Genomic DNA, 112,197 nt, shown 5'->3' on the forward strand with positions numbered 1-112,197 from the left:
CGCCCGCTCAAATGCACTCGACCGACGTGGGTCCTCTTCCGGGACTCGAACCGCCCGCAGAGGACGGGGAAAAGTCGACCGACGACCCTAAGCACCAGCCCTGCTACGGTCCTCTTCCGGGCACCAGGGTCCCCCCGTTGGGGGGGGCCCATGCGACCGCTCATAGATTTACGAGCGCGCGGCATTTTCCTGCGGCGAAACGACTCCGGAAAAAGCACGGCACGTCAGCGCCTCAACTCAATATTTCCAATCCCAAGCCCTTCGTCCTGGCTTTCCTGAACCGGCCCCACCGCCCTCTGCGAGGCCCATCTACGCTCCACGCTGGCACGCGCCATTGACGACTTTGCCGATCTCGACAGCATGTTCGCAATACAGACGACAAATTCGGCTCTTTTGGCAGAAGTTTCTTTGGCAGAAGTTTCGATAAATTGCGCTGCCTCAGGCTACTGGATTCATCCGCTCTAGAAAATTCTTAGTGACCGCTAATTTTCTAATATGACACGTCTGCGGCAGGCGCTTGTTCTACCATTTCATTCCACCGAAGCATTGCTTCTTGTAATGCTGTTTTTTGCTTCTCAACGGAGTACGTCGTGTTTCTCGAGCTGACCGGCGAGGAAGAGTTGAACCTTGATACTGCCGTCGAGGCCTCGGAGATAATCGGGGTCCAGCTTGACGAGCTAGACGAAGGCTTCCTTCGCGAGTTGGTCGACGCGTTCGCTGTTATCGCTGCGGAATACGGTGGGGAAGCGCAAGAGGTGGTGCGCAATATCCCGTATGGTCTCTATCTCGAAGAAGCGCTCGCCGCCGACGAACCGGTGAGGTTGGCCGAACTAGAGGCATTGCGCGACGCGAGAGATGGAATGCGAGGGCACCAACGCGAGAATTATGTAAGGTCACGCCACCGGTGCCGACATCTTGTCGTCAGTGGCGACCGATACGAATTTTCTACGGATTTGAGTGCGCAGCTTCGGCCTTTGTGGGGCACCGTTTTCCAACGCGGTTGGGATCGGATTCACGCGGCCGAATAGGTCGGTTTCGCCAGAGAGACAGACGCCGATCCTTGCTCCGCGACCCGGTCCCTTTGGGTGCGATTCACCCGCAAATCGTTTCTATCGACTGCGCGCTAAAGACAAATCGGCAGCCGCTAATCTCGGCCGCCAAGTCTTTCATGGTCCGCACGAACTCACGTGCACAACAGGATCAGAACGGCAGCCAGCGGCTTTTGTGCGTAAGATTCATGTATCCGACGTTCACACCTGCGCGCCAGCCGACACCGAGGCGGATCGGGATCAGCACGACGTTGCCGCGCCGAAGATAGGTCGCGGCAAACCCCCCAACGAGGTAGAGGCGCCCCTCCACAGCGGGAAACCGCTTGAAGAGTTCTTCCGTGTCATAAAGATTGTAGACCAGCACAAAGACCTTGTTCGCGTCGCCGCCAACGTCGAACCCAACCGATGGCCCGGTCCAGTACACCGGCTGCTGGCCCTCGACCTTGTGGCTCATGATGCCCGAGCCGTAGCGCACGCCGAGAATGAACGCCCCCGAGGCTTCGCGGCCCGCAATATACGCATTGGGCTGCCCTTGGTCCTTCAGGATATTTTCGAGCAACCCGCCAAGTCCGGCCGCCCCCTTGCCGAAAACGCCTTCGCCCGCAGCCAGCAAGTCATCGCGCTCATAGGTATCGGCCGCCTGCATCGTAGCTTCGGCGCGCGTTTCCGGTGCCTGCGCATTTGCAGGGGGCAGCGGCGCGGGCACGGGCTCTGCTTGAACCGGGGTTTCGGGGTAGGCGGGCCGCGATGGCTGGGTCGTCGCCTGCCCGCGCGCCGGGGACGAATACGCTTGCGGGGCGAGATCACCGTCGATCGCCTGATTGGGATCGATCGTGCGGACCTGCGCCGATACGGTGCCGCCGCAAAGGGCTGCCGCAAAGGCACCCAAGCCAAGCCAGAAGCTGCGCATGTCGATCGATCCCCAAATACCTGCCGTCGGTGGATTAACCAACGTCTGTCTTGCGGCGCAATGAACGAACGGGATGCGCGTGTCGAATTCGGGCGAATTCGGGATGAACGACGGGTTTGTGAACCACGCCCACCGCGCCGCCCCAACGAGCAGAGGGGAATTCACACGACACCTTATTACTACCGTTGCTCCATACGCCGACCCTCGCTATAGCCCCGCATCTGCTGCAGCCGGAGACGTGGGTGAGTGGCTGAAACCAGCGGTTTGCTAAACCGCCGTACCGGGTTTACTGGTACCGAGGGTTCGAATCCCTCCGTCTCCGCCAAACTATGCCAAATCGGTTTGCCCTTCGGGATCCCTCATTCCCAGCATGACTGGCTATGGTGTGAGGCATCGGACGGGTCGGCTGCTAATACGCATCTCTTACCGATAGTCTTAGACCGTCGCTGCTGGAACGGTGAGCGGCAAAACGTTCAGTGCGTGGCTCTGATGCATAATATCGCAATATGGCGTGCATCCGCCCCAAGCGGCTGCACGGGGCATCACAGCATGAAGCTAGCTGCTCTTCCCATAAATCATCCGAAACGCACTGCGAGTCCGTCGTGGAAGCGTTAGCGGATCACGCGCGTGACGTGGCCCATCTTTCGGCCCGGACGCGCTGTGCCCTTACCATAGAGGTGGAGGTGCGCGCCTGGTTCGGCGAGCAACTCCGCCCAACGGTTCGCGTCGTTGCCGATCAGGTTTTCCATCGTCGCTTCACGCCCGGTCAGCGTCGTTGCGCCCAGCGGCAGGCCACAAATCGCGCGAATGTGGTTTTCGAATTGCGAGCATTCGGCGCCTTCGATCGTCCAATGGCCGGAATTGTGCACGCGCGGTGCCATCTCGTTGAAGACCGGGCCGTCGGCGCCGACGAAGAACTCGCAGGCCAGCACGCCGACATAGTCGAGTTCGGCTGCGATCCGTTCGGCGAGCGCGGCGGCCTCGTCGGCCTGAGCCAGCACGGGAGCGGGTGCGGGGACGGTCGAGTGGCGGAGGATCGCATCCCGGTGGACGTTGAGCGGCGAATCATATCGTGCCGTGCGCCCGTCGTGGCCCCGCGCGATCAGGATCGAGAATTCATGGTCGAAGGGAACGAACGCTTCGAGGACCGCGGGGCCGCCGATCGTGTTCCAGGCGGCCTGCGCGCCATCCGGAGCGTCGATCTTGACCTGGCCTTTGCCGTCATAGCCGAACCGGGCGGTCTTGAGGATGGCGGGCGTGCCGATCGCCTTCAGGCCTGCCTGCAAGCTTTCGAGGCTGTCGACTGCGGCCCAAGGCGCCGGGCGGCCGCCGACGCTCTCCACGAAGCGTTTCTCGCCGATCCGCTCCTGAGCGACGCGGAGCGCGCGCGGGCTCGGGTGGACGGGGACGCGGTCGGCGAGCCATTCGACCGGCTCGACGTCGATGTTTTCGAACTCGTAGGTCACGACGTCGCAGGCATCGGCAAAGTCGGCGAGCACGATGCGGTTGTGATAGTCGGCGCGCGTCATCGTCGAGGCGGACTGCGCGGCGACGCTCTCCTGGTCGGGCGCGAGCACGTGCGTGTGATGGCCGAGCTGCGCCGCGGCGGTGGCGAGCATGCGGCCGAGCTGGCCGCCGCCGAGGATGCCGATGGTCGATCCGGGAGGAAGCGGCGTCATGTCAGCGTCTTTCAGGCTATCGTCTTCAGGCGGGGTCGGTGGCGACGGCGTCGGTTTGTGCGGCGCGCCAGGCTTTGAGGCGTTCGGCCAGCGCATCGTCGGACGTCGCGAGGATCGCCGCGGCGAGCAGCCCCGCGTTGATCGCGCCGGGCTTGCCGATCGCGAGCGTGCCGACGGGGATACCGCCGGGCATCTGGACGATCGAGAGCAGGCTATCCATCCCCTTCAGCGCCTTCGATTCGACGGGCACGCCGAGCACCGGGAGATGCGTCATCGAGGCGGCCATACCGGGGAGATGCGCCGCGCCGCCGGCGCCTGCGATCACCACCTTCAGGCCGCGATCGGCGGCGGTGGTCGCATAGTCGTAGAGGCGTTGCGGGGTGCGGTGGGCGGAGACGACCTTGGTCTCGTAAGCGACGTCGAGCGCGTCGAGCGTCTCGGCGGCGTGGCGCATCGTCTCCCAATCGGAAGTGCTGCCCATGATGATGCCGACTAGAGCCATTTCCGTCCCCGGATCAAAGGAGCGCCGTGCCTAGCGATGGGCGGGGGTTAGGGCAACCGTCGCCCGACTTCCGCCCCTCCTCCGTCATCCTGGGCTCGACCCAGGATCCAGAGCCACGAATGCCGCCGCCCTTGGCTCTGCATCCTGACTTTCGTCAGGATGACGGGGGGTGTAGGTATCAGCGCTCGCTCAGGTAATACCGGTCAGTGGCGTTCAGGTCCGAATCAAGTTCGTAGACGATCGGCTGGCCGGTCGGGATCTCGAGGCTGGTGATCTCGTCGTCGGGGATGTTGGAGAGGTGCTTGACCAGCGCGCGGAGCGAGTTGCCGTGCGCGGATATCAGGATGCGCTGGCCGTCCTTCAGCGCGGGGGCGATGCGCTCGTCCCAGTAGGGGAGGACGCGAGCGATGGTGTCCTTGAGGCTCTCGGTCTTGGGGATCGCGATGCCGTCGTAGCGGCGGTCCTTCGACAGGTCGAAGGCGCTGCCGTCCTCCAGCACGGGGGGCGGGACGTCGAAGCTGCGGCGCCAGGTGTGGACCTGCGCATCGCCGTGCTTGGCCGCGGTCTCCGCCTTGTCGAGCCCGGTGAGGCCGCCATAATGCCGTTCGTTCAGGCGCCAGTCCTTCTCGACCGGGAGCCAGAGCCGGCCCATCGCCTCCAGTGCGATGTTGAGCGTCTTGATCGCCCGCGTCTGGAGGCTGACGAAGGTCTGGTCGAAGTCGAGGCCCTTGGCGGCCATCAGTTCGCCTGCGGCCTTGGCCTCGGCCTCGCCCTTGGCGGTCATGTCGACGTCCCACCAGCCGGTGAAGCGGTTCTCGAGGTTCCAGGTGGACTGGCCGTGGCGGATCAGGACTAGGGTCGGCATGCGGGCTCCTGCGATGGCGGGACTGAAACGAAAAACGCGATGCCCCTCTATCCGTCATCCTGACGAAAGTCAGGATCCAGAGCCAAGAAGGACGGCGCCCTGTCACCCTGGGTCCTGACTTTCGTCAGGATGACGGTAGATCGAGGGCGATGCGGGCAGTCAGATTTCGTCGATCATGTCGGCGAGCGTCTCCAGCATCGCATGCGCAAGCTGTTTCGAGCGCTGGGGCGACCAGCCGAATTCGGGATCAGCGTTGGCATCGTGATCTTTGAACGGCATTTCCAAGGTCATCGACACCGCGCCGAAGCGCTCGGCGAGCTGATTGGTCGACATCGACAGGTTCGCGGTGCCAGCCGCGGACTTGGGATAGCCCTTTTCGGTCTGGAAATCGGGCGTGTGCGCGGCGAGCCGCCGGCCGTATTCGTAGAATTTGTCGCCATGCGCGTCGGTCCAGGACGGGATGCCTTCGAAACCTGCGATGAAGTTTGCAGGGATTGCCTCGTCGCCGTGGATGTCCATCGCGACGTCGACGCCGGTCTGGTCCATCGCGTTACGCACGCACAGGACTTCGGGGCTCTTCTCAGTGCTGGGCGTGTGCCATTCGCGGTTGAGATTCACCCCCACCGCGTTGGTGCGCAGATGACCGCGGCGCGTGCCGTCGGGGTTCATATTGGGGACGATGTTGAAGGTCGCCTTCGCGAGCAGATCGGCGGTGATCGGGTCGGCCGAATCGGTGAGCCGCTCCAGCGCGCCTTCCATCCACCATTCGGTCATCGATTCGCCGGGATGCTGGCGCCCGTAGATCCAGACCTGCTTCGGGCCGTTGCCGATCGTGAAGCAGTCGATCGCCTGACCGTCGAGCGACTGGCCGAGTTCGCGGTGCGCGACGCCCGGCAACAGCGCGGTACGGGCCACCAGCGCCTCGTGCATTTCCATCGTGTACGGCGCGAAATAGGCGAACCAGGCGAGATCGGTATCGGCGGTGAAATCGAATTCGAGCACGCCGTCCGCATAGCGCGTCTCGATCATCCGCCATGCCTGGCGATCGGTGCTGGCGCGGGTCTTGTAGCCCGGCCAGCCGAACGGATAGGCCGACTTGCCCGCGTTGAGGATACGATAGGTCAGCGTCCGGCCTGCCGCGCCCGCCACGCGGAAATAGAACCACTGGAAGAAGTCGGACTGGTGATCCGTGACGATCTCCAGGTCGATTCGGTCCCCGTCGATGGCGACAACACGGATGTTGCCGCCATCGAAGGCTGCGTTGATGGTAACGGGAGTAGCGGCGGGACTCATAGGCTGGTCGTTCATTTCACCTGAATAGTGCGACCGGACTCGCCGGGGAACCCCATGAACAAGGCGCGCGCCAGCTTCGCGGCCTGGATATCGGTGCGTGCGTCCTCCTTGCGGGCGTCGGCGAACGACTGCGCGCGACCTTCCCAGACGGGCGACTGGTCGGCGGTGCGCTTGATCGTCACCGACAGTTCGGACACGAGGATCGCGGTGCTCCCGCCGCCACCGATCGGGAAGCCGACCCCGCCGCCAAGACCGACGCCGCCACCGCCACGACCGCCGCTGAAGCCGCCGCCGCCCAGACCGATGCTGATCGGCGAGCGCTTGGGTGGGCCAGCCTGCGTGGTGCGGGTGAAGCCCACGGTCGCGACCAGTGGCGGCTTAGCGCCCGGCGTCGGCACGCTATACCCCACCTTCAACAACTCGCCCTGCACGGCGGCGGCGTAGGTCTTGAACTCAAGGCTGGCGGGGCCGCCGCCAGTGAGCGGTTGCACGGCGATCGTCCCGCGGTCGATCGGTTCGCCGAGATGATAGCGCAGCACCTCGGTCGGGGGCAGCGACGGGCCGGTCGCGCACGCGGTGAGGGATGCGCCTGCCAGCGCCAGGACCAGGATCGAACGTACCGCCATCGGGACTTCCTTAGAATGTTGCGCTATAGTAACGCTCCGACCAGCCGAGTGGGTTCCCGGATGGGAGGCCCTCTGCTGGTAGGAGCGTGTCCGTTGCTTGACTTGGACACACCCCGCCATTAGGCGATCCCGTCTTTCCGCACACCTAGATTTGAAAAGAAGCGAATCGATCATGAAGATCCGCAATTCCCTGAAGTCGCTCAAGGATCGTCACCGCGATAACCGCGTGATCCGTCGTCGTGGCCGTACCTACGTCATCAACAAGACCAACCGTCGCTTCAAGGCACGCCAGGGCTAACCTCCTGAAGACCGCCGTCATTTTCGACGTCGGTCGCGTCCTTTACGACTGGGATCCGCGGATCCTGTACGAGCGCCTGATCGACGACGATCGGGCGCTCGACGCGTTCCTGCGCGATGTCGTGACGATCGACTGGCATTTCCAGCACGACGCTGGTCGCGACTTCGCCGACACCTCGGCGGAGCTGGCCGCGTTGCATCCGCAGCATGCCGACCTGATCGCCGCCTGGGGGCCGCGATTCAGCGAGAGCATCGGTGCGCGAATCGCGGGCATGCACGAGATCGTCGAGGAGCTCGATTCGGCCGGCGTCCCGCTGTTCGCGATCACGAACTTCAGCCACGAGTTCTGGCCACCCTTCCGCGCGCGCGAAGCAGCGCTGTTCGACCGGTTCCGCGACGTGGTCGTGTCGGGCGAGGAGAAGATGGTGAAGCCGGATCCGGCGATCTATCGGCTGGCGCTGAAGCGATTCGGGCTGGCGGCGGAAGACGCTGTGTTCGTCGACGACAATGCGGCGAACGTTGCGGCGGCGCGAGCGCTCGGGATCGAATCGGTGCTGTTCACGGACGCTGCGGATTTTCGTGCGCGGTTGGTCGAGCTGGGGCTCCCGATCGCCCAGCATTCGTCATCCTGACGAACGTCAGGACCCAGAGCCATTAGCGTCGAGGCCTGTTACTCTGGATCCTGACTTTCGTCAGGATGACGGGGTGGGGTCGTTCACTGGCTCAGCGAAACAGACTGGCGCAAATTGGCGATCGCGGTTTCCTGATCCGGGACCGGCGGCTCCGGCATAACGCCGCCCTCGAAATCGTCCATCACCGTCACGGCCGTCCCCAGCGTCGTGACCCCGAACAACTGCTTGGCGAAGCCGAGCGGCACGCGGATGCAGCCGTGCGAATCGGGGAAGCCCGGGTTCCGGCCGGCGTGGATCGCGATGCCGTCCCAGGTCAGCCGCTGCATGAACGGCATCGACGCATCGTTATACAGATTCGATTTGTGGACCGCGTTCTTCTGCAGGATCGGATAGGTGCCGAGCGGCGTGTCCTTGCCGTCCTTGCCGCTGGAGATGGTCGTCGCCGCAATCATCGTCGAGCCACGATAGACGAACGCACGCTGCTCCAGCAGACTGATGACGATGCTGACGGGCTCGCTCGACCCATTGTCCTTCCAGACGAACTGGTTGGGCGAGAGCGCGGTCGCGGCCTGCTCGATCGGCGTTGCTGCCAGTGCGACCGCCGACGCAGCCAGCGCGGGCTTGGCGCCCGCGAACAGCGCGAAGGCCAACCCGATTGCCATGACTGACCGCACCATCCCGCTCATCGTCCCGCCGCCTTCGATTCCCGATATTTCGTCCAACGCACGATTCTCTGGAACGTGCCGCCGCGCAGATGAGTCGACGAACCGACCCCAAGCCGGGGTAGTTCGAGGGAACAGACCCACAACCGGTGGAAATGGTTGCAGAATATTCACGGAAAATCCGCTATATGGATATTCAAGAAACGGGGCAATTTCGGGAAAATCGATGCACGACGAGCAAGGTCTTGTGCGCGAACGACGCGCGCTTCTGAAGAATAGTTTGGTATTGGCGGGGGCTCTGGCGGTACCGGGTGCCGTCTCCGCGACGACACGGCTCGGCCGCCCGCTGACTGCGCGCGACCTGAAGCCGATGTCGCAGCCGCCATTGCCGCGCACGACGGTTGCGGTGACGTCGCCGAAGGTGGTTCGCCCCGACCTGCTGCGCCAAGCGATGGCGTCGCTCAGCCGTCACGGCAGCCGCATTCAGCATCACGACCGCATCGCGATCGCCGATTTCGCGGCGCCGTCGGGAAAGCCGCGCTTCCACTTCATTGACCTCGCCAGCGGGCGCAGCACGTCGTTGCTGGTCGCGCACGGCAGCGGTTCGGATCCGGCGCATACCGGGTATCTGGAGCGCTTCTCGAACCGCTTCGGCTCGAACGCCTCGTCCGAGGGCGCGTTCGTCACTGACGACTACTACGTCGGCAAGCATGGCCGCTCGCAGCGCCTGATCGGGCTCGATCCGACCAACGACAACGCGCTGGACCGTGCGATCGTGGTGCATTCGGCCTGGTATGCGAACAAGGACATGATCGAGACCCACGGCATGCTCGGTCGCAGCCAGGGCTGCTTCGCGGTCGGCGAGCGCGATCTCGACCAGGTGTTCGCCCGGCTCGGTGCCGGCCGGATGATCTACGCGGCGAAGGTCTGAACTTGTAGCGGTCATCTCGATTCATTATCGTCATCCCAGCGAAAGCTGGGATATCCCGGTTTGGCGGGCGTCACCTGACACGTGAATTACCCCAGCTTTCGCTGGGGTGACGGATTGAGGCTAGGGGTTACGTACGAGCAATCGCCGCGACTGGCGTTCAGATTTCCGACGCGACGGTGATTTCCCTACTCCGCAGTCTGCGCCATCCGGCTTTGCTCCATCCGCCGGCGCGCGCGGCGGACGCCGCCGATGAGGCCCGACCACAGCAGCGCCTCCAGTCCGGCATAGCCCAGCCCGAGATGATCGGGCCGCACCGCCAGCACGTCCGCCAACCGCACCGTTCCCGCGCGCAGACCCGCCCGGCCGATATCACCCCAGCGTCGCGCGGTTTCCCAACGGATCAGGCGGATGTCGTGTGCGGAACAGTCGTGCGTCGCGAGGAAATCCGCCTGGATCACGCTCAGCGCACTGCCCAGCGTCGCCAGCGCGGCACGATCGGGGACCGGGCGCTTGGCCATGTTGTGCAGCATGATCAGCCGCGCGACCCGCTCCGCACGATCGTCGAACAGCCGGGCATAGCGTTCGGTCAGGACGCGGACCGAGGCCGCCTCCATCGTGTCGACGAAGCGCTTCGAGACGCCGCCGGGATGGACGCGGTACAGCACCAGCGCCTCGTCGAGCCGCGCGATCGCACCGAAATGCTGGATCCGCTGATACAGGTCGAAATCCTCGGCATACAGAAGCTCGGGTCGCGTCACCGGATCGAGCCGCCGCGCCACCTCGGTCCGCATCATCGTCGACGACCAGACCAGCGGGTTCTCGATGCAGGTCAGCCACGCGACCAACGCGGGCGTGGTGGTCGGCGCATAGCTGGAAGGGCCGACCAAGCCGGCGGTCAAAAGTTCGGCCGCGGTGCCCAGCAGCACGGTGTCGGGGTGCGCGTCGAGATACGCCACTTGCCGCGCGAAGCGATCGGGGCGGCAGATATCGTCATGATCGAGCGCGGCGATGTAGCGCCCGCGCGCCTCGGCGAAACCGCGGTTGCGCGCGAGCACCGGGCCGCCGTTCTTCGCCATCACGACCAGTCGCACGCGCGGATCGGGCCAGGCGCGCACCACCTCACGCGTGTCGTCGGTCGAGCAGTCGTCGACCACGATCACCTCGAAATCGCCGAAAATCTGCGCCTGGAGGCTGGCGAGCGTCTCCTCGATCAGACCGGCGCCATTATACGCGGCCATGACCACGCTGACGGCGGGGTCGGCGTTTCGAACGCTCGGCGTCACGCGGCCGCCAGCGCCTTCGACGCCATCACCTGATCGATGATCATCAAGCCCACATCGTTCTGCCAGAGCCACAAGCCATTGGCCTGCCCCGAAAAACTGCTTTCGCCGCCAAGCGCACCCCAGGGTACGAAACCCGCCGCCAGTCCCAGCCCGTACAGCCCGGGGATCGGCGCGCCATCGGCATCGACGATCCGGCAATGGCGGTCGACCATCGGCTGCCCGTCATGCGCCGCGAGCGGTATCTGGGTCCCGTCGCGATCGGCGATCGGCATGCCGATCGGGCGATAGCCGAGCGCGGCAACGACCAGGTCCGCCTCCTCGATCACCGCCCGTGCGCGCGTGTCTTCGTCGCCCGAAATGCGGTGCAGTGTCACCCGCGGATCGGGCGCGCGACCGTCGATGCCGAGCATCCGCAGCACCAGATCGCGCGCCTCGAGGCGGAAGCCGGCGAGCCGGTAGACGAACCCCGACACCGGGCAGATATCGTCGGGGCCGAAATCGGTGAACCCCTCGGCCTGCGCCGCCTCGACCGAATGATAGAAGGGGCGCAGCGGCCGGCGGTGCAGCAGCGTGACCGCCCCTGCCCCCAGCGGCAGCGCCGGCTGGCTTTTCAATAGCAGCGCGATCGTCGTCAGCGCGCTGGTCGAGCCGCCGATCACCGCGATCTTCGGGTTGCGCTTGCCGGTCAGGATATCGGCGACCTTCTCGAACCCGCCGACGGTCAGCACGTCGTCCGACTGGAGCAGGCGTCCGCTCGCCAGGTCGATAAGACGGCCCCCGGCAACGCGCTGCGTCGCAAGCCGGTCGAGCGGCTGGTGCCCGCCGGTCGCGACCACCACGTTGCGCGCGAGCTGGTCGAAGACATGCCCGTCCGACAGCCGGCGGACCTGCACGCTCCACAAGCCGTCGCCGACACGTTTCGCCCCCAGCGCCTCGTGCCCGGTCAGCACGACGCCGCCATTATCCCGGACGATATCGGTCAGCCGGTCGCCGGTCGCGCGCAACAGCGGCCCGACCTCGGTCAGCGGCACGCCCAATGCACCCTCGTGCGCGGCGACCGCACGCCCGGCGGGATGATCGACCAGCCGCGCGAGTTCGGGATGCACGTTGTCGCGCACCGCGGTCAGGAAGGTCTGCGCGGTCGAATCGGAGGTGATCGCGTAGCGTCCGAGCCGCCCGCCGCCGATCGCGTTGCCGCGCTCGATCACCATCAGCCCCGATGCGGCGAGATCGGGCAGCAGGCCGCGCTTGGTCGCCGAGGTCAGCATCGCCGTCCCCGCGGGACCGCCGCCGATCACGACGACCGAGGCGATGGCACCACCCGGGCCGCGTATCGACGCGCGGCGATCGCGTGGCCGGAGAATCGCCGCGCATGCCGAGGCCAGCGCGGTCGCCGCCCGCCGCGCATCCTCGACCGACATTGCGTCGGTGATCGGCAACGACAGCATCCGTCCGGCTATCCTGTCCGCTACCGGAGTCGGCTCGATCATCGCGGTCGCCTGGAACCAGGGCTGTTCGCCGAGATGCGGGCTGAAATACCGGCCACAACCGACGCCGTCCGCCTCGATGCTCTCGACGATCGAGTCGCGGTGGTGCGCGATATGCTCGGGAAGCAGCACTGGCATGAACTGCATCGCGCGACGGCGACCCGACACCGCCTGGAACTGGAAATCGGGCAGCGTCGCGCGGTAGGTCTCGTCCAGCACGGCGCGGTGATCGGCGATCACGTCGATCTCCGCGAGCTTGGCCTGCGCGATGATCGCGGTGATCTCCGGCAGCTTGGCATTGATCCCCGGCAGCGTGGCGTTGCGGCTGCCCTCGAACCCGAAATTCCCCATCGAGCGCAGCGTCGCAATCAGGTCGACGTCGCCGCTGTAAATCAGCCCGCCCTCGCCGACCGCGAACGTCTTGGTCGCGTGCATCGAATGGACCACCGCGAACGGCGCGCGCGCACCGAAGCCCAGCCCCGCCTCGTCGAGCGTGCCGAGCGACGAGGCCGCATCGACGACCACGCCGACGCCGTAGCGCCGCTGGAAATGGACGTAGCGATCAAGGTCGATCGCGTTGCCGAACGTCGCATAGGGCACGACCACGCCGATCCGCTCGCCATAGCGCTGGAGCAACCGCTCCTCCTCCAGCGCGCAGGCACCCCAGTCGTCAGGATCGATATCGCAGACCAGCGGTGTCAGCCCCGCCCACGCCGCCGCCTGCGCGGTCGCGGCGAAGGTGAGCGCGGGCATCAGCGCCAGCGTGCCCTGCTTGGGGTCCAGTCCGCCCGTCCGCATCCCCGACGCATGCCGGATCGCGAGCATCAGCCCCAATGTGGCGTTGCCGACCGCGAGACACGCACCGTGCCCGCCGAACAGCGCATCGGTGACGCCGGCCTCGAACGCGCGAACCTCGGGGCCGTTGTTGCTAAACACCCCCGATGCCTCGACCCGGCGCAACGCATCGAGGTGCTCGCTCAGCCGCGGCGGGTTCGGCGCGATCAGGGGGAGGCGTATCATCGGCGATCCGGTCTGTTGTGCGACAGGTCTATGCCTCCCCGCCCCCTAAGAACCAGTTACGCAAGCAAAGGCCATTCTATGCAAGACGGTTCTTTCCTTACATCACCCCGGACCGCGTCCGGGGTGATGCAGGACTTTAGCGCACCAATGGCAAGCTGATATAGCTTTCGTCCGCGCCCGAAACGGTGATCTTCTGCGTTGCCTTCACGTAATCCTTGGGTTGCGCGAAGAAGATGTTCGGGACGAACGTCTGCGGGTTGCGATCGTAGAGCGGGAACCAGCTCGACTGCACCTGCACCATGATCTTGTGTCCAGGCAGGAACACATGATTGGTGGTCGGCAGCGCGAACTTGTATTTGAGCGGCACGTTGGCGGCGATCGGCTTGGCGACCGCCAGATCCTCGCGGTAACGCCCGCGGAAAATGTCCATCGCAACCGACAATTGATACCCGGCCATCGCCTTCTCGGCAGGGTAGACGTCGGGATACACGTCGATCAGCTTCACCACCCAGTCGCTGTCGGTGCCGCTGGTCGCCGCGGTCAGGTTCACTTCCGGCACACCGGCGATCGTCGTCGGCGCGGTCAGCGCATCGGTGGTGAAGGTCAGCACGTCCGGGCGGCCTGAGACCGCGCGCTGATCGTCGACCAGCCACTGTTTCCACGTCGACCCGCTCGCATAGGTCGGCAGCGTCGGCCGCACGCGGTAGCTGACGGGCGCCGCCGGATCCGAGATATAGTCCGCAGTCGTCGCCGCACCGCCGGTCGCGGTGAAGCCGAGGGCGCCGCCGGGCTTGAGGTAGAGCGGCGTGCCCGCGGTCGGCGCGGTCGGCCACTTGTCGAGCTTCTGCCACTCGTTGCGGCCCGACTGGAACATCGTCACCGGCGCGACGTCCATCGCCGGCTGATCGCTCTTCAGATAATGCGCGAGGAACGGCGCCAGAACGTGCCAGCGCCACCATTTGGCGGTGTCGGCATCCCATTTGATCGCACCCAGTGCGCTGCCGTCGCGCACCTCCTGCCCGTGATACCAGGGCCCCATCGACAGATAGACCATGTCGTTGGCGGTGTCCTTTGGCTCGAGCGCACGGTAGACCGCGGGCGCGCCGTAGATGTCCTCCTGATCCCACAAGCCGCCGACGATCAGCGTCGGCACCTTCAGCGGCTGGCCGGCAAGCACGGTGTCCATCGCCTGCGTGGACCAGAACGAGTCGTACGCGGGATGCTGCGTGATCTTGCGCCAGAAGCCGAGCTGTTCGAGCCCCTGCGCCTTGCCGATCGCGCCCGCCGAGCCGCCCTTGAGGTAATAATCATAGTCGTCGGCGGTGTCGGTGATCCACGGCGTGCCGGCGTCCTTGGTCGCCTCCTGCCCGAGGATATACGGCATCATGCCCTGGCGGAACGCACCGTTGTGGAACCAGTCGTCGCCGCGCCAGCCATCGACCATCGGGTTCATCGGCACCGACACTTTCAACGCCGGATGCGGGTTGATCAGCGCCATCAGTGGCAGGAAGCCGTCATAGCTGATCCCGCTGATCCCGACGCGGCCGTTGGACTCGGGGACATGCTTCACCAGCCAGTCGATCGTGTCGTAGGTGTCGGTCGAATCGTCGGTCTTGGTCGGGTTCTGCGGCGTGCCTGCGCGCGCCGGGTTCATCATGTAGATGCCCTCCGACCCGTGCATCCCGCGGACGTCCTGGATCACGCGGATATAGCCCGCCGCGGCGATCACGTCGCCGGCGCCGTCGCCGTTCTGGAGGATCCCCGCATAGGTGCCGCTGTCGACCTTGGTCTGGCCGTCGGCGTCATAGGGCGTGCGCGTCATCAGGATGCCCGCGTCCTTCGCGCCCTTGGGCACGACGATGACGGTGTGCAACTTCACGCCGTCGCGCATCGGGATCTCGACGACCTTGCGCACATAGTCGTAGCCGACATCGCGCGGCGCCATTTTCGCGGGGCGTTCGTCGTAATTCTGCGCTGTCGCGGGGGTGGTGATCGCGGGGGTGGCGAGCGCAAGCGCGGTGATCGCGCAGGCATTGAGCAAACGAGGCGTAAACTTCATTTTTCTTCTTCCTTCCCTCCCGGACCGAAAAAGAAAAAGGCTCGCCTTTCCGTGCGGAAATACGAGCCCCTCCCATAGTAGCTAGGGTACCGATCGCGTGATCGCTCTCCCCGCTGGTTCGAAAACCACCCAGGTCCAAAGACCGTCACCCCAGCGAACGCTGGGGTCTCCCGCTTGGCGGGTGCCAGTGGCCGCTCGACGAGATCCCAGCTTTCGCTGGGATGACGATGTCGCGGTGGATAACGATACTCGCCCAAGACCGTCACCCCAGCGAACGCTGGGGTCTCCCGCTTGGCGGGTGCCGGTGGCCGCTCGATGAGATCCCAGCTTTCGCTGGGATGACGATGTCGCGGTGGATAACGATACTCGCCCAAGACCGTCACCCCAGCGGACGCTGGGGTCTCTCGCTTGGCGGGTGCCGGTGGACGCTCGGTGAGATCCCAGCTTTCGCTGGGATGACGATGTCGCGGTGGATAACGATACTCGCCCAAGACCGTCACCCCAGCGGACGCTGGGGTCTCTCGCCTGGCGGGTGCCGGTGGCCGCTCGATGAGATCCCAGCTTTCGCTGGGATGACGGTCGCGAGACGGACGACGGCAGGCGTGGCAGACAGAGGTTCGCGGTCGCCACGCCAGACCGTTACGCCGTCCGCGTGCCGGTCAGCGGGAAGCTGCCGAAGGCGCCGGCTGCGACGCTGCCCTTGAGGACGTCGTCCTCGACGGTCGCCTTGCAGTCGAGCGTCATCGGCATCGGCACGGTCATGCTCTGCTTCCAGGTGATCGTGTCGCCATCGACCTCGCCGGTGACGTCCATGCCGCCCATCGCGCCCGATACCGCACCTGTGAAGGTGCTGCCGGCGCTGTTCACGGTCAGCGTCATCTTCTGGTCACCCAGCGGCGACTTGACCACGCAATCCCAGCTGCCATCGACGTTTGCCATTGCACTCTCTCCTGAATTTACTTGGCGCCGGCAACCGACGCCGCGGGGACGACCTCGACCGGCAGACCGATGCTGTCAAGCTGCGGCCGCACCGTCTTCGCATCGCCGACCACGACCCAGATCGTCTTCTTCGGATCGAGCGCCTGCTGGATCGCAGTGTTGAGTTGCGGCAGGTTAAGCCCTTGGTAGCGCTGCGTGATCGTCGCGTAGTAATTATCGGGCCGCTTCAACAGGTCGTTCTGCTGCATTGCGCCGAGCACCGCGTCGGACGTCTCGAAATTGCCCGACAGCGACCGGATCGCGCCGTTGATCGCCCGGTCGAACTCCGCCTGGGTCATCGGCTCCTTGCCGAGGAATGCGTCGATATCACCACGCAGTGCGGCGATCGACGGGCCGGTCTGGTCCGCCTGCACCGGTGCCGACAGGACATAGGGTGCGGCCTGCTCGTTCTGCTGGAACCGTCCCGACACGCCGTACGACCAATGCTTGGTCTCGCGCAGGTCCATGTTGACGCGGCCGAGGAAGCTGCCGCCGAGCGCGTCGTTCGCGGTCGCGATCGGCAACAGGTCCTGCGTGCCCTTGAGCCCGGTCGGCACGCCGGCGACGATCAGCGACTGCGGGCTGTCCGGCCGGTCGATCAGCACGATCTTCGGCGCGGACGGCGTTACGGTCGCGGGGAACGCCTTGGCACCGGGCGCGCCGGTCGGCCGCCACGTGCCGAACCGCGCATCGAGCGCCGCCTTCACCTCGGCGAGCGGACGATCGCTGACGACGAAGATCTTCGCCTTGTCGGGCCGCAGCCACGCCTGCTGGAACGCGACCAGATCGGCGCGGGTCAGCGCCGCCACGGCCTTCGGATCGCCGCTGCCCTGCGCCTTGGCATAGGGCGAGGTCGGCCCGAGCAGCTTCGGCAGGACGCGCGTCGCCAGACCTTGCGGGCTGGTGAGCTCCTGCGCGATCTGCGCGAGCTGCTGGTTCTTGACGCGCGCGACCTCGGCATCGGCGAAGGCCGGGTTCTGCGCGATGTCGGCGAACAGGTCGACTGCCGGCGCCAGGTTCGCACTCGGCACCTGCAACGACAGGAAGGTACGGTCGTTCGATGCGCCGGTGCCGATCTCCGCGCCCAACCGCTCCTTGGCCTCCGCCAGTGCGACCGAATCCCGGGTCGGCGTGCCCTCGTCCATCATCGACAAAGTCAGTTGCTGCGTGCCGAGCTTGCCCGCGACATCCGCTGCGGTGCCGGCATCGAAGCTCAACACCGCCTGCGTCACCGGCACCGCGGTGCGCTGTGCGTAGACGACCTCGATCCCGTTCGCGAGCCGCGCGCGCTCGACGGTCGGGAAGCTGAGGCCAGCGACGGTGCCGACCGCGGGCAATGGCCCTCGCGTCCCCTTGAACGGCGTTTCGGGCGCTGGTGGTACATCGGCCTTGGGCGGCACGACGGCGTTGGCATAGGCATCGCGCGGTCCGGGCACGACGGTCAACGAATAGGCCGGACGCGACAGCCACTTCGCTGCCGCGGCGCGGACGCTCGCCGGCGTCTCGGTGGCCAGTTGCAGGAGCTGTTTCTTGTAGAAGCCGGGATCGTTCGAATACAGCGCGCCCTCCGCCAGCGTCACCGCCTTGCCGCCGAAGCCGCCGACCGATTCCAGCCCCTCCATCGTGTTCGCCGCCGTCGTCGTCGCGACCCGGCTGACTTCATCGGCGGTCGGCCCGTTCTTGATGAAGTCCGCTATGATCTCGTCGATCCGCTTCGACACGAGGGCCGGATCGACGCCTTCCCGGACGATCGCGCGGACCCCGAACATGCCGAGTTGGCTGAAGCTGCGGTTATACGCCGAGATGCTGACGACCAGCTTCTCCTTCTTGACCAGCGCGGTGTCGAACCGGCTGCTGGCGAGCCCGCCGAGCACGCCCGCCGCGACGTCCAGCGCAGTGCCGTCCTTGTCGTTCAGGCCCGGCACCACCCAGTTGCGGCTGATCATCACCGCGGCGACGCGGTCCCTGATCGTCTCGCTCACGGGCGCAGGCAGGGTCGGGATCGGCGCGGGGGGGACGATGCTCTCGGGTCCCTTCGGGATCCCGCCGAAATACTTCTCCGCGAGCGCCTTGCCGGTTGTCGCATCGACGTCGCCGGCCAGCACCAGCACCGCGTTGTTCGGGCCGTAATGATCCTTGAACCAGTCCTTCACGGTCTGCAGCGACGCCGCATCGAGATCCGCCATCGAACCGATCGTGGTGTGGCCGTAGGGGTGATCCGCCGGGAACAGCCCCTCGGTGATCTTGTACTGGGTCAGGCCGTAGGGCTGGTTGTCGCCCTGCCGCTTTTCGTTCTGGACGACGCCGCGCTGCTCGTCGAGCACGCCCTGCGTGATCGCGCCCGTCAGATAGCCCATGCGGTCGGATTCGAGAAACAGCGCGCGATCGAGCGCCGCGGTCGGCACCGTCTCGAAATAATTGGTGCGGTCATAATAGGTGGTGCCGTTGAAGTCGGTCGCGCCGACCTGTTTCAGCGGCTCGAAGAAATCGCCCGGTGCGTTCTCGGACCCGTTGAACATCAGATGCTCGAAGAGATGCGCAAAGCCGGTCTTGCCCTTGGGCTCGAACTTCGACCCGACATTATACCAGACCGACACCGCCACGACGGGCGCCTTGCGATCGGTATGGACGACGACGCGCAGGCCGTTCTTCAGCGTGAACTGCTGGTACGGAATATCGACCGACTTGACCAAGTCGGCGACCGGCGCAGGCTTTGTCGCAAGCGTAGGCTGCTGCGCGTGCACGCCGGTGACCAGAAGCGCGGCGAACGATACGCCGGCGAATACGGAAATCTTCGAAACCATGTGCGCTCATCACCCTGTTCGTCTGTTGCGGGCAGCATACGCACGCCTCCCCCAACGGCAACAAGGATTGCGAAATCAATCGGTAACGGAGCAATCGGCCGGCGACGCACTTGACGGAAGGCGGCAATCGGTAGCTGCGAAGCCGCGGCCTCGCTATCAGGCAGCATGAGCCAAGCACGATCGAGAGGAACGGAGCGCGGGACGCGGGTCGTCATTCCGCGGGGTAGCACCGCGGCGCAGCGTATTGCCGCCATACCGTCCGCCAGAGCCTATTGCGCCGAGGCGATCGTGCCGCCGGGGCGGCGCAGGTGATCCGACCCGACATTTCGGCGCATCACATCGGCACGCAGGGGCAGCCGCTTGCCATTGTCGATGGCTTCCATCCCGATCCCGACGCGCTGCGTGCCCATGCCGCTGCGCATCCTTTCGAGGCCGGGCGCAACCACTATCCCGGGCTGCGCGGTCCGCTTCCTCCGAGCTATCTCGCGGCGATCCGACCCGCGTTGACCGCGGCGTTGTCGGGCGTGTTCTATCACAATGCCGGGTTCACGCTGATCGACGCAAGCTATGCGATGGTGACGACGCCGGCCGATCGACTGACGCTGGCGCAGCGACTGCCGCATGTCGATGCGGTCGATCCAGGCCGCATCGCGCTGGTGCATTATCTCAATCCCGCATGCCGCGACGGGACCGCCTTCTATCGGCACCGCGCGACGGGTGCCGAGACGATCGATGCCATGCAGGCGCCGGACTATTATGCGCGGCTCAATGCCGAACTGGCGCGCGATGGGCCACCAGAGCCATCCTATATCGCCGGCTCGACGCCGTTGTTCGAACAGATCGCGCAGGTCGAGGCGCAGTATAACCGGGCGGTGATCTATCGCAGCGCATCTCTACACAGCGGCGTGATCCCACCGGACACCATGCTGAGCGAAGATCCGTTGCTGGGGCGCCTGACGATCACCGCATTCCTGTTGCTCGACTAGCACGAGGCCACCGGACGCTGGATCACGCCGCCCCTCGCTCGCATCGGCGGCCACGGTCGAATGACGGCGAGATTGCTCGGCGCGAACGACCAACGTTTCGTCGCGACGATCGATCGGCGTGCCGCCGTTTAAGTCGACTTTAGCATATTTTACGGCAGAGGGATTTCATCCGTGCACTGTGCGGCAATCCTGGCCGGCGATTCCCATCGAAGACCCCGCTCGACGACTTCCTCGATTACGCCCTTCAACCACCAAGGCAGCGCGCGTGTTTCTACGGGACGATCAGGGATATGAACTGGCGGGTGCCGCGGGAATGCGCCGCGCCGAGTTGCGCGTGGCATCGTCTTCGGTGCCGCCGTCCCATGATTCAAGAGCGGACAAGCTGCGCATCGCCGCGACACGAATCGACTGGGTTCCGGACCTGGGCGCGCGAATCGGCAGCCTCGACTGGTGGCGCGGGCTGGCGACTTGCACGGCCCTATGCCTGACGACCTGGGCGCTATCGCCGGGAATCAGACCCCTGGTGGGTGCCGTGCCGCAGCCGCTCGTCGGGGCAGAGTGGGACGAGGCGCGCGCGCAGGGCATTGCCCCGATCGGTCAGGGTGCAGCGACCGGCCGACGGATGGCGGCCAACGATCTCGTCGCGCCGCTCGCCGAAGTGCCGGAACGGCCGACGGTGGACCTCTCTGCGACGCTCGGCCAAGGCGATCGGCTCGACCGCGTCCTGATGCGCGCCGGAGTCGGACGTGCCGATGCCAATTCCGCCGCTGCCCTGGTCGCGCAGGCCGTGCCGCTCGACGACATCGCTGCGGGCACCCGAATAGCGTTGACGCTTGGCCGACGTCCGGATCGCACCGTCACCCGACCGCTCGAAACACTCGATTTCCGCGCACGGTTCGATCTCGGGCTCGCCCTGACGCGGACCGCAACGGGGCTGGCGATGCAGCGCAAGCCGATCACGATCGACTCGACGCCGCTGCGGATCCAGGGACTCGTCGGATCGAGCCTATACCGGTCGATGCGCGCCGCAGGGGTGCCGGCCAAGGCCATCGAATCATACATCAAGGCGCTCGCCACGAGGGTTTCGATCGGTCGCGATATCGACGCCGCGGATGGCTTCGACCTGATCATCGAGCGACAGCGCGCGGCGACCGGAGAGACGCGGATCGGGGACCTGCTATTCGCGGGAATCGATCAAGGGCGACGCAAGGTCCAACTCGTTCGCTTCGGGCCAGGCGGCGCGAATGGCGACGGTGATGCCAGCGGCGCGTCGCGAACGGATGGCTGGTTCGACGCCAACGGGCAGACCGAACGGCGCGCGGTGTCCGGCTTGCCGGTGTCGGGCCGCATCACGTCGAACTTCGGCTTGCGCGTGCATCCGCTGCTGGGCTTTACGCGCATGCACAAGGGGCTCGATATCGGTGCGCCGTACGGGACCCCGATCCATGCGATGACTGACGGCATCGTCGCGTTCGCGGGACGGACCGGCGGCTATGGCAATTTCGTCAAGCTGACGCATGGCGGCGGGATGGCGAGCGGCTATGGTCATATGAGCCGGATCGCAGTGTCGTCGGGCACGCGCGTACGGCAGGGTCAGGTGATCGGGTATGTCGGATCGACGGGTATATCGACGGGCCCGCATCTACATTGGGAGGTGTGGAGAAACGGTACGGCGATCAATCCGCGGGCCGTGTCGTTCGCCAGCGCCGCGCAACTTTCGGGCGCATCGCTGCGCGCGTTCAAGGCCAAAGTGGCAAGGCTGCTGGCCGTGAGACCGGGTATCTGACGCCGCGCCGGGACTGCCGTTCGACATGCGGCTTCCAAGGCGGGACGGTCAAAGCCCGGAGCCCGGAGCCCGGCGATTGATCGCGCGCCCAGGGCAGATCGACGTTCGATCGCCACGTCGGCAGGGCGAAGATGGTTCGGATCCGGCGCCGGTGGATCCGATCCTCAGTCCGCCTTACGCTTTGTCTGCCATCCGCGCTTTGAGATCGGCGAACGCGTTTGCAGGTCGGAACTCGTCCTCGCTGATCACGCCCGCCGCTGCCAGTGCCGCCGCCGCATTCGGACCGCGCGGGAACGGATCGATCGACAGCGCCAGGGTGTCGGCCGCAACCTCGCCCAGATCGATCGTGCCGCCCTCGATCGCGACCGTATCGAGCACGTCGTCGGACAGCTCGACCTCGTCGCCCTCCGCCATCAGCTGTTCGACGAAGAGCAGCTCGACCGGTTCGTCGATCCTTGCATCGAGCGGTTCGTCCGTCACCGAGCAGGCCTGCACCGCCGCGCCGGTCACGCGGCCCTTCACCAGGATACCGCGGTCGTCGCGCCGGATTGCAAGACGCGCCTCCAACCGGCTGATCGAGACCAGTGCAAATCGCTTCGCCAACGCCGCACGTTCGCTGTCGGTCGCGGCGATCTCGACGATCCGCTCACGGTCGCCGATCGTATCGAGACGTTCCGGGCGACTGAATTCGGTGGTCACGGCAGGTCTCCAGCTAGCAGTTCAGGAAGGGGGTTCGTCGTCAGTCCGGCATGAAACGCCAGGACCGACGCCTTCACATGCGCCAGTGCGCCATCGTCCGCCGCGGTCCCCCGGTACAGGTTGCGCACTAGGGCGGGTCCGATATCCCCGGCCGCCAACCCATCCCGGTATGCCCCGAGTCGGCCCCCGAGCATGCTCATCATCTTTCCGATATGCTTACCGACGATGATGTCGCCGATCCCGAATTCCCGGAGCTGGCCGTCCATATCGTCGACGAAGCGTTCCGCGAGGCGTGCGGCGGGCTCGCCACCGGCCGGCTCCACCTCGAGCCGCAGCATCACGACCGCGAGCAGGGTCGCGATCATGTCGAAACGGCCGTCCACCGTATCCGGTACTGCGCCCTCCCTGTACCAATGCTCCGCCCGCGCCCGCATCACGACGGCATTGTACAGCGGCAGCGCCTCGTCCGGCTTCTCGCCACGCAGCTTTCTCAACCAGCTCAATCCGTCGTCCTTCGACCATCGACCGCGCTCTGGCTTGTTTGCCCGCGCGTCCTCGCATATCGAGGCGATCGGCGGCCGATGCAATCGCATCGGAACCGTCACGTTTTTTCGCGTGCCCCGGTTGGGAGTTTATATGAGCGTGTTTTCCGCCCGTACGGGTCTCGCCGCAGCACTCGCGGTCGCCGCATTGGCCAGCGGGAGCTGCACCCAGCTGCGCTCGCATCAAGGCTATGTGGTCGATACCGACCTCGTCAACTCGGTCCAGCCGGGCGTCGACAACCGCCAGTCGGTCCTCGCCACGCTCGGCAAGCCGACGCTCGCCGGCCAGTTCGATCAGGGCGACTGGTATTATCTTGCGCGTGACAGCCGCAACCTCGCTTTTCGCAACCCCCGCCCCAATGCGCAGATTACGCTGCAGATCAGCTTTGACCAGAACGGCACCGTCACCGCGATCCGACGCGGCGGGCTCGAACAGGTCGCGGCGGTCAAGCCTTACAGCAAGACCACGCCGACGCTGGGGCGCGAACGCGGATTCTTCCAGGATCTGTTCGGCAACATCGGCACGGTCGGTGCGGCGGGTGCTGGCGGCGCTGGCAATGGCGGCAATACCGGTGGCGGTGGTCGCGACCGGCCCTGATCACGGCGGTCGGTGGCGGGTTTGACCGCGTCGCATGCTACGCGGCGACGCGGTCGGGCCGGGATCGGCACCGATCCCGAAAGGGGGGGTGGGATCTCGGGCATAACGCCTCGCGAACCCGATGGTTCGCGTGCACTGACACGTTTCGGCCGGCAGGGTTCGGCCGACAGGTCTCGAACGTCGGCTTCGATTACGTCCGTCATGCCCCCCGTCCTCTCAAACATCCGATTCCGATCCGACTGAATCCGGAACGGACATAAGCTGCTGTACCTCCCTGCCTCGGGGGGTGAGGCATGGCCGAGTCGCTGTGGATAATCGACGCGCTTGCACGCGAAACGCTGTTGTTCGCCAGCGTCGGACTCTTTCTCGGCGGGATCGACGATCTTGCGATCGACCTTATCTTCGTGATGCTTCGGATTCGTCGCGAAAGCCGACCCAGGCTGACCCTGGACACGTTGCCGCCGCCATGCCGACATGGCCGGATCGCCGTGTTCGTTGCCGCCTGGGATGAGGTAGCGGTCATCGGCGGGATGCTGTCGACCGCGCTCGCGCGGTTCGATCATGACGACTACCGGGTCTATGTCGGCGTCTATCCCAATGATCGCGGTACGATCGATGCCGCCGCCGCCGTCGCCGAGCGCGATTCCCGGATCACGCTGGTGATCGGACCGCGCGATGGGCCCACGACCAAGGCGGACTGTCTCAACACGCTGTGGCATGCGCTGCGCCGTGATGACGCCCGCGAGGGTGTGCGGACCAAGGCGATCGTGCTGCACGATGCCGAAGACGTCGTCCACGCCCAGGAACTGCGCGTCTTCGATAGCTTGATCGACCATTATGCGGTGGTGCAACTGCCCGTACTGCCGCTGGTGAACCGCGGCGCACGATTGGTGTCCGGTCATTACGCCGACGAGTTCGCCGAATCCCACGCCAAACAGATCGTCGTCCGGACTGCACTGGGGGCAGGCATGCCGCTGGCCGGCACCGGTTGCGCGATCGCGCCCGACGTCTTGGCAAAGATCGCGCAGGCCCGCGGCGGGGATCCGTTCGATGCCTCCAGCCTGACCGAGGATTACGAGCTGGGGTTGCGGCTCGCCGAACTCGGCGCACGCGGGATCTTCGCCCGCGTCGCGACCGACGATGCAGGCACCGTGGTTGCCGTTCGCGCGTATTTTCCCGGCACGATGCGGGAATCGGTCCGCCAGAAGACCCGCTGGATGACGGGTATCGCGCTCGCAGGCTGGGATCGGACCGGCTGGGGACGACCACGCGCATTTGCCGATCACTGGATGCGGATGCGCGATCGTCGTGCGCCGCTGGCCGTGGTGATCCTGGCCGTGGCGTATGTCGCGCTGCCACTATGGGCCGTCGCAGTGTGTGTGCACTGGACCCTGGGCGAACCGTTCCCCTACGCGACATGGACCGATCCGGCCGCCTTCTGGCTGTTGGTGGCCAATACCGGGTTGCTGGCGTGGCGTCTCGCGACGCGAATGCTGTTCACCGGACGCAGCTACGGCCTGCGCGAGGCGATCTGGGCGCTCCCCCGCTTCCTCGTCGGTAACCTGGTATCGATGATCGCGGCCCCTCGCGCGGTGATCCTCTATATCGGCATGCTACGCGGTGCTGCGCCGGTGTGGGACAAGACGCGACACGATTTTCCAGACCTGACGCCTGCCATGGCCGGCCTCCCGCCCTGCGCCAAGACCAAGATAGCCTCGCGTGGCGCCGGCAACGGATGACCGGCGGGCGCCCGCTACGGTTCCTTGCTTTGGCACTGGGGGGTTGGGTGATGATACGGGTCGCGGTGCTGCTTCCCGAGATTGGCGCGATCCCGCCGTCGGCGGTGATTCCGCACCTGGTAAAGGTCCTGGTACCTGCCGTCGCCGCGGCGGTTTTCCGTGGTGCTCCGCCACGGCACGCTAGCGCCCCGTCCGCTGTCAAAATCACTTTGCCGCCGCGATCGATTGCCAGCCGAACGATGCCGGCTCCGCGCCCGGTCGAGCCACGCGTGCAAGCCATCGACGTGGCCCAGGCGCGTCCGCCCGATATTTCGCATGCCGTCACATCGATCCCTTCTCCCAGTGCCCCACCCTCCGCGATACCTCGCCCGAGCCGGTGGCACGCTAGTGCATGGCTGCTCGTCCGCGGCGGCTCCGCCGGCACCGTTTCGGGCGGCCAGCTCGGCGCATCGCAGGGCGGCATCCGACTGACCTACGCGCTTGGCGCCCGCCGTCGCTTCGCGCTCGCCGCGCGTCTTGCCGCACCGCTCAGCGGCGCTGGACGCGAAGCCGCGTTCGGCATCGAGTGGCAACCGACCCGGTTGCCGATCCGTATCGTCGCCGAGCAGCGTCTCGTGCTCGACGGTGGTCGTGGTGGACCGACGCTCGGCGTGATCGCGGGCTATGGCCCGTCCGACATCGCGCCGGGCATCCGTGTCGAAGCGTACGGGCAGGCCGGCGCGATCGCCCGCGATGGCATCCAAGCATATGTCGATGCCTCCGCCCGCGTGCTGCATCCCCTGGGTGAGGTCGGCGGCGCTCGCGTTGATATCGGTGTCGGTGCTTGGGCGAGTGCACAACGGGATGCTGCGCGCTTCGATATCGGACCATCGTTGGTCGTCACGGTGCCGGTGGCGCGCAAGACGATCCGGCTGACACTCGAGTGGCGTGACCGTATTGCCGGCGCCGCGCAGCCGGAGTCAGGGCCGGCGCTTTCGATCGGCAGCGACTTCTGACGAGGTCTTGCCCTTGGTGCGGAACCGGTATCCACCCCCCGGCAAATCATATGAGTCCAGCCTAGCCCCGCGCGCGCAATCCAGTGTAACGCTGCGGCCGTGGATCTGTATCTCCCCGTCGCCAACCTGTCGGTCAACGCGCTCGTCATCATCCTGCTCGGCGGGGGCGTCGGGCTGCTCTCCGGCATGTTCGGGGTCGGCGGCGGCTTCCTGACGACGCCGCTGCTGATCGTCTACGGGATCCCGCCGACCGTCGCCGCCGCCTCGTCGGCCAGCCAGGTGACCGGCGCCAGCGTATCGGGCGTGTTCGCGCATTTCCGCCGCAAGGGCGTCGATACCAAGATGGGCGGCGTGCTGGTCGCGGGCGGTATCGTCGGATCGTTCTTCGGCGCGTGGCTGTTCCGGCTGCTCCAGCAGAGCGGTCAGATCGATACCGTAATCGCGATCGTGTACGTTCTCATGCTCGGCTCGATCGGCGGTCTGATGGCCAAGGAATCGATCGGCACGATCGGTCGCGCGCGCACCGGGCGCCCGCCCAAGGCGCGCAAACGCCGCCATCACCCGCTCGTCGCGGCGCTGCCGCTGCGCACGCGCTTTTATGCGTCTGGCCTCTACATTTCGCCGCTCGCACCGCTGTTGCTCGGCTTTTTCACCGGCATCCTGACGATCCTGCTCGGCATCGGCGGCGGCTTCATCCTCGTCCCCGCGATGATCTACCTGCTCGGCATGGCGACCTCCGTCGTGGTCGGCACGTCGTTGTTCCAGACGCTGTTCGTGACCGCGGTCGCGACGATGGTGCACGCGACCACCACCAAGGCGGTCGACATCGTCCTCGCCGGCCTGCTCCTGCTGGGCTCGGTGGTCGGCGCGCAGATCGGCGCGCGGTTCGCGACCAAGTTCCGCCCCGAATATCTGCGCCTCGCGCTCGCGGTGATGGTGCTGCTGGTCGGCGCGCGCATCCTGCTCGGGCTGGTCTGGCGGCCCGAGGAGATTTTCTCGGTCACGCTCTCATGAAGCGCGCGCGCTGGCTCGTCCTGCTTGCGCCGCTCCTGATGGCGCAGGCGAAACCCGTGCTCGTTCCCGACGTGTCGCAGCGCAATATCGAGATCGCGTACAGCTTCACCGGCGCCGAACTCCTCCTGTTCGGCGCGATCCTCTATCCCGGCGGGCGGTTGCCGAGCGACGAGCATCCGACCGACGTGGTCGTCGTCGTGAAGGGCCCGACCCAGTCGGTCCTGATGCGCGAGAAGGAAAAGGTCGCGGGGATCTGGGTCAACGCGTCGCGCCTGCGCTATCGCTCGGCCCCCAGTTTCTATGCGATCGCCTCGTCCAAGCCGATCGACCGCCTCGTCGACGATCGGACGCGGGCGATCTACGAACTCGGGCTCGACAGCCTGCAATTGTCGCCCGCATCCAGCGCACCGGTCGACACGCAGGACCGTTTCCAGAAAGGGCTGGTCGATCTCAAGCGCCGCGCCGGCCTGTATTACGAGGCGCCGCGCGCGGTCGAAATCACCGACAGTGTGCTGTACCGCGCGCGCGTGTCGATCCCGGCGCGCGTCCCCGTCGGGCGCTTCACCGCAGAGACGTTCCTGATCCGCGACGGCCGCGTGCTGGCGGCGGCGGTGCGCGATATCGAGATCCGCAAATCGGGCTTCGAGCGCTTCGTCGCCCGCGCCGCCGACCGATCGTCGGTGATCTACGGGCTGGTCGCGGTCGCGCTGTCGGTATTCCTCGGCTGGGCGGCAGGCTGGATCGCACGAAGAGTGTAGCGCGCGTTCACCATTCGTCACCGGATGTTTACCCCTTTGCGGGCACGGTCGGGTTGGAATGACTGGGGATCTTGCCGGAATGAGCCAAATGCCGGGATCAGACGCGTTTGCGCGCGCAGCACCGCTGGGCGGTATTTTGCCCAGTGCGGATGCGGTTGCCGCACCGATCGGGGTCGTCTTCGCGATCGCCGGATCGAGTAGTCGTGTGTTGCTCGACCGCGCTTCTATCGGGGGGCTGTTCGACGATCCCGACCCCGTCGTCGCGGCAGCCGGTCAGGTCGGCAGCCAAGTCAAGATGCGCGTCGGCGGAACATGGCTGGTCGCCAATGTCCGCTCGTTGAAACTCGAGGATACGGCCGGCACCTGCATCGCCGCCGAAATCGACTTCCTGGGTGAAGGCGACGAGGAGAAACTCACCGGCAAGCTTTATCGCTTCCGTCGCGGCGTCACCCGCTATCCGATGCCCGGCTGCGAGGTGTTTCCGATCACGACGTCGGACCTGCAACAGATCTACGCGGCCGACGACCGGGCCAACATTGCGATCGGCACGGTCTATCCGACCGAAGACATCCCCGCGGCGCTGTACGTCGATGCCATGCTCGGCAAGCATTTCGCGCTCGTCGGGTCGACCGGCACGGGCAAGTCGACCGGCGCCGCGCTGATCCTCCACCGGATCTGCGAACTCGCGCCCCAGGGTCACATCGTGATGATCGATCCGCACGGCGAATATGCCGCCGCGTTCAGGACCAACGGTGCGATCTACGACGTCTCGAACCTGCAGATGCCCTATTGGCTGATGAACTTCGAGGAGCATTGCGAGGTGTTCCTCACCAGCAGCGGTTCCGCGCGGCAGTTCGATACCGACATCCTCGCCAAATGCCTGCTCGCCGCCAAGGCCAAGAGCCGCATCGGCCAGGAGATCGCAAAGCTCACGGTCGATGCGCCGATCCCGTATCTGCTCAGCGACCTGACGACGATCATCAGCGCCGAAATGGGCAAGATGGACCGCGCCGGCGACACCGCGCCGTATCTGCGCCTGAAAACCAAGATCGACGAGATCAAGGCGGATCCGCGCTATGGCTTTATGTTCTCGGGGATGCTGGTCGCCGACACGATGGCGGGCTTCCTCGCGCGCATCTTCCGCCTGCCCGGCGACGGCAAGCCGATCTCGATCATCGACGTCTCGGGCGTGCCGTCGGAGATTACCTCGGTCGTGGTGGCGGTGCTGGCGCGCATGACGTTCGACTTCGCGATCTGGTCGCGCAACGAACCGCAGCGCCCGATCCTGCTCGTCTGCGAAGAGGCGCATCGCTATATCCCGGCCGGCGAGGAAACGGGCAGCGCGGTCGGCCGCATCCTCGGCCGGATCGCCAAGGAAGGCCGCAAATACGGCGTATCGCTGGGTCTCATCACGCAGCGCCCGTCGGACCTTGCAGAGGGTGTGTTGTCGCAATGCGGCACGATCATCGCGATGCGCCTCAACAACGACCGCGACCAGGCGTTCGTTCGCGCCGCGATGCCGGAAGGCGCACGCGGATTTCTCGATTCCATTCCGGCGCTGCGCAACCGCGAATGCATCATCTGCGGCGAAGGCGTGACGATCCCGATCCGGGTCGCGTTCGACAGCCTGGAAGCATCGAAGCGGCCGGCCTCGGCGGATCCGCTCTTCTCCCAGCTCTGGCGCGATACCGGCGGCGAAGATCAGATCATCGCCCGAACGATTCAGCGTTGGCGAGCCCAGGGGAAATAGCCGGCACGGCGGCGCTTCGCAGCCCGGGCAAGGTCAGTCCGCGTCGGGACCCAGGGTCGGGTCGAGGTCGCGGGGGCGGATGAAGCGCGTCAGGCGCGCTGTGACCGAACCGATGTCTGCCCAATCCTCGGTCTCGAACTGGAGTTCGGCGATGCTGGCGGTCGGATATTTGTCCTCCACCGCATCGCGGAGCGGATCGGCGCCGTCGGCCACCAGCATCAGGACAAGGTCTTCCAAACCCGGATTGTGGCCGACCAGCAGCGCGCGCTCGGCCTCCGCCGGAAATCCGTGGACCACGTCGAGCAGGGTCGCCGCCGACGCAAGGTAGACGCGGCGGTCCAGCGCCGGTGCGATTTCGCGGCCATAACCCGACTCGATCTGCTCCAGCGTCTCCGTCACGCGCACCGCCGGGGAGGCGATCGCATGGTCGAAGCTCAGATCGAGGCTGCGCATGTGGCGGCCTACCATCACCGCCGCGCGCTTGCCCTTGGCGTTGAGCGGGCGATCGAAATCGCGCGCGACCGGGTCGTCCCAGCCGGACTTGGCGTGGCGCAACAGCGTCAACGTCTTCATGGCAATCCTCAAGCCGGTTCGCGGCTTTCATGCCCTACCGGCGCTCGCGAGGAAAGCCGGCTTGCCACTCGGGCCACCGCTTCTTCGAGCGTGACGCGGGCGATCGGCACCCCCGGCGGGAACGCGCTGAGCAGTCGCGACGGCATCGCGGCGGACAGCATCACGAACACGCCGGAATCGTCCGCGCGACGGATCAGCCGGCCGAACGCCTGTGCGAGACGCGCGCGGACGAGACGATCGTCATAGGCCGAGCCGCCGCCCGCGAGCCTGCGCGCGGCATGCAGGACGGAGGGTTTCGCCCACGGCACGCCCTCCATAACCACCAGCCGCAGCGATTCGCCGGGCACGTCGACGCCGTCGCGCAGCGCATCGGTGCCGAGCAGCGACGCGCCGGGATCGTCGCGAAAGATGTCGACCAAGGTGCCGGTGTCGATCGGATCGACGTGCTGCGCGTGGAGCGGCAGGCCTTCGCGCGCAAGTCGATCGGCGATGCGGCCATGCACGCCGCGCAACCGCCGGATCGCGGTGAACAGCCCGAGCGTGCCGCCGCGGCTGGCGACGATCAACTGCGCATACGCATTGGCGAGCGCGCCGATATCGCCGCGCTTCACGTCGGTGACGATCAGGACTTCAGCCTGGCGCGTATAATCGAACGGGCTCTTCGCCTCGAACCGCGCAGCGGGTCGCAGGAGATGCGGCGCACCGGTGCGCGCTTCGGCCACCTCCCAATCGCCGCCGCCGGTGAGCGTCGCCGACGTGACGAGCGCACCGTGCGCGGGCTTGAGGACGATCTCGGCGAACGGCCGGGTCGGGTCGAGCCAGTGGCGGTGCAACCCGATGTCGAACTCGCGGCCCTCGATGCGGTCGACGGCCAGCCAGTCGACGAAATCGCCATCGACCGGTCCGCCGACGCGCGCGAGCAAGGAGAGCCACGACGCCACCGTCTCGGCGCGCCAGCCGATCGAGGCGATCGCGCCCTCGACCCGGGCTCGGGCAGGCGCGTCCATCCAGTCGGGCGCTTCGGCGAGCACGGCCTCAAGACGGCGGCCGAGCGTCACGAGCGGACGGACGAGTGCGTCGAGTGCCGCGGCGGCGGGCGCGGCGGCCTCGATCAGCGTCGCGTCGGGTTCGGCGAGTTCGGTCTCCAGCCCATAGCCCGCGTCGCCCGGTTGCTCGGCCCGCGCGTAGGTGAGCCCGCGGACGGCGGCCAGGAGCGTCTCGATCGGCCCGAACGGCGCGCCTTCGCCGAGGCGTTGCAGCCAGCCGTCCGACGCCAGAGCGCCCGCCGCGGTCACCGCGTCGGAGATCGCCCGCGCGCCCTGTTCGTCGTAGCTGGCGAGATCGGACAGGCGTGCGGCGAGCCCCCGCCGGCGGCCGCGACCACTCGACTCGGGGCCGAGGATCCAGCGGCGCAGTTCGATCGTCTCGGCGCCGGTCAGCGCGGTCGCGAACATCGAATCGGCCGCGTCGAAGATATGGTGCCCCTCGTCGAACACGTAGCGCGTCGGTCGCGTGGCGAGTTCGCGGCCTCTAGCCGCGTTGACCATTACGAGCGCGTGGTTGGCGATGACGATGTCGGCGTCCGACGAGGCGCGGGCGGCGCGCTCGATGAAGCATTTCCGGTAGTGCGGGCAGCCGGCGTACACGCATTCGCCGCGCCGGTCGGTGAGCGCGGTCGAGCCGTTGCGGCGGAACAGCGTCGGCAGCCAGCCGGGCAGGTCGCCACCGACCATGTCGCCGTCCGCGCTATAGGCGGCCCAGCGTGCGACGAGGTGCGCGAGGATCGCCGCGCGGCCCGCGAACCCGCCCTGCAGCGCGTCCTCCAGATTCAACAGGCAGAGGTAATTCTCGCGCCCCTTCCGCGTGACGACCTTCGCCTTCCGGATCGCGGCGTCGGGATAGAGCCGCGCGGTTTCCTGCCCCAACTGGCGTTGCAGCGTCTTGGTATAGGTCGAGATCCACACCGCGCCGCCGGCCTTCTCCGCCCACAGCGACGCGGGCGCGAGGTAACCCAACGTCTTGCCGATCCCGGTGCCGGCTTCGGCGAGGACTAGATTGGGCGTGTCGCGCATCGCGCGCGGGGCGAAGGCCGCGGTTGCGGCGCCGGCATAGGCGCGCTGGCCGGGGCGTTCCTCGGCACCGTGGCCGGTAAGGTCGACCAGACGCGCTTCGGCGTCGCCCGGCTCGATCGTGACGGTCCGCGGGGCGGGTCGCGGCGCGTGCTCCTCCCATTCGGGCAGCGACGAGAACAGCCAGCGTTCGTTGACCGCCGGTTTCTTCAGCCGCTCGGCAACGACCGGCGCCCAGGGCCAGCGCAGGCGGAACAACGATTGCGCCGCGGTCCACGCGCCCTCACGCTCGGGCCAATCGGCGTCGGTGAGCGCCAGCATCGCGTCGGCAGCGCGCAGAAGGAACGGCGCGACCTCCGCGTCCTCGGTCGGCACGTCGAGCCCGGTAACCCGCGCGATCCCCTTCGGAGTCGGCACCGCGAACTGTGCCGGGCGGAGAAACGCATAGAGTTCGAGCAAATCGAGCCCCGACAGATCGGGATACCCCAGCCGCTGGCCGACCAGTGGGGCGTTGAGCATGATGACGGGCGTATCCGCAGCGATCCGGATCGCCTCGCCCCGCCCGATCGGACGCGCACCGTCCGCATTCGCGATCCAGATGCCGGCGTGGCTGGCGTGGAGGGCGGGATAGGGGAGCACCGCGCGACCTTGTGCGAAGAGGAACGAAAGGGCAACCTTTTGCTGCTTGTTCTCCCGCGACCTATCCCGTCATCCCAGCGGAAGCTGGGATATCCCCGTGGAGACCGCGGCACCCGCCCCATGAAGATCCCAGCGTTCGCTGGGATGACGGGTGGGGGCGCGCGAATAGCGCAGCGGCGGATGGCGGGACGACGGGTGAACAGGTAAGCAGGTAAGCAGGTAAGCAGGTAAGCAGGTAAGCAGAAAACGGGAGGGTTGTGCGCTTCCTCCACCACACGCTATCGCCGCCAGCATGACCGAAGACCTCCGCACCGCCGCCCTCGAGTCCAAAGCCTGGCCGTACGAGGAGGCGCGCAAACTCCTGAAGCGCTATCCGAACGGCAAGTCGGGCGATCCGGTGCTGTTCGAGACGGGCTATGGGCCGTCGGGCCTGCCGCATATCGGCACGTTCAACGAGGTTCTTCGCACGACGATGGTGCGCAACGCCTTCCACGCGCTCTCCGACACGCCGACGCGGCTGATCGCGTTTTCGGACGACATGGACGGTCTGCGCAAAGTGCCGGACAACGTGCCGAACGGCGACATGCTGCGCGAGCATCTCGGCAAGCCGCTGACGCAGATCCCCGATCCGTTCGGCACGCACTCCAGCTTTGCCGCGCACAACAACGCGATCCTGCGCGAATTCCTCGATCGCTACGGCTTCGACTACGAGTTCGCATCGTCGACCAAATACTACACGTCCGGGCGTTTCGACGAAGCGCTGAAGGGTGTGCTCCGTCACTTCCAGGGCATCCAGGACGTGATGCTGCCGACGCTGCGGGCCGAGCGCCGCGCGACCTATTCGCCGGTGCTGCCGATCTCGCCGACCAGCGGCATCGTGCTGCAGGTGCCGATCGAGGTGATCGACGCCGAGGCTGGGCTGATCGCGTTCGAAGACGAGGGCCAGCAGATCACGCAGTCCGTTCTGGGCGGCAAGGCCAAGCTCCAGTGGAAGGTCGACTGGGCAATGCGCTGGGTCGCGCTCGGCGTCGATTACGAGATGGCCGGCAAGGACCTGATCGATTCGGTGACGCAGTCGTCGAAGATCGCGCGCGTGCTCGGCGGGCGCCCGCCCGAGGGCTTCAACTACGAGATGTTCCTCGACGAGAATGGCGAGAAGATCTCGAAGTCGAGAGGCAATGGGCTGAGCCTCGAACAGTGGCTGACCTATGGCCCCGAAGAGTCGCTGGCCTTCTACGCCTATCGCGAGCCCAAGAAGGCGAAGTCGCTGCACATGGGTGTGATCCCGCGCGCGGTCGACGAATACTGGCAGTTCCGCGGCAATTATGCCGGCCAGGACCTGAAGCAGAAGCTCGGTAATCCGGTGCACCACATCCACGACGGCAAACTGCCGACGGGCGAGCTGCCGGTGACCTTCGGGCTGCTCCTCAACCTCGTCGGGGTGATGGGCGATGCGAGCAAGGAGCAGGTCTGGGGGTATCTGGCGAACTACGTGCCCGATGCGTCGGCGGAGAAGTATCCCGAGCTCGACCGGCTGATCGGCTATGCGCTGGCCTATAGCCGCGATTTCGTCGCGCCGACGCTGAAGCGGCGCGCGCCCGAGGGTGTCGAGGTCGCGGCGCTGGAGCGGCTGGATGCAGAGCTTGTTGCGTTGCCGGCCGAGGCGAGTGCGGAGGATATCCAGAACATCGTCTATGAGATCGGCAAGACCGGCGGGTTCGAGAACCTGCGCGACTGGTTCAAGGCGTTGTACGAGACGTTGCTGGGGTCCGAACAGGGCCCGCGGATGGGGAGCTTCATCGCGCTGTACGGGGTGGAGAACTCGCGGAAACTGATTGCCGAGGCGTTGGCGCGGTAAGGCCGCGCCCTGAAAGAGTTATCCACCCCGGCGGAGGCCGGGGCCCAATTGGGATACGCTGTTAAGGAGCCTTCACGCTTCGTTACTTTGACCTTTCTAATTTGGCCCCGGCCTTCGCCGGGGTGGTGGTGGCTGGGCCCTCAGACCTCGCGCGCCAACTGGACGAATCCGGAAGAACATATTAGCAACACGTCCGCCTCCCTCGATTCGGAAACCGGCATGTTCCATCGACCGATCGCCCGTCACCGCCTGTTCTTCGCGATCCGCCCGCCGCTTCCGCTCGCGCGCCAGATTACCGCCGCAGCGTCGTGGTTCGAGACCGACGGGGACAAACTCCGCCCCGAGCATCTCCACGTCATGATCGAGATCCTCGACGACCAAGACCGAGTGTCGACAGCGTTGGAACGCGACCTGAAGGCGATCGGCGATGCGGTCGAAGCGGCGCCCTTCGCGCTCCAGTTCGATACCGTCGTCGGCAGCGAGCGATCCATCGCGCTGCGTCCGCGCCTCAAGAATGCCTCGCTCGCCGCGTTGCATCAGCGGATCGCAGTGGCACGTGAGGCAGCAGGGTTGCGCGCCCGCGAAGGCTATCGGTTCAGTCCGCACATGACGCTCGGCTACCGCGAGGGCGCGCCGTTCACGCAAGCTATCGCGCCGATCGGCTGGACCGCGGATGCGTTCGTGCTGGTCCACAGCCATGTCGGCCGGACGCGCCACGACGTGATCGGGCGCTGGCTGCTGGAAGGCGACGACGATCGGCAACTGCCGCTGTTCTGAGCCTTCGAATTTGCCGAACGCGCGCGACCCGGTAGGACCCGCAAGGCGATCGGTCGGTTCTTCCCTCGTGACCGCGCAGCAAGGAGCGACAATGCGGCTGTTTTTCGACGAGGCCCAGCGGAGCCATGCGCCAGCGCGCGAACTGCACAACGGCGCGTTCACCGCCTATGCGGAGACGCCCGCGCGGATCGACGCGATCCTGCGCGCGATCGGTCCGGTCGAGGCGCCGGAGGATCGCGGCGAGGCGCCGATCCTGGCCGTCCACCCCACGCCGTACGTCACGTTCCTGAAGGACGCCGCGCGACTGTGGCGCGAAGCCGGACGCGAGGGGGATGCGATCCCGTACACCTTCCCGATCCGCGGGCGCCGTCCGCTCGACCTCACCCGAGTCGATGCGCTGATCGGCGCACACAGCTTCGACGCGACCACGCCGATCACGCCGCAGGCCTGGGCCGCCTCCTATGGCAGCGCACAGTCCGCACTCGCCGCGACGCACGCCGTGCTCGACGGCGACCGCACGGCATTCGCGCTCTGCCGCCCGCCAGGTCATCACGCGGGCGCGGATTATTGCGGTGGATATTGCCACCTCAACACCGCCGCGATCGCCGCGCAGGCCGCGCGCGATGCCGGTGTCGCGCGCGTCGCGATCCTCGACATCGACTACCATCACGGCAACGGTACGCAGGACATCTTCTACGCGAGAGGCGACGTATTCTACGCCTCGGTCCACGCCGATCCGAAGACCGACTACCCGTTCTACTGGGGCCATGCCGACGAGACCGGCGAAGGCGAAGGGATCGGCACCACGCTGAACCTCCCCCTCCCCCACGGCACGCGGATCGATGCATTTCGCGGGGCACAAAGCACTGCGCTCGATGCGATCGCCGCGTTCGATCCCGGACTGCTGGTCGTCAGCTTCGGCGCGGACACGTGGGAGGGCGATCCGATCTCGCATTTCAAACTGACCACGCCCGACTATGCGGTGCTGGCCGCCGACATCGCGGCACGCGGCTGGCCAACGGCGATCGTCATGGAGGGCGGTTACGCGGTCGACGCACTGGGGCATAACGTAGCAGTGTTTCTTGAGGGGTTCGGCAAATCGTCAACAACATCTTGACGAATCGCAATCAATATTACATTGACGCATCGTCAAGAAGATATTGACGGAGAGCGAGTCGTGACACCATCCAACGAAACTGATCTTCGCCAACGTGTTGCCGGCCTTCCGCTCGCGTGGCAGGAGGAGCGTAGGCCTTTCGCAGGGGCGGCACGCGACGAATATCCACCGATGATCGAAGCCGCGCATGTCGTCGCCGACGAGGCACGGCTGGCGTTGCACCGTTGGATCGATGCCGGTCGCCGTGCCGGGCTGAGCTGGACAGAGATCGGTGCGCTGATCGGGATCAGCAAGCAGGCGGCGCAGCAGCGCTTCGGCGGTGGCCGTACCGACGACCTCGATGACACGGACCATATCGTTCGTCATGGGGCTAACGCCTTCAATGAGATGGCGATCATGGCGGAGGAAGGCGCGAAGGGCCGCGAACTGGTCGGCACTGGCATGCTCCGCCTGACTTTCGTCCAGACCGACCGCGCGTGGGAGTATCGCCGGATGGTCGGGATCGGCCCGGACACCGAAGCGATGGCGGCGCATGGGTGGCAACTCGTATCGTCGTGGTTGCCGTTCCATTACTTCAAGCGTTCAGTCGGTTGATGGCCGTCACTCGTACCCCGATTGCGACCCCCATCGCGATCGGCACCCCTGCCTATCGCCGGCTGACGCTGGCGATGCTGTTCGCGGGGTTCTCGACCTTTTCGCTGCTCTATTCGGTGCAGCCGTTGCTGCCGCTGTTCGCCGCGCAATATCGGCTGACAGCGGAGGCTGCGTCGCTGGCGGTGTCGCTGGCAACCGGGCCCTTGGCGATCGGCATCCTGTTTGCCGGGTTCGTCTCGGACCGCGTCGGCCGGCGCCCGCTGATGGTCGCGGCGATGTTCGCGGCGGGCGCGCTGACGCTGGCGGCGGCGGTCGTGCCGGGATGGAGCGGGTTGCTCGTGCTGCGCTTCCTGACCGGCGTCGCGCTCGCGGGCGTGCCGGCGGTGGCGATGGCCTATGTCGCGGAGGAGGTCGATGCGGGTGCGGTCGGCGCGGCGATGGGGCTGTATATCGCGGGCTCTGCGCTTGGCGGGATGGCCGGGCGACTGGTCGTGAGCGTCGTTGCCGATCTCGAAGGCTGGCGCTGGGCGCTTGCCGCGGTCGGTATCGCCGGCCTCGCGATGGCGGAGGCGTTCCGCCGGCTCGCGCCACCCTCACGCAATTTCACGCCGAGCGTCGGACGGCCGGGCGCGCTGTTGCGGAGTGCCGGATCGCTGTTCACCGATCGCGCGATGCCGCTGCTGTATCTCGAGGCGTTCCTGCTGATGGGCGTGTTCGTCACGATCTATAATTATGCGGGCTTCCGGTTGATGAGCCCGCCTTACGCTCTCAGCCAGGCGGCAGTCGGCGGCGTGTTCCTGCTGTACGTGCTGGGATCTGTCAGTTCGGCGAAGTTCGGGACGCTTGCCGGGCGGCTCGGGCGGCGGAAAGTGTTCTGGGTCCCGGTCGTGCTGCTGATCGGCGGTGTTGCGCTGACCGCGATGACGCCGCTGGTGCTGGTGATCGCGGGGATCGCGGTGGTGACGATCGGCTTTTTCGGCGCGCATTCGATCGCGAGCGCCTGGGTCGGGCGGCGCGCGCAGGGTTCGCGCGGACAGGCGGCGGCGTTCTATCTGTTCTTCTATTATATGGGATCGAGCGTGCTCGGATCGGCCGGCGGGTTCGCGTGGACGCATGCCGGTTGGCCGGGGGTGACCGCGTTCTGCCTGTTGCTGGGTGTGGCGGCGTTGGTGATCGGGCTTGTGCTGCGCACGGTGCCGCCGCTGGTGATGGAGCCGTCGGTGCCGCAGCGGATGCCGGATCCGTGACACCCCCCTCCCGTCATCCCGACCATTCCCGTCATCCCAGCGAAAGCTGGGATATCATGGTGCGGCACGCGTCATCTGATACGGAGTGATACCCCAGCTTTCGCTGGGGTGACGGGATGAGGCTGGTGGCAGGGTCGGTCTTGAGCGAATGCAAACGAACGCAGCCCGGGCGTCTACCGCGACGCCACGTCCGTCGCGTCGACCGGCGGCATACCCGCCATGCCCTTCGCGACCGCCTCGACCCGCTCCATGACGCGCAACACATTGCCGCCGGACAGCTTCGCCAGATCGCCATCGCTCCACCCCCGCCGCGCCAGTTCCGCGAACAGCAGCGGATAGCCGTCGACGCCCTTCAGCCCGATCGGCCCGGTCCCCTGGATCCCGTCGAAATCGCCGCCGATCCCGACATGATCGTGACCGGCGATCTTCGCGATATGCTCGACATGATCGGCGACCGTCGCGGCGGTAACCTGCGGCTCGGGATGCGCGGCGTCCCACGTCACAAGCGGCGCAGGCGATTTGGCGCCGTACACCCCCGCGGGAACGCCGATGCTCTTCGCATAGGCCGAGCGCGCGACGTCCCACGCCCGCCACTCGGCCGACAGGAAGGACGGGTAGAAGTTGACCATCACCACGCCCCCGTTCGCACCGATCGCCCGCAGCAGGTCGTCGGGAATGTTGCGCGGCGCGTCGGCGATCGCCCGCGCGCTCGAGTGCGAGGCGATCACCGGCGCCTTGGTGGCCGCCAAAGCCGCGGCCATCGTCGCGTCCGAGACGTGGGAGACGTCGACGATCATGCCGATGCGGTTCATCTCGGCGACCACCTGCCGGCCGAACTCGCTCAATCCGTTGGCGCGGGGTGCGTCGGTCGAGCTGTCCGCCCAGTTCAGGCTCTTGCCGTGCGTCAGCGTCATATAGGCGACGCCGAGCGCGCGATATTGGCGCAACACGGAGAGCCGCCCGTCGATCTGGTGCCCGCCCTCGACGCCGATTAGCGACACGATCCGTCTCGCCTTCTCGATCCGTCGGATGTCCGCGGCGGTGGTCGCGAGTTCGAACGTCGCCGGGTTCGCCGCGACGAAGCGGCGGACGATATCGATCTCCTCCAGCGTCATCTCGACCGCACGCGGCGCATCGGCGGGGATGTAGACCGACCAGAACTGGCCGCCGACATGACCCTTCCGTAACCGGGGAATGTCGGTCTGCAGCGGGTTCGGCAACCGTGCGGTATCGACCGAGAGATCGACCGCCTCGACCTTCGCGTCGTGCAACTCGCGGAGTTCCCAGGCGAGGTCGTTATGCCCGTCGATCACCGGGCTGCGCTCCAGCACGCGCTCGACGCGTCGTGAAAGCGCAGCGTCCGGGCTCGCCTGCGCGGCCAGCAGCAGGAATGCGGCGATCATGTCTTGGTCCCCCGTGGCGTCCGCTCCATCCTGAAGGAGGTGTTTGCGCGCGACAAGCCGGCTAAGGCGCTCGCCGGACGCAGACGGAGGGCGGAATTGGATACGGGAACGGCCGGACCGGCGCGCAAGGCGGACAGCCGCCTCTCCACCGCGATCGCGATCGCGCGGCTGATCGGGATCATGGGAATCGTCTATGTCCATGCCTGGACCGGACGGACCGCGGAAGAGCTCGCGGCGGTCGCGTTCAGTTGGCAGGCGGTTCTTCGTACCGTGCTGGGCGAGATGTTCGGGCGTAGCGCGGTGCCGCTGCTCGGGATGATCTCCGGCTGGCTGGTCGTCTCGACCGCGACGCGACGGGGCTATGGCCCGTTCCTGCTGGGCAAGGCGCGGACGATCCTGCTGCCGATGCTGCTGTGGAACGCGATCGCGATTGTGCTGGTCGGGGCGGCGGCGACCTTTGGCGACCTGAAGGCCCCTACGCCGTCGAGCATCGGCTGGACGCTGAACGAACTCGTGCCTTTGGTGCATGCCAACGACATCAACGTGCAGATGCCGTTCTTACGCGATCTTTTCGTGTGCATGGCACTCGCCCCCCTCCTGGTCCGCGCGTCGAGCATCTGGCTGGCGCTGGTCGCCGTGATCGTGGTCGTTTGGAGCGTGTCCGGGGTGCATGTCCCGCTGCTGTTGCGGCCGCAGATCCTGCTGTTCTTTACCGCCGGGATCGCCGCGCGGCGATTTGGCATGGCGGAGCGGGTGGCGGGGTGGCCTGTCGTCCTATGTGCGCTGCCGTTCATAGCGCTGATCGCGCCGCGACTCTGGACCGCGCTGTTGGGGAACGCGTTCTTCGACGCGCATCCGCATATGATGGCGGCGTTCGACATCGTGTTTCGACTGGCCTCGGCGGTGCTGTTCTGGCGCGTCGCTTGGGCGCTGGCGGGAAGTGGAGTCACTGAGCGGCTTCGGGCGGCGGAGCGCTATGGGTTTCTCGCGTTCTGCGATCACCTCGTGCTGTTGTGGCTGTTCGGGCCGATGATCGGGCTCGCGACCGGCGCGCTGGGGGCGGGGCTGTATCCGGCCTATCTGCTGGTGCAGCCGTTGCTGGTGCTCGGCGTCACGGCCGTTCTGGGGCGGGGGCTGATGGCGGTCTCGCCGACCGTCGCTCGGGTGCTCAGTGGCGGGCGGCTGGGGCGGTCCACTTCAGTTACTGCGTGACGGCGGATCGAACTGGTTCACCCATTCCTGGTTGTGGACGACGGTCGAGCGGACCGGTCGGCCGGCGGCGTCGAGCCAGGGGCGATAGCGGAAGCGCAGTTCGATCAGGCGGCAGGTGGTCGCATCGAGCACCGCGTTTCCGCTGGAGCGCGTGACACTGCAGTGGGTGACGCTGCCGTCGGTCTCGACTGTGTAGCGGACGCCGACCACCCCGCCCGCACCGATCACCGCCTCTGCATTGGGGAAGTCCTTGTTTTTGAAGCGACCCTTGAGGAGGCGGGGCGGGCTTTCGTCGCCACCGTCGCCGTCGCCGTCCCCGGAGCGGCCGCTACCGGTGCCATTGCCCTCGCCGCCCGCGCCCGTGCCTGATCCGGGGACGGGGGCAGCGCCAGTGGTGGCGTCGATGCCGGGGCCGGGTTTGAACGCGGCGATGACTGTTGGTGGCGGGACGATCGGGGGGATGATCGGTTTGGGGACGACGAGTTCGGTCGCCTTTGAGCGAAGCTTGGCGGGGGACGCCGCGCCTTCCGGGCGGTGGCTCTTCGTGGGCCGGGGAACAATCTTTTCGGGCGGCGGTGGCGGTGGTGTGGGGCCGACGGCGAAAGTCTTGAGGGCGTCGGGGATCGCGGTGGGGAGGCTGACGCCAAGGCCTAGAATCAGCGCGTAGCCGATGATGGCGCAGAGTACCGCGGCGCTAGCGGCGGATATCAGGCGGTCGCGCAGGTTCTGGTGGACGCCGTACATGCTGGGTAATTGGGGAGGCGGGCATTGTGCGGCAACTCCGCGCGAAGGCGCGACAACGACATCGGTAATCCGGACGTAGTCGGTACTTATCCTGCTTCGACAGATGCACCTCCCCGGCGCAGGCCGGGGTCCAAGTGGAAAGGTCGATGTAAAGAAGGACCGTCCGTCGTTACCTCCGTTTCTCAATTGGGCCCCGGCCTTCGCCGGGGTGGTGCTCACTTTGGTAACGATAGCGCTCGGTTTGTAAGGGCATCGGTCCGACGTCGGCAGACCTGACGTTCGGCAGACACTAGAACGGGCGGTGCGACCGAAGTCACACCGCCCGTTTCTGGCGCGCGCCGCGGGAGTAAATCCCGCGTCGTCGGTCGGCGCTGGAGCGCCGCCGGCCGGCCTTTCGCGTGCGAACCTGCGCTCCGCTGGTTCGCAGCGGCGTGCTGCTGCACGCCTCGCTCGGGCTTACAGCTTCTCCGTCAGTTCCGGCACGATCTTGAACAGATCGCCGACCAGGCCGATGTCCGCGACCTGGAAGATCGGCGCGTCCTCGTCCTTGTTGATCGCGACGATGACCTTCGAGTCCTTCATCCCCGCGAGATGCTGGATCGCACCCGAGATGCCGATCGCGACATACACTTCCGGTGCGACGATCTTGCCCGTCTGACCGACCTGATAGTCGTTCGGGGCGTAGCCCGCGTCGACTGCGGCGCGCGAGGCGCCGACGCCGGCGCCGAGCTTGTCCGCCAAGGGATCGATCGTCGCGTGGAACTGCTCGCTCGAAGCCAGCGCACGGCCGCCCGAGACGATGATCTTCGCGCTGGTCAGTTCTGGACGCTCGTTCTTGGCGATCTCCGAGCCGGCGAAGGTCGACAGACCCTTGTCGCCGGTCGAGGCGACCGCTTCGATCTCGCCCGAGCCACCCTCAGTCGCAGCCTTGGCAAACGCCGTACCGCGGACCGTGATGACTTTCTTCGCATCCGACGACTGGACCGTCGCGATCGCGTTGCCGGCATAGATCGGACGGGTGAAAGTGTCCTCGCTCTCGACCGACAGGATGTCGCTGATCTGCATGACGTCGAGCAACGCCGCCACGCGCGGCGCAATGTTCTTGCCGTGCGTGGTCGACGGCGCAACGAACGCGTCGTGGGTGGCCATCAGTTCGACGATCAGCGGCGCGACGTTCTCGGCGAGCGCGTGCGCGAACGCGACGTCGTCCGCGACGTGCACCTTGCCGACGCCGGCGATCTTGGCGGCTTCGGCAGCGACGCCATCGACACCCTGGCCAGCGATCAGCAGATGGACTTCGCCGAGCTGGCTTGCCGCGGTTACGGCAGAAAGCGTGGCATCCTTGACGGCCTGACCGTCATGTTCGACCCAGACGAGCGTCTTCACTTGGCGACTCCCATTTCCTTGAGCTTGCCGACCAGCGCGTCGACATCGGCGACCTTGATTCCAGCCGAGCGCTTGGCGGGCTCGACGACCTTCAGCGTGGTCAGGCGCGGCGTCACGTCGACGCCGAAATCGGCCGGCGTCTTCTGCGCCATCGGCTTCGACTTCGCCTTCATGATGTTCGGCAACGAGGCGTAACGCGGCTCGTTGAGGCGAAGATCGGTGGTGATGATCGCGGGCAGCTTCAGCGTATCCGTCTCAGCGCCGCCATCGACTTCGCGTGTCACGTTGACCGAGCCGTCGGCGATCTCGACCTTCGACGCGAACGTGCCCTGGCCCCAGTTCAGCAGGCCGGCGAGCATCTGCCCGGTCTGGTTGTTGTCGTCGTCGATCGCCTGCTTGCCGAGGATGACCATGTCGGGCTTCTCCTCCTCGACGATCTTGGCGAGGATCTTGGCGACGCCGAGCGGCTCGACCTTCGTCTCGCTGACGACGAGGATCGCGCGATCTGCGCCCATCGCGAGCGCGGTACGGAGCGTTTCCTGGCTCTTCTGCTCGCCGATCGAGACGACGACGATCTCCGTCACGCCCTTGTCCTTGAGGCGGATCGCTTCCTCGACGGCGATCTCGTCGAATGGGTTCATGCTCATCTTGACGTTCGCCAGATCGACGCCCGTTCCGTCCGCCTTCACGCGGGGCTTCACGTTGTAGTCAAGCACGCGCTTGACCGGCACCAGCACCTTCATCGGGGTTCCTTCCAAGGTGAAATCATTCGTTCTCGCCCGCCTGTTACCCAGGGGTCGTTGCCGGGACAGATGGCTGTTTCGAGCCGTTTTCGCAAGTCCGGTATGGAAACATCACCATGCCGTAGCGTCACGGCGGTGTGTCCGGCGGGCGAGTCGTAATTCCAACGGATCCTCCCCCGCCAGGGGGAGGTGGCTGGCCCTTGCCAGACGGAGGGGGAGGCTAGCGAAACGTCTGTTCCGTATCCTCCCCCTCCGTCACCTTCGGTGCCACCTCCCCCTTGCGGTGGAGGATCGAGGGGGTGGCGATCAAGTCAAACGAAAAAAGGCCCGGACGTTTCCGTCCGAGCCCCCGTTTCGCAGAATCAGTATGCAGTCAACAGCGGTTACGCCGCGACCTTCTGCACCTCAGCGACGATCTTCTTGGCCGCATCGCCAAGGTCGTTCGCGGGAACGATCGCGAGACCCGAATTGGCCAGGATCTCCTTGCCCTTCTCGACATTCGTGCCCTCGAGACGGACGACCAGCGGCACCGACAGGTTCACTTCCTTCGCCGCGGCGACGATGCCGTCGGCGATAATGTCGCACTTCATGATGCCACCGAAGATGTTGACCAGGATGCCCTTCACGTTCGGATCCGCGAGGATGATCTTGAACGCCGCCGTCACCTTCTCCTTGTTGGCGCCGCCGCCGACGTCGAGGAAGTTGGCCGGGAACATGCCGTTCAGCTTGATGATGTCCATCGTCGCCATCGCGAGGCCGGCGCCGTTGACCATGCAGCCGATGTCGCCATCGAGCTTGATATAGGCGAGGTCGTACTTCGACGCCTCGAGCTCGGCGGGATCCTCCTCGGTCTCGTCGCGCAGTTCGAGCAGGTCCTTGTGGCGGAACAGCGCGTTGCCGTCGAACGCGACCTTCGCGTCGAGCACCATCAGCTTGCCGTCGTTGGTGACCGCGAGCGGGTTGATCTCGATCTGCTCGGCATCGGTGCCCATGAACGCGTCATACAGCTTCGACGCGGTGTTCGCCGCCTGCTTGGCGAGATCGCCGGTCAGCTTCAGCGCGGCGGCAACGGCGCGGCCGTGGTGCGGCATGAAGCCGGTCGCCTGGTCGATGTCGATCGACTGGATCTTCTCGGGCGTGTCGTGCGCGACCGCCTCGATGTCCATGCCACCTTCGGTCGAGACGACCATCATCACGCGGCCGGTGGTGCGGTTGAGCGTCAGCGCGAGGTAGAATTCCTTGTCGATGTCGACGCCGTCGGTGACGTACAGGCGGTTGACCTGCTTGCCCGCATCACCCGTCTGGATGGTGACGAGCGTGTTGCCGAGCATGTCGGTCGCGGCTGCGCGAACCTCGTCCTCGGTCTTGGCGAGGCGGACGCCGCCCTTGGCATCGGGGCCGAGCTCGACGAACTTGCCCTTGCCGCGGCCGCCGGCGTGGATCTGCGCCTTGACGACATAGAGCGGTCCGGGAAGCTTCTTGGACGCCTCGACGGCCTCCTCGACGGTCAGTGCCGCGAAACCGGCAGGCACGGGGACGCCGAACTTGGCCAGCAGTTCCTTGGCCTGGTATTCATGGATGTTCATCGGGAAGGCTCCACGCAATTTTTAGGAAACTCGGGAATTGGTTGGGCGTAAAGCACAGGGCGGCCAGCAAATCCACCCTTAAGGCATTTGCAGTTGCGTCTCGTTATCAATAAGCCACTTTCGAGGCTGTCGCAGGCCGTAAATTCAGTACGCAATCGACCTCTACACCACGCCGACGTCTGCCGCTCGCTGGGCTGTTTGCACAATGGTAACCCTTTTTCGGGTATCGCAGTGCCATGACACAGCCCGTTTCCCTCGAGCCCACCGATTCGACCGGCGAAGAGCTTCGTCAGGCGCTTCGCCGGGCGGTCAAGATGCGCGCACACCTGCGCGATCGTGGCCAGACCCGATTCGAGATCGAGGTCACCGACCTTTCGCTTTCCGGGTTCCGGGCGGAAACAAGCTTCACCCTGTGGCCAGGCACCGTGGTGTGGCTGACTTTGCCGGGCCTCGCCGCGCTAGAAGCCGTGGTCGCCTGGCGCGACAAGTTCAAATATGGCTGCGCCTTCGCCAAGCCGCTCCATCCTGCAGTGTTCGAGCATATCGTGGCGCTGTCGCAGCGCTAGGACACGAGCTCGGTTCTTCTGCGAACGCAGGAGGCCAGGGTTACTCAGCCCCGCCCTTGATTACCGTGGATTCCTGCGTTCGCAGGAAAACAGCTAGACGTCGGCAAAGCCGGCGTGAGCCGACCGCCCGCCGTGTCGGTCGCTGCGAGCATCGGCGCGGCCGTCGCCGCGCCTCCGTCGGTCTTCAGTCGAACAAACTCGACACGCTAGTCTCGTCCGCGATCCGCTTGATCGCCTCGCCGAGCAACGGCGCGATCTGGAGGTGGCGAATTTTGCCGTGAGCGCCCTTGATCACATCGTGGTTGCCGATCGAATCGGTAATGACGAGTTCACGCAATTCCGAACCCTCGACTCGCGCCACGGCACCACCCGACAGCACGCCGTGCGTTACATACGCCACGACGTCCTCGGCACCGGCTTCCTTCAGCGCCGCCGCGGCGTTGCACAGCGTGCCCGCGGAATCGACGATGTCGTCGACCAGGATGCAGAAGCGGCCTTCGACCTCGCCGATGATGTTCATCACTTCCGACTCGCCCGCGCGCTCGCGGCGCTTGTCGACGATCGCGAGCGGCGCGTTGTCGAGCCGCTTGGCAAGGACGCGCGCGCGCACCACGCCGCCGACGTCGGGCGAGACGACCATCAGGTTCTTGCCCTTGAAGCGCGCGAGGATGTCCGCCGACATCACCGGCGCCGCATAGAGATTGTCGGTCGGAATGTCGAAGAAGCCCTGGATCTGGCCAGCATGCAAATCGACCGACAGCACGCGGTTCGCGCCCGCGACCGTAATCAGGTTGGCGACCAGCTTGGCCGAAATCGGCGTACGCGGCCCCGGCTTCCGGTCCTGCCGCGCATACCCCATGTACGGGATCACCGCGGTGATGCGACGCGCCGACGCCCGCTTCAGCGCGTCGATCATGATCAGCAATTCCATGAGGTTGTCGTTGGCCGGATAACCGGTCGACTGGATCACGAACACGTCCTCGCCGCGGACGTTCTCGTTGATCTCGACGAAGACCTCTTCGTCAGCGAACCGCCGCACGCTGACATCGGTCAACGGTGTCTCGAGATAGGCGGCGATCTCCTGCGCGAGGGGCAGGTTCGAATTGCCGGTCATCAATTTCATGAAGCTATTTCCCGCTCTACAGTGCGAACCCCTTAGGCCCAGGTCGCGGATGGTGGAAGGGTTTGCCCGTCGGCGCTCGCCTTCGTACAGGGCGGCATGACCGTAATCACCCGTTTCGCCCCCTCGCCCACCGGCCGCCTGCACGTCGGCAACATCCGCACCGCGCTCCACAACTGGATGTTCGCGCGGGCCAACGGCGGCAAGTTCGTGCTGCGGATCGACGATACCGATCCCGAACGCAGCGAAGAGCGCTTCGTCGACGCGATCCGCGCCGATCTCGACTGGCTCGGGATGACGCCCGATGCGGAGGAGCGGCAATCGGCGCGGTTCGCGCTGTACGAGGCGCGGTTCGCGGCGCTGGTCGCCAGCGGTCATGTGTATCCGGCATACGAGACGACGCAGGAACTCGACCTGAAGCGGAAGATCCAGGCGGGGCGTGGGTTGCCGCCGATTTATGATCGCGCCGCGCTGGCGCTCGATGACGCAGCCCGCGCTAAGCTGGAAGCGGATGGGGTGCAGCCGCATTGGCGGTTCAAGCTCGATCACGACTCGGCGATCGCCTGGGACGATTTGATCCGTGGCGCGGCGCATTTCGAGGCGAAGACGATGAGCGATCCGGTCATCCGGCGCGCGGACGGGTCGTGGCTGTATATGCTGCCCTCGGCGATCGACGATGCCGATATGGGCGTGACGCATGTGGTTCGCGGCGAGGATCACGTATCGAACACCGCGCTCCAGTTGCAGATGTTCGATGCGCTCGGCGTCGCGCCGCCGCGGTTTGCGCACGAGGCGTTGCTGACAGGCGCGGAGGGCAAGCTGTCGAAGCGGCTCGGGTCGCTCGGTGTCGATCATTTCCGCGAGGTCGGGATCGAGCCGCAGGCGGTGCGCGCGCTGCTGGCGCGGATCGGGACGAGCGACCCGGTCGAGCCGATCGCCGACGCCGCGCCGCTGATCGCGGGGTTCGACTTCGCACGGTTCGGGCGGGCGCCGGCGCGGTTCGACGAGGCTGAACTGGCGGCGCTGAACGCGCGGATTTTACACGCGCTGCCGTATGAGACGGTGGCCGGGCGGTTGCCCGAGGGCATGGATGTGGCGGCCTGGGAGGCGGTGCGGCCGAACCTAGTGACGCTGGCCGGTGCGGCGGATTGGTGGGGCGTGATCGAGGGACCGATCGCGGTCGAGCGCGATTTGGAGGCGGAGTATCTCGATCAGGCGCTGACGGCGGCGGGTGAGATCGATTGGTCGGAAGATCCCTGGCATGCGCTGACCGCGCGGTTAAAGGCGGAGACGGGGCGCAAGGGTAAGGCTCTGTTCCTGCCGTTGCGGCGCGCGTTGACGGGCCGCGATCATGGGCCGGACATGGCGGCGTTGCTGCCGCTGATCGGGCGCGAGCGGGCGCTGGAGCGACTCGCGGCGCGCTGATCTATCGACCCCAATGAAGTTCGCCCCGTAAATAGCTTGTTCTCCCGCGAAGGCGGGAGCCCAGACTGGGCTCCCGCCTTCGCGGGAGAACAAGGAATGGCGGCTGACGGTCGTTCCAATCGCAACCGGGCTATTTCTGCGCGGCGATCGATAGAAGTACCCCCCCACCCCAAACACCACCCCGGCGAAGGCCGGGGCCCAATTGGGGAACGTGGCCAACCAAGTACTGCCCTTTGTTACTACGACCTTTCCAATTGGGCCCCGGCCTTCGCCGGGGTGGTTACTTTGATGCGTCCCGCGCGGCCGCCAAACAGCTACCGGCGCGCCCCAAATCGCTCCTCGACATCGAGTACTTCCCGACCGGGAGGAGTTGGGGACATCACACATACTCCCCCGCCCTCAAACACCCTTGCTCCCAAAATGTAATGATGTACCATCCCAACCGGCGGTACCTATCTTGCCGCCATCCTCGAGGAGAAGCAGGGGAGACGGAAAATGTACGCGGATCGACCAAACCGGACGGGCGGATTCAATCCCGGGAGCCTCGGCGTCGCGCTGGTTATCAACTGCGCGGTGATCGGAGCCTTGTTCTTTGCGGCGCCTAACATGCTGCCGTTCGTGCCCGACACGCCGCTCGTGACCTATGTGCCGTACGCCCCGCCGCCGCCGCCCGAACCGGTGCCACCTACAGACCCGCTGATCCGCCAGCAACCGCGCCCCGCCCCGCGTCCCGATGCGCCGATCAAAATAGTGCAGATACCGCAAACCGAAGGCTTGACGGCTGCCCCCGATCCGCTCCCCTACACGCCGCCCATCGGGATCGAAGGCACCGGCACCGTCGCAGTCGATCCGCCGAAAACGGCACCCGTGTTCGTACAGCCGGGCATCGACCCACGCTACGCCGCCGACTTCCAACCGAGCTATCCGTCCGAGGAGCGCCGCGCCGAGCGCGAGGGCCGCGTCGTCGTGCGCGTACTCGTCGGTACCGACGGCCGCGTGAAACAGGTCGAGCGGGTCAGCGCGACCACCAACGCCTTCTACCGCGCGACGCTGGATCGGGCGTTGGCGAAGTGGCGGTTCAAGCCGGCAACGCGCGACGGCGTTCCGATCGAGGCATGGCGATCGATGGCGCTGACCTTTGTCCTCCAGAACTAAAGCTTGAGGAGTGCGGGGCTGGCCTAGCCGGCTCCGTCCCCCTATCTTGGCGCGCATGGGCTTTTTCAGTCGTTTCACGCCGATCGTCGCCTATCGCGACCTGCGGCTCTTCCTCAGCCAGCGCCGGCCGTACGAACTCATTTTTCTCGTGGCCGCGCTCGGCGTCACCAGCTTCCTGATCTACGCGTTCATGAAGGATTCGTACGTCGAGCAGGAATACCGCCCGAAGATCATCTATGTCGAGCAATGGCCCGCGGATCGCACCGATGCGCAGATCATCGCGCAGCAGAAGATCGACGCGCCGATCAAGGCCAAGGCGCTCGCCGAGCAGAAGGCCCGCGAAGACGCACAGCGCGCCGCATTCAAGCGATTGGATGACAAGCTGAAGGCGATGGGAATCTGACCGGCCTGCGCTGGATGGGAACTGCACTGGCACTGGCTGAGCGAAGTCGCGGCAGGACGGCGCCCAACCCCAATGTCGGCTGCGTGATCGTCCGCGATGGCCGCGTCGTTGGACGCGGCTGGACGCAAGCGGGCGGCCGTCCGCATGCCGAAGCGATGGCGTTGGCCGAGGCCGGTGCGAAAGCACAGGGGGCCACGGCTTACGTCACGCTCGAGCCCTGCGCGCATCGATCGCCACGCGGGCCAGCCTGCAGCGACCTTCTGATCGAGTCGGGTGTGGCGCGCGTCGTCGCGGCGCTTGAGGATCCCGACGCTCGAACGGCCGGCCAGGGGTTCGCGCGGCTTCAGGCAGCAGACATCATCGTCACGCGCGGCATTCGCTCGGACGAGGCCCGTCGTTCGATGGCGGGGTTCCTGACGCGGCAGGCACTCGGCCGCCCCCATGTCACCTTGAAGCTGGCCACCTCGCTCGACGGCTGCATCGCGATGGCGGACGGATCGAGCCGATGGATCACCGGCCCGGAGGCCCGCGCCCATGCGCATCTCGAGCGGAGTCGGCATGAAGCGATCCTCGTCGGACGTGGGACGTATGAGGCGGACGCACCGCGACTCGACGTTCGGTTGCCGGGTCTGGAAGGTCGCGCGCCGAAGCGCGTACTCCTGTCGACCACGCTCACCGCTACCCCCTCCCCCTCTCCCCGTCATTCCAGCGAAAGCTGGAATATCCCCGTTGCCGGCCACGACGGAGCCTCATGGGGAGACCCCAGCTTTCGCTGGGGTGACGGAATTGGAGCGGGTGGCGAAAAAAGTCGCGCGTCTGGTGAAAGTGGCGATTGGACTGTCATCACCTCTCCACAAGCCGTCGCCACCCTCCCCAACATCGACCACATCCTCGTCGAAGGCGGCGCGGCCGTAGCGTCGGCGTTCCTATCCGCGGACTTGGTCGACCGTATCCTCCTCTACCATGCACCGATCCTGATCGGCGGCGGGAGGCACGCACTCCGCGACATCGGCCTCACCGACCTGACCGCGGCGCATGGTCGCTGGGCGATCGTCGATGCGCGGCAACTTGGCAGCGACCGGCTCGAGGTCTACGAGCGCGAACGAAACGAGGCATAATGTTCACCGGAATCGTCACCGACATAGGCACCGTTACGCGCGTGGAGTCGCCAGGCGACACGCGCGTCGTCATTGCGACCGCCTATGATACCACCACCGTCGATCTCGGCGCGTCGATCTCGTGCTCGGGCGTCTGCCTGACCGTCGTGGATAAAGGCCCGAACTGGTTCGCGGTCGACGTCTCCGGCGAGACGATCAGCCGCACCGCCAAGGACCAGTGGACCGAGGGCCGGAAATTCAACCTCGAACGCGCGATGAAGCTCGGCGACGAGCTCGGCGGCCATATCGTAACGGGCCATGTCGACGGCCTCGGCACTGTAGTCGCGCTCGCAGAGGAAGGCGGCTCGCACCGCGTCACGATCCGGGCCGGCGCCGACATAGCCCCGTTCATCGCGCCCAAGGGCTCGGTGACGGTCGACGGCGTCTCGCTCACCGTGAACACCGTTCAGGACATCGATGGAGAGGTCGAGTTCGGCCTCAACATCATCCCGCATACCTGGAGCGTCACCACGCTCGGTACGATCCACGTGGAACAGTCGGTCAACATCGAGATCGACGTCCTCGCCCGCTATCTCCAACGCATGGAACATTACCGTGTCAAAGCCAGCTGAATGTACCGCCGAACTGGGGCGCTTGAAGCACGGCTATCTGTCGTCGCCGGAAGAGATCATCGACGAGGCGCGTAACGGCCGGATGTTCATCCTGGTCGACGACGAGGATCGCGAGAACGAGGGCGACCTCGTTATCCCCGCGCAGATGGCGACGCCTGAGAAGATCAACTTCATGGCCAAATACGGCCGCGGCCTGATCTGCCTCGCGCTGACCCGCGACCGTACCGAGGAACTCGGGCTCGAACTGATGAGCCGCAACAACGGCACCCGGCACGAAACCGCGTTCACCGTCTCGATCGAGGCGCTCGAAGGCGTGACGACCGGCATCTCCGCCGCGGATCGCGCGCGGACCATCGCGGTCGCGGTCGATGCGACCAAGGGCAAGGCCGACATCGTCACCCCCGGCCACGTCTTCCCGCTGGTCGCGCGCGATGGCGGCGTGCTGATCCGCGCCGGCCATACCGAGGCGGCGGTCGACGTCGCGCGGCTTGCCGGGCTCAACCCCTCGGGCGTGATCTGCGAGATCATGAACGAGGACGGCACGATGGCGCGGATGGACGACCTCGTCACCTTCGCGCAGTTCCACAACGTCAAGATCGGCACGATCCGCGACCTGATCGCCTATCGCCGCCGCTACGACCACCTCGTCGAGAAGCGCGCCGAAGCAAAGTTCACCTCCGAATGGGGTGGCGACTGGACCGCGCTGACGTTCTGGAACAAGGCGACCGGCACCGAGCAGGTCGCTTTGGTCAAGGGCAGGATCGATCCCAACACGCCGACGCTCGTCCGCATGCACGCGCTGTCGCCGTTCGCGGACATCTTCGGCGAATCGGGCGATCGTGGCCGGATTCTCGCGCGCTCGATGCAGATGATCGCCGACGAGGGCGCAGGCGTGATCGTCGTCATCAACCGCCCCCGCAGCAACACCTTCACCTCCGCGGTGATGAAGAAGGCGGGCGCGGAGATCACCCCGGACATGGAGGAACTGCGCGATTACGGCGTCGGTGCGATGATCCTGACCGAGCTCGGCGTCCACGACATGGTGCTGATCACCAACACGCACCACACGCTGGTCGGGCTCGACGGCTACGGCCTGTCGATCGTCGGTGAACGGCGGATTGCCTCCCTGGATATCGAAAAGAGCAACTGATGGCCCATCTCCTCATCGTCGAAGCGCGGTTCTACGATCACCTCAACGACCTCCTCGTCGAAGGCGCGAAGGCGGCGATCGAAGCCGCCGGGCACACGCACGAGACGATCACCGTGCCGGGCGCGCTCGAAGTCCCCGGTGCGATCGCGCTGGCGGCCGAGAGCGAGACGTTCGACGCGTATGTCGCATTGGGTGTCGTGATCCGCGGCGAGACCTATCACTTCGAGATCGTCGCGGGCGAAAGCGCGCGCGGGATCATGCAGCTGACGATGGACGGCCTTGCGATCGGCAACGGCATCCTGACCACCGAGAACGAAGCGCAGGCACTCACGCGTGCGCGTCCGACCGAGGGCGACAAGGGCGGCGGCGCAGCCAAAGCGGCGCTGGCGATGCTGGCGCTGAAGGACCGCTTCCTCGCGTGACATGCGCGCGTGGGTGAGGTGATCAACCTGCGGCTCGCGCGGAAGCAGCGGGCGAGGGCCGAGGCGGCGGTGCGGGCGGACCAGAACCGGCGGGTGTTCGGGAGGACTGGAGTCGAAAAGGCGGCGGAAGCGGCGGTGAAGGCTCGGGTGGACAGGACGCTGGATGGTGCAAAGCTAGAGAGCCCCGCACCCGACAAACCTCCGGAATAACCTCAACGTCATCCTTCCCCTGGCGAAGGGGGAGCGTGGCACTCAGCGTTGTCCCTCATAATTCTCTTCGCGAACGCCGCGCCTGCGATCCTCCCCCGCCAGGGGAGAATCGTGAAGTCGTGCGGCGCCGGGGCCGTCCTTGTTCTCCCGCGACGGCAGGAGCCCAGTCTGGATCCCCGCGTTCGCGCGGAAGCAAATCCTAGATAGCCGCCGACAACCGCATCCCCCGCTGCCCTCAACAGGAACGTCCCGCGCGCCGCGCCGTTGTGCCTCCGTAACAAAGGGGCGATCATGATTTCGGATGCGAATGCGACGTTGCTCGCCAAACTCGGCTTTGCCGCGCGGGGAGTGGTGTATATCCTGGTCGGCTGGTTCGCCGTCGACGCAGCGCTGCACGGCGGCAAGATTGCCGACAACCAGGGCGCGATCGGGTCGATGGCGGACGGACCGCTCGGCCCCTTGCTGCTGGCGATCGTCGCAGCGGGTCTGCTCGGCTACGCGGTCTGGCGGCTGACCGAGGCCGCGGCCAATCCCGAGGGGATCGGCAGCGACATCAAGGGCAGCCTCAAGCGCATCGGCCACCTGGTCAGCGGCATCGCGCACCTGATCCTTGCCTGGACCGCCGCCAAGCTCGCGATGAAAATCGGATCGCGCGATGCATCGGTTTCGCCTGGCGACGAAAGCGCACGTGACTGGACCGCGCTGTTGCTTGACCAGCCGGCCGGACGCGTTCTGGTCGGCGCGGTTGCCGTCGGCGTGCTGGTTGCCGCGTTCCAGCAAGCGCAGAAGGCGTGGCGCGGCGACTTCATCCATGACCTCCGCGGTGACGCCCCCGCCCCTGGCTATGTCTGCACGATGGGCAGGGTCGGCTATGGTGCCCGTGCGCTGGTGTTCCTGATCGTCTCCGGACTGTTCGGGCTCGCGGCGTGGACGGCGCATGCGAGCGATGCGGGCGGCGTTGCCGATGCCCTGCAGATGCTGCAATCGCAACCGGGCGGCAAATGGCTGCTCGCGATGACCGGGATCGGGCTTGCGCTGTTCGGCGCATATAGTCTGGTCGAGGCGCGCTTTCGCCGCCTGCACGTCGACTTGCCCGGGACCGATTGATAGCACGTCGTTAACATGCCGGTGCTAGCGGACGGCATGTATACGATCAGTTTCGACGTTCCCACCAAAACCCTGACGATCCTCACCGAGGGGTTCTGGTCGATCGCGACGACCGCGGCCTTCTCGGCGGAATTGCTCGCGCGCGGTACTGCGGCGCGGCTGTATCATGGGCGGTTCGTGGTGCTAGCCGACCTGCGCAAGGCGGCGATCCAGCCATTGAAGGTGGTCGACGCGCTCGAAGCGATGATGCCCAAGGCGCTCAAGGTGACGTCCGCACCGATCGCGGCGGTGGTCGCGTCGCATTTGGCAAAACTCCAGACCGAACGCTATCTGAAGGCCGAGAACTGCCGGACGTTCCTCGACATCGACGAGGCAAGGCAGTGGCTTGCGGGCGACGGCCACGCCGCCTGACGGACTTTCAGTCCTGCGGTGCGGTTTCGAGCAACGCCGCCTCGACCTCTTCGACCGTGATGCCGAACGCGCCGGCGAGCCCCGACAAGGACGCGCCGCGATCCGCGAGCGTGCGGATGCGCGCGGTATCGACGATCGTCTTGTAGCTGCGCGTGTCGCGGTCGGTCTTCGATTCCGCGCCGCTGCGCGCGAGCGCGCCCGAGCGGCGACGCTTGGAAATCTTCAGTGCTTCGACGTCGTTGGTCGGCGGCGCATCGAGCCGCGCCTTGATCCGCTGATCCTCCTCGACCCGCCGGCTTTCGCGGACGCGTTCGCGCTCCTGGGACTGAAGGTCACGCTGGGCGGCGCGCGATTCGGATCGCTGCTCCGATGCGGCAAGTCGCTCCCTCGCGCGCTGCTCGCGGCCGTTGGCGCGCTCCTCCGCCCGCTTTGCGGCACGTTCGGCGGTACCGGGCATGAGCGGCCCTGTTCCCCTGCCCCCGCTCGGCCAGCCGTCGCTCATTGCATGTCCTGTCGTCACCGGTGCGCCCTACGACGCGGAGGCGCGCTGCTAGGCGATGACGTCACCGGTGACTAGGGGGTCCAAGTCGTCACCCGACCATCCGCCCCCCCGCCGTCATCCCAGCGAACGCTGGGATCTCACCGTGGGGCGAACGTCGCGAGCCACGAGGGATACCCCAGCTTTCGCTGGGGTGACGGTTTTGGGGTGGGCTGACGGAGCAAGGTGACGGACGTTCAGCAGTCGAGGCAAGGCCGCGACTTGGAGCCGCCGGGTTACGCGTTCGCAGTCTCGAGCGCGGGATAGTCGATATAGCCCTCGGGGCCCTGGCTGTACCACGTCTTCGCGTCGTCCTTCGCGAGCGGTGCGCCGGTGCGCAGGCGCTCGGGCAGGTCCGGGTTCGCGATGAACGTGCGCCCGAAGGTGATCGCGTCGGCATTGCCCGAATCGAGCTCGGCCTGCGCTTCCTCGACGGTTGTGTAGTCCGAGTTGACGATCAGCACGCCCTTGAACACTTTCCGAATCGCCGGGCTGAGCTTCGGCACGTCGGTCTTGCCGAACGTGCCGTCGGGGCCGGGCTCGCGCAGTTCGAGGAACGCGATGCCGAGATCGGACAATACCTTCGCGGCGGCGGTGAACAGCGGCTCGGGGTTGCTGTCGTCGACACCCTGCGAATCGCCGTTGGGCGACAGGCGGACGCTGACGCGATCTGCACCCGCGACCGAGATCACGCGCTCGGCGACTTCGCGGAGCAGGCGGACGCGGTTCTCGATCGAGCCACCGTACTCGTCAGTACGCAGATTGGCGTTATCGCGCAGGAACTGGTCGATCAGATAGCCATTCGCCGCATGGATCTGCACGCCGTCGAAGCCGGCCGCCAGCGCGTTCTTCGTCGCCAGCTCATAATCTTTCAGCAGGCGCGGGATCTCGTTCAGTTCAAGCGGACGCGCGACCTCGAAGTCCTGCTTGCCCTCGAACGTGTGTGCCTGGCCCTCGGTCGCGGTTGCCGACGACGAGACCGGCTGGCCGCCGATCACCGACGAATGGACCTGGCGCCCCATGTGCCACAGCTGCGCGACGATCCGGCCGCCAGCGGCGTGGACCGAGTCGGTGACGGGCTTCCAGGCGGCGACCTGCGCATCGGTCCACAGACCCGGCGCGAACGGCCAGCCAAGGCCTTCGCGGCTGATGCCGGTGGCCTCCGAGATGATCAGGCCGGCGCTCGCCCGCTGCGTATAATACTCGACCATCATGTCGGTCGGAACGGCATCCTTGTCGGCACGCCCACGCGTAAGCGGCGCCATGAGGATGCGGTTCGGCGCGGCGATGGCGCCAAGGGTAATGGAATCGAAAAGGCTAGGCATGGAAGCTCCTTATTGGCCTGACGGGCGGAAGATAGGAGGCTACAGGGCGGCATGCATCGCCCCGCCCCGCAAACATTATCTAGCGTGCCCGATACGCCGCGCGGTTCGACAGCGGAGGCGAACAATGTCGCTGCGCCGGGCCTGATCGCGTTCGCGGCGTTGGTGGTGGCGAACGTGGCGCTCGCGTTCGGGCCGTGGTTCGTGCGCGCGACCGAGGTCGGGCCGGTCGCGGCCGGGTTCTGGCGGCTCACGCTGGCGGTGCCGTTCCTCGTGGTGCTGGCGGTCCAGCAGGGCGCGCGGCCGAGGCGGCTCGGGTGGAAGCTGTGGGCCGGGCTGCTCGCGGGCGGGGTGTGCTTCGCGGCCGACCTCGGCACCTGGCATCTCGGGATCCTGCGCACGACGCTCGCCAATGCGACGCTGTTCGGCAACGTCGCGACGCTGATCTTCCCGATCTACGGCTTCCTGATCGTGCGAAGCTGGCCGACGCGGACGCAAGGGTTCGCACTGGCGTTGGCGGCGGCGGGCGGCGCGTTGCTGCTCGGGCGGTCGTATCAGCTCGATGCGAAGAACCTGGCGGGCGATCTGTTCTGCCTGCTCGCGGGGCTGCTCTACACCGTGTATTTCATCCTGATGGCGCGCGCCCGGGCGACGCTCGCCCCGATATCCGCGCTGACGCTGTCGACGCTCGCCGGCATCGTGCCGCTGCTCGTGTTCGCGCTGGCGATGGGCGAGCGCGTGCTGCCGACGCATTGGGGTCCGCTGATCGGGCTCGCTCTGTGCAGCCAGGTGCTCGGGCAAGGGCTGATGATCTACGCGCTCGGCCGCTTCACGCCGCTGGTGATCGGGATCGCGCTGCTGATCCAGCCGGTGGTAGCAGGCCTGGTTGGCTGGCTGGTGTACGGCGAGCGACTCGGCACGGCGGATCTGGTCGGCGTCGTGATGGTCGCGGTCGCGCTGGTGCTCGTCCGCCAAGGACCCGGCCCCGAAGCGTTACCTCTTGAAGACGCGCTTGATACGCCTGATTTTGGACGGCAGGAGACGGTATGACCCAGGACCTTACGCTCGACGAAATCCGCGCCCTGCTGGCGCCCGGCATTGCTTCCAACGCGGCGTTCGACGGCTGGAGCGACGCCGCGCGCGACATGGCCGCGCAGGCCGAGGGAATCGACACCGACGTGGCCGCGCTGGCGTTCAAGGACGGCCCGGTCGACATGATCAACGCGTGGTTCGCGCATATCGACGGCGTGATGCTCGCCGCAGTGCCGCCCGAGCGGCTCGCGCTGATGAAGATCCGCGAGAAGATCACCGCATTGGTCGAGGCGCGACTCGATGCGACGTCGATCGATCGCGAATCGCTGCGCCGCGCGGTGGCGATCCTCGCGCTCCCGCAGAATCTGGCAAAGGCGACGCGACTCGGCTGGCGGACGGTCGATACGATCTGGCGCGCAGCCGGCGACGTCTCGACGGATTATAATTACTATACCAAGCGAACCATCCTGCTCGGCGTGTACGCGTCGACGATCACCGTGTTTCTCGACGACGAGAGCGAAGGGCTCGCCGAAACGCGCGCATTCCTCGGTCGGCGGATCAGCGGCATCATGCAGTTCGAGAAGGCCAAGGCCGGTTTTCTCAAGCGGACCGAGCACGGCTTCAGCCTGTCGCGATTCGTCGGTCGCCTGCGCTATCCGACAGCCTGAAGGTTTGAGCCAGGACGACCATCAGGATTTGTCATCCTGGGCTCGACCCAGGACCCAGAGCCACGAACGCCGTCCTGTTTGGTTCTGGGTCCTGACTTTCGTCAGGATAACGATGCGTTGGCGTCAGTTGGATCGGCTTTAGGCTTCCCTTGCCGGTGAGTTACTGATAATCAGTCGCATCATGGACACTCGCCCCGATCGTTCCGTCAGCCTCGAAACCTTGCCGCGCAAGCAGCACGCCATTGTTGCGGCAATCGAGTGGGCGCGGCTCGCGGGGCCAGAAGCGCGGCGATTGCGCGAGCTGGGCTTCGACGAGGGCGTCGACGTCGAGGTCCTGCACCGCGCGACGCTGGGCCAGGGCCCGATCGCCTGCCGGATTGGCCGCATGACCGTCGCGCTGCGGCGCGCAGTCGCCGGCGCCATCCACGTTTCGCCGATGCCTGCCGCGGCCGAATAATCCTTTAGAATGAACGTAGCACCGCTGGTTGCGCTGGTCGGCAATCCCAATGCCGGCAAGAGCGCGCTGTTCAACGCGCTTACGGGTGCGCGCCAGAAGGTCGGCAATTATCCGGGCGTCACGGTCGAGCGGAAAGTCGGGCGGCTGATGCTCGACGACGGGCGACCGGTCGAACTGGTCGACCTGCCCGGTGCGTACAGCCTCGAGCCATCTTCACCCGATGAGCGTGTCACGCGCGACGTCGTCACCGGCACACAGGATGGCGAGCGCCTGCCCGATGCGCTGGTCGTCGTCGTCGATGCCGCCAATCTCGACAACCACCTGCGCTTCACGCTCCAGTTGATCGCCCTCGGGCTGCCGGTCGTGGTCGCGCTCAACATGGTCGATCTCGCCGAGCGCGACGGGCTGAAGCTCGACCCCAAGGTGCTCGAACGCGAACTCGGCGTGCCGGTGATCCCGACCGTCGCGGTGCGCAAGCGCGGCCTCGACGAACTCAAGGCCGCCCTGTCCGGCATCGTCATCAATGGTCCCATGCGGCTGCGCAAATCCGACGGCAGCGTCCAGGACGACATCGTCACGCTCCAGCGTCGCGCCCGTACGATCGCCACCGCGGCGACCGTATCCGAGACGACCGTTCGTCGCTGGACGCACATGCTCGACGCGGTCGCGCTGCACCCCGTCGCGGGGCCGATCCTGCTGCTGGCGATCATGTTCCTGATGTTCCAGGCGGTGTTCAGCTGGGCCCAGCCGTTCATGGACGCGATCGACGCGGGCTTCACCGCGCTCCAGGCGTTCCTCACCGCCGAAATGCCCGATTCGCTGCTCCGCTCGCTGTTGGTCGATGGCGTGATCAAAGGCGTCGGTGCGGTGATCGTGTTTCTGCCGCAGATCCTGATCCTGTTCCTCTTCATCCTCGTCCTCGAAGCGAGCGGCTACATGGTCCGCGCGGCGTTCCTGATGGACCGCGTGATGGCGAGCGTCGGGCTGTCCGGCCGCGCGTTCATCCCTTTGCTGTCGAGCTTCGCCTGCGCGATCCCGGGCATCATGGCGACGCGGACGATCGACGACGAGAAGGACCGGCTGACGACGATCCTGATCGCGCCGCTGATGACGTGCTCCGCGCGCCTGCCGGTCTATACGCTGATAATCGGCGCGTTCATCCCGAACACGCAGGTGCTGCCGTTCGTCGGGCTGCAGGGTCTGGTGATGCTCGGGCTGTACGTGATGGGCATCGTTGGCGCGTTCGTCGCGGCGCTGGTGCTGCGCCGGACGGTGACCAAGGGCGTGTCGTCGGGCTTCATGATGGAGATGCCGAAATACCAGTGGCCGCAGTGGCGCGACGTCGGCATCGGCCTGTGGAGCCGCGCGCAGATCTTCCTGAAGCGCGCCGGTGGCATCATCCTGGTCTCGACCGTGATCCTGTGGGTGATGCTGAGCTTCCCCAAGCCACCCGAGCAGCCCGCCGGTGCACCGAAGATCTCGGCGGTCGATTATTCGGTCGCCGGGCGGATCGCCAACGGGATCGCGCCGGTGTTCGCACCGATCGGCTTCAACCGCGACATCGTCCTCGCGCTGATCCCGGCGATGGCCGCGCGCGAAGTCGCGGTCGCAGCGATCGGCACGGTCTATGCGATCGACGATCCCGACAGCAATCAGGGCGGCAAGGCGATGGTCGAGAACCTGCGCGGCCGCTGGAGCCTGCCGACCGCACTCGCGTTCCTGATGTGGTTCGTGTTCGCGCCGCAGTGCATTTCGACCATCGCCGTCACCCGTCGCGAGACCAATGGGTGGAAATGGCCCGCCTTCATGGTTGGCTATTTGTTCGCCGCCGCCTACATCATGGCTGGCATTACATACTGGCTGGCGGTGTTCGCCGGCCTCTGAGGGGCATCATGGCAGGCAGCGTCAACAAGGTCATCATCGTCGGCAATCTGGGTCGCGACCCGGAGAGCAAGGCGTTCCAGAACGGCGGCAAGGTCGTCAATTTGCGCATCGCGACGTCGGAGTCCTGGAAGGACAAGATGTCGGGCGAGCGCAAGGAAAAGACCGAATGGCATTCGGTCGCGATCTTCAACGAAGGTCTGGCGAACGTTGCCGAGAAGTATCTGCGCAAGGGCTCGAAGGTCTATATCGAGGGCGCGCTCCAGACCCGAAAGTGGCAGGACGCGCAGGGCCAGGACAAGTACTCGACCGAAATCGTGTTGCAGGGCTTCAACAGCGTATTGACGATGCTCGACGGCCCGAACGGTGGCGCAGGCGGTGGTGCAGGCGGCGGCGGTGGTAGCCGCGGCGGTGGCGACGACTGGGCCGGCGGTGGCGGCGGCAACGACTTCGGCGGTGGTTCGTCGGGTGGTGGCGGCGGTTACGGCGGCGGCGGCGGCGGCCGTGGCGGTAGCGCATCCTCGGGCGGCGGTAGCGGCGGCGGGGCACGTGGCGGCGGCTTCGGTCAGACCGGCGGGTTCTCGGACGATCTCGACGACGACGTGCCGTTCTAAGCTCCGTGCCGACGCTGCATTCAATTCCTGCACCTTCGTTCGACGAGGCCGAGCGCTCACGCGTGATCTCGGCCTACGACGTCGCGGGCGCGCGCGCGAAGGGTCAGCTCGACGACATCGTGTCGTTCGCGGCCGAGCTTTGCGACGCGCCGATCGCGTTGCTGAGCCTGGTCGAGGAGGAATATCAACGGTTTCTCGCGCGTAGCGGTACCGATCTGGAGCAGACGCCGCGCAGCATGTCGTTCTGCGCACATGCGATGCACCATTACGAGGTGATGGAAGTGCCGGATGCGCGGAACGATCCGCGCTTCGTCGACAACCCCCTGGTGACCGGCGAGCCGTATGTACGGTTCTACGCGGGCGCGCCGCTGGTCTCCAGCGAAGGCGTGCCGCTTGGTGCACTGTGCGTTTTGGCGCCCGACCCGCGCGAGGGGCTGACGCGGTTCCAGCGAGATGGCCTGACGTTGCTCGCCAAGACGGCGATGGGACGGCTCGACGATCGTCGCACGGCCCGCGAGCAGGCCTTTGCCGAGGCCAAGGCACGCCGCGTTCTCGAGGCAAGCGACCTGAAGTTCCGCACGCTAGCCGACACCATGCCGCAAATGGTGTGGTCGACACTGCCCGACGGCTTTCACGATTATTTCAATGCACGCTGGTACGAATTCACGGGGACGCCGCCGGGGACGACCGACGGCGAAGGCTGGAACGACATGTTCCATCCCGAAGACCAGGATCGCGCCTGGTCGGTCTGGCGGCACTCGCTGGAAACGGGCGAGCCGTATAATATCGAATACCGGCTGCGGCATTTCGACGGCACGTACCGCTGGGTACTCGGCCGCGCGCTGCCGGTGCGCGACGAAAGCGGTGCGATCCAGCGCTGGTTCGGGACGTGCACCGACATCCACGAACAAAAGCTCGCCTATGAAGAGCGCGAGGTCATCAGCCAGGAGCTGAGCCACCGCATCAAGAACATCTTCGCGGTGATCGCCGGGCTGATCGCGTTCGCCGCACGTGGCAAACCCGAATTCGCCGGCATCGCGACCGACCTGCGCCACCGCATTACCGCGCTGGGCCGCGCCCATGACTTCGTCCGGCCCCACAGCGCCAATTCACGTCCGTCGGCGGCGCAGAACAGCCTGCGCGGCCTGTTGCACGAGCTGTTCGAGCCGTATCAGCGCGTCGATTCGATGCGCGTCACGGTGTCGGGCGACGACGTGACGATCGACGATCGCTCCGCCACGCCGCTCGCCCTGCTGTTCCACGAGCTGGCGACCAACGCGACCAAATATGGCGGGCTCGCTACCGAGCTGGGCACCGTACGGATTACCGTGACCTCGGACGACGGCATGGTCAGACTGACTTGGCGCGAGGAAGGTGGGCCGATCGTTACCGAACCAGCGACGCCGGCAGGGTTCGGCACGCAGCTCATCGAAATGAGCGCAGTGCGTCAGCTGGGTGGCAATATCGACCGGCAGTGGAACGCCTCGGGTCTGACCGTCGTGCTGGACATCCCGAAAGCCGCGTTCAGCCGTTAGACGATGCGGATGACATCGTCATGGGCGACCGGCTTCTCGTCGCAGGCGAGGGCAGCCGCTGCCAGGATCGCCGCGTCGCTGAACGGCTTGCGGATATAGCCGAGACACTCGGCATCGCCGATTTGCGCGGGATTGGCGGTGACGAACACGACCTTGACGCCGTATTCGTCCGACATCCGCTTGGCGATCTCGGGCCCGGTCGCACCATCGCGCAGATTGATATCGACGAACGCGAAGCTGCATCCCGGCGCCGCCGCGATAGCGCTCTCGCGATCGGCCGCGATCCCCGCGACGCCGTACCCGGCATCGATGAGGATTCTCTCGAGGTCGAGTGCGACGAAAATCTCGTCTTCGACAATGAGGGCGGTCTTGGTCATCGGCGTGTTAACCGGTCGTCACAGGATAGGTTCCGTAGCGATACTGATCTCAATCAGTATTCGACGACATAGTGTCACATTTATCGCCGGACCGTTACCGTCGCAGCAGGAATACTGCGTGCTCTGCAAACAGGTTGGCGGCGCCCGCGCCGGTGCGCTTGTCGCCCGACAGGAACCACGCATCCTCGACGATAATTCCGCGCGCCTTCACGAAGCTGCGGAAATCGTCGATCGTGACGTGGTGGATGTTGGGCGTATCGTACCAGCTCTCGGGCAATTGCCGCGTCACCGGCATCCGCCCACCCCACAGTAGCGACAGCCGGACGCGCCAATGCGCGAAATTGGGGAAGCTGACGAACGCGTGCCGACCGATCCGGAGCAGGTGATCGAGCACGAGGTCGGGCGCGCGCGCGGTCTGCAAGGTCTGGCTGAGGATCGCGTAATCGAAGCTGCCGTCGGGGTAGCCCGCGAGGTCGATATCCGCATCGCCCTGGATCACCGACAGCCCACGCGCGACCGCGGAAGCGACGTTGTGCGCATCGATCTCCAGTCCGCGCGCATCGACGTCGCGGGTGTCGCGGAGTGCCGCCATCAGCGCACCGTCGCCACAGCCGATATCGAGCACGCGACTGCCTTGCGCGACGTTCTCGGCGATGACGGCGAGGTCGGTCCGTAAGGTCATGGTGCGGTCCGTAATTGCTCGGCGAGGCCGGGGGCGAGCCGTTCCATGTAGCGATCGGCGCGGACCAGCGGGTGGAAGCCGAGGTCGGCGTATACGCCGTGTGCGTCGGCAGTGACGAGGCCGATCCGCCGCAGCCCGGCGAACGATGGATGATCCAGGAACCAGCCCACCATCCGCCGCCCCAGGCCCTGCCCGCGCACGGACTCCTCGACCCAGACATCGGCAAGCCACGCGAACGTCGCATGATCGGTTATCATCCGCGCGAACCCCACTTGAGCGCCGTCCTGATACGCACCGAGGCAATGCGAGCCGGCGATCGCGCGCTCGACCAGATCGCGTTCGATCCCCGGCGACCAGTAGCTGCTTGCCAGCCAGCCATGGATGCGATCGACCTGCAACCGGCTCGCGTCGTCCGAAAGGATAATCGTCATCGCCCCGCCCTCAGGAAACCGTCGACGACCCGGTTGAGATCGGGCGCCTCGAGCAGGAATGCGTCGTGGCCGTACGGGCTCGACAGCTCGACGAAGCTGACCGGCGCACCGGCTGCGTTCAGCGCCTGGACGATCGCCCGCGATTCGGCAGTCGGGTACAGCCAGTCGGTGTCGAAGCTGACGAGGCAGAATCGCGATTTGGTCGCTCGAAACGCGTTGGCGAGCAGCCCGCCATGCTCCTCGGCGAGATCGAAATAATCCATCGCCCGGGTGATGTAGAGGTACGAGTTCGCATCGAACCGGTCGGTGAAGGCGAGGCCCTGGTGGCGCAGATAGCTCTCGACCTGGAAATCGGCGTCGAACCCGAACGATTTCGCGTCGCGCGCCTGGAGCCGCCGCCCGAATTTCTCGGTCAGCCCGGCTTCGGACAGATAGGTGATGTGCGCCGCCATCCGCGCGACCGCGAGCCCCGCGGTCGGCGCTGCGTCGTCGTGATACTCGCCGCCGCGCCAGTTCGGGTCGGCCATCACCGCCTGGCGTCCGACCTCGTGGAACGCGATGTTCTGCGCGGTGTGCCGCGCGGTCGAGGCGATCACCACGCACGCCTTCACCCGGTCGGGGAAAGTCGCGGGCCAGCTCAGCGCCTGCATCCCACCCATCGATCCGCCGACCACCGCGTGGAGCACGTCGACGCCGAGATGATCGAGCAGCATCGCCTGCGCGCGCACCATGTCGCGGATCGTGATGACCGGAAACCCCATCGCCCAGGGCCGCCCGGTGGCCGGATTGATCGTCGCCGGCCCCGACGAGCCCATGCAGCTGCCGAGCACGTTCGCGCAGACGACGAAGTGGCGCGCGGGGTCGATCGGCTTGCCCTCGCCGACCATGCGCGTCCACCAGCCGGGCTTGCCGGTGCGGGGGTGGTTCGACGCGACATGCTGGTCCCCGGTCAGCGCGTGGCAGATCAGGATCGCGTTCGACGCGTCGGCGTTGAGCGTGCCGTAGGTCTCATACGCGATATCGACCGGCGACAGCAGCACGCCGCCATCGAGGCGCAGCGGCCCCGGCAACGTGACGCGCCGTGCGAGGCCGAAACGCGGGTCGGTGTCGTGGCCGGTGCTGGGGTCGATGGCAGGCGTGTCGAGCATGCCGCGCGCTACCATAAGCGCCCGCGAACATGCCAGCGCTGCGTCCTCGATCCTCCCCCGCAAAGGGGGGGTGGCTGGCCCTTGCCAGACGGAGGGGGAGGAAAGGAAAACCGCTGTTGCGTCACCCTCCCCCTACGTCGCTTCGCGCCACCCCCCCCTTGCGGGGGAGGATTAGCCGAACCGTCCCGTCATCCGTCCCCCCTCCTCCGTCATCCTGACGAAAGTCAGGACCCAGGGTAACGAGCGGTGACTTCCGTGGCTCTGGGTCCTGACTATCGTCAAGATGACGGGGGGAAGCGGGCGGACTCGATGCCGACCTTGGCCAAACACCATCCCACCCACGCACAAATATTTGCCACCGCGGCACCGCGCCCGCTATGTCCCGCGGCCATGACAAACATCATGCCCGCACCCGCGCCGAAGCCCTGGATTCTGGGGATCGCGCCGTACACGCCCGGTCGCTCGACGACCGACGATGGCCGCACGGTGATCAAACTGTCGTCGAACGAAAACCCGCTCGGCACCAGCCCCGCCGCGAAGGCCGCGTTCGATGACGCCGACCGGACGCTGGAACGCTACCCCGACGCCGGCGCGACCGCGCTGCGCGAGGCATTGGCGGCGCATTACGACCTCGATCCGGCACGCGTGATCTACGGCACCGGCTCGGACGAGATCCTGCATCTGGTCGCTGGCGCCTACGCCGGCCCGGGCGACGAGATCATCCACGTCCGCTACGGCTTCGCGGTCTACGAGATCGCGACGCGCCGGGTAGGAGCAGAACCCGTCATCGTCGACGACCGCGACTACGCCACCGACGTCGACGCGATCCTCGCCGCGGTCACCGAGCGCACGCGAGTCGTGTTCGTCGCCAACCCGAACAATCCGACCGGCACCTTCACGCCGCGCGCCGAAATCGCGCGGCTGCATGCCGGCCTGCCGAAGTCGGTGCTGCTCGTGCTCGACCAGGCCTATGCCGAATATCTCTCGCCGGAAGAGGACGATGCGGGCCTCGCGCTGGCGATGACCGAGGCGAACGTGCTCGTCACGCGGACCTTCTCGAAGATCCACGGTCTTGCCGCCGAGCGGATCGGCTGGGGCTATGCCTGCGCGCCGATCATTGACGCGATGCACCGCATCCGCGCACCGTTCAACGTGACCACCGCGGGCCAGGCCGCCGCAGTCGCGGCGATCGCCGACACCGGCTTCGTCGAGGCGACGCGCGCGCACAACGACACGTGGCGCGGCTGGTTCGTCGAGCAGATCGGGCAGATGGGCAATGCCGGGCTTCGTTGCGTACCCTCCAAGGCGAACTTCGTGCTCGTGCTGTTCGAGGGCAAGCTGACCGCCGACGCCGCCTATCACGGGCTGATGGAGGCGGGCTACATCGTCCGCTGGCTGCCGGGCCAGGGCCTGCCGAACGCGCTGCGCATCACGATCGGCACCGAGGAGGAAACGCGCGGCGTCACCGCGGCGCTGCGCAACCTAGTCGAATCCGCCTGATGCTGCCGTTCGCGCGCGTCACGATCATCGGGCTGGGACTGATCGGTTCGTCGGTGGCGCGCGCGGTACGGGACACGATGCCGACGGTCCGCGTGACCGGCTACGACGCCGACGCCAGCGTGCGCGAGACGGCAGACCGGCTGCAGTTCTGCGACGACGTTGCGGACTCGGCGGGGGCCGCGGTGATCGACGCCGACCTCGTGATCCTGTGCGTCCCCGTCGGCATCATGGGCGATGTCGCGCGCGCGTTCGCGGCCGAACTTCCCGCCGATGCGATCGTCAGCGACGTCGGCAGCTGCAAGGCCGAGATCGTCCGCGCGCTCACCGAAGCGCTGCCGAACGCGACCGTCATCCCCGCCCACCCGGTCGCCGGCACGGAGCGCAGCGGCCCCGAGGCCGGTTTCGCAACGCTGTTCCGCCACCGCTGGTGCATCGTCACGCCCCCCGAGGGCGCCGACCCGGTCGCGGTCGAGCGCGTTTCCGAATTCTGGCGGCGGCTCGGCGCGCAGGTCGAGACGATGGCGCCCGAGCACCACGACCGTGTCCTCGCCGTCACCAGCCATCTGCCGCATCTGATCGCCTACACGATCGTTGGCACCGCGGGCGATCTCGAGGAGGTGACCCAGTCCGAGGTCATCAAATATTCCGCCGGCGGCTTCCGCGACTTCACCCGGATCGCGGCGTCCGACCCGACCATGTGGCGCGACATCTTCCTCAACAACCGCGAGGCGGTGCTGGAGATGCTGCAGCGCTTCTCAGAGGACCTGAGCCATCTCCAGCGCGCGATCCGCTGGGGCGATGGGGATGCGCTGTTCGACCTGTTCACGCGGACTCGGGCGATCCGGCGGAGCATCGTCGAGCAGGGGCAGGACGACGACGTCCAGGATTTCGGGCGTACGCACGGCTGAGCTGGAGCCACCGTACCGTTTAGAAGTTAGAAGCGCACCTCCCCGGCGGAGGCCGGGGCCCAGTTGGGTAGGCCGAAGTAACAGCGCACAACGCACATTAGCGACGTCGCCCAACTGGGCCCCGGCCTCCGCCGGGGTGGTGAATCGGTTGAGGTACCTTCCCCGGACCTAATCCAGCGCGTTCATCGCCGCATGGACCCGCTGCTCAGCCTCCTCCCGCGGCAGGCCCGGCGGCACCACCTCGCCGAACCGGAACGTGATCACCCCCGGCAGCTTCGGCCCCTTCTTCGGCCACACCAGCCCGCTGTCGCACGCGATCGGCACCGTCGGCATCTTCAGCGCTCGATACAGCCCTGCGAACCCCGGCTTGAGCGGCGGATGCTCACCGGGCAAGACGCGCGTCCCCTCGGGAAAGATCAGGATCGAGCGGCCCGTCGCCTTGGCCGCGCTCGCTTCGCGCATCATGTTGCGCATGGCCTTCGCCGACGCCTCGCGGTCGACCACGATCGCGCCGTATTTACGCGCCGCCCAACCCCAGGCCGGAATGTCGGCCAGCTCGCGCTTCAACACGATCGCCGGGCCGTCCAACAACGCCTGCAATTCGAGCGTCTCGAACATCGCCTGGTGCTTGCAGGCGTAGAAAGCCTGCTCGGTCGGGCGAGTCCCCTCGACGCGGATATGCACGCCCAGAATTACCCGCGCGCACCAGCGATGGAACCGCGTCCAGATCGTCGAATGCACGATCACCGCGCGCGAGCCGAACAGCGCCGAGATCGGCACGGTCACCACGATCGGCACCGAGATCGTATAGAAAACGAGCATGAACGCCCAGTTACGCAACCAAATCATCCGCCAAATCCAATCCACAACGCGATCCGGCGAAGGATCAACTTGTTGTATTCGTTGACCAAGGTCCCGAGCCTCGGCGTACCGGGCACACCGTCGCCGAGGATCACCACATTCTTGTCGAGCGCCGCCGACAGCTCCATCCGCGCCCGTGCGACATGCCAATCCGACGTCACCAGCCGCACCGACCGGTATTTGTGCACCCGCACCCACTGCGCGGTTTCCTCGGCGTTCGACCGCGTATCGACCGCGTCGGCACCAAGATCGATACAGCACGCGAACAGATCAGGCGACGTCCGGTACTCCAGCGCGAGATCGATCGGCCGCACTCCCGGCGCGACGCCGGTCACGAGCATCCGCTTCGCCTGGTGATCGCGGAGCAGCGCAATGCCGCGGTCGATACGCCCTGCCCCGCCGGTCGGCACGACGATCGCATCCGTCGTGAAACCGTCGAGCGGCTTGGGCAGCAGCAGCATGAACACCGCGAACCCGAATGCCCAGGCAAGACCCAGGATGCCGAAGAACCGCACGATCACAGGATATGCCTCAACGCGCGGACGATCGTAACGCGGGCGGCGAGCGTGGCGAGGACGACGAACGCGACCGGGAGCAGCGCGAGGAGCACCCAGTCGGCCCCGCCGAGCGTCACGCCCCCGAGCAGTTCGGAACCCAATCCATGCAATCGGATGCCGATGAACCCGACCACCAGCAGCGCGACGACACCGCCGCCAACGCCACCGATCGTCGCATCGAGCGCGATCCGCCGCTGGAACAGCCGCGCGACCTGAAGATCGGTCGAGCCGAGCATGTGCATCACCGCGATCGTCGCGCGGTGCGTCTCGAGCCCGGCGCGCGCGGCGAGCACCACGACGGCAGCCGTCGCGCTCGCCATCAACAGAACCAATGCCAGCGCGAGGAAGGTCAGCGCGCGCATCACATCGTTGACCGGCGACATCCAGCTTTCATGCCGATCGACGCGAATGGTTGGGCCGAGCCGCCGCACCGTGGCCGCGACCCGCGCGGCCGCCGCCTCGCCGTGATCCGCGAGGTCGACGTCGATCATCGCCGGCACCGGCAATTGCGGATCGGCGCCGTCGGACCCAAGCCAGGGTTGCAGCAACCGTGTCAGTTCGGCGCGATCGACCGGCGTCGCTTTCGCTACCGCCGGTATCCTGCGCAAGGCGGCAAGCACGCGCGCGGCGGCGACGTCCCGGCGCACCGGATCGCCATCGACGATCTGCACCGTCAACCGCCCCGCCAACTGCCGATCGAGCAACCGCGCCGCCCCCGCCGTCGCGAGGCCAAGTGCCGCGGCGAGCATCGTCAGGAACAGCATGATCGCCATCACCCACGTCATCGCGCGCAGGCCGCCGGCTTCGTCGAGTACACGGCGTTCGGCGGAAGACCGCGCTTTGGTGGCGCGACCGATCATTCGGGCCGCGTCGGCGGATAGCGGAGCGACCCCGTCGGATCGAGCAGCCGCCCGCGGTCGAGCCGCATCATCTGCGCGCCCGGTATCCGCCCCAGCAAATGGAAGTCGTGCGTCGCGACTACGACGGTCGTCCCCAGCTTGTTGAGCGATTCGAACAGGTGCAGCAGCCGCTCGGCCATGTCGGGATCGACGTTGCCGGTTGGCTCGTCCGCGACCAGGATCTCTGGCCGCGCGATCACCGCGCGCGCGATCGCGACGCGCTGTTGCTCCCCACCCGACAGCGTCGCCGGCCGCGCATCGGCACGCTCGGTCAACCCGACCCAGGCGAGCATCTCACGCACCGGCTGCTCGATATCCGCCTCGGGCATGCCCGCCACCCGCAACGGCAGCGCGATATTATCGCAGGTCGACAGATGCGGCACGAGCCGGAAATCCTGGAACACCACGCCGATCCGCCGCCGAAATCCGGGCAGCCGGTCGCGCGACAGCACCACCGCATCTTCGCCGAACAGCCGGATGACGCCGCGCGTCGGCCGTTGCGCGAGGTACAGCAGCTTCAGCAGCGAGGTCTTGCCGGCACCACTCGCACCGGTGAGAAAATAGAACGCACCGCTGCGCAAGGTGAAGCTGACGTCCGACAGCGTCTCCGGTCCAGCGTCCGGACCCGTGCCGTAACGAAGCCCGACATTCTCGAATTGGACGATATTCGCCATGACGTGGTTGCGCCCGCTTTCGCCCGCTTGATGCCCGTGCCAATGCCCGTATCGGCGCTTTCGCATGAAAGCGCGGGCCGCTTCAAGCTTGCCACATCCGTCGGCGGCGTGCTTATTCGGCACGAGAACGGTCGCGCTCCGGCGGCCGCTGGTGAAGCGTATCCATGATCCTCCAATGTCCCGAGTGCAGCACCCGCTATCTGGTGCCCGACAGCGCGATCGGGACCGACGGACGAACCGTGCGCTGCGCCAATTGCCGGCATAGTTGGTTTCAAGCCGCCGCGCCGGTAGTCGAGGGCGCGCTCGACCTGCCCGACCCGACCCCACTCGCGCCTGCCGCGCCGCCGCTGGCCCCACTGCCGCGGACACCGATCGCAGAGCCGGCGGAACGATTCGTACCCTTCGCGCCGGCAACGGCCGCACCGGCGACGCCAGAGCCGATGATTGCGCCCACTTATGCCGCGCCCACTTATGCCGCGCCCACTTATGCCGCGCCGACGTTTCCGCCGGTCACTGAGCAGCCGCCGTTCCGCCCGCGTCGCAATACCACGCGCCGCTGGACGATCGTGGCCGTGCTCGCCGGGCTGCTGATGCTGATCGCAGCGGGCGCGATCGTGTACCTTGGCGCGCCGGGCGTCGCGGCAAAGCTCGGTCTCGGGATCGGCAGCGACGAGACGCCGCTGCGCCTGCGCGACAATCCGATCGAACGGCGCGAGCTGGATAACGGCTCCGAGCTGTTCGCGGTCAGCGGCCAGGTCACCAACCCGTCCAACCAGCGCCAGCGCGTACCCGACATCCGCGCCGAACTCCGCGATGCGCAGGGCCGGCTGGTCTATAGCTGGACGATCACCCCGCAGCAGCGGACGCTGGCGCCGGGCGGCGCGATCGATTTCAACTCCGCGACGCTGAACGTACCTGCGAACTCGAAGCGCCTCGAACTGAGTTTTGCCGGCGAGACGACGCGGTAAGTCCTTTGTATCCTCCCCCGCCAGGGGGAGGTGGCTGGCACTTGCCAGACGGAGGGGGAGGAAAGGCGACAAGCGTTGCGCGTTCCTCCCCCTCCGTCACCTGCGGTGCCACCTCCCCCTTACGGAGGAGGATACATCAAGCGCGCCGCAACCGCCGGCGCACGATCCAGAACCGCCCCCCGTGCAGCACCGCCGCCGTCAGCATCCCGAGCCCCGACGCGTAGACCAGCGCCATCGGCCCCACCCCCGCATGCACCATCCACCAGCCCGCCCCGCCGGTGACGACGAAATACGCGACGATGCTGTTCACCCCCGCGACCACCTGATCGCCGAGCGAGCGGAGTGCGTAGACCAGCACCACCTGCGCGCCGTCGAACAGGATGAACGGCGCCCACACCGGCAGCATCGCCAGCGCAATGACGTGAGTGGCGGCATCCGACGGAAACGCCGCGACGATCGGCCCGCGCGCGACGATGAGTACGATTCCACATACACCCAGCGCGAGCATCGACAGCCCGGTCGCGATCAGCGCGCGCGAGATACCGGCCTTCGGCTCTCCTTCGCCCACCGCATTGCCGACGCGGACGCCACAGGCCGAACCAAGCCCGAGCGCCAGCGCGAACGTGACATTGTGGACCGAGAACACGATCTGGAACGCATGCGCGACGTCGTCGCCGAACTGCGTCGACAGCGCGATCAGGATCGAGAAGCCGGCCAGCTCCAGCCCCGACGCGACCGCGGGGACGATCCCGAACACCGCGAGAGCGGCGATTCCGCCCGGCACCCCGCGCCATGCGGCCGCATCGATTCGTCGAACGCCGCGCTCCTTCGCCCACGGTAAAGTCAGCGCGGCGGCGATCATCCCGACCGCGCCGAGACCCGACGCGATCGCCGTGGCGGTCGCTGCCCCGACCGCGCCCATCGCCGGCAAGCCGAGATGCCCGCCCGACATCGCCCAGGCCAGCACCGCGTTGAGCGGCAGGATCGACAGGTTGACCACCGCGACGCGCCGCGGTCGGCTGACGCCTTCCAGGAAAAAGCTGGCGGCGACGATCATCAATTGCGGCGGATAGGTGAAGGCCATGACGCGCACGACCCGCCCCGCCGGCTCGACCAGTGCCGGCGCGACGCCGATCCCGGCGAGCATAGGATCCGCGAACACGAACATGACGCCGCCGACGACGAGCCCAAGCAACAGCCCGAGTACCAGCCCCTCGCGCAGCACCTGTCCGGTCCGCGGCAGATCGCCCGCCCCGTCGGCACGCGCGGTATGGACCAGCACGCCCGACAGCCATGCGAGCCCGGTGACGATCGCGATGAACGTCAGCGATCGGCTCGCCCCCAGCGCCGCCACCTCGTGCGCGCCGACCAGCCCGACCACGATCACGTCGGTGACGTGCAGGATCGTCCAGTTGAGGCTGGTCAGCATCACCGGCCACGCCAGCGCGAGAACGCGCCGCGTTTCGGCTCTGGTATCGGTCGAAAAAAGGAAGCGGGGCATCGTTTCCGGTACCGGACGAACGCTTTTTCGCAAAGGCCGTTGCGTAGCGTTCAAACCCTTGCTAGTGGCGCTCGCCTACCAGATGCCGGGTCCGCCCGGTGATGTTTCATGGGCGGCCATGGCGGAACTGGTAGACGCGCAACGTTGAGGTCGTTGTGGGCGAAAGCCCGTGGAAGTTCGAGTCTTCTTGGCCGCACCATTTTCCCGATAGAGTGAACCACCCCTTCGAGGGCCCCCATTCGGTGGCTACTCTTGCCACGCTTGTGCGTTGGCCGCGTGGAGGAATTGCATGAGTTCGATCGACGACACGATCATCGAAACGCCCGAGGGCCCGATGACGTTTGCGCAGTGGAAGAAGAAGAACCCGGTCCAGCTGCCCTCGCGCCGCACCAAGGGCAAGAAGCTGCCGAACAAGGTGAAGCTAACCACCGACGAGAAATAGGCGGCGACGAGAACTAAGCGGCAACCTGAAATCCTCCCGGTGGCGCCGGAGGCGACGGAGGGGGATGCAGGAAAAACCCTGCTCCGTGTCCTCCCCCTCCGTCTGGCAAGTGGCAGCCACCTCCCCCTGGCGGGGGAGGATTTCATGATCAATGCTCTTGCGAGCTCCCCGCCCCCTGCCTCGCCCGGAGTATTCGCGCCTGAAACTTCACCCGCTGCCAGAACGTCGCGTCGTCCAGCCGCCATTGCCGGATCGCCTGTGTCGCCAGCGTCTCGATCAGGGCCTCGCTGGCCGCCGGGTCCTGCGCTGCGAATGCCCGCGCGAGATCCTCGACGCACGGACCGTGATCGGTGAAGTCGCGCGGCAGCGGCATGGGGATGGGCTCGTTCGGCATCGGCATATCTCTCTCCCTGTGGTTATCGCTGCTCACCGAGACGCGCGTGCGTAGCGCTACCCCGCACCAGGCTAGGCTGGTCCGGTCGACCTTCGGCCGCATCGCCACGTCCGGCCCCTGCCGCGTGTCGCGGTCGTCCTGAAAATCGCGGTCGGCCGCGGTCCGCGTACCCGCGTCTTCGAACGGCTGCTGGTGCGACGCCACGGCCGTCAGGCTCAGCCGAACGGTCAGCCGGACACGGGCGTCGAGCCCGAAATTGCGCGTCCGCGCTTCGGCCGGGTTCTGCTGGCCCACGCCGAACGCGGTATCCTGCTGGCGGGCATAGGCCAGCAGGTCGAGCTTTTCGCCGTAATGATAAAGGGAACGACACCGCTGGCGATGGCACCAATCGGGCCGACGATCGCGTCGCCGCCACCGTCGCAGACTGCGACACATCCGGTGCCGGTGGTGCCCGATCCGACCAGCGCACGAGCCGTTACCTGAAGAGCCGCATTGACGGTGGGCTGGTCCGCCGTCTCGGCCAAAATGGCGAGGGCTGTGATCGACTGGCGCGGCACCAGCGGCGGGACTCTGTTGTCCGCATGGATCGTAGCGAACGCCGCCAGCGCTCGGCATGCTCCATCCCAAGGCGACATTCGATTGCAATTTGCCCCCCAAATTTCGTTGAGGATCAGATCGGGTATTTCGTCTTAATCAAATGCTACAAACTCGTATCGGTCTGCTTTTCTGCCAATTACGCACTAGCCCGCAATAGATCGGTTATATCGTCGCCGATCGGACCGAAATGCTTGGTATCTTACGATGCCGAATGTCGCGTGTCAGTGTCGCCGAAGCGCACGAAGATAGCTGCGCATGGCCTGATCGCCGCTATGACTCAGCGAGATTTCTACGCGTCGTCGATCGGTCGGGTCGATCACGCGATCGATGAGCTTGAGTTTGTACAGATGCTCGATCCAGCGCTGCGACGTCGTGACCGGCGCGTCGGACATGCTGACCAGCGCTTTGATGTTCATCGGCAGACGTTCGTCGCGTGACGCGAACAGCGCGAGCAGCATGTCCCAGGCTGGTTCGTGAAACAGTTCCGCGGGGAGGAAGCGGCGCCGCATCCGCCGTTCTGCGAGTATCTCCTCGGCCTGTGCTACGAGTTCGGCTTCGCTCGGTTCGGCACCAGCCACCACGGGATCGGCAGCGTGGGCGACGCGTCCATTGAATTCCTCCGCAACCGCCGAAAGCTTGGCGGTCAGGTCCTTGATCAAATCGACTACCGACTCGTTCTTCACCAAACACTCCCTTTGTCCGTTTCCGACGCAAAAATCCGATCCTTGGATCCGAGCCACCGAACGGGGCGCACATCGATACCGATCGGCTCTAGGGTGCGCCCAAGACCAGACCCCACGCGAAAACACTTCACTGAACATGACAGGATTGGCGGCAGTTTCCATGCAAAAATGGTCTATTTTTGTAATAACTCGTCACAATGGAGCAATTGGACCATCGCGACCGGGAAAATCCACACCATTCCGGTTTTGATGACTGCAAACGCGCAAACCATTGTGGTTTAGTTTGTCTTAATTTGACGCAACATGTCCGCTTCCAGACCATCAATACTATGGTATACCTTTTTACCTGTCGCCGTATGCAGTGCAAAATTTCCGCTCTGGAGGCGTCAGCTTGCGAAAGGACCTAATGATGGCCGCGACACGGATATACGCGCTGCTGCAAGAGGCATGCGCTGCACTGGAGATGTCGGAGGATCATGCGATCGCCGCCTATGTCGGTTTCGCGATGGCGCTGGTCGAGGAAAAATATGGGGTCGGACACGACCATCTCGAAAGCGTGGGCTGACGGCTATCCTAGATAGCGCCTCGTAGCGACAGCACCGGGGAGGTCATGCCGATGGCAGACCATGAACCTGTATTTTATCCTGTCGCCGGACCTTATTTCGGGGCAGCATGCGGATTGTTGATCGCCGCGACGTCTATATTCGTTGACCGTGCGTTACGTGATCGAGTCGCGTGTCATCGCACGCGTACGAAAGGACGTCGTGCCCGCTTCCATGCCTGCTACTCTGCCCGTAGGTCCCGCTGCATATTTGCCCACCGCGTATATGCCCGTTGCGTATCTGAATGCGGTCGGGACGGCCGTTCCCGATCATGACATCCACACCGCGTTCATCGCCTGGGCGCGCGCACGGACCGATGCACGATCGACCAAAGTATTCGATCGGATGGCGTCGCGGTCGGGCATCGCGCATCGCTGGTCGGTGTTGCCGCCGACCGCGGACGGGGGCTCGCCGGTCGACGATGCCGGCTTCTACGCCGCCGAGCCGCATCCCGGCACCGCGGCGCGGATGACGCTTTATGCCGAACACGCGCCCGACTTGGCGATCCGCGCGATCACCGCGTTGCGCGCGAAGGTCGCGGTCGAGGGGATCACGCATCTGGTGGTGGCGAGCTGCACCGGGTTCGTCGCGCCGGGTATCGACCAGATCATCGCGCGACGGCTCGGCCTGTCGTCCAGCGTCGAGCGACTGCTGATCGGCTTCATGGGGTGTTACGCCGCGGTCGTCGCGCTGCGCAGCGCGCGCCACATCGTCCGATCCGAGCCCAAGGCGCGCGTCCTGGTCGTCACGGTCGAGCTCTCGACGCTGCATCTCCAGCCCGCCAACGAGATCGAGCCGTTGCTGGCGATGCTCCAGTTCGGCGACGGCGCCGCCGCCGCGCTGGTCACGGCCGAGGCGACCGGGCTCGAACTCGGTACGCCATTCGCGGCGGCGCTACCCGAAACCGAGGCGCTGATCCGCTGGGACGTCACCGATGCGGGCTTTGCGATGCACCTGTCCGGCGAAGTGCCCGCGCGGATCGCCACGGCATTGGCGGATACCGAGTTTCGCGCGATCGTTAGCGATGGCCAGCCGCCGGAGACGATCGACGGCTGGGCGGTGCATGCCGGCGGCCGATCGATCCTCGACGCGGTCGAGCATGCGATGCAGCTGAAACCGGCGGCGCTGGCAGCGTCGCGGCAGGTGCTGGCGGACAACGGCAACATGTCGTCGGCGACGTTGATGTTCGTGTTCGAGCGCCTGCTCGCCGGGCCGCCGATCGCGCACGGCGTCGCGCTCGCGTTCGGGCCGGGGCTGGCGGCGGAGGGCTTCGGGTTCCGAAGCGCGCCATGAGCCTAGCCATCCGCAGCGAGGCCGAGGAGCTGATGGACGCCGACGACCTCGATGCGGCGACCTATGCGGACGTGGTCGGCGATCTCGCCACCGTCAACACGGTGACGATGGCGCGCCGCCCGACGCTCGATTTTCTGGCGCGCGCGACTGCCGGGCGGACACGCTTCCGGCTGCTCGACGTAGGCTTTGGCGACGGCGACATGCTGCGGCGGATCGCGCGCTGGGCCGAGGCAAACGGCATCGAGGCGGAGCTGGTCGGCGTCGATCTCAACCCGCGCAGCGAACAGGCGGCGCGGGCGCATGGCGGCGACATCCGTTACGTCACCGGCGATTATGCCGATCTTGCCCAGGAGCCCTGGGACGCGATCGTCAGCAGTCTCGTCGCGCATCACATGACCCATGACCAGCTCGTGGCGTTCCTGCGTTTCATGGAGGCGCACGCAAGCGCCGGGTGGTTCGTCAACGACCTCCATCGTCACGGGTTCGCTCATTGGGGCTTCCCCGTGCTCGCGACCCTGGCGCGCTGGCACCCGATCGTCCGACACGACGGCACGCTGTCGATCGCGCGCAGCTATCGCCCCAACGAATGGCCGCCCTTGCTCGCCGAGGCTGGCATCACCCAGGCGAAGGTCCGCCGCGTCTTCCCGTTCCGGTTATGCGTCGAACGCCTGCGCTGATCGTCGGCGGCGGGCTCGCTGGGGCCGCGACCGCGATCGGCCTCGCGCGCGCCGGTCTGCCGCATCTGCTCGTCGAACGATCGCGCGAAACCGGCGATGCGATCTGCGGCGGGTTCCTCAGCTGGCGGACACTCGAGACGCTCGCCGACCTCGGCATCGATCCCGACACGCTCAACCCAGAGCGCGTGACGCGCGCCCGCATCTACGCCGGCACGCGACGCGCGGATGCCGCCCTCCCCCGTCCCGCGGTGTCGGTCACGCGCCACCGGCTGGACACGGTCATGCTGGCGGAAGCCGCTCGGCTCGGCACGCCGGTCGAGCGCGGTGTCACCGTGCGCGAGATCGACGGCATGACGGTCCGCACCGCGGACGGCGCGACGTTCGCTCCCGACGCGCTGTTCCTCGCCAGCGGCAAGCATGACGTTCGCGGGATGGCACGGCCGGAAAACGCGCGCGGCGCCGACCCGACGCTGGGGTTACGCGTCCGTATCGCCCCCTCCCCGGCGCTCCGCTCGGCGCTCGACGGGGGAATCGAGCTGCACCTGTTCGACCGCGGCTATGCGGGCCTCGCGATGCAGGAGGACGGTACCGCGAACCTGTGCATGGCCGTGCATCGATCGAGGCTTCAGGCCGCCGGATCCCCGGCGCAGTTTCTCGAGGCACTGGGTCGCGAGATGCCAGCGCTCGGCGAATGGGTCGCCCTGATCGACGGACGCGCACCGATCGATGCGATCGCCAACGTGCCCTATGGCTGGCGGCAGCGCGCAGGCGTCGACGCGACATTCCGGCTCGGCGACCAGGCCGGCGTCATCCCCTCGCTCGCCGGCGAAGGCATGGGCATCGCGCTGGCCAGCGGAGTCGCAGCCGCCGACGCCTATGTCCGCGGCGGTCCCGCTTCGGCAGCGCGGTGGCAGGAGGATTTCGCCCGCCGCCTCGCCCGCCCGATCGGCATCGCCAGCATCGTCCGCCAGGTTGCCGAAAGTACGCGGTCAGCCTGGTTGCTCCCGCTGATGCGCCCCGCCCTGATCCAGGTGATCGCCAACGCGACGAGAATAGGGCAGACCTAGAGCCCGTCCCTACGCCATATTGAAATCCGTCCCGCCAGCACGAGATTCAAACCCATGGATCAACTCAATCTTTCCGAAGCCGAGTGGCGCAAGCGACTCACCCCCGAGCAATATCATGTGCTGCGCGAGGCGGGGACCGAGCGTGCATTCGCGGGTGCGCTCAACGACAACAAGGCCGACGGCATCTATCGCTGTGCGGCGTGCAGCAACGAACTGTTCGACAGCGCCGACAAATATGATTCCGGGTCGGGCTGGCCCAGCTTCACCCGGCCGATCGGTCCCGACGCCGTCACCGATCACGCCGATCGCAGCCACGGCATGACCCGTATCGAGACGCGGTGCGCGCGCTGCGACAGCCATATGGGCCATGTCTTCCCGGACGGCCCGCCGCCGACCGGCCAGCGCTACTGCATGAACTCGCTGTCGCTCGAATTCCGACCGCGCAAAGCGAACGCTGCGGCTTGATGCTGCTTGTAGGGCGGGGACATCGCGCGTAATTCTGCGGCCACATGGCTCGTACGCGTTCTGCTTCCCCGTCCCGTCGGTCCCCAACTCCCCCGGCGTCACGCTGGCGGCGACGGCTGGTCGTGTTCCTGCAGCTCTGCGTCGGGATCGGCATCCTCGCGCTCGGAGCGCTGGCGATCGCGGTGTACGTCGCGATGTCGCAGCTCCCCAGCTTCGACAGCCTGAAATCCTCGCCCAACGGCCAGATGATCCGCGTCCATGCCGCCGACGGCACCGTGATCGTGTCGATGGGCCCGAGCTTCGGCGAATGGCTGCCCTACGGACAAATCCCCAAGGTCATGCGCGACGCGACCGTGTCGGTCGAGGATCGCCGCTTCCGTTCGCATATCGGCGTCGATCCGGTCGGCGTCGCACGCTCGGTAAAGGTGCGGTATGACCGCGGTCACTGGACCCAGGGCGGCTCGACGATCACGCAGCAGCTGGCGCGTACCGTCTTCCTCAACAACCAGAAGAAGTTCGGCCGAAAATTCCGCGAGGCTATCCTCGCGTTCGCGCTCGAATGGAAGTTCAGCAAGGACCAGATCCTCGAACTCTATCTGAACAAGGTCTATTACGGCGGCGGCGCGTACGGGATCGACGCGGCGAGCCGGAAGTTCTTCGGCCACGGCGCGGATCACCTGAGCCTCGCCGAGGCCGCGGTCATCGCCGGCCTGGTCAAGGCACCGTCCAATTACTCGCCGACCGCCGATGCCGAGGCCGCGATGGGCCGCGCCGGCGTGGTGCTGGAGACGATGCAGGAAACCGGCGCGATCACTGCGTCCGAGGCTGCCGATGCGGACGTATCCGGCCTGAAACTGGCACCCGAGCCCAAGCAGAACAGCGTCCGCTATTTCACCGACTGGGCGCTGCCGCAGCTCGACACGCTGATCGACGAGACCACCGAGCCCCTGGAAGTCTGGACGACGCTCGATCTCAACATGCAGCGGCAAGCCGATGCGGCGATCCGCGCCAATGCCCCGGCCGGCGCGCAGGGCGCCCTGGTCGCGCTCGACCGTGGCGGCGAAGTGCGCGCGATGGTCGGCGGCAAGGATTACGTCTCGTCGATCTACAACCGCGCGACGCAGGCGGTCCGCCAGCCGGGCTCGGCGTTCAAGCTGTTCGTCTACCTCGCCGCGCTGGAGGCAGGCCACAAGCCCGAGGATTCGGTCGTCGACGAACCCGTCACGATCCAGGGCTGGAGCCCGCGCAACGATTCCCGGCGCAACTCCGGCGCGGTCTCGCTGCGCACCGCCTTCGCCTATTCGCTCAACACCATTGCCGCCAAGCTGGGCCAGGAAGTCGGCTTCAACACGGTCGCCGACATGGCGCGCCGGTTCGGCATCACGACGCCGGTCAACGTGCATCCGTCGATGGTGCTCGGCACGTCCGAGGTCCGCGTGATCGACATGACGCGCGCCTTCGCGTCGGTCGCCAGCAAGGGCGTCGCGGTAACGCCGTATGGGATCACGCGCGTCACCGCGAACGGCCAGACGATCTACACGCATGAGGTCGACCGCAGCCACGTGCTCGTCGCACCCTATGTCGCCGCCGAGATGACCGATCTGTTGCAGACCGCGGTCAACACCGGCACCGGCCGCGCGGCGCAGATCGGCCGCCCGGTCGCCGGCAAGACGGGAACGACCAGCTCGTCGAAGGATGGCTGGTTCCTGGGCTTCTCCAGCGGCATCACGACCGGCGTGTGGATGGGGCGTGACGACGCCAAGCCGATCGCCGGGCTGCATGGCGGCCAGGCACCGGCGCGTGCCTGGGCGGCGTTCATGAAGCCCGCGACCGCCAACCGTCCGATCGAGCAGTTCGATACGAAGGTGACCCTGCCCGAGTGGCAGCTCGAACCCGACGAGGAGAGCTATTTCGGCCAGCCCGACAATGGCCAGATGGCGGTCGACGCCGACGGCAATCCGATCGATCCGGAGCAGCCGCCGGTACCGACCGACGCGCAGACCGGCGATACGATCCCACGGCCCGATGCGGATCAGCCCGAGACGCCGGCCGCGCCACCGGCGCCACCGCAGCAGATGAATCAGGACTGGATCGACCGTGTCACCGGCCGCAACCAGCCGCGTCAGGAGCAACCGGCAGGACGCCAGCCGCTAACCCGCGACGTGCCGCGCGATAGATATCAGGATGGCCGCTACCAGGACGACCGCAATCAGGATCGTCGGTATCAGGACGACCGCCCGAACCAGTGAAGTTCGGCGCCATGCGTGCGTAACCAGGTGCGCGCGGGCGTAGGGTCCTCGCCGTAGAGTTGCTCGACCAGCGCGTGGAAGACCGGTGCGTGGTTCATGTGAACGCGGTGCGCGACTTCATGCGCGACGGTGGCGCGACGGACCCAGCTCGGCGCGAGGATCAGCCGCCAGCTGTAGCGGATCACGCCGCTCGACGCGCAACTGCCCCAGCGGCCCTTGGCGTCCCCGACCGCGACCTGCGCGACGCTGACCTTCGCCTTGGCGGCATATTCCGCGGTTTCGGTTTCGAGCACGGCGAGCGCGGTGCGTTTCAACCACGCCTCGACGCGACGCGCGATCGTTTCGGGCGGCCCCGACAGCGACAGGACCGAACCTTCGCGAACGACGGTGCGACGGCTGCCCGGCGTCCACTCGATCGTCAGCGGTTCGTCGGCGACGGTAAGGACCGCGCCGGGCACGAAGGGACGGGGCTGGGGGAGCAATGCGCGCTGTTCGGCGATCCAGCCGGCCTTGTCCTCGGCCCAGACCAGCGCCTGCTTCAGCGCCGCCCGCTTGGGGAGGACGAGCCGCGCGCGGCCGCTCGCAGGATCGATCGACAACCGCGCACGACGGGCGCGAGGGTGACGGACGATCTCCAGGCCTTCTATCACCGGCTTACAGTTCGCGGTCGATCACGTGATATTCCAGCTCGCCCGCCTCGTCCTCGCTGACCGTCCAGCCGCGCACCGATTGCTTGGCGCGGTGGACGGCCTCGCGGTCGCCACAGACGAGGTAATGCCACTCGGGCAGCTGCTCGCCGGCCGCGCGCAGGCGGTAGGCGCAGGTCGAGGGCAGCCAGTCGATCCCGTGGACGTTGCCGGTCGTCAGCCGCACGCATTCGGGCACGTACGCGTGGCGGTGGCGGTAATCGGAGCATTGCCCGCTGCGCCGGTCGAGCAGGCGGCACGATACGTTGGTGGCGACGAGTTCGCCGGTCTCCTCGTCCTCGAGCTTGTGGATGCAGCATTTGCCACAGCCGTCGCACAAGGCTTCCCATTGGCCGCGATCGAGTTGCTCGATCGGCGTATCTTCCCAGAAGCGCGTGCTCACGATACCCAGCGCTTGATCTCTGTCGCCACCGCGTCGGGCCCTTGTTCCTGCGGCAGCAAAGCGATCGGCTTGCCGTCCGGGTCCATCAGATAGGCCTGCCGGCTGTGGTTTACGAGGTAGCCGCCCCCGGGGGAGGGCTCGCCCTTGCTCGAATACACCGCATATTCGGTCTTGATCCGGTCGATCGCTTGCGGACTGCCGGTCAGGCCGACCATGCGCGGGTGGAAGGCGGAGACGAACTGCTTGAGTACCGCGGGCGTATCGCGCGCCGGATCGACGGTCACGAACACCGGCACGATCTTCGCGGCGATCGCGGGGTCGCTCGCCTCGAGCTTTTTCACCGCGGCGCCGATCGCCTGGACATCCGTCGGACACACATCGGGACAGAAGGTGTAGCCGAAATACATGATCCGGTATTTGCCCGCGAAGTTGCGCTCGGTGACGGCCTGTCTGTTCTGGTCAGTCAACGCGAAGGGACCGCCGATCCGGGCGCCTTCGAGCGGCGGTTTGGCGGCGGGCTGGGACGAGTTGCAGGCCGCCAACGCCAGGGCGGGCAGGGCGAGCGCACAAAGGATGAAACGAAGGGTCATGATGCCGCCAGCCTTGATCTGTTCGCTACTGCGGCGCAAGCGTCGCCAATATCCAGGACGAACCAAGGAAGTCTCTCGATGCGTATTCGCCTGATGCTCGCCACTGCCCTTCTGACGCCCGCGCTCGGCATGGCGGCGCCCGCCTTCGCGCAGGGCCAGTCGGAGGGGTACAAGTTCCTGTCCGCGGTGCGCGATGCCAAGAACAACGAGGTGCTCGAGATGCTCGGCCGCCCGGGCAGCAACATCATCAACACGCGCGACGTGACGAACGGGGAGGGGGCGCTCCACATCGTCATCAAGCGCGGCGACGAGGTCTATCTGCGCTTCCTGCTGCAAAAGGGCGCCGACGCCAATCTGCGCGACGGCAAGGGCAACACGCCGCTGCTGCTCGCGGTGACGCTGGGGCAGACGGGCATGATCCCGATCCTGACCGCAGCGGGGGCGAACCCGAACCTCGGCAACTCGGCCGGCGAGACGCCGTTGATCCGCGCGGTGCAGCGCCGCGACGTGGGGATGATCCGCGTGCTGCTGAACGAGAACGCCGATCCCGATCAGGCGGATATCATCGCCGGCATGTCGGCACGCGACTACGCCAAGCAGGATGGGCGTAACCCGGTCGTGTCGAAGCTGCTGGCGGATGCGCCGAAGAAGGTACGGAAAGCGGTATCGGGGCCGAAATTCTGAGTTTGAGCGGCGGCGGTAAAGTCGCCGAGGTCGCCAAAATCACGACGCGCTCCCCTCCCTGGAAGGGAGGGCTGGGGGTGGGTCGGCCGGCTCGTGACGCAACCGTTGCACGGTACAGAAACCGACCCACCCCCGACCCCTCCCTTCCAGGGAGGGGAGGGGAGGCCCTAGATCCTAAAACGCCAACCCGTCCGCATCCGGGTCCATCTGCGCGATCAACCGGCGCGCGGCTCGCCTGGCGAACGCCAGCGTGCAGCGTTTGCGGGCATGCGCGGGCAGGGGGGTGGTATGCGCCTCCCGCACGATCGCCGCGTCGTAGCGATCCGCGACGATGATCCCTGTCCGCTCGGGCAGGAACGCAGGCCCGTGCAACGGCCCGACGTCGAACCCCGCGGGCACCGCCCAGAAATACCGGTCGCAATGCCCTAGATAATCCGGCCACTTCCCGTCGCCGAGCAGGTCGGCGCGCGATACCTTGATCTCGACGATGACGATCTGACCGCGCGCATCGACCGCCATCAGGTCGGCCCGGCGGCCGCCGTCGAGCGGCACTTCGGTCATCGCGGTGAGATCGTGGCGCAGCAACATGCGGATGACCCCGCGCGCCACGTCGGCGGCGCAAAGGGACGAATCCTGGGGGGATCCGGGTTTGTCGATGCAGGAGTCCGGCGGCATATCGAGCATGCCCCGGAAATAGAACAATCCACGAACGAGGCAAGCTCATTCACGGATTGTGGTAGTCTTCTGGTCTCGTCATTCCCGCGAAGGCGGGAACCCATATTGGCTAGCCTCACGGCAAGATCGCACCAGTGGCGTATATGGATCCCCGCCTGCGCGGGGACGACAAAAGATCAGCGATAGAAGACGTGGTTGCCGATCGAGGCGACCTTGATCGCGCGAACCGAAGGGCGGCGATCGGGGGTGTTGAAGTAAAGCGCCTTGTCGGCCGGGCTGTTCCAGGCACTCGCAAGAGCGACCTTGGCGACGGCAACCGCGGTGCGATACGAGGCACCCTTGGTGATGGTCGGGATCTGGCCACCGCGGACGAAGCTGAACTGGCCACGCTGCTTGACGACGGCGCAGACGTCGGCGGGGAAACGACCCGACTTGGCGCGATTGATGATGACTTCGGCAACCGCGAGCTGGCCGGTCAGCGGCTCGCCCTTGGACTCGAAATAGATAGCACCGGCAAGGCACTGGAGCGCGTCGTCGGCGGCGGCGCTATCCTGCGCGGCAACGGCCTGGGCGAGCGTGTCGAATTCTTCTTCCTCTGCAGGAGCGAGCTGCTCGGCGGCAGTCTTCTCGATCGCGGTCTTCTCGACGGCGGCAACGGGCGTTGCGGCGGGAGCGACCTGCGGAACATTCTGCGGGGAGAGGGCGTTTAGATTTGCGAGAGCGGTCAGGCTGACCGTGGTACGATCGATACCGGTCGCATGGCCGGGTGCGCTGTTGCCGAGCAGGCCGGCGAGAGAGAAAGTCATGGCCGCGATCGTCGCAGCCCGCTGAAGAATGGTCATTCAAGCTTATTCAGATGCGGTGAGACCGTAGAGTCGATCGTACGAGCCGACCGTCCAGGCATCCCCCCGACTGCGTAACTGATCCGGATCGCACCCGTCCCAGCACAACGCCAATCAATGTTGCAATCCCCCTCTATTGGGGGGGCTTTCGAGTCAATCGTCGAGGATCGTTTCAGCGGCGAACCGTTCCGCCGCTGCGATGTCCACCTCGACGACCCACAAATCCGGGTCGCGCGCGCGCCTGCGCCGCCAATAGCCGTCGAGGTCTTCGAGCGGGGTCGAGTCGATCAACGCGGTCCGTCCGTCGGGCCCGATTCCTCGCTCCAGCAGCCGGGGCGGGGCCCCCTTGTCGATCGCGATGACGAGGATCGCGCCGCCCTGTGCATCGCCTTTCGCCATCACCGCGCCGAAGCCACCCGCGTCGTTGACCCGGCGGAGAAGGGCGCTGACGAGCACGCCGCTGGGTAGCCGACCGCTCATGCCGGCGCGCGGTATCCTGGCAGCCCGGCCAGCGCGATCCGCGAGCGCATGAACGTGCCGGTGCCCCGCGCGGCTTCTTCGCCCTCCGCATCGATCAGCCGGGCGTCGGCGACGAATACGCGCCGCTTGCCGCTGATCCAGCGACCCTCGGCGATCACCGGGCCGACTTTCAGCGGGCGGGTGAGCAGCAGATTGAACGCGGTCGTCAGCAGGAAGCGATCGGTGACGAGGCTGTTCGACGCATAGAACGCGGCATCGTCGAGCATCTTGAAATAGCTCGTGCCGTGCGCGGCGCCGCCGGCGTGATAATGCCGCTCGTCGATCGTGAAATGGATCCGCGCGACGCCGGCCTCCGGGATTTCCAGCGACGATTCGAAGAACCTATTGATCGGCGCCTGCGCGTAGAGCGATTCCAGCGCGCGAAAATGCGCCTCCGCGCCGGCGGTATTTGGGGCCGTGTGAGGGGCGTCAGACATTTGCGCACCGCCCGCCAAGCAAACTGCCGTCATCCTGACGAAAGTCAGGACCCAGAGTAACGGAGTATGGCCCTTCGTGGCTCTGGGTCCTGACTTTCGTCAGGATGACGGAGGCAGGGTAGGGGTCAGGCTGCATCGCGCACCTCGTCGGCGGTGAACAGCGCGTAGAGCGCATCGGGCGAGCCGGCGCCGCGCAGTTTCTCAAGGAACGCCTTGTCGCGCAGCCGCCGCGAGACGCGCGCAAGCGCCTTCAGATGCACCGCCCCCGCATCGGTCGGCGACAACAGCATGAAGACAAGATCGACGGGCAGATCGTCGACCGCCTGGAAATCTACGGCCTGCGCCAACCGCACGAACACGCCGGTGACCTGCGCGAGCCCCTCGAGCTTCGCATGCGGGATCGCGACGCCACCGCCGAACCCGGTCGAACCAAGCTTTTCGCGTGCCGTCAGTCGCTCGGCGATCGTCTTCGCATCCGTATCGACGATCTCGGCCGCAATCGTCGCGATATGCTGGAACACCGCCTTCTTGTTGGTGGCGATCACGCCCGTCTGCACTGCGTCGGGACGCAGCATATCGCTGAAATCGGTCATGGTGTTCAATGTCTCAAGCGCCCCCGCGCGCGTCCGCCTTAGCGGGTTGCGCGGGGGCGTAAAGGCGCGGCCGTCAGACCCGCGCCCTTATGGACCCTTCTTTTACTGGGGAGGGGAGGCCGCGCCAGTCGAAGCGGCCCGCTGTGGCTCGACCCAGCCGATCGTGCCGTCGCCGCGCTTGTAGACCATGTTATGCGCGCCGGTGCCCGCATTCTTGAACAGCAATGCAGCGGTGTTGCGCAGATCGAGCATCATCACCGCGTCGGACACGCTGGCCTCGGGAATGTCGACGCGCGTTTCGGCGATGATCAGCGGTGCGTCCGCGACATCGTCCTCCTCGACGCTCTCCTGGAACAGCGTGTAGCCGGCATTGTCATAGCCGTTGCTCTCGGCCATCGCGACCGCTTCGCCGGCATGGCGGTCCTTCAGGCGACGCATGTAGCGGCGGAGCTGGGTTTCGATCTTGGCCGCTGCGCCATCGAAGGCCGCGCGCGCGTCATACGCGTCGGAATGCCCCTTGAGCACCAAGCCCTTCATCACGTGCGCGACGATATCGCACTTGAAACCGGCATCGTGCGGCCCCTTGCCGAACGTGACCTCGGCCGAGATGGCGCGGGAAAAATACTTGTCGGCGATACCCTGGAGTCGGTCTTCCACATGGCCGTTCAGTGCTTCGCCAGTGTCAACCTGGTGACCAGAAATCCGGATATCCATTATCGTCTCCTTGTCGGCGTTACGTAGTTCGGGTGGTCCTGTTGGCTCCACCCTGCCAGCGTCATCCGGACGCCACGGCCCCCCAAATCGGATCCTTGATCCCCTTCATAAACGCCGCATGCGCCGCAAGGTCTCCCTCGCTCACTGCGAAAATGCGTGGCGGCCGAACGACCCGAGGCGCCTGTGCGACGATCGGAGTCGACGCGCCGGGGCCGGTGTCGCTGAGCAGGCCGAGGCCGATCTGGCGACCGCCCATCAGCTCGACATAGACCTGCGCCAGCAGCTGCGCATCGAGCAGCGCGCCGTGCAGCACACGGTGGCTGCGATCGATTCCGAAGCGCGAACACAGCGCGTCGAGCGAATGCTTGGCACCGGGATGACGGCTGCGCGCGATCTGCAGCGTGTCGATCATCCGCTTCATGTGGATGATCTGACGGCCGCATTTGGTCAACTCGCCGTTGAGGAACGAGAAGTCGAAGCCCGCATTATGCGCAACCATCGGTGCATCGCCGACGAACTCTAGCAGATCCTCGACCGCATCGGCGAATCTCGGCTTGTCGGACAGGAACTGTGCACTCAGCCCGTGGACGTTGAACGCCTCGACCGGCATGTCGCGATCGGGATGATAATATGCGTGGAAGGTGCGCCCGGTCTCGACTCGGTTGACCATCTCGACGCAGCCGATCTCGACCATGCGGTCGCCCCCGGAAAAACTGAGGCCGGTGGTTTCGGTATCGAAGACGATCTCACGCATCGATATGGTATCGGCTCAGATTTCCAAGGATGCAAGCACTGCCCGGACTTGCGCGCGTGTTGCGTCGATGCTCGTATCAGTGCGGATGACATGGTGCGCACGGGCGCGTTTTTCGGCGTCGGGGGTCTGGCGCGCGAGGATCGCGGCGAACTTCTCCGGGGTCATGCCGGGGCGGGCGAGGACGCGCGCGCGTTGCACGTCGGGCGCGGCGGAGACGACGACGATCGAGTCGACATTGCAGTCGCCGCCGGTCTCGAACAGGAGAGGGACGTCGAACACGACTCGCTTGCCGGTGTGCTCAGCGAGAAAGGCGGCGCGCTCTTCGCCGACGGCAGGGTGGACGATCGCCTCGAGTCGCTTGATCGCGGCGTCGTTGCCGAACACCGCTGCGCCGAGTTTGGCACGGTCGACTGCGCCGTTCGCGGTCGTGCCGGGGAAGGCGGCTTCGATCGCGGGAACCAGCCGACCGCCGGCGCCCTGCAACCGGTGAACGGTCGCGTCGGCGTCGAATACGGGCACGCCTTCGTCGGCGAACATACCAGCGACGGTCGACTTGCCCATGCCGATCGAGCCGGTCAGCCCGATGATCATTTGACCAGCAATGCCCGGAGCTCCTCGTCGCGATCGCGTGGTGGTTCCACGTGGAACAATATCTCGAATGCGACGGCCGCTTGGCCGATCAGCATTTCAAGACCGTCGACAGTTTCGAGATCGCGACCCCTTGCCGCTTTCAGGAGACCGGTTTCGAGCGGAGAATAGACGATGTCGTAGACCAGCGAGTTCGGATCGAGCGCGCCGAGGTCGATATCGAGCGGGGGCTGACCCGCCATCCCGAGCACGCTCGCGTTGACGAGCAGCCGCGAGGGCGGGGCGGCGGGGCCGATCGGCGATGCCTGACCCTTGAGTCCGAACGCCGAAAGCAACGCTGCACCCTTGAGTGGATTGCGGTTGAGGATGGTCACCGGCCCGACGCCCATCCGCGACAGCGCGAACAGGATCGCGCGGGCTGCGCCGCCGGCGCCGATCACCGTGACGGGCTGGCCGGCGATGTCGAGATCGTCGATCGGCGCCCAGAATCCGGCGGCATCGGTGTTGGTGCCGATGCAGTCACCCGCCTGGTTGCGGAATACGGTGTTGATCGCGCCGATCGTCCCGCGGACGTTGCCGGGGTCGGAAACGTGGTCGAGCGCGGCGAGCTTGTGCGGCATCGTGATGTTGCATCCGCGCCAGGCCGGGTCGGCTTTCCGCTCGGCGAAGTATGCGGGGAGCGCGTCCGCGGTGACGTGCTTTTGGCGATATTCTGCATCGATCCCGAGCGCGTCGAGCCAGAAGCCGTGGATCAGCGGGGACTTGGACTGGGCGATCGGATCGCCGATCACTTCGGCATAGGGGCGGGTCATGAAAGGCTCCGGTGAACTCGGTTAGGCGATGTATTTGCATAAATAGGCACACCACGCTCTCCCCGTCATCCCAGCGAAAGCTGGGATTTCCGCGTTTAGCGGGCGTCGTCTGCCTCGGGAGATACCCCAGCGTCCGCTGGGGTGACGGACGGGGGTGCGGGTGGGGCTACAAACCACTCTGTCACCCCGGACTTGTTTCGGGGTCCACCGTGCCGCGAACTCACATCTCTCGATTTTGTGGAGCCGTGGATGCCGGAACGAGCCCGGCATGACGGAAGGGGGAGGTTACGCCGGCAGCTCGCCACGTACGCGGAGGAAATCCAGCACGTTGAGCAGCGGCATCCCCAGCACCGTGAACTGGCTGCCCTCGATCTTGGCGAACAGCTGTGCGCCCGGGCCTTCGATCCGGTAACATCCGACGCAGCCGGCAATCGCCGGCCATTCCGCATCAAGATACGTTTCGATAAACGCCTCCGACAGCGGTCGCACATGCATCTTGGCCCGCTCGACATGCCGCCAGATCGCGTGGCCGTTCTCGGCGATAACCGCCGCACTCCACAGGTCATGCCGCTTACCCGACATCAGCCGCAGATGCGCCGCCGCGGCCGCCCGGTCGATCGGCTTGTCGAGGATCGTGCCGTCCTCCAGCGCGACCAGCGAGTCGCTGCCGAGGACGAGATACCCCGGCATCCGCGCCGACACCTTCAACGCCTTCAACTCCGCCAGCGCGTCAGCCAGATCGCGCGGCGACAGATCGCGCAGCGCCGCCTTCGCCGCATCCTCGTCGACCCCGGCGAAGGTAGCCTCGAACGGAACACCCGCCGCCGTCAGCATCGCGCGGCGCGAGGCGCTTTGCGAGGCGAGGATCAGGCTCATGCCTCGACCTTCGCGACGTCGTCGCTCCGCCGCTGGTTGCACAGCGCGATGATCGCCGCCGCCGTCTCCTCGATCGAGCGCCGCGTCACGTCGATCACCGGCCAGCCATTGTCGGCGAACATCCGCCGCGCAAACGCGAGCTCGCGCATCACCGCCTCCTCCTCGACATAGGACGTATCCGGCTGCTGGTTGAGCGACAGCAACCGGTTGCGGCGGACCTGGATCAGCCGATCGGCACTGGTCGTCAGCCCGACGATCAGCGGATTCTTCAGGCCATAGAGAATCTTCGGCGGGGGGCTCTCGACCACGATCGGAATGTTCGCCGTCTTGTATCCGCGGTTGGCGAGATAGATCGAGGTCGGCGTTTTCGACGAGCGCGATACGCCCGCGAGGACGATATCCGCCTCCTCCCATTCCTCCCACGCGATCCCGTCGTCATGCGCGATCGTCCACTGGATCGCATCGACGCGGGCGAAATACGCGGCGTCGAGCACGTGTTGGCGCCCCGGTCGCGCCTTGGCCTGCTGGCCGAGCAACCCGGACAGCGCATCGTTGACCGGGTCGAGCGGCGCCACCGCGGGCAACCCGAGCGCGAGGCACCGCTGCTCGAGGATCCGCCGCGTCGCCGGGTTCACCAGCGTGAAAATCACCAGCCCCGGGTTCTGCGCGATCTCCTGGAGGATGCGCTCGAGATGCGCCTCGGTCCGGACCATCGGCCAGAAATGGCGGACCGTCTCGACGTCGTCATATTGCGCCAGCGCCGCCTTCGCGATGTTCTCCAGCGTCTCGCCGGTCGAATCCGACAGCAGATGGAGGTGGAGCCGCATCATCGGCGTTTTATCCCCAATGGGAGGCTGGCTGGGCGTAAAGTTGTGGATAACATGGGGAGAACGGCTAGCGTAACTCGTCCCCCTCGCCAAGCGACCCTCGCGCCGTGGATAACAGCGATTCTATCCACACGCTCGCGCACAGCCGCTGATTTTATCCACAGGCTGTGGGTAATGGGGAGCCTTGAATCGAATCAGCGCGTTTGTTGCGGTGCGACAGGGTCAAGCTGTTGGCAATTCGGGGATCACCGCATAAGTCCCGGGTTCAACCGCCCAACCACTGCAACAACCTATTTCTAGAATCTTCTTATAGTAGAAGAAGGGTGCTCCGCTGACCGATCCGACCTCCCGTTCGCCGTCCTTAAAGCCGCTGCTGGCGACCCTTCGCGGTGAGCGCCAGGCGGTCCCGCCGCTGTGGCTCATGCGACAGGCGGGGCGGTATCTCCCCGAATACCGCGAACTGCGCGCCGAGAAGGGCGGGTTCCTCGCGCTCGCGACCGATCCGGACGCCGCGGCCGAGGTGACGCTCCAGCCGATCCGCCGGTTCGGGTTCGATGGTTCGATCCTCTTCTCGGACATTCTGATGATCCCCTGGGCGCTCGGACAGGATCTGAGCTTCGGCGTCGGCGAGGGGCCACGCCTCGAGCCGGCGCTGGTCGACCATGCGCTCGATCGGTTGCAGCCGGTCATAGGACGGCTGGAGCCGGTCTACGGCACCGTTGCGAAGGTCGCTGCGGCATTGCCACCAGAGACGACGTTCCTGGGCTTTGCGGGGTCTCCCTGGACGGTCGCGACGTATATGGTGGCCGGGAAGGGGAGCAAGGATCAGTCGGAGACCCGGCGCTTCGCCTATCGCGACCCGGAGGCCTTCGGTGCGATCATCGATGCGATCGCCGACAACACGGCCGAATATCTCGCCCGCCAGATCGAAGCCGGCGTCGACGTGGTCCAGCTGTTCGACAGCTGGTCTGGCTCGCTCTCGCCTGCACAGTTCGAACGCTGGGTGATCGCGCCGACCGCGTCGATCGTCGAGCGCTTGCACGAACGCTGCCCCGGCGTGCCGATCATCGGCTTTCCCAAGGGGGCAGGGGGCAAGCTGCCAGCCTATGCGCGCGAGACGGGTGTCGATGCGATCGGGCTGGACGAGACGGTCGATCCGGTCTGGGCGCATGCGTCGCTGCCCGCGGACATGCCGGTGCAGGGCAATCTCGATCCGCTGGCGCTGATCGCGGGCGGCGCGGATCTCGATGCGGCGATCGACCGGATACTGGCGGCGTTCGTCGAGCGTCCGCACGTCTTCAATCTTGGCCACGGCATCCTGCCCGACACGCCGATCGCGCACGTCGAGCAGCTGATCGCCCGCGTAAGGAGCACGACATGAGTGGTTTTCTTGGGGCGGCCTATGATTGGGTGAAGGCGGCGCATCTGATCTTCGTGATCTTCTGGATGGCGGGGCTGTTCATGCTGCCGCGGTACCTGGTGTATCATCAGGAGGCGCTGGCGGCCGGTAACACGGGTGAGGCAGCGAACTGGGTCGAGCGCGAGGGCAAGATCCGCCACATCATCCTGACGCCGGCAATGATCGTCGTCTGGGTGCTGGGGATCGCGCTGGCGCTGAACCTGGGGCTGGCGGACGGCGCGCCGGGGCTGGGGTGGCTGCACCTGAAGCTGCTGCTAGTGTTCCTGCTGACCGGCTATCACGGCTGGACGGTCGGCTATGCGAAGAAGCTCGCCGCGGGGAAGCCGACGCTGACGGGCAAGCAGTTGCGGATGCTGAACGAGGTACCCGCGTTGGCGGTGACGCTGATCGTCGTGCTCGCGATCGTAAAGCCGTTCTGAGCCCACGTCATCCTGGACTTGATCCAGGATCCAGAGCAGCGGGCGACACCGCTTGTGGCTCTGGATCCTGGGTCGAGCCCAGGATGACGGCCTGGGCGGTCCGCCCGTCCCCGCTTGACTAACCCGCCCCCCAATTCTAACTCCTTCTCCCAACACGGCCTCCTGGCGTCCTGCCCGGTCGTGGGTTCCAGCAGACTCGTCTCGCCCAGTTCCGCTTCCCAAGCGCACCGTCGACCGAGCGTTCTCCCGTTGATTGCTATCCGGAAATCTCCATGCATCTCAAAGACCTGAAGAAGAAGAAACCCGCCGAGCTGGTCCAGCTGGCCGAGGAACTGGGGGTCGAGAGCGCCTCGACGCTGCGCAAGCAGGACCTGCTGTTCGCGATCCTGAAGGTCCAGGCGGACAATGGCGATCAGATCATGGGTCTCGGCACGATCGAAGTGCTGCCCGACGGCTTCGGTTTCCTGCGCTCGCCGGAATCGAACTATCTGGCCGGTCCCGACGACATCTACATATCGCCGAACCAGGTCCGGAAGTTCGGCCTGCGCACCGGTGACACGGTCGAGGGCGAAATCCGCGGGCCGAAGGATGGCGAACGTTATTTCTCGCTGGTGAAGCTGACCGCGGTCAATTTCGACGATCCCGACGTCGTCCGCCACCGCGTCAATTTCGACAACCTCACGCCGCTCTATCCCGAGAGCAAGCTGACGCTCGATCCCGCCGATCCGACCGTGAAGGACAAGTCGGCGCGGGTGATCGACATCGTCTCGCCACAGGGCAAGGGCCAGCGCACGCTGATCGTCGCGCCGCCACGCGTCGGCAAGACGGTCATGTTGCAGAACATGGCCAAGGCGATCACCGACAACCACCCCGAGGTGTTCCTGATCGTCCTGCTGATCGACGAGCGCCCCGAGGAAGTCACCGACATGCAGCGCAGCGTAAAGGGCGAGGTGGTCAGCTCGACCTTCGACGAACCCGCACAGCGCCATGTGCAAGTCGCTGAAATGGTGATCGAAAAGGCCAAGCGTCTGGTCGAGCACAAGAAGGACGTGGTGATCCTGCTCGACTCGATCACGCGTCTCGGCCGTGCCTACAACACCGTCGTGCCGTCGTCGGGCAAGGTCCTGACCGGCGGTGTCGACGCTAACGCGCTGCAGCGTCCGAAGCGCTTCTTCGGTGCCGCGCGCAACATCGAGGAGGGCGGTTCGCTCTCGATCATCGCGACCGCGCTGATCGACACGGGCAGCCGCATGGACGAGGTGATCTTCGAGGAGTTCAAGGGCACCGGCAACTCGGAAATCGTGCTCGATCGCAAGGTCGCGGACAAGCGCATCTTCCCGGCGCTCGACGTCGGCAAGTCGGGTACCCGCAAGGAAGAACTGCTGGTCGACAAGGCCAAGCTCAGCAAGATGTGGGTCCTGCGCCGCATCCTGATGCAGATGGGCACGATCGACGCGATGGAGTTCCTGCTCGACAAGATGAAGGATTCGAAGACCAACGAGAATTTCTTCGATTCCATGAATCAGTAACCGAGTGCGGCCTGCTGCAAGCTGCAGCAGGACTCGCACCGGTTCGGCCGGCGGGGCGTAGCTCCAACCGACGACAGGGGCTTTGCCCATGTCCGGCCAAGACCACCTATTCACGGCACGCGAGAGCATGGCTTTCGCGTGCCGCTTTGCTATTAAACCCCCATAACCGTCACCACCGCTCGCGCTGGTGACCCACGTCACCGGGAGCCGAAACCTTGAGTATCATCGCCATGCTGGCCACCGCCGCATCGGGAGTCGCCGGACCCGGCTCGCCGCTGGAGATCTGGCAGCACATCGTCGCCGATTTCTCCAACCTCGGGGATCCGAAGGCGCTGGCCGCGTTCGGTTCGGTCCTGATGATCGATCTCGTCCTCGCGGGCGACAACGCGATCGTTGTCGGCGCACTCGCTGCCGGACTTCCGGCGGATCAGCGCAAGAAGGTCATCCTGATCGGCATCGGCGCGGCGCTTGTGCTGCGCATCTTCTTCGCGCTGATCGTGACGTGGCTGATGGGCATCGTCGGGCTGATCTTCGCGGGCGGCCTGTTGCTGTTGTGGGTCTGCTGGAAGTTCTGGCGCGAAATCCGCGAGGGCGCGCAGAATGCAGGCTCCGAGGAAATCGAGGGCGACGAACGCTCGGGTCTCCGGTCCTCGAAGGGTTTTGCGAGCGCGGCCTGGGCGGTTGCCGTCGCCGACGTGTCGATGAGCCTCGACAATGTCCTGGCGGTTGCCGGCGCGGCGCGCGAGCATCCCGGCATCCTCGTCATCGGCCTGCTGCTGTCGGTCGCGATGATGGGCCTCGCCGCGAACTACATCGCGCGCGTCATCAACAAGTATCGCTGGATCGCCTATATCGGTCTCGTGGTGATCCTCGTGGTCGCGATCAAGATGATCTACGAAGGCTGGGTCGGTACCGGCGACACGCTGGGGATCATCACGCTGCTGCGCTGATCGCGTTGCGGTTGGGATAAGAAAAGGCCTCGCCGGATCATCCGGCGAGGCCTTTTTCGTATCTGTCGTCAGCGCCCCGTCATGCCGGACTCGTTCCGGCATCCACCGTTCCGCAAAATCGATAGTCGTGAGTTCGCGGAACCGTGGACCCCGGAACAAGTCCGGGGTGACGGAGGCAGCGGTTAGCCCAGATTCTCCGCAAAGAACTTGGCCGTCCGCTCGTCCGCCAGCTTGGCCGACGCGTCCGAGCGGCGCTCGCCGAACTCGGTCGCGAACCCGTGGTCCTCGCCCGCATAATCGTAGATCGTCACCTTCGGGTGATCGTCGAGCCCTGCATGCATCGCCGCCTGCGCAGTCTTGTCGACGAAGTGATCCTCCTCCGGCACGTGTAGCAGGACCGGGTGCGCAATCGCGTGCTTCTCACCCAGCAGGCCGTCGATCCCGACGCCGTAATAGCCGACGCTCGCATCGACGTCGGTCCGTGCCGCGGTCATGAACGCGAGCCGCCCGCCTAGGCAGTAGCCGACCACGCCGACCTTCGCGCCGTCACCCAATTCCGCACGCGCCGCGCGGATCGTCGCCTCGATGTCGGCAATACCCTTGTCTTGATCGAACTTGCCCATCAGCTCGAGCGCCCGATCGAATTCGGGCTTGATGTCCGGATCGAGCTCGATCCCGCGCTCGAGCCGCCAGAACAGGTCGGGTGCGATCGCCAGATACCCGGCTTCAGCGAGCGTATCGCACTTGCGACGGATCCCGGCATTCACGCCGAAGATCTCCTGGATCACGATGATCGCAGCTTTGGGCGTGCCGGCAGGGGCGGCGCGGTAGGCATGGAAATCGCCGGAGCCGTCGAGCGTCGCGATGGTGGTCGTGTTCGTCATAGCAATCCTCCTTGCGGCCGCTCGTGATCGAGCAGCCTGGATTTGGTGATGGGGCCGTTGCCCGCGGAATACGCACCAAGCGCCCTGCCGGCTCCAAGGATCCGGTGGCAGGGGACGACGATCGGAAATGGATTGCGGGCACATGCCTGGCCGATCGCGCGCGGGCTGGACCCGATCGCTTTCGCGAGCGCGCCGTAACTCGCGGTCTCGCCGTACGCGATGTCGACGATTCCCTGCCGCAGGACCGCGCCGCGCCCGGTAGGCGAGGGGGCTAGCGGCAAATCGAACGCCGTCAGTCGCCCCGCGAAATACGCTTCGATCTGTTGGACGGCTTCCCGGATCGCCGGTGCATGGCTCGTCACCGCATCGCCCGTTGCGAGGATCTCGATCGCGTCGATCCGGTCCGCGGTACCGGTCACGCGGACCAGTCCGATTGGCGTTGCGATCAAGGCTGCATCGCGCGCATACATTGCCACGCTATGCAGCGCGCGGACGGGCGGCTCAAGCGCCATCGGGGACGCGGTACATGAAGATGAACATCGAGATCGAATGCACCCCCGAAGAGGCGCGGCGCGCGGTCGGCCTGCCCGATCTGACGCCGATCCACGATCGCTATGTCGCGATGATGATGGACGCGATTCCGGACGGCCAGATGAAGCCCGAGATGCTGGAATCGATGATGCGCGGCTGGCAACCGATGGGCGAGGCGGGGATGGCGATGTGGAAGCGCATGTTCGACACCGCGACGAAGACGGGCGGCTGAGTTCCACGTGAAAACGATCTTCGCGGTATCGAGCGGGCGTCCTCCCGCTGCGATCGCCGTTGTCCGGGTGAGTGGCCCGCAGGCATTCGCGGCGGCCGAGGCTCTGGCGGGGCCGTTGCCAGCCGCACGTCACGCGAGCTTGCGCGGGTTGCGCGATGCCGATGGTGCGCTGCTCGACCGTGCGCTGGTGATCGTCTTCCCAGGTCCCAAGACCGCGACCGGTGAGGATCTGGTCGAACTTCATTGCCATGGGGGCCGTGCGGTTATCGCCGCTGTGGAGCGCTCTTTGTCGGCGCAGTCCGGTCTCCGTCCGGCCGAACCCGGTGAGTTTACCCGCCGCGCACTGGCCAATGGCCGCATCGACCTGACCGAGGCGGAAGGTCTCGCCGATCTTCTGGAGGCGGAGACCGAGGGGCAGCGCGTTGCCGCAATGACCGCAGCCGAGGGGCGCGTCAGCCAGGCCGTCCGCAACTGGATGGACTCGGTCGCGATGCTGTCCGCGCGGATCGAGGCGATGCTCGACTTCGCCGACGAGGACGACGTAGCAAGCGATACCGCTGCGTTCGACGCGATCGTCGCGGACATCGACGCGCTCGCCGCAGAGATCGGTGCCGTAGTCGACGCCCCGCCCGTCGAACGCCTCAAGGACGGCCTGCGCGTCGTCATCGGCGGTCCGCCCAACAGCGGCAAGTCGACGCTGCTCAACCTGCTCGGCGAGCGCGACGCTGCGATCGTCTCGCCGATATCGGGCACCACCCGCGACCGGATCGAGGTGCCGGTGATCCGCGACGGTGTCGCCTATGTGCTGACCGACACCGCCGGGCTGATCGATACGCTCGACCCGATCGAGGCGATCGGCGTCACGCGGGCGGGGGATGCGCTCGCTGCGGCGGATATCGTCCTCTGGCTTGCCGACGTGCCGCCACCACGCGCCGACGCGCTCTGGATCCATGCGCGGGCGGATCTGCCGGGGCGGGGAGCTATTCCCGCGGGGCGCGCGCTCGCCATTGCACAAACCGATCGTAGTTCACTCGACCGACTTTGGGCGGAGGTGCATCTGCGGGCGATGACCATGCTCCCGCGCGGCGACCGAATCGCGCTGAAGCAGCACCAGCGGAAACAGTGCGCACTCGCAGTCGAGGCACTACAGAGCCGAAGTGCGGACCCGCTTATCGTTGCCGAGCATCTTCGTCAGGCCCGCGCGATCCTCGCCGGTGTCCTCGGCCTCGACGCGACCGGCCAGATGCTCGACGCGCTGTTCGGACGTTTCTGCATCGGCAAGTGATGTTCCACGTGGAACATCTTTGACGCACCCGCCGCGTCGCTCTAGGGCCATGGCATGTTCGATGTAGTGGTGGTTGGCGGTGGCCATGCCGGAACCGAAGCCGCAACCGCGGCGGCGCGGAGAGGCGCGCGTACCGTGCTCGTGTCCTTCGACGCGCGGCATATCGGTGCGATGTCCTGCAATCCGGCGATCGGCGGTCTCGGCAAGGGGCACATGGTCCGGGAAGTGGACGCGTTCGATGGCCTGATCGGACGCGCGGCCGATGCGGCGGCAATCCACTACCGGATGCTCAATCGCAGCAAGGGATCGGCGGTGCAGGGTCCTCGCATTCAGGCGGACCGTCGGCTTTATTCGGGAGCGATCCAGTCGATACTGGCCGCGACCGAAGGACTCATGATCGTCGAAGGGGAAGCGACCGCATTGCATTTCGATGGCGACCAGGTGGCCGGCGTTATCCTGGCGGACGGCTCGATCGTCGCAGCCCGCGCAGTCGTGCTGGCAACGGGCACGTTTCTCGGCGGCCGCATCTTCCGCGGCGATGATCGCGCGGAAGGCGGCCGGATCGGTGAGCGTGCAGCCAAGCCACTGGCTGCTCAGCTCCGCGCGCGAAATCTTCCCATGGCGCGATTGAAGACCGGCACACCGCCCCGCCTCGATGGCCGGACGATCGATTGGGGCGCGTTGGCCGAGCAGGCGTCGGACCTCGATCCCTGGACGATGTCGCCGATGACCCGCGCGCGTCCGCTCCCGCAGATCGCCTGCGCCATCACCCGCACGACCGACCGTACGCACGCGATCATCCGTGAGGCATTCCATCGGTCTCCACTGTTCACCGGCGCAATCGAGGCGGCGGGGCCGCGTTACTGTCCGTCGATCGAGGACAAGGTCCACCGCTTCGGCGACCGCGACGGGCACCAGGTTTTTCTCGAACCCGAAGGGCTCGACGACGCGACGGTCTATCCCAACGGTTTGTCGACGTCGCTCCCGGTCGAGGTCCAGTCGGCAATGCTCGCAAGCATCCCCGGCCTCGAACGCGTGCACATCACGATGCCGGGCTATGCGGTCGAATATGACTATATCGACCCGCGCGCGCTCGATACGCGGCTTGCGCTCGGCGCGATCGAAGGTGTGTTCTGCGCCGGCCAGATCAACGGCACGACCGGCTATGAGGAAGCGGCAGGGCAGGGGCTCGTCGCGGGCCTCAATGCCGCGGCCTATGCATGCGACCTTGCGCCCGTCATTCTCGATCGCGCGTCCAGCTATCTCGGTGTGATGATCGACGACCTCACGCTACAGGGCGTGACCGAGCCGTACCGAATGCTGACCGCCCGCGCCGAGTTCCGCCTGTCGCTGCGTGCGGACAATGCCGAGACGCGGTTGGGCGGGATTGCCGAAGCGGCGGGATGCCTCGGACCAGAGCGTCTCGCGCATCAGCACGCGCTGGCCGATGATCGCCTCCGCTTTCGCGCGTCGCTCGACGGCGAACGCACCGCGACCGAGGTGGCCGACCAAGGCGTGGCCGTAGGTCGTGACGGCGCACGCCGGACCGCGTTCGACTGGCTCCGGTTCGAAGGCGTGAAGCTCGCGCATGTCGCGCCGGATGCCGCGGCGGGGATCCCGGCGGTGGTCGTTGAGGAAGTGTTAGAGGACGCGCGCTACGCTCCCTATATCGAACGCCAGGCGCAGGAGGTTGCGCGGCTGCGTGCCGACGAGGCGATCCGCTTGCCCGAGGATTTGGCCTATGATCGCATACCCGGCCTGTCGAACGAGATGATCGACCGCCTGACGACCGCGCGACCGACCTCGCTCGCGGCGGCGGCACGGGTGCGGGGGATTACCCCGGCCGCGTTGTCGGCGGTATTATTGCATACGAAACGAGTGCCAGCATGACCGAAGACGACGCACAGGCCTGGGTGACCGACCGGTTCGGACCAGAGGCAACCGAGCGCCTGGCGGCGTTCGTCGCGATGGTCGTCGAGGAAGCGCCGCATCAGAACCTGATTGCCCCGTCGACGATTCCAACGGTCTGGGACCGCCATGTGGTGGACTCGCTCCAGCTGGTTGCACTTGCCGGAGCGGATACGTCGGCGAAGCGCTGGCTCGATATCGGTACCGGCGGTGGCTTTCCCGGGATGGTCGTTGCGCTGGTTCGCGAGGGGCCGGTCGATCTGATCGAACCCCGCCGTCGTCGCGCGGACTTTCTTCAGCTTTGTGTCGCGCGGCTTGGCCTCGGCGAGCAGGTCCGCGTTCACGCCTCGAAAGTAGAAAATGCGACCGCTGATGCGTCGATCATTTCCGCTCGCGCGGTCGCGTCGTTGCAAAACCTTTTGCGTGGCGCGGCGCACTGCGCCACAACGGAGACGCGGTGGTTGCTTCCTCGGGGGCGTTTCGACGAGGAGGAGCTGGTCGCGCTCAAGCAGCATTGGCGGTTTATGTTCCACGTGGAACAAAGCGTCACGAACCCGGAGTCGTCGATCGTGGTTCTGGATCGGGTAAGCGCGCGATGATCACCATCGCTGTCGCAAATCAAAAGGGCGGGGTGGGCAAGACCACCAGCGCCATCAACCTTGCGACCGCGCTCGCGGCGACGGGCATGCGCGTGCTGCTGGTGGATCTCGATCCGCAGGGCAACGCGTCAACCGGGCTCGGCATTGGCCATGCGCAGCGTGAGCGGTCGAGCTACGACGTGCTGGTCGGCGAGACATCGATCGAGGAGGCCGTCGTGCATACGCGCGTGCCGCGTCTCGATATCGTGCCAGCGACGGTCGACCTGTCGGGCGCGGAGATCGAACTGGTCGATTTCGACGCACGCACGCACCGGCTGGATCGCGCGGTGAAGGCGGCGCAGGGACCATGGGATATCGCGCTGATCGATTGCCCGCCATCGCTCGGGTTGCTGACGATCAACGCGATGGTCGCGTCGGATTCGCTGCTGGTGCCGCTGCAATGCGAGTTCTTCGCGCTCGAGGGATTGTCGCAGTTGCTCAGCACGGTCGAGCGGATCCGCCAGCGATTCAACCCCGGCCTGTCGATCCTCGGCGTTGCGCTGACGATGTTCGATCGCCGCAACCGGTTGACCGATCAAGTCTCGGCGGACGTTCGCGCCGTATTGGGGAAGGTCGTGTTCGAGACGGTTATCCCGCGCAACGTGCGACTGTCGGAGGCGCCCAGCCACGGGCTGCCGGCATTGATCTATGACCACCGGTGTTCGGGATCGCAGGCGTATATCGCTCTGGCGCGTGAACTGATCGGTCGACTTCCCGCAACAACGCAGGCTGCCGCATGAGCGAGAACAAACGTGGACGGCCGGGGCTGGGCAGGGGGCTAAATGCGCTGCTCGGCGAAATGGCGCGCGAGACGCCGGTATCGGCCGATGGTGCAGCGCAGCAATCGTCGGGCGTCCGCATGCTGCCGGTCAGTTCGCTATCGCCGCATCCCGATCAGCCGCGTCGCCATTTCGACGAGGCGATGCTCGACGAGCTTGCCGCCTCGATAGCCTCGCGCGGGCTGATCCAGCCGATCGTCGTCCGCCCGCATGGCCATGACTACCAGATCGTCGCGGGTGAGCGACGCTGGCGCGCGGCACAGCGTGCGCGGCTGCACGAGGTGCCGGTCGTCGTCCGCGATTTCGACGACGCCGAGACGCTCGAGATCGCGCTGATCGAGAATATCCAGCGCGAGGATCTCAACGCGATCGAAGAGGCGCAGGCGTATCAGCGGCTGGCGGGTGAATATGGTCACACGCAGGAGGTGCTGGCCAAGATCGTCCACAAGTCCCGCAGTCATGTCGCCAACCTGCTGCGGTTGCTGGAGCTGCCGGCGCAGGTGCAGTCGCAGGTTGTCGATGGCTCGCTGTCGATGGGCCATGCGCGGGCGTTGCTGGGTTCACCCGACGTCGAGGCGCTGGCGGATCAGGTCGTGTCGCGCGGACTGTCGGTGCGCGAGACCGAAAGACTCGCGCGCGATGCGAAGCCCGGGCGGAGCCGGAGTGGCAAGCCGGCCGAGCCGCGAATCCCCGATGCGGATATCGCAGCGCTGGAGCGGCAATTGGCGGACCTGCTCGGGTTGCAGGTGAAGGTTGCGCATACCGAGACGGGGGGCACGCTGACCCTCAGTTATTCGACGCTCGACCAGCTCGATATGGTGTGTCAGCGGCTGACGGGTGGGGCGATCTAGGTCGAGAGTACGCGTGCACGAATTACCCCTTCCGTTCGTGCTGAGCGAAGTCGAAGCACCTGCGCACCGGACCATCCTTCGACTTCGCTCAGGACGAACGGGGGGGTGAGACGAACGGCGAGGAGGAGCGGAGCAGACACGAATGCGGTTGCTGAAGAGCGCTAGTTTCGCCGAGCGATCGCCTGAGAGAGCGCCACGACCGCCGCTTCGGCGACAACTCCGCCGGCATTCCCCGAGGCCATGATCGCGCGCTCGGCGGTCCGTACGCGCTGGATTGCGGTGGCCAGCATGACCGGCGACCAGCGGCGCAACGATCGTGCGGTGCTCGCCTCTTCCTTGAAGAATACGCGGTGGCGTTTCATGACCGCGTCGACCGTGTCGCCCCGGTCGATCTCGCCGCGCATGTCGGCCAGCGCTATCAGGCGGCGGACGAGTTGCCGGAGCCACGGGATCGGCGACGTGCCCGCCTCTTCGAGTACCGCCAGTTCAGCACCTAGATCGTCGACCCGGCCTTCGATCACAGCATCGATCGCGCGGCTCATCTCCGCATCGCCTAGGTCCGCGCCGATCGCATCGAGCGCAGGGTGATCGAGGTCCGCGGGGCGGTCGGGTGCTGCGTCGAGGTATAGCGCGAGCTTCTCGATTTCCCGGCTGATGACGGCGCGGTCGCCGCCGGTCGTGTCGACGAGGCGTCGGGCGACGCCGGGGGCGGGGCGGAGGCCGTTCTCGGCCGCGATCGTCGTTGCGAGGCGCTCGGCGTCCTGCGCGGTCGGGGCGTAGCAGGCGAACGCCATCGCGCGGGGGGAGTCGATTGCGAGTTTGACGATCTTGGCAGTCGATTTGACCGTCGGGGCGATCGCGACGACCGGGTTGCCGACGCGTTCGGCCGCGAGCAGGTTGGTGAACGCTTCGAGACTTTCCTCGCCGGCCGAAGCGACGCGGACGAACCGAGCGCCTGCGAATAGGGAGAGCGAAGCCGCCTCGTCGGTCAGCCGGCCGGGATCGCCCTTGAGCGTCGATCCGTCGAGATCGACGCGTTCGGCGTCGGCGCCCATCGCCTTGGCGAGCACGCGCGCGAGATCGCTCGCGCCGGCCTCGTCGGGGCCGTGGAGCAGGTATAGGCGGATGTCGCCGCCCGGTTTGGCCAGCGCACCGCGGATTTGGCCGGCGCTGGCCTTCACTTGGCGGGCGTGGTGGCCTGCGCCGCCGCGACCGCAGGCGTATTCCGCGCATACAGCGCAATACGCGCGACGATCTGATCGGCGACGATCTGCGACAGGCGTTCGAGTGCCGTGTTCTCGGCCGCGATCGTCGCATATTCGGAACGGACGACGTCGATACCGGCGTCCGAGCCCGCGGTCGCGTCGAGCAGTACCGAGCCGTCGCCGATCCGTACGAGCTGATAGCGCGCGCGCAGAGTCCGGCGTTCGCGCGAGACGCTATCGTCGGTGCGGACGCCGAGTCCGCTGATCGCGTCGTCGAGGCGGATGTCGATCCGGTAGAGTGCGGGCGCACCGTTCGACGGCAGGCGGTCGCGCAGGGCGGTGGCCATCAGCCAGCCGTTCTTGCCCGCGATCGGCGCGATCTCTACCTGGCCTAGCGCACCCGCCACCGGACCGCTGCTGCCGCCCGCATAGAGCGGGTGTAGGCCACAACCGGACAGTGCGGGGGCCAACGCGAGCGCGCCGAGGATCGCTAGGCGCTTCATGCGACGATGTTCACGAGACGGTCGGGCACGACGATCACTTTCCGGGGCGGCTTGCCCTCGAGCAGGCGGACGATCTTCTCGGAGGCGAGCGCGGCGGCTTCGACGTCGCCGGACGGTGCGCCCTTGGCGAAGACGAGCGTGTCGCGCAACTTGCCGTTGACCTGCACCGCGATCGTGACCTCGTCGTCGACCAGCATCGCCGGGTCGACGATCGGCCATGCGGCGTCGGCGATCAGGCCGTCATTGCCCGCGGTCGCCCAGGCTTCCTCGGCAACATGCGGGACCATCGGGCTGACGAGCAGCAGCAACGTGCGGACCGCCTGGTCGCGGTCCGCGGAGGGGGGGGCCTTCTCGATCGCGCTACACAGTGAGTAGAGCCTCGCGACCGCCTTGTTGAACTGCAAGGCGTTGATATCGCTCTCGATACCGACGGTCGTGCGGTGGCAGAGTTTACGCAGGGCGAAGTCTTCGCCTTCGGCGTTGGCGGCATCGTCGGACTCGATCAGCCGCCAAAGACGCTGGACGAACCGCCAAGCGCCTTCGATGCCGGATTCGCTCCACGGGAGATCGCGCTCGGGGGGCGAGTCGGAGAGCACGAACCAGCGCACCGCGTCGGCGCCATACTGGTCGACGATCGGCTCGGGATCGACGGTGTTCTTCTTCGACTTCGACATTTTCGTCACGCGACCGACCGTCACCGGGCCTCCGGTCGCGATCTCGATATACCCTGCATCGGTCTTGCGGACCTCGTCGGGGGACAGCCACTTCGTCTTCACCGGCGCGTCGCTCGAATCGTCGTCGTCGGTGTCGATCTCCGGCTGCGTGTCGCCGGCGTCACCTCGACTATACGTCTCGTGCGTCACCATCCCCTGCGTGAACAGCCCGGCGAACGGCTCGGCGATGTCGAGCATGCCGATATGCTTCAGCGCGCGCGTCCAGAAGCGCGCGTAGAGCAGATGCAGGATCGCGTGCTCGACGCCGCCGATATACTGGTTGACCGGCAGCCACTTCTCCGCGCCCGTCCGGTCGAACGGCTTGGCGTCGGGCTGGCTGGCGAAGCGGATGAAATACCACGACGAATCGACAAACGTGTCGAGCGTATCGGTCTCGCGTCGTGCATCGCCGCGGCAGGACGGGCAGGGGACGTGCTTCCAGGTGGGGTGGCGATCGAGCGGGTTGCCGGGGATGTCGAACGAGACGTCCTCGGGCAGGACGATCGGCAATTGGTCCTTGGGCACCGGCACCGCGCCGCACGCGTCGCAGTGGATGATCGGGATCGGCGTGCCCCAGTAACGCTGGCGGCTGACGCCCCAATCGCGCAGGCGGAACACGGTGGTGCCCTTGCCCCAGCCTTCGCCCTCGGCGCGCTCGATCACGACGCGCTTGGCGTCCTCGATATCCATGCCGTCGAGGAAGTGCGAGTTCACGATCGTGCCGGCGCCGGTCCAGGCGGTGTCGCCGACGAACACGGGGGCCTCGTCATCGCCTTCGCTGACGACGCGCTTGACGGGCAGGTCGTATTTGCGCGCGAAATCGAGATCGCGCTGGTCATGCGCGGGCACGCCGAACACCGCGCCGGTGCCATATTCCATCAGCACGAAGTTCGCGATGTAGACCGGGAGTTCCCAAGCCTTATCAAGCGGATGCACCGCGCGGAGGCCGGTGTCGAAGCCGAGCTTTTCCTGCGTGTCGAGTTCGGCCGCGGTGGTGCCGCCGCGCTTGCACAGTTCGATGAAGGCCGCCGCATCGGGGTTCGTCTCGGCGATGGCGCGCGCGATCGGGTGATCCGCGGCGACCGCGACGAAACTCGATCCGAACATCGTGTCGGGGCGCGTAGTGAACACCTCGACCGAGCCGATGCCTGTCGCGTTGCCCGCCATCGCGAACTTGAACTGCAGGCCCTGGCTGCGGCCTATCCAGTTCTCCTGCATCAGCTTGACCTTGTCGGGCCAATGCTCGAGCGCGCCGAGGCCGTCGACCAGCTCGTCGGCGAAGTCGGTGATCTTCAGGAACCACTGCGACAGTTTCCGCCGCTCGACCAGCGCGCCCGAACGCCAGCCGCGACCGTCGATCACCTGCTCGTTGGCGAGCACGGTCATGTCGACCGGGTCCCAGTTTACCGCGGATTCCTTGCGATACACGAGCCCCGCCGCGAACAGGTCGAGGAACAGGGCCTGCTCATGCCCGTAATATTCGGGCTCGCAGGTCGCCAGTTCACGCGTCCAGTCGAGCGCGAAACCCAGGCGCTTCAGCTGCGCCTTCATCGTCGCGATGTTGGCGCGCGTCCAGGTACCCGGATGCACGCCCTTTTCCATCGCGGCGTTCTCCGCGGGCATGCCGAACGCGTCCCAGCCCATCGGATGGAGCACTTCCATGCCCTTCATCCGGCGGAACCGCGCGAGCACGTCGCCCATCGTGTAGTTCCGGACATGGCCCATATGGATGCGCCCCGACGGATAGGGGAACATCTCGAGCACGTACGAACGCGGCTTGGTCGACAGATCGTCGGCGGCGAACGTCTTGCGCTCGTCCCAGACCTTCTGCCACGCCGCGTCCGCCTTCAACGCATTGAAACGCGACGCCATTTTGTCGTCCTCAGCCCGCGATCGAGGCGCGGCGCAGGTCGCGGGCCTTGGTCAGGATAATATCCTCAAGCTTCTGCGTGGTCGCGGCCTGGACCGGCGACGAGACCCACTGGCCGTTGCGGTTGACTTCGCGGAGCGCGGCGACGCGCAGCGCATCGGCGCGCAGGTCCTGGTCGAGGATCGACACGGTCACCTTCATGCGCTCGGTTGGGGTCTGCGGATTGATGTACCAGTCGGTCACGATCACGCCGCCGTTGGAGTCGGTCTGGAGCAACGGCATGAAGCCGAGCGTGTCGAGGCTGGCGCGCCACAGATAGCTGTTCACGCCGATCGTCGTGATCTTCGACGCGGCGAGATCCGCCTTGGGACGGGCGGAACCGCCGCCGCATGCGACGAGAGGCAGGGCAAACAGCACGACTGCGATACGCGAGCGGCGGAACATGGGCATCATCCTGGCAAGAAAATCTGGCTCATGCTCTACAGGGCAGCCCGCGCGCCCGCAAGCAGACGCCCGCATGTGCGAACGGTGCCGCGCCGAGCAGGCGATTAGCGTTCGGATACGTCCGATTCGGTAGCGCTATCGCGGCGATATGTGTGCTGATTGCAACACTGTCCGACAATTCGGCGACGAGGGTGCGAATACGCCGGTTCTGCGGCCTTTGCTGTGGATCAATTCATGTTAGATGCTGTTTAACAGGATCCGATTACGGGATTCGAAGGACAGATTCGTTGTGATGACGCGTGGGGGAATATTCGGGGTGGTTGCCGGGGCGCTTGTCGCCACCGCCGCAATCGTCGCGCCCGCGTTCGGCGCCAGCGAACAGACCGCCCGCATCGCCAAGCGCAACGTCGCTTCTGTTCGCGGCATCGGGTCGTTCACCCCTGCTGCCGCCGATCCCCGCCTTGCCGCGATGTTCGCGCGCGGTGGCTTCGACGCGGGCAGCTTCCGCTTCACGCCCGCCGAGACGCGGCAGGACAATCGCGCGGTGACCGTTGCGGTCCGTGCGCAGACCAACCGCGGCATCGCGAACACGGCCAGCCTCGCATCGACGACTTCGACCGTCGGCATCGCGCCTATCGCGTACAATCTGGGCATGTCGGTCGGCTGGAAGCGGTTCGCGATCTCGGGCGACGTGAACAAGCTCGATCTGGGTGGCCTGCCGGGCAGCCGGCAGGCGGCCGACCTGGCGATCAGCTACAGCGCCAAGCGTTTCAGCGGCACCGTCAAGGCTGCCGCGGATCGTCCGCTGGCAAACACCTCGAACCTGATCGAGGAAACGCCGAGCTATTCGGTCGATCTCGGCGGCTCCTACTCGCTGACACGTAACCTGGCGGTGACGGCGGGCGTCCGGTATCGCTCGGACCGCGAGCGCTTCGTGAAGGTCGACGACGATCGCCGCGACAGCCAAGCCGTGTATCTGGGCACCGCCTTCCGCTTCTAATCGACCGAGTAGCGGCGGTTCGTTGTAGTGCTCGACCGGATTTCGCCATTTGTGGGTGAAACCCAAACCCTCACCCATCGCCGCCTTCGGCGTCTCTCCGCATCTCCACCACCCCGTCACCCCAGCGAAAGCTGGGGTATCCCGCGATACAGGTGAAGCGTGCCTAACGATGAGATCCCAGCTTTCGCTGGGATGACGGGTGGGATGGGCTACCGAGGCTAACAATTGCCCAAGTCTGACAGGGCACCCAAATCTAGCGGACCCATGCGTCGATCGCCGCCCAGCCATGGAACCCGAACCGCCGGATCCGCCGCCAGCGCGACTCGTCCATCCCGCCCAGCGCAATCACGGGTATCCCGAGCCCGCGCCCGATCCGCATCGCCCGTGCCGGCCCAAGCCCGGACGCTCCCGCATGCGACCGCGTGGCATGAACCGGTGACACGAACAGCGCATCCGCTCCCGCGCGCCGCCCGGCCAGGGCCTCCGCGCGATCGTGCGCCGGCCAGGTCCTGATCCGCCACGTTGCGGGGGTCCGCACCCGCCCATGCACGCCATCCGCCGCGATCGACGACTCTCCGGCCACGACCACGACCAGTCCGCGCGCGAACGCGACTCGCTTTACCCGCCGCAGCATCGCCCGCCGCTCCCCCGCAGGCGTGGCATAATGGCGAAACACTATCCCGGATCCGGGCGGCACCCTGCGCAAAGCTGCCCACAATGCGTCCCCCATCCGCTCATCGGTCATCAACCAGCGCTCGGGGATGGGCTTTCGAACCGTCACGCCGCTGCCTATAGCGCCCGGCATGACATCTGACGACACCACGCCGCTCGCGTCCATCCGCACCCGGATCGCCAAAGCCGCCGAGATCGCCGACCGCCGCGTGACCGACGTCACGCTGATCGCGGTCTCCAAGACGCACCCGGTCGAGGCGATCGAACCACTGCTCGCCGAGGGCCAGCGCGTGTTCGGCGAGAATCGCGTCCAGGAAGCTGCGGAGAAATGGCCGGCTTTGCGCGAGAAATATCCCGACGTCGAACTGCACCTGATCGGCCAGCTCCAGTCGAACAAGGCGGCGGAGGCCGTCGCGCTGTTCGACTGCATCCACGCGGTCGATCGCCCGTCGCTGGTCGACGCGCTCGCCAAGGCGATGGCGGCGAGCGATCGCCGCCCGGACTGCTTCCTCCAGGTCAACATCGGCGACGAACCGCAAAAGGGCGGCTGCGCGATCGCCGATCTGCCCGCGCTGGTCGAGAAGGCGCGCGCCGCCGGTTTGCCGATCGCCGGGCTGATGTGCCTGCCGCCTGCCGACATCGAACCGGCGCCGTATTTCGCGCTGTTGGCGAAACTCGCGCGCGATCACGGGCTGACCGGTCTGAGCATGGGCATGTCCGACGATTTCGAGACCGCGGTGACGATCGGCGCGACCCACGTCCGGATCGGTAGCGCGCTGTTCGGTGCGCGGGGGACGGGCGCATGAAGTTCGACGCATTGTTGTTCGACTTCGACGGCGTGCTGATCGACAGCGAAGCCGTCGGCAACCGCCACATCGCGGAGTGGCTGACGGCTGCCGGGCATCCGACGACGGCCGACGAGTCGATGGCGAACTTCATGGGGCTCGCCGGGCCGCAGTTCATCGACGCGATCGAACGCTTGATCGATCGGCCACTGACCGATGACTTCTACGCCGCGCGCAAGGCCGAGGACGAGCGGGTGATGGCGGCGGGTGTGGACGCGATCGAGGGCGCGGTGGCGTTCGTCCGGTCGCTTCCCGCCGATTTGCCCAAGGCGATCGTCTCGTCGAGCCCGGTCAGCTGGATCGCGCGGCACCTCGAGCATATCGGCCTGCGTGAGGCGTTCGGCGACCACCTCTATAGCGGCCGCGAACACGTGACGAACGGCAAGCCGGCGCCAGATCTGTACCTGTTCGGGGCGCGGCAGCTTGGGGTCGATATCGCGCGAACGGCGATCCTCGAAGACTCCCCCGTCGGCGCGACCGGCGCGGTGGCATCGGGCGGCTACGTCATTGGGTTATCGGCGGGATCGCACTGCGCCCCGGACCACGGCGAGCGTCTGAAGGCGATCGGCGTCGACGCCTTGGCCGATGATTTTGGCGAGGTCGCGCGGTTGCTCGGGAAGGCCTGAACGCAGACTTTGGCTAAAGTCAGAGGTCGCTATCTCCTACCCCTCTCTCTGGTTCTTGTTCTCCCGCGAAGGCGGGAGCCCAGTCTGGGTCCCCGCCTTCGCGGGGAAACATTCTTGTCCGAGCGAGTGCTCGGTAGCCGTCACCCCCGCTTCCGCCGCCAGATGGCACCGATCCCCGCGACCAGATCATACGGGATCGCCGCCGCTTCCCGTGTCCGCATCTTGAGCTGGTAGCGCCGGCTCCCGCCATGCGGAACATGGATCGCGCTCGCGGGCATGCC

116 protein-coding genes and 2 tRNA genes (1 of these 118 only partly in view) are annotated in these 112,197 nt (G+C 66.3%); 61 read left to right on the plus strand and 57 right to left on the minus strand.

The annotated features are described in order from the left end of the window. Positions 1-590 precede the first annotated feature (590 nt). Complete coding sequence (locus SPHN_RS13300; protein WP_248524050.1) at positions 591-1,028, plus strand: hypothetical protein; 438 nt, start codon at positions 591-593, stop codon at positions 1,026-1,028. Between the two features lie 172 nt (positions 1,029-1,200). On the opposite strand, the gene SPHN_RS13305 is transcribed toward SPHN_RS13300, so the two are convergent. Continuing rightward, positions 1,201-1,959 (minus strand): DUF1134 domain-containing protein, encoded by a 759-nt coding sequence (locus SPHN_RS13305; protein WP_248524052.1) that lies wholly within the window; start codon positions 1,957-1,959, stop codon positions 1,201-1,203. Positions 1,960-2,191: 232 nt separating this feature from the next. Here SPHN_RS13305 and SPHN_RS13310 point away from each other — a divergent pair. Next, positions 2,192-2,284 (plus strand) — tRNA-Ser (locus SPHN_RS13310). A gap of 286 nt (positions 2,285-2,570) precedes the next feature. Here SPHN_RS13310 and SPHN_RS13315 read toward each other — a convergent pair. The 5 genes from SPHN_RS13315 to SPHN_RS13335 all read right to left on the minus strand — a co-directional run bounded on the left by SPHN_RS13315 (position 2,571) and on the right by SPHN_RS13335 (position 6,924). Continuing rightward, a complete protein-coding gene (locus tag SPHN_RS13315) occupies positions 2,571-3,638 on the minus strand; it encodes a 5-(carboxyamino)imidazole ribonucleotide synthase (RefSeq protein ID WP_248524054.1) in 1,068 nt (355 codons plus the stop codon). 25 nt (positions 3,639-3,663) lie between these two features. Beyond that, positions 3,664-4,140 carry a 5-(carboxyamino)imidazole ribonucleotide mutase gene (gene purE / locus SPHN_RS13320; protein ID WP_248524056.1) on the minus strand — a complete coding sequence of 159 codons (477 nt, stop codon included), beginning with the start codon at positions 4,138-4,140 and terminating at the stop codon, positions 3,664-3,666. Positions 4,141-4,318: 178 nt separating this feature from the next. Further along, entirely contained in the window at positions 4,319-5,005 is a 687-nt protein-coding gene (gene gpmA, locus SPHN_RS13325) for a 2,3-diphosphoglycerate-dependent phosphoglycerate mutase (RefSeq protein ID WP_248524058.1), read from the minus strand. A 159-nt stretch (positions 5,006-5,164) separates the two neighbouring features. After that, positions 5,165-6,298 carry a M14 family metallopeptidase gene (locus SPHN_RS13330; RefSeq protein ID WP_248524060.1) on the minus strand — a complete coding sequence of 378 codons (1,134 nt, stop codon included), beginning with the start codon at positions 6,296-6,298 and terminating at the stop codon, positions 5,165-5,167. An 11-nt stretch (positions 6,299-6,309) separates the two neighbouring features. Beyond that, positions 6,310-6,924: a DUF4136 domain-containing protein gene (locus SPHN_RS13335; RefSeq protein WP_248524062.1), complete on the minus strand. Its 615-nt coding sequence runs from the start codon at positions 6,922-6,924 to the stop codon at positions 6,310-6,312. A gap of 172 nt (positions 6,925-7,096) precedes the next feature. Between SPHN_RS13335 and ykgO the strand changes: the two genes are divergently transcribed. Beyond that, positions 7,097-7,222, plus strand: a complete 126-nt coding sequence (gene ykgO / locus SPHN_RS13340; RefSeq protein WP_003046794.1) for a type B 50S ribosomal protein L36 — start codon at positions 7,097-7,099, stop codon at positions 7,220-7,222. 4 nt (positions 7,223-7,226) lie between these two features. Then, positions 7,227-7,853: an HAD-IA family hydrolase gene (locus SPHN_RS13345; protein WP_248524377.1), complete on the plus strand. Its 627-nt coding sequence runs from the start codon at positions 7,227-7,229 to the stop codon at positions 7,851-7,853. 83 nt (positions 7,854-7,936) lie between these two features. On the opposite strand, the gene SPHN_RS13350 is transcribed toward SPHN_RS13345, so the two are convergent. Next, positions 7,937-8,539, minus strand: coding sequence for a L,D-transpeptidase family protein (locus SPHN_RS13350; RefSeq protein ID WP_349238507.1), 603 nt, complete (start codon positions 8,537-8,539; stop codon positions 7,937-7,939). A 202-nt stretch (positions 8,540-8,741) separates the two neighbouring features. Here SPHN_RS13350 and SPHN_RS13355 point away from each other — a divergent pair, with 202 nt between their 5' ends. Further along, the gene (locus SPHN_RS13355; protein ID WP_248524066.1) at positions 8,742-9,446 is read left to right on the plus strand and encodes a murein L,D-transpeptidase catalytic domain family protein; all 705 of its coding nucleotides are present in this window, start codon (positions 8,742-8,744) and stop codon (positions 9,444-9,446) included. A 185-nt stretch (positions 9,447-9,631) separates the two neighbouring features. Here the strand turns inward: SPHN_RS13355 and SPHN_RS13360 are convergent, their stop codons facing one another. The 5 genes from SPHN_RS13360 to SPHN_RS13380 all read right to left on the minus strand — a co-directional run bounded on the left by SPHN_RS13360 (position 9,632) and on the right by SPHN_RS13380 (position 19,077). Then, positions 9,632-10,729 carry a glycosyltransferase family 2 protein gene (locus SPHN_RS13360; RefSeq protein WP_248524068.1) on the minus strand — a complete coding sequence of 366 codons (1,098 nt, stop codon included), beginning with the start codon at positions 10,727-10,729 and terminating at the stop codon, positions 9,632-9,634. Next, positions 10,726-13,236, minus strand: a complete 2,511-nt coding sequence (locus SPHN_RS13365) for a DegT/DnrJ/EryC1/StrS family aminotransferase (protein ID WP_248524070.1) — start codon at positions 13,234-13,236, stop codon at positions 10,726-10,728. Before SPHN_RS13365 ends, SPHN_RS13360 begins: the two co-directional genes overlap by 4 nt. 136 nt (positions 13,237-13,372) lie before the next feature. Next, positions 13,373-15,295: a CocE/NonD family hydrolase gene (locus SPHN_RS13370; RefSeq protein ID WP_248524073.1), complete on the minus strand. Its 1,923-nt coding sequence runs from the start codon at positions 15,293-15,295 to the stop codon at positions 13,373-13,375. Positions 15,296-15,934: 639 nt separating this feature from the next. Continuing rightward, a complete protein-coding gene (locus SPHN_RS13375) occupies positions 15,935-16,234 on the minus strand; it encodes a hypothetical protein (RefSeq protein WP_056052504.1) in 300 nt (99 codons plus the stop codon). 17 nt (positions 16,235-16,251) lie between these two features. Continuing rightward, positions 16,252-19,077 carry a M16 family metallopeptidase gene (locus SPHN_RS13380; protein ID WP_248524075.1) on the minus strand — a complete coding sequence of 942 codons (2,826 nt, stop codon included), beginning with the start codon at positions 19,075-19,077 and terminating at the stop codon, positions 16,252-16,254. A gap of 308 nt (positions 19,078-19,385) precedes the next feature. Between SPHN_RS13380 and SPHN_RS13385 the strand changes: the two genes are divergently transcribed. Both SPHN_RS13385 and SPHN_RS13390 read left to right on the plus strand, forming a co-directional pair. Then, the gene (locus tag SPHN_RS13385; protein WP_248524078.1) at positions 19,386-20,063 is read left to right on the plus strand and encodes a DUF6445 family protein; all 678 of its coding nucleotides are present in this window, start codon (positions 19,386-19,388) and stop codon (positions 20,061-20,063) included. A gap of 265 nt (positions 20,064-20,328) precedes the next feature. Beyond that, positions 20,329-21,849: a M23 family metallopeptidase gene (locus SPHN_RS13390; protein ID WP_248524081.1), complete on the plus strand. Its 1,521-nt coding sequence runs from the start codon at positions 20,329-20,331 to the stop codon at positions 21,847-21,849. Between the two features lie 174 nt (positions 21,850-22,023). Here SPHN_RS13390 and SPHN_RS13395 read toward each other — a convergent pair whose 3' ends face one another. Further along, positions 22,024-22,548 (minus strand): YceD family protein, encoded by a 525-nt coding sequence (locus SPHN_RS13395; RefSeq protein WP_248524083.1) that lies wholly within the window; start codon positions 22,546-22,548, stop codon positions 22,024-22,026. Then, on the minus strand, positions 22,545-23,051 hold the full coding sequence (locus tag SPHN_RS13400; RefSeq protein ID WP_248524086.1) for a ubiquinol-cytochrome C chaperone family protein: 507 nt from the start codon (positions 23,049-23,051) through the stop codon (positions 22,545-22,547). The genes SPHN_RS13395 and SPHN_RS13400 overlap by 4 nt, the downstream gene beginning before the upstream one ends. A 133-nt stretch (positions 23,052-23,184) precedes the next feature. Here SPHN_RS13400 and SPHN_RS13405 point away from each other — a divergent pair, with 133 nt between their 5' ends. From SPHN_RS13405 to SPHN_RS13430, 6 genes are all read left to right on the plus strand, one after another. Beyond that, positions 23,185-23,688 carry an outer membrane protein assembly factor BamE gene (locus tag SPHN_RS13405; RefSeq protein WP_248524088.1) on the plus strand — a complete coding sequence of 168 codons (504 nt, stop codon included), beginning with the start codon at positions 23,185-23,187 and terminating at the stop codon, positions 23,686-23,688. Between the two features lie 293 nt (positions 23,689-23,981). Continuing rightward, positions 23,982-25,427 (plus strand): glycosyl transferase family protein, encoded by a 1,446-nt coding sequence (locus SPHN_RS13410; RefSeq protein ID WP_248524091.1) that lies wholly within the window; start codon positions 23,982-23,984, stop codon positions 25,425-25,427. A gap of 269 nt (positions 25,428-25,696) precedes the next feature. Beyond that, a complete protein-coding gene (locus tag SPHN_RS13415; protein ID WP_248524092.1) occupies positions 25,697-26,422 on the plus strand; it encodes a hypothetical protein in 726 nt (241 codons plus the stop codon). 99 nt (positions 26,423-26,521) lie between these two features. Beyond that, positions 26,522-27,436, plus strand: coding sequence for a sulfite exporter TauE/SafE family protein (locus SPHN_RS13420; RefSeq protein ID WP_248524095.1), 915 nt, complete (start codon positions 26,522-26,524; stop codon positions 27,434-27,436). Next, positions 27,433-28,194: a TIGR02186 family protein gene (locus SPHN_RS13425; protein WP_248524098.1), complete on the plus strand. Its 762-nt coding sequence runs from the start codon at positions 27,433-27,435 to the stop codon at positions 28,192-28,194. Before SPHN_RS13420 ends, SPHN_RS13425 begins: the two co-directional genes overlap by 4 nt. 79 nt (positions 28,195-28,273) lie before the next feature. Continuing rightward, entirely contained in the window at positions 28,274-29,944 is a 1,671-nt protein-coding gene (locus SPHN_RS13430) for an ATP-binding protein (RefSeq protein ID WP_248524101.1), read from the plus strand. Positions 29,945-29,977: 33 nt separating this feature from the next. Here the strand turns inward: SPHN_RS13430 and SPHN_RS13435 are convergent, their stop codons facing one another. Further along, positions 29,978-30,517, minus strand: a complete 540-nt coding sequence (locus SPHN_RS13435) for a SixA phosphatase family protein (RefSeq protein ID WP_248524103.1) — start codon at positions 30,515-30,517, stop codon at positions 29,978-29,980. Positions 30,518-30,525: 8 nt separating this feature from the next. Beyond that, entirely contained in the window at positions 30,526-33,225 is a 2,700-nt protein-coding gene (locus tag SPHN_RS13440) for an ATP-dependent DNA helicase (protein ID WP_248524106.1), read from the minus strand. A 292-nt stretch (positions 33,226-33,517) separates the two neighbouring features. Between SPHN_RS13440 and SPHN_RS13445 the strand changes: the two genes are divergently transcribed. From SPHN_RS13445 to SPHN_RS13465, 5 genes are all read left to right on the plus strand, one after another. Beyond that, on the plus strand, positions 33,518-35,083 hold the full coding sequence (locus SPHN_RS13445) for a lysine--tRNA ligase (protein WP_248524108.1): 1,566 nt from the start codon (positions 33,518-33,520) through the stop codon (positions 35,081-35,083). Positions 35,084-35,302: 219 nt separating this feature from the next. After that, complete coding sequence (locus SPHN_RS13450) at positions 35,303-35,860, plus strand: 2'-5' RNA ligase family protein (RefSeq protein WP_248524110.1); 558 nt, start codon at positions 35,303-35,305, stop codon at positions 35,858-35,860. Between the two features lie 91 nt (positions 35,861-35,951). Next, on the plus strand, positions 35,952-36,977 hold the full coding sequence (locus tag SPHN_RS13455; RefSeq protein WP_248524111.1) for a histone deacetylase family protein: 1,026 nt from the start codon (positions 35,952-35,954) through the stop codon (positions 36,975-36,977). A 171-nt stretch (positions 36,978-37,148) separates the two neighbouring features. Then, positions 37,149-37,571 (plus strand): DUF2812 domain-containing protein, encoded by a 423-nt coding sequence (locus SPHN_RS13460; RefSeq protein ID WP_248524113.1) that lies wholly within the window; start codon positions 37,149-37,151, stop codon positions 37,569-37,571. Beyond that, entirely contained in the window at positions 37,571-38,818 is a 1,248-nt protein-coding gene (locus SPHN_RS13465) for an MFS transporter (RefSeq protein WP_248524115.1), read from the plus strand. Before SPHN_RS13460 ends, SPHN_RS13465 begins: the two co-directional genes overlap by 1 nt. A 173-nt stretch (positions 38,819-38,991) precedes the next feature. On the opposite strand, the gene SPHN_RS13470 is transcribed toward SPHN_RS13465, so the two are convergent. Next, positions 38,992-40,221 (minus strand): dipeptidase, encoded by a 1,230-nt coding sequence (locus tag SPHN_RS13470; RefSeq protein ID WP_248524117.1) that lies wholly within the window; start codon positions 40,219-40,221, stop codon positions 38,992-38,994. Positions 40,222-40,317: 96 nt separating this feature from the next. On the opposite strand from SPHN_RS13470, the gene SPHN_RS13475 reads away from it, so the two are divergent. Continuing rightward, positions 40,318-41,433: an acyltransferase family protein gene (locus SPHN_RS13475; protein WP_248524118.1), complete on the plus strand. Its 1,116-nt coding sequence runs from the start codon at positions 40,318-40,320 to the stop codon at positions 41,431-41,433. On the opposite strand, the gene SPHN_RS13480 is transcribed toward SPHN_RS13475, so the two are convergent. From SPHN_RS13480 to sucC, 4 genes are all read right to left on the minus strand, one after another. Continuing rightward, complete coding sequence (locus SPHN_RS13480) at positions 41,419-42,177, minus strand: energy transducer TonB (protein WP_248524120.1); 759 nt, start codon at positions 42,175-42,177, stop codon at positions 41,419-41,421. The genes SPHN_RS13475 and SPHN_RS13480 overlap by 15 nt on opposite strands. Positions 42,178-42,633: 456 nt before the next feature. Further along, the gene (locus SPHN_RS13485; RefSeq protein WP_248524122.1) at positions 42,634-43,563 is read right to left on the minus strand and encodes an electron transfer flavoprotein subunit alpha/FixB family protein; all 930 of its coding nucleotides are present in this window, start codon (positions 43,561-43,563) and stop codon (positions 42,634-42,636) included. Continuing rightward, entirely contained in the window at positions 43,560-44,306 is a 747-nt protein-coding gene (locus tag SPHN_RS13490) for an electron transfer flavoprotein subunit beta/FixA family protein (protein WP_056419080.1), read from the minus strand. Before SPHN_RS13490 ends, SPHN_RS13485 begins: the two co-directional genes overlap by 4 nt. A gap of 383 nt (positions 44,307-44,689) precedes the next feature. Then, positions 44,690-45,892 carry an ADP-forming succinate--CoA ligase subunit beta gene (gene sucC / locus SPHN_RS13495; RefSeq protein ID WP_056053980.1) on the minus strand — a complete coding sequence of 401 codons (1,203 nt, stop codon included), beginning with the start codon at positions 45,890-45,892 and terminating at the stop codon, positions 44,690-44,692. 236 nt (positions 45,893-46,128) lie between these two features. On the opposite strand from sucC, the gene SPHN_RS13500 reads away from it, so the two are divergent. Beyond that, a complete protein-coding gene (locus SPHN_RS13500; protein WP_128454820.1) occupies positions 46,129-46,458 on the plus strand; it encodes a PilZ domain-containing protein in 330 nt (109 codons plus the stop codon). Between the two features lie 184 nt (positions 46,459-46,642). Here SPHN_RS13500 and SPHN_RS13505 read toward each other — a convergent pair whose 3' ends face one another. Continuing rightward, entirely contained in the window at positions 46,643-47,581 is a 939-nt protein-coding gene (locus SPHN_RS13505; protein ID WP_056053689.1) for a ribose-phosphate pyrophosphokinase, read from the minus strand. Between the two features lie 96 nt (positions 47,582-47,677). Here SPHN_RS13505 and gltX point away from each other — a divergent pair, with 96 nt between their 5' ends. The 10 genes from gltX to SPHN_RS13555 all read left to right on the plus strand — a co-directional run bounded on the left by gltX (position 47,678) and on the right by SPHN_RS13555 (position 55,590). Next, complete coding sequence (gltX, locus tag SPHN_RS13510; RefSeq protein ID WP_248524124.1) at positions 47,678-49,003, plus strand: glutamate--tRNA ligase; 1,326 nt, start codon at positions 47,678-47,680, stop codon at positions 49,001-49,003. 495 nt (positions 49,004-49,498) lie between these two features. Beyond that, positions 49,499-50,158, plus strand: coding sequence for a TonB family protein (locus tag SPHN_RS13515; RefSeq protein ID WP_248524126.1), 660 nt, complete (start codon positions 49,499-49,501; stop codon positions 50,156-50,158). 55 nt (positions 50,159-50,213) lie between these two features. Beyond that, positions 50,214-50,561: a hypothetical protein gene (locus SPHN_RS13520; protein ID WP_248524128.1), complete on the plus strand. Its 348-nt coding sequence runs from the start codon at positions 50,214-50,216 to the stop codon at positions 50,559-50,561. Between the two features lie 14 nt (positions 50,562-50,575). Beyond that, positions 50,576-51,679, plus strand: a complete 1,104-nt coding sequence (ribD, locus tag SPHN_RS13525) for a bifunctional diaminohydroxyphosphoribosylaminopyrimidine deaminase/5-amino-6-(5-phosphoribosylamino)uracil reductase RibD (protein WP_248524130.1) — start codon at positions 50,576-50,578, stop codon at positions 51,677-51,679. After that, positions 51,679-52,290 (plus strand): riboflavin synthase, encoded by a 612-nt coding sequence (locus tag SPHN_RS13530; protein WP_248524132.1) that lies wholly within the window; start codon positions 51,679-51,681, stop codon positions 52,288-52,290. Before ribD ends, SPHN_RS13530 begins: the two co-directional genes overlap by 1 nt. Then, positions 52,274-53,440 (plus strand): 3,4-dihydroxy-2-butanone-4-phosphate synthase, encoded by a 1,167-nt coding sequence (gene ribB / locus SPHN_RS13535; protein WP_248524133.1) that lies wholly within the window; start codon positions 52,274-52,276, stop codon positions 53,438-53,440. The genes SPHN_RS13530 and ribB overlap by 17 nt, the downstream gene beginning before the upstream one ends. Beyond that, positions 53,440-53,862, plus strand: a complete 423-nt coding sequence (ribH, locus tag SPHN_RS13540) for a 6,7-dimethyl-8-ribityllumazine synthase (RefSeq protein ID WP_248524136.1) — start codon at positions 53,440-53,442, stop codon at positions 53,860-53,862. The genes ribB and ribH overlap by 1 nt, the downstream gene beginning before the upstream one ends. Positions 53,863-53,880: 18 nt before the next feature. Continuing rightward, entirely contained in the window at positions 53,881-54,072 is a 192-nt protein-coding gene (locus SPHN_RS13545; protein ID WP_349238508.1) for a DUF4169 family protein, read from the plus strand. Positions 54,073-54,363: 291 nt separating this feature from the next. Further along, positions 54,364-55,179: a DUF1206 domain-containing protein gene (locus tag SPHN_RS13550; RefSeq protein WP_248524140.1), complete on the plus strand. Its 816-nt coding sequence runs from the start codon at positions 54,364-54,366 to the stop codon at positions 55,177-55,179. A gap of 15 nt (positions 55,180-55,194) precedes the next feature. Continuing rightward, on the plus strand, positions 55,195-55,590 hold the full coding sequence (locus SPHN_RS13555; protein ID WP_248524142.1) for a hypothetical protein: 396 nt from the start codon (positions 55,195-55,197) through the stop codon (positions 55,588-55,590). A 7-nt stretch (positions 55,591-55,597) separates the two neighbouring features. Here the strand turns inward: SPHN_RS13555 and SPHN_RS13560 are convergent, their stop codons facing one another. Then, positions 55,598-56,092: a hypothetical protein gene (locus tag SPHN_RS13560; RefSeq protein WP_248524144.1), complete on the minus strand. Its 495-nt coding sequence runs from the start codon at positions 56,090-56,092 to the stop codon at positions 55,598-55,600. Between the two features lie 272 nt (positions 56,093-56,364). Continuing rightward, on the minus strand, positions 56,365-57,453 hold the full coding sequence (locus tag SPHN_RS13565; RefSeq protein WP_248524146.1) for an alkene reductase: 1,089 nt from the start codon (positions 57,451-57,453) through the stop codon (positions 56,365-56,367). 51 nt (positions 57,454-57,504) lie between these two features. On the opposite strand from SPHN_RS13565, the gene SPHN_RS13570 reads away from it, so the two are divergent. The 6 genes from SPHN_RS13570 (at position 57,505) to SPHN_RS13595 (ending at position 63,637) form a co-directional block, all read left to right on the plus strand. Further along, positions 57,505-58,500, plus strand: a complete 996-nt coding sequence (locus SPHN_RS13570) for a DMT family transporter (protein ID WP_282580577.1) — start codon at positions 57,505-57,507, stop codon at positions 58,498-58,500. Continuing rightward, positions 58,497-59,150: a COQ9 family protein gene (locus SPHN_RS13575; RefSeq protein WP_248524151.1), complete on the plus strand. Its 654-nt coding sequence runs from the start codon at positions 58,497-58,499 to the stop codon at positions 59,148-59,150. Before SPHN_RS13570 ends, SPHN_RS13575 begins: the two co-directional genes overlap by 4 nt. A gap of 181 nt (positions 59,151-59,331) precedes the next feature. Further along, positions 59,332-59,607 (plus strand): FeoA family protein, encoded by a 276-nt coding sequence (locus SPHN_RS13580; protein WP_060526089.1) that lies wholly within the window; start codon positions 59,332-59,334, stop codon positions 59,605-59,607. A gap of 9 nt (positions 59,608-59,616) precedes the next feature. Further along, positions 59,617-61,491: a ferrous iron transporter B gene (feoB, locus tag SPHN_RS13585; RefSeq protein ID WP_248524153.1), complete on the plus strand. Its 1,875-nt coding sequence runs from the start codon at positions 59,617-59,619 to the stop codon at positions 61,489-61,491. Positions 61,492-61,499: 8 nt separating this feature from the next. Then, the gene (gene ssb, locus SPHN_RS13590; RefSeq protein ID WP_282580578.1) at positions 61,500-62,102 is read left to right on the plus strand and encodes a single-stranded DNA-binding protein; all 603 of its coding nucleotides are present in this window, start codon (positions 61,500-61,502) and stop codon (positions 62,100-62,102) included. Positions 62,103-62,164: 62 nt separating this feature from the next. Beyond that, the gene (locus SPHN_RS13595; RefSeq protein WP_432715096.1) at positions 62,165-63,637 is read left to right on the plus strand and encodes a sensor histidine kinase; all 1,473 of its coding nucleotides are present in this window, start codon (positions 62,165-62,167) and stop codon (positions 63,635-63,637) included. Here SPHN_RS13595 and SPHN_RS13600 read toward each other — a convergent pair. The 4 genes from SPHN_RS13600 to metX form a co-directional block, all read right to left on the minus strand. Continuing rightward, positions 63,634-64,014 (minus strand): response regulator, encoded by a 381-nt coding sequence (locus tag SPHN_RS13600; RefSeq protein WP_248524154.1) that lies wholly within the window; start codon positions 64,012-64,014, stop codon positions 63,634-63,636. The genes SPHN_RS13595 and SPHN_RS13600 overlap by 4 nt on opposite strands. A gap of 94 nt (positions 64,015-64,108) precedes the next feature. After that, the gene (gene metW / locus SPHN_RS13605; RefSeq protein ID WP_248524156.1) at positions 64,109-64,696 is read right to left on the minus strand and encodes a methionine biosynthesis protein MetW; all 588 of its coding nucleotides are present in this window, start codon (positions 64,694-64,696) and stop codon (positions 64,109-64,111) included. Beyond that, the gene (locus tag SPHN_RS13610) at positions 64,693-65,127 is read right to left on the minus strand and encodes a GNAT family N-acetyltransferase (RefSeq protein WP_248524158.1); all 435 of its coding nucleotides are present in this window, start codon (positions 65,125-65,127) and stop codon (positions 64,693-64,695) included. The genes metW and SPHN_RS13610 overlap by 4 nt, the downstream gene beginning before the upstream one ends. Continuing rightward, positions 65,124-66,275, minus strand: coding sequence for a homoserine O-acetyltransferase MetX (metX, locus tag SPHN_RS13615; RefSeq protein ID WP_248524160.1), 1,152 nt, complete (start codon positions 66,273-66,275; stop codon positions 65,124-65,126). The genes SPHN_RS13610 and metX overlap by 4 nt, the downstream gene beginning before the upstream one ends. A gap of 402 nt (positions 66,276-66,677) precedes the next feature. Here metX and hisC point away from each other — a divergent pair, with 402 nt between their 5' ends. Both hisC and SPHN_RS13625 read left to right on the plus strand, forming a co-directional pair. Next, a complete protein-coding gene (gene hisC / locus SPHN_RS13620; protein WP_432715100.1) occupies positions 66,678-67,775 on the plus strand; it encodes a histidinol-phosphate transaminase in 1,098 nt (365 codons plus the stop codon). Continuing rightward, positions 67,775-68,683, plus strand: coding sequence for a prephenate/arogenate dehydrogenase family protein (locus SPHN_RS13625; protein ID WP_248524164.1), 909 nt, complete (start codon positions 67,775-67,777; stop codon positions 68,681-68,683). The genes hisC and SPHN_RS13625 overlap by 1 nt, the downstream gene beginning before the upstream one ends. A 168-nt stretch (positions 68,684-68,851) precedes the next feature. Here the strand turns inward: SPHN_RS13625 and SPHN_RS13630 are convergent, their stop codons facing one another. From SPHN_RS13630 to ftsE, 4 genes are read right to left on the minus strand one after another with little or no spacing between them, the layout of a single operon-like run. Then, positions 68,852-69,532, minus strand: coding sequence for a lysophospholipid acyltransferase family protein (locus SPHN_RS13630; protein ID WP_248524166.1), 681 nt, complete (start codon positions 69,530-69,532; stop codon positions 68,852-68,854). Then, complete coding sequence (locus SPHN_RS13635; protein WP_432715097.1) at positions 69,529-70,065, minus strand: YdcF family protein; 537 nt, start codon at positions 70,063-70,065, stop codon at positions 69,529-69,531. The genes SPHN_RS13630 and SPHN_RS13635 overlap by 4 nt, the downstream gene beginning before the upstream one ends. Then, on the minus strand, positions 70,062-70,961 hold the full coding sequence (locus tag SPHN_RS13640; protein ID WP_248524168.1) for a permease: 900 nt from the start codon (positions 70,959-70,961) through the stop codon (positions 70,062-70,064). The genes SPHN_RS13635 and SPHN_RS13640 overlap by 4 nt, the downstream gene beginning before the upstream one ends. Beyond that, positions 70,958-71,674 carry a cell division ATP-binding protein FtsE gene (ftsE, locus tag SPHN_RS13645; protein WP_248524170.1) on the minus strand — a complete coding sequence of 239 codons (717 nt, stop codon included), beginning with the start codon at positions 71,672-71,674 and terminating at the stop codon, positions 70,958-70,960. Before ftsE ends, SPHN_RS13640 begins: the two co-directional genes overlap by 4 nt. 164 nt (positions 71,675-71,838) lie before the next feature. Here ftsE and SPHN_RS13650 point away from each other — a divergent pair, with 164 nt between their 5' ends. Then, positions 71,839-72,642, plus strand: a complete 804-nt coding sequence (locus tag SPHN_RS13650) for an MJ0042-type zinc finger domain-containing protein (RefSeq protein WP_248524172.1) — start codon at positions 71,839-71,841, stop codon at positions 72,640-72,642. Between the two features lie 136 nt (positions 72,643-72,778). Here SPHN_RS13650 and SPHN_RS13655 read toward each other — a convergent pair whose 3' ends face one another. After that, entirely contained in the window at positions 72,779-74,143 is a 1,365-nt protein-coding gene (locus SPHN_RS13655; RefSeq protein ID WP_248524174.1) for an MATE family efflux transporter, read from the minus strand. A 112-nt stretch (positions 74,144-74,255) separates the two neighbouring features. On the opposite strand from SPHN_RS13655, the gene SPHN_RS13660 reads away from it, so the two are divergent. After that, a tRNA-Leu gene (locus tag SPHN_RS13660) sits at positions 74,256-74,342 on the plus strand. Between the two features lie 90 nt (positions 74,343-74,432). Beyond that, a complete protein-coding gene (locus tag SPHN_RS13665; protein WP_175518116.1) occupies positions 74,433-74,585 on the plus strand; it encodes a hypothetical protein in 153 nt (50 codons plus the stop codon). Positions 74,586-74,733: 148 nt separating this feature from the next. Here the strand turns inward: SPHN_RS13665 and SPHN_RS13670 are convergent, their stop codons facing one another. Further along, positions 74,734-75,414 (minus strand): hypothetical protein, encoded by a 681-nt coding sequence (locus SPHN_RS13670; protein WP_248524176.1) that lies wholly within the window; start codon positions 75,412-75,414, stop codon positions 74,734-74,736. Between the two features lie 383 nt (positions 75,415-75,797). Then, the gene (locus SPHN_RS13675) at positions 75,798-76,259 is read right to left on the minus strand and encodes a MarR family winged helix-turn-helix transcriptional regulator (protein WP_248524178.1); all 462 of its coding nucleotides are present in this window, start codon (positions 76,257-76,259) and stop codon (positions 75,798-75,800) included. Positions 76,260-76,668: 409 nt separating this feature from the next. Here SPHN_RS13675 and SPHN_RS13680 point away from each other — a divergent pair, with 409 nt between their 5' ends. From SPHN_RS13680 to SPHN_RS13705, 6 genes are all read left to right on the plus strand, one after another. Then, positions 76,669-76,824: a hypothetical protein gene (locus SPHN_RS13680; protein ID WP_248524180.1), complete on the plus strand. Its 156-nt coding sequence runs from the start codon at positions 76,669-76,671 to the stop codon at positions 76,822-76,824. Between the two features lie 262 nt (positions 76,825-77,086). Next, positions 77,087-78,154 (plus strand): type III polyketide synthase, encoded by a 1,068-nt coding sequence (locus tag SPHN_RS13685; RefSeq protein ID WP_248524182.1) that lies wholly within the window; start codon positions 77,087-77,089, stop codon positions 78,152-78,154. Next, the gene (locus SPHN_RS13690; RefSeq protein ID WP_248524184.1) at positions 78,151-78,831 is read left to right on the plus strand and encodes a methyltransferase domain-containing protein; all 681 of its coding nucleotides are present in this window, start codon (positions 78,151-78,153) and stop codon (positions 78,829-78,831) included. The genes SPHN_RS13685 and SPHN_RS13690 overlap by 4 nt, the downstream gene beginning before the upstream one ends. Then, positions 78,810-79,898: an NAD(P)/FAD-dependent oxidoreductase gene (locus tag SPHN_RS13695; protein WP_248524186.1), complete on the plus strand. Its 1,089-nt coding sequence runs from the start codon at positions 78,810-78,812 to the stop codon at positions 79,896-79,898. The genes SPHN_RS13690 and SPHN_RS13695 overlap by 22 nt, the downstream gene beginning before the upstream one ends. A gap of 54 nt (positions 79,899-79,952) precedes the next feature. After that, entirely contained in the window at positions 79,953-80,363 is a 411-nt protein-coding gene (msrB, locus tag SPHN_RS13700) for a peptide-methionine (R)-S-oxide reductase MsrB (protein ID WP_187502471.1), read from the plus strand. Positions 80,364-80,407: 44 nt separating this feature from the next. Continuing rightward, positions 80,408-82,612, plus strand: coding sequence for a transglycosylase domain-containing protein (locus tag SPHN_RS13705; protein WP_248524188.1), 2,205 nt, complete (start codon positions 80,408-80,410; stop codon positions 82,610-82,612). Here SPHN_RS13705 and SPHN_RS13710 read toward each other — a convergent pair. The 3 genes from SPHN_RS13710 to SPHN_RS13720 are packed head-to-tail and all read right to left on the minus strand — an operon-like array spanning position 82,588 to position 84,291. Beyond that, positions 82,588-83,262, minus strand: a complete 675-nt coding sequence (locus SPHN_RS13710) for a M48 family metallopeptidase (protein ID WP_248524190.1) — start codon at positions 83,260-83,262, stop codon at positions 82,588-82,590. The two genes, SPHN_RS13705 and SPHN_RS13710, sit on opposite strands and share 25 nt — an antisense overlap. Positions 83,263-83,266: 4 nt before the next feature. Continuing rightward, positions 83,267-83,701, minus strand: coding sequence for a YcgN family cysteine cluster protein (locus SPHN_RS13715; RefSeq protein WP_432715098.1), 435 nt, complete (start codon positions 83,699-83,701; stop codon positions 83,267-83,269). Next, complete coding sequence (locus SPHN_RS13720; RefSeq protein WP_248524193.1) at positions 83,698-84,291, minus strand: SCO family protein; 594 nt, start codon at positions 84,289-84,291, stop codon at positions 83,698-83,700. Before SPHN_RS13720 ends, SPHN_RS13715 begins: the two co-directional genes overlap by 4 nt. A gap of 78 nt (positions 84,292-84,369) precedes the next feature. Here SPHN_RS13720 and SPHN_RS13725 point away from each other — a divergent pair, with 78 nt between their 5' ends. Continuing rightward, a complete protein-coding gene (locus SPHN_RS13725; RefSeq protein ID WP_248524195.1) occupies positions 84,370-84,975 on the plus strand; it encodes an ankyrin repeat domain-containing protein in 606 nt (201 codons plus the stop codon). A 174-nt stretch (positions 84,976-85,149) separates the two neighbouring features. Here the strand turns inward: SPHN_RS13725 and SPHN_RS13730 are convergent, their stop codons facing one another. From SPHN_RS13730 to SPHN_RS13780, 11 genes are all read right to left on the minus strand, one after another. Next, positions 85,150-85,659, minus strand: a complete 510-nt coding sequence (locus tag SPHN_RS13730; RefSeq protein WP_248524199.1) for an MmcB family DNA repair protein — start codon at positions 85,657-85,659, stop codon at positions 85,150-85,152. A gap of 167 nt (positions 85,660-85,826) precedes the next feature. Continuing rightward, a complete protein-coding gene (locus SPHN_RS13735) occupies positions 85,827-86,456 on the minus strand; it encodes a cell wall hydrolase (protein WP_248524202.1) in 630 nt (209 codons plus the stop codon). Between the two features lie 189 nt (positions 86,457-86,645). Next, positions 86,646-86,972, minus strand: coding sequence for a DUF1491 family protein (locus tag SPHN_RS13740; protein WP_248524205.1), 327 nt, complete (start codon positions 86,970-86,972; stop codon positions 86,646-86,648). Then, on the minus strand, positions 86,969-87,448 hold the full coding sequence (locus SPHN_RS13745; RefSeq protein WP_248524208.1) for a PaaI family thioesterase: 480 nt from the start codon (positions 87,446-87,448) through the stop codon (positions 86,969-86,971). The genes SPHN_RS13740 and SPHN_RS13745 overlap by 4 nt, the downstream gene beginning before the upstream one ends. A gap of 125 nt (positions 87,449-87,573) precedes the next feature. Beyond that, positions 87,574-88,041: a PTS sugar transporter subunit IIA gene (locus SPHN_RS13750; protein ID WP_187502478.1), complete on the minus strand. Its 468-nt coding sequence runs from the start codon at positions 88,039-88,041 to the stop codon at positions 87,574-87,576. A gap of 102 nt (positions 88,042-88,143) precedes the next feature. Further along, a complete protein-coding gene (gene hpf, locus SPHN_RS13755) occupies positions 88,144-88,755 on the minus strand; it encodes a ribosome hibernation-promoting factor, HPF/YfiA family (RefSeq protein WP_248524210.1) in 612 nt (203 codons plus the stop codon). A 61-nt stretch (positions 88,756-88,816) separates the two neighbouring features. Further along, a complete protein-coding gene (gene dnaQ / locus SPHN_RS13760) occupies positions 88,817-89,509 on the minus strand; it encodes a DNA polymerase III subunit epsilon (RefSeq protein WP_248524213.1) in 693 nt (230 codons plus the stop codon). Positions 89,510-89,524: 15 nt separating this feature from the next. Further along, positions 89,525-90,100, minus strand: a complete 576-nt coding sequence (gene coaE, locus SPHN_RS13765; RefSeq protein ID WP_248524216.1) for a dephospho-CoA kinase — start codon at positions 90,098-90,100, stop codon at positions 89,525-89,527. Next, on the minus strand, positions 90,097-90,909 hold the full coding sequence (locus SPHN_RS13770) for a shikimate dehydrogenase family protein (RefSeq protein WP_248524219.1): 813 nt from the start codon (positions 90,907-90,909) through the stop codon (positions 90,097-90,099). Before SPHN_RS13770 ends, coaE begins: the two co-directional genes overlap by 4 nt. Positions 90,910-91,194: 285 nt before the next feature. After that, entirely contained in the window at positions 91,195-91,785 is a 591-nt protein-coding gene (locus SPHN_RS13775; RefSeq protein ID WP_248524223.1) for a Maf family protein, read from the minus strand. Continuing rightward, positions 91,782-92,615 carry a pyruvate, water dikinase regulatory protein gene (locus tag SPHN_RS13780; RefSeq protein WP_248524226.1) on the minus strand — a complete coding sequence of 278 codons (834 nt, stop codon included), beginning with the start codon at positions 92,613-92,615 and terminating at the stop codon, positions 91,782-91,784. The genes SPHN_RS13775 and SPHN_RS13780 overlap by 4 nt, the downstream gene beginning before the upstream one ends. A gap of 328 nt (positions 92,616-92,943) precedes the next feature. On the opposite strand from SPHN_RS13780, the gene hemE reads away from it, so the two are divergent. From hemE to SPHN_RS13800, 4 genes are all read left to right on the plus strand, one after another. Next, positions 92,944-93,993: a uroporphyrinogen decarboxylase gene (hemE, locus tag SPHN_RS13785; RefSeq protein ID WP_282580587.1), complete on the plus strand. Its 1,050-nt coding sequence runs from the start codon at positions 92,944-92,946 to the stop codon at positions 93,991-93,993. Further along, the gene (locus SPHN_RS13790; protein ID WP_248524233.1) at positions 93,990-94,451 is read left to right on the plus strand and encodes a CopD family protein; all 462 of its coding nucleotides are present in this window, start codon (positions 93,990-93,992) and stop codon (positions 94,449-94,451) included. Before hemE ends, SPHN_RS13790 begins: the two co-directional genes overlap by 4 nt. A 272-nt stretch (positions 94,452-94,723) precedes the next feature. Further along, on the plus strand, positions 94,724-95,980 hold the full coding sequence (gene rho, locus SPHN_RS13795; protein ID WP_031395107.1) for a transcription termination factor Rho: 1,257 nt from the start codon (positions 94,724-94,726) through the stop codon (positions 95,978-95,980). A gap of 230 nt (positions 95,981-96,210) precedes the next feature. After that, the gene (locus SPHN_RS13800; protein WP_248524382.1) at positions 96,211-96,930 is read left to right on the plus strand and encodes a TerC family protein; all 720 of its coding nucleotides are present in this window, start codon (positions 96,211-96,213) and stop codon (positions 96,928-96,930) included. Positions 96,931-97,112: 182 nt separating this feature from the next. On the opposite strand, the gene SPHN_RS13805 is transcribed toward SPHN_RS13800, so the two are convergent. Then, a complete protein-coding gene (locus SPHN_RS13805) occupies positions 97,113-97,814 on the minus strand; it encodes a dienelactone hydrolase family protein (RefSeq protein WP_248524235.1) in 702 nt (233 codons plus the stop codon). Beyond that, on the minus strand, positions 97,811-98,326 hold the full coding sequence (locus SPHN_RS13810; protein WP_349238506.1) for a methylated-DNA--[protein]-cysteine S-methyltransferase: 516 nt from the start codon (positions 98,324-98,326) through the stop codon (positions 97,811-97,813). The genes SPHN_RS13805 and SPHN_RS13810 overlap by 4 nt, the downstream gene beginning before the upstream one ends. Positions 98,327-98,340: 14 nt before the next feature. On the opposite strand from SPHN_RS13810, the gene SPHN_RS13815 reads away from it, so the two are divergent. The 6 genes from SPHN_RS13815 to SPHN_RS13840 are packed head-to-tail and all read left to right on the plus strand — an operon-like array spanning position 98,341 to position 104,038. Further along, the gene (locus tag SPHN_RS13815) at positions 98,341-98,577 is read left to right on the plus strand and encodes a DUF6489 family protein (protein ID WP_248524238.1); all 237 of its coding nucleotides are present in this window, start codon (positions 98,341-98,343) and stop codon (positions 98,575-98,577) included. A 7-nt stretch (positions 98,578-98,584) separates the two neighbouring features. Further along, positions 98,585-99,862, plus strand: coding sequence for a tRNA uridine-5-carboxymethylaminomethyl(34) synthesis GTPase MnmE (gene mnmE, locus SPHN_RS13820; RefSeq protein ID WP_248524241.1), 1,278 nt, complete (start codon positions 98,585-98,587; stop codon positions 99,860-99,862). Positions 99,863-99,916: 54 nt separating this feature from the next. Next, positions 99,917-101,752, plus strand: a complete 1,836-nt coding sequence (gene mnmG, locus SPHN_RS13825; protein WP_248524245.1) for a tRNA uridine-5-carboxymethylaminomethyl(34) synthesis enzyme MnmG — start codon at positions 99,917-99,919, stop codon at positions 101,750-101,752. Continuing rightward, the gene (rsmG, locus tag SPHN_RS13830) at positions 101,749-102,369 is read left to right on the plus strand and encodes a 16S rRNA (guanine(527)-N(7))-methyltransferase RsmG (protein WP_248524250.1); all 621 of its coding nucleotides are present in this window, start codon (positions 101,749-101,751) and stop codon (positions 102,367-102,369) included. The genes mnmG and rsmG overlap by 4 nt, the downstream gene beginning before the upstream one ends. Continuing rightward, positions 102,366-103,148 (plus strand): ParA family protein, encoded by a 783-nt coding sequence (locus SPHN_RS13835; protein ID WP_248524252.1) that lies wholly within the window; start codon positions 102,366-102,368, stop codon positions 103,146-103,148. The genes rsmG and SPHN_RS13835 overlap by 4 nt, the downstream gene beginning before the upstream one ends. Further along, entirely contained in the window at positions 103,145-104,038 is an 894-nt protein-coding gene (locus SPHN_RS13840) for a ParB/RepB/Spo0J family partition protein (RefSeq protein WP_248524255.1), read from the plus strand. Before SPHN_RS13835 ends, SPHN_RS13840 begins: the two co-directional genes overlap by 4 nt. Before the next feature lie 161 nt (positions 104,039-104,199). Here the strand turns inward: SPHN_RS13840 and holA are convergent, their stop codons facing one another. Genes holA through SPHN_RS13860 form a run of 4 tightly spaced genes read right to left on the minus strand, consistent with a single transcriptional unit; the run spans position 104,200 to position 108,773 of the window. Beyond that, entirely contained in the window at positions 104,200-105,219 is a 1,020-nt protein-coding gene (holA, locus tag SPHN_RS13845; RefSeq protein WP_248524258.1) for a DNA polymerase III subunit delta, read from the minus strand. After that, the gene (lptE, locus tag SPHN_RS13850) at positions 105,216-105,746 is read right to left on the minus strand and encodes an LPS assembly lipoprotein LptE (protein ID WP_248524262.1); all 531 of its coding nucleotides are present in this window, start codon (positions 105,744-105,746) and stop codon (positions 105,216-105,218) included. The genes holA and lptE overlap by 4 nt, the downstream gene beginning before the upstream one ends. Beyond that, a complete protein-coding gene (gene leuS / locus SPHN_RS13855) occupies positions 105,743-108,331 on the minus strand; it encodes a leucine--tRNA ligase (protein ID WP_248524265.1) in 2,589 nt (862 codons plus the stop codon). Before leuS ends, lptE begins: the two co-directional genes overlap by 4 nt. 10 nt (positions 108,332-108,341) lie before the next feature. Then, a complete protein-coding gene (locus SPHN_RS13860; protein WP_056053843.1) occupies positions 108,342-108,773 on the minus strand; it encodes a DUF3576 domain-containing protein in 432 nt (143 codons plus the stop codon). Between the two features lie 292 nt (positions 108,774-109,065). Between SPHN_RS13860 and SPHN_RS13865 the strand changes: the two genes are divergently transcribed. Continuing rightward, positions 109,066-109,773, plus strand: coding sequence for a hypothetical protein (locus tag SPHN_RS13865; protein WP_248524268.1), 708 nt, complete (start codon positions 109,066-109,068; stop codon positions 109,771-109,773). Between the two features lie 253 nt (positions 109,774-110,026). Here the strand turns inward: SPHN_RS13865 and SPHN_RS13870 are convergent, their stop codons facing one another. Further along, positions 110,027-110,611: a thiamine phosphate synthase gene (locus SPHN_RS13870; RefSeq protein ID WP_349238509.1), complete on the minus strand. Its 585-nt coding sequence runs from the start codon at positions 110,609-110,611 to the stop codon at positions 110,027-110,029. On the opposite strand from SPHN_RS13870, the gene SPHN_RS13875 reads away from it, so the two are divergent. Together SPHN_RS13875 and SPHN_RS13880 are read left to right on the plus strand one after the other, a co-directional pair. Continuing rightward, a complete protein-coding gene (locus tag SPHN_RS13875) occupies positions 110,577-111,251 on the plus strand; it encodes a YggS family pyridoxal phosphate-dependent enzyme (protein WP_248524271.1) in 675 nt (224 codons plus the stop codon). The two genes, SPHN_RS13870 and SPHN_RS13875, sit on opposite strands and share 35 nt — an antisense overlap. Next, positions 111,248-111,916 (plus strand): HAD family hydrolase, encoded by a 669-nt coding sequence (locus SPHN_RS13880; RefSeq protein ID WP_248524274.1) that lies wholly within the window; start codon positions 111,248-111,250, stop codon positions 111,914-111,916. The genes SPHN_RS13875 and SPHN_RS13880 overlap by 4 nt, the downstream gene beginning before the upstream one ends. A 140-nt stretch (positions 111,917-112,056) precedes the next feature. On the opposite strand, the gene SPHN_RS13885 is transcribed toward SPHN_RS13880, so the two are convergent. Continuing rightward, positions 112,057-112,197, minus strand: partial view of a YdcF family protein gene (locus SPHN_RS13885; RefSeq protein ID WP_248524276.1) — the 3' portion only. Its footprint extends 339 nt past the window's final position; only the last 141 of its 480 coding nucleotides appear in the window; its start codon lies off the right edge, out of view — the gene reads right to left on this strand; its stop codon occupies positions 112,057-112,059.

The organism is Sphingomonas faeni (assembly GCF_023195535.1).
GTDB classification, from domain to species: Bacteria; Pseudomonadota; Alphaproteobacteria; order Sphingomonadales; family Sphingomonadaceae; genus Sphingomonas; species Sphingomonas faeni_B.

Coding starts and splice junctions, on each gene's coding strand:
- SPHN_RS13305 (WP_248524052.1), bottom strand. CDS start 1,959: ATGCGCAGCTTCTGGCTTGGCTTGGGTGCCTTTGCGGCAGCCCTTTGC.
- SPHN_RS13315 (WP_248524054.1), bottom strand. CDS start 3,638: ATGACGCCGCTTCCTCCCGGATCGACCATCGGCATCCTCGGCGGCGGC.
- purE (WP_248524056.1), bottom strand. CDS start 4,140: ATGGCTCTAGTCGGCATCATCATGGGCAGCACTTCCGATTGGGAGACG.
- gpmA (WP_248524058.1), bottom strand. CDS start 5,005: ATGCCGACCCTAGTCCTGATCCGCCACGGCCAGTCCACCTGGAACCTC.
- SPHN_RS13330 (WP_248524060.1), bottom strand. CDS start 6,298: ATGAGTCCCGCCGCTACTCCCGTTACCATCAACGCAGCCTTCGATGGC.
- SPHN_RS13335 (WP_248524062.1), bottom strand. CDS start 6,924: ATGGCGGTACGTTCGATCCTGGTCCTGGCGCTGGCAGGCGCATCCCTC.
- ykgO (WP_003046794.1), top strand. CDS start 7,097: ATGAAGATCCGCAATTCCCTGAAGTCGCTCAAGGATCGTCACCGCGAT.
- SPHN_RS13350 (WP_349238507.1), bottom strand. CDS start 8,539: ATGAGCGGGATGGTGCGGTCAGTCATGGCAATCGGGTTGGCCTTCGCG.
- SPHN_RS13355 (WP_248524066.1), top strand. CDS start 8,742: ATGCACGACGAGCAAGGTCTTGTGCGCGAACGACGCGCGCTTCTGAAG.
- SPHN_RS13365 (WP_248524070.1), bottom strand. CDS start 13,236: ATGATACGCCTCCCCCTGATCGCGCCGAACCCGCCGCGGCTGAGCGAG.
- SPHN_RS13370 (WP_248524073.1), bottom strand. CDS start 15,295: ATGAAGTTTACGCCTCGTTTGCTCAATGCCTGCGCGATCACCGCGCTT.
- SPHN_RS13375 (WP_056052504.1), bottom strand. CDS start 16,234: ATGGCAAACGTCGATGGCAGCTGGGATTGCGTGGTCAAGTCGCCGCTG.
- SPHN_RS13380 (WP_248524075.1), bottom strand. CDS start 19,077: ATGGTTTCGAAGATTTCCGTATTCGCCGGCGTATCGTTCGCCGCGCTT.
- SPHN_RS13405 (WP_248524088.1), top strand. CDS start 23,185: ATGAGCGTGTTTTCCGCCCGTACGGGTCTCGCCGCAGCACTCGCGGTC.
- SPHN_RS13410 (WP_248524091.1), top strand. CDS start 23,982: ATGGCCGAGTCGCTGTGGATAATCGACGCGCTTGCACGCGAAACGCTG.
- SPHN_RS13425 (WP_248524098.1), top strand. CDS start 27,433: ATGAAGCGCGCGCGCTGGCTCGTCCTGCTTGCGCCGCTCCTGATGGCG.
- SPHN_RS13430 (WP_248524101.1), top strand. CDS start 28,274: ATGAGCCAAATGCCGGGATCAGACGCGTTTGCGCGCGCAGCACCGCTG.
- SPHN_RS13435 (WP_248524103.1), bottom strand. CDS start 30,517: ATGAAGACGTTGACGCTGTTGCGCCACGCCAAGTCCGGCTGGGACGAC.
- SPHN_RS13445 (WP_248524108.1), top strand. CDS start 33,518: ATGACCGAAGACCTCCGCACCGCCGCCCTCGAGTCCAAAGCCTGGCCG.
- SPHN_RS13450 (WP_248524110.1), top strand. CDS start 35,303: ATGTTCCATCGACCGATCGCCCGTCACCGCCTGTTCTTCGCGATCCGC.
- SPHN_RS13455 (WP_248524111.1), top strand. CDS start 35,952: ATGCGGCTGTTTTTCGACGAGGCCCAGCGGAGCCATGCGCCAGCGCGC.
- SPHN_RS13460 (WP_248524113.1), top strand. CDS start 37,149: ATGATCGAAGCCGCGCATGTCGTCGCCGACGAGGCACGGCTGGCGTTG.
- SPHN_RS13465 (WP_248524115.1), top strand. CDS start 37,571: ATGGCCGTCACTCGTACCCCGATTGCGACCCCCATCGCGATCGGCACC.
- SPHN_RS13470 (WP_248524117.1), bottom strand. CDS start 40,221: ATGATCGCCGCATTCCTGCTGCTGGCCGCGCAGGCGAGCCCGGACGCT.
- SPHN_RS13480 (WP_248524120.1), bottom strand. CDS start 42,177: ATGTACGGCGTCCACCAGAACCTGCGCGACCGCCTGATATCCGCCGCT.
- SPHN_RS13490 (WP_056419080.1), bottom strand. CDS start 44,306: ATGAAGGTGCTGGTGCCGGTCAAGCGCGTGCTTGACTACAACGTGAAG.
- sucC (WP_056053980.1), bottom strand. CDS start 45,892: ATGAACATCCATGAATACCAGGCCAAGGAACTGCTGGCCAAGTTCGGC.
- SPHN_RS13500 (WP_128454820.1), top strand. CDS start 46,129: ATGACACAGCCCGTTTCCCTCGAGCCCACCGATTCGACCGGCGAAGAG.
- SPHN_RS13505 (WP_056053689.1), bottom strand. CDS start 47,581: ATGAAATTGATGACCGGCAATTCGAACCTGCCCCTCGCGCAGGAGATC.
- gltX (WP_248524124.1), top strand. CDS start 47,678: ATGACCGTAATCACCCGTTTCGCCCCCTCGCCCACCGGCCGCCTGCAC.
- SPHN_RS13515 (WP_248524126.1), top strand. CDS start 49,499: ATGTACGCGGATCGACCAAACCGGACGGGCGGATTCAATCCCGGGAGC.
- SPHN_RS13520 (WP_248524128.1), top strand. CDS start 50,214: ATGGGCTTTTTCAGTCGTTTCACGCCGATCGTCGCCTATCGCGACCTG.
- ribD (WP_248524130.1), top strand. CDS start 50,576: ATGGGAACTGCACTGGCACTGGCTGAGCGAAGTCGCGGCAGGACGGCG.
- SPHN_RS13530 (WP_248524132.1), top strand. CDS start 51,679: ATGTTCACCGGAATCGTCACCGACATAGGCACCGTTACGCGCGTGGAG.
- ribH (WP_248524136.1), top strand. CDS start 53,440: ATGGCCCATCTCCTCATCGTCGAAGCGCGGTTCTACGATCACCTCAAC.
- SPHN_RS13550 (WP_248524140.1), top strand. CDS start 54,364: ATGATTTCGGATGCGAATGCGACGTTGCTCGCCAAACTCGGCTTTGCC.
- SPHN_RS13555 (WP_248524142.1), top strand. CDS start 55,195: ATGCCGGTGCTAGCGGACGGCATGTATACGATCAGTTTCGACGTTCCC.
- SPHN_RS13560 (WP_248524144.1), bottom strand. CDS start 56,092: ATGAGCGACGGCTGGCCGAGCGGGGGCAGGGGAACAGGGCCGCTCATG.
- SPHN_RS13565 (WP_248524146.1), bottom strand. CDS start 57,453: ATGCCTAGCCTTTTCGATTCCATTACCCTTGGCGCCATCGCCGCGCCG.
- SPHN_RS13570 (WP_282580577.1), top strand. CDS start 57,505: ATGCATCGCCCCGCCCCGCAAACATTATCTAGCGTGCCCGATACGCCG.
- SPHN_RS13575 (WP_248524151.1), top strand. CDS start 58,497: ATGACCCAGGACCTTACGCTCGACGAAATCCGCGCCCTGCTGGCGCCC.
- SPHN_RS13580 (WP_060526089.1), top strand. CDS start 59,332: ATGGACACTCGCCCCGATCGTTCCGTCAGCCTCGAAACCTTGCCGCGC.
- feoB (WP_248524153.1), top strand. CDS start 59,617: ATGAACGTAGCACCGCTGGTTGCGCTGGTCGGCAATCCCAATGCCGGC.
- ssb (WP_282580578.1), top strand. CDS start 61,500: ATGGCAGGCAGCGTCAACAAGGTCATCATCGTCGGCAATCTGGGTCGC.
- SPHN_RS13600 (WP_248524154.1), bottom strand. CDS start 64,014: ATGACCAAGACCGCCCTCATTGTCGAAGACGAGATTTTCGTCGCACTC.
- metW (WP_248524156.1), bottom strand. CDS start 64,696: ATGACCTTACGGACCGACCTCGCCGTCATCGCCGAGAACGTCGCGCAA.
- SPHN_RS13610 (WP_248524158.1), bottom strand. CDS start 65,127: ATGACGATTATCCTTTCGGACGACGCGAGCCGGTTGCAGGTCGATCGC.
- metX (WP_248524160.1), bottom strand. CDS start 66,275: ATGCTCGACACGCCTGCCATCGACCCCAGCACCGGCCACGACACCGAC.
- hisC (WP_432715100.1), top strand. CDS start 66,678: ATGCCCGCACCCGCGCCGAAGCCCTGGATTCTGGGGATCGCGCCGTAC.
- SPHN_RS13625 (WP_248524164.1), top strand. CDS start 67,775: ATGCTGCCGTTCGCGCGCGTCACGATCATCGGGCTGGGACTGATCGGT.
- SPHN_RS13630 (WP_248524166.1), bottom strand. CDS start 69,532: ATGATTTGGTTGCGTAACTGGGCGTTCATGCTCGTTTTCTATACGATC.
- SPHN_RS13640 (WP_248524168.1), bottom strand. CDS start 70,961: ATGATCGGTCGCGCCACCAAAGCGCGGTCTTCCGCCGAACGCCGTGTA.
- ftsE (WP_248524170.1), bottom strand. CDS start 71,674: ATGGCGAATATCGTCCAATTCGAGAATGTCGGGCTTCGTTACGGCACG.
- SPHN_RS13650 (WP_248524172.1), top strand. CDS start 71,839: ATGATCCTCCAATGTCCCGAGTGCAGCACCCGCTATCTGGTGCCCGAC.
- SPHN_RS13655 (WP_248524174.1), bottom strand. CDS start 74,143: ATGCCCCGCTTCCTTTTTTCGACCGATACCAGAGCCGAAACGCGGCGC.
- SPHN_RS13665 (WP_175518116.1), top strand. CDS start 74,433: ATGAGTTCGATCGACGACACGATCATCGAAACGCCCGAGGGCCCGATG.
- SPHN_RS13670 (WP_248524176.1), bottom strand. CDS start 75,414: ATGTGTCGCAGTCTGCGACGGTGGCGGCGACGCGATCGTCGGCCCGAT.
- SPHN_RS13680 (WP_248524180.1), top strand. CDS start 76,669: ATGGCCGCGACACGGATATACGCGCTGCTGCAAGAGGCATGCGCTGCA.
- SPHN_RS13685 (WP_248524182.1), top strand. CDS start 77,087: ATGCCCGTTGCGTATCTGAATGCGGTCGGGACGGCCGTTCCCGATCAT.
- SPHN_RS13690 (WP_248524184.1), top strand. CDS start 78,151: ATGAGCCTAGCCATCCGCAGCGAGGCCGAGGAGCTGATGGACGCCGAC.
- SPHN_RS13695 (WP_248524186.1), top strand. CDS start 78,810: ATGCGTCGAACGCCTGCGCTGATCGTCGGCGGCGGGCTCGCTGGGGCC.
- msrB (WP_187502471.1), top strand. CDS start 79,953: ATGGATCAACTCAATCTTTCCGAAGCCGAGTGGCGCAAGCGACTCACC.
- SPHN_RS13705 (WP_248524188.1), top strand. CDS start 80,408: ATGGCTCGTACGCGTTCTGCTTCCCCGTCCCGTCGGTCCCCAACTCCC.
- SPHN_RS13720 (WP_248524193.1), bottom strand. CDS start 84,291: ATGACCCTTCGTTTCATCCTTTGTGCGCTCGCCCTGCCCGCCCTGGCG.
- SPHN_RS13725 (WP_248524195.1), top strand. CDS start 84,370: ATGCGTATTCGCCTGATGCTCGCCACTGCCCTTCTGACGCCCGCGCTC.
- SPHN_RS13730 (WP_248524199.1), bottom strand. CDS start 85,659: ATGCTCGATATGCCGCCGGACTCCTGCATCGACAAACCCGGATCCCCC.
- SPHN_RS13735 (WP_248524202.1), bottom strand. CDS start 86,456: ATGACTTTCTCTCTCGCCGGCCTGCTCGGCAACAGCGCACCCGGCCAT.
- SPHN_RS13740 (WP_248524205.1), bottom strand. CDS start 86,972: ATGAGCGGTCGGCTACCCAGCGGCGTGCTCGTCAGCGCCCTTCTCCGC.
- SPHN_RS13745 (WP_248524208.1), bottom strand. CDS start 87,448: ATGTCTGACGCCCCTCACACGGCCCCAAATACCGCCGGCGCGGAGGCG.
- SPHN_RS13750 (WP_187502478.1), bottom strand. CDS start 88,041: ATGACCGATTTCAGCGATATGCTGCGTCCCGACGCAGTGCAGACGGGC.
- hpf (WP_248524210.1), bottom strand. CDS start 88,755: ATGGATATCCGGATTTCTGGTCACCAGGTTGACACTGGCGAAGCACTG.
- dnaQ (WP_248524213.1), bottom strand. CDS start 89,509: ATGCGTGAGATCGTCTTCGATACCGAAACCACCGGCCTCAGTTTTTCC.
- coaE (WP_248524216.1), bottom strand. CDS start 90,100: ATGATCATCGGGCTGACCGGCTCGATCGGCATGGGCAAGTCGACCGTC.
- SPHN_RS13770 (WP_248524219.1), bottom strand. CDS start 90,909: ATGACCCGCCCCTATGCCGAAGTGATCGGCGATCCGATCGCCCAGTCC.
- SPHN_RS13775 (WP_248524223.1), bottom strand. CDS start 91,785: ATGAGCCTGATCCTCGCCTCGCAAAGCGCCTCGCGCCGCGCGATGCTG.
- SPHN_RS13780 (WP_248524226.1), bottom strand. CDS start 92,615: ATGATGCGGCTCCACCTCCATCTGCTGTCGGATTCGACCGGCGAGACG.
- SPHN_RS13790 (WP_248524233.1), top strand. CDS start 93,990: ATGAGTGGTTTTCTTGGGGCGGCCTATGATTGGGTGAAGGCGGCGCAT.
- rho (WP_031395107.1), top strand. CDS start 94,724: ATGCATCTCAAAGACCTGAAGAAGAAGAAACCCGCCGAGCTGGTCCAG.
- SPHN_RS13800 (WP_248524382.1), top strand. CDS start 96,211: ATGCTGGCCACCGCCGCATCGGGAGTCGCCGGACCCGGCTCGCCGCTG.
- SPHN_RS13805 (WP_248524235.1), bottom strand. CDS start 97,814: ATGACGAACACGACCACCATCGCGACGCTCGACGGCTCCGGCGATTTC.
- SPHN_RS13810 (WP_349238506.1), bottom strand. CDS start 98,326: ATGGCGCTTGAGCCGCCCGTCCGCGCGCTGCATAGCGTGGCAATGTAT.
- SPHN_RS13815 (WP_248524238.1), top strand. CDS start 98,341: ATGAAGATGAACATCGAGATCGAATGCACCCCCGAAGAGGCGCGGCGC.
- mnmG (WP_248524245.1), top strand. CDS start 99,917: ATGTTCGATGTAGTGGTGGTTGGCGGTGGCCATGCCGGAACCGAAGCC.
- rsmG (WP_248524250.1), top strand. CDS start 101,749: ATGACCGAAGACGACGCACAGGCCTGGGTGACCGACCGGTTCGGACCA.
- SPHN_RS13835 (WP_248524252.1), top strand. CDS start 102,366: ATGATCACCATCGCTGTCGCAAATCAAAAGGGCGGGGTGGGCAAGACC.
- SPHN_RS13840 (WP_248524255.1), top strand. CDS start 103,145: ATGAGCGAGAACAAACGTGGACGGCCGGGGCTGGGCAGGGGGCTAAAT.
- lptE (WP_248524262.1), bottom strand. CDS start 105,746: ATGAAGCGCCTAGCGATCCTCGGCGCGCTCGCGTTGGCCCCCGCACTG.
- leuS (WP_248524265.1), bottom strand. CDS start 108,331: ATGGCGTCGCGTTTCAATGCGTTGAAGGCGGACGCGGCGTGGCAGAAG.
- SPHN_RS13860 (WP_056053843.1), bottom strand. CDS start 108,773: ATGTTCCGCCGCTCGCGTATCGCAGTCGTGCTGTTTGCCCTGCCTCTC.
- SPHN_RS13865 (WP_248524268.1), top strand. CDS start 109,066: ATGACGCGTGGGGGAATATTCGGGGTGGTTGCCGGGGCGCTTGTCGCC.
- SPHN_RS13875 (WP_248524271.1), top strand. CDS start 110,577: ATGACATCTGACGACACCACGCCGCTCGCGTCCATCCGCACCCGGATC.
- SPHN_RS13870 (WP_349238509.1), bottom strand. CDS start 110,611: ATGGACGCGAGCGGCGTGGTGTCGTCAGATGTCATGCCGGGCGCTATA.
- SPHN_RS13880 (WP_248524274.1), top strand. CDS start 111,248: ATGAAGTTCGACGCATTGTTGTTCGACTTCGACGGCGTGCTGATCGAC.